Here is a 113,403-nt window from a genome sequence, read left to right as displayed (position 1 = left end):
TCGTCTTTTCGGCAGGTCTTGGCCTCGTTGCAACGAATTGCGTCAATGCCTTCTCCTATGGCTATGACAGGCTGCGCTTTATCAAGCCCGTCTTCATAGGCGACACGATCTACACGATCCGGACCAACATGGAGAAGAAGCCCCGCACTGCGGATCTCGGCCTGATCAGGGCCAGCTACGAGATTTTCAAGGGAGAGGGCGAGCTGGTCCTCTACTGCGAGCACCTTCAAACCGTCCGCTACAAAAACCCCGGCGCCATTGCCGCCACGGAAAAGTAAGCCTTTATGCCGATGTCCGATATCCCTGCCTTCACGACGACAGCCGAAACGAACGAGGCGGAACTTCCCTTGAGCGGTCTTCTGGTCGTGGATATGAGCCAGTTCCTGTCCGGCCCGTATTGCTCGCTTCGCCTGATGGATTTGGGCGCGCGCGTCATCAAGATCGAGCGTCCCGATGGCGGCGATCTGTCGCGACGGCTCTACCTGAGCGATACCGAGATCGGTGGCGACTCCACGATTTTCCACGCGATCAACCGCGCTAAGGAAAGCCTTGCGATCGACCTGAAGAATGCGAGCGATTTGGCAGCCCTTCGCAAGCTGCTGGAAAGCGCCGACGTCGTCATCCAGAATTTCCGCCCTGGCGTCATCGAGCGGCTGGGGCTCGACTACACCGCCGTGAAGGCGATCAATCCGCGCATCGTCTTCTGTTCGATCAGCGGTTACGGCAATGAGGGGCCGTGGGTGGCAAGGCCGGGGCAGGATCTTCTCGCGCAATCGCGCTCCGGTGTCATGTGGCTGAACGGCGATGAGGGACAGGGCCCTGTGCCCTTCGGGCTTGCCATCGGCGATATGCTGGCCGGTGCGGCTGCGGCGCAGGGCATTCTTGCGGCGCTTGTGCGCCGTGGCGTCACGGGCAAAGGCAGCCATGTGGAGACCAGCCTTCTCGAAGCTCTGGTCGATCTGCAATTCGAGGTTCTGACCACACACCTGAACGACGGCCGTCGCCTGCCGAAGCGCTCGGATTTCCGCAGCGCCCACGCTTACCTTTCGGCCCCCTACGGCGTCTACCCCGCAGCGGACGGCTATCTCGCCATCGCTATGACGCCGATCCCCAAACTGGCGGACCTTCTGGAGATGGACGAGCTTGCCATGTTCCGGGATGACCCGTCGACCTGGTTTACAGCGCGCGACGCCATCAAGGCGCTGATCGCCAAACGCATCTCGCAGAAGACCATCGATGAATGGCTGGCGATCCTGGAGCCGGCGGATATCTGGTGCGCAAAGGTGATGGACTGGAAGGAGCTGATGGAAAGCGACGGCTTTCAGCATCTCGATATGCTCCAGACGGTTTCGCGCGACGATGGCGTCTCGATCCACACGACGCGGTCCCCTTTGCGGATCGACGGCGTTCGTCCGACCTTCGATCGGGCCGCACCACGCATCGGCGAGCAAAGCGCGGCGATCCGAGAGGAGTTCGGCCTGTGACAACCGCACGGATCACCCTCAAGGGCATGACCTGGAACCACCCGCGCGGCTACGATCCGATGGTTGCCTGCTCGCGTCTGTGGGAAGAGCAAACCGGTATCTCGATCACCTGGGACAAGCGATCCCTGCAGGATTTCGAGACCTATCCGGTCGAGGATCTCGCTCGCGCCTACGACCTCATCGTCATCGACCATCCGCATGTCGGGCAGATCACACGGGAGAATTGCCTCGCGCCGCTCGATGTGGCGGAGAAAGCGGCCGAGGCCGAGGCTCTTCGCGCCGGAAGCGTCGGTGCATCGTTTCCGAGCTACCACTGGCAGGGCCGGCAATGGGGCCTGCCTATCGATGCGGCAACGCAGGTGCAGGCCTTCAGGCCCGATCTCCTCTCGGCAGCGCCTGCAACATGGGACGAAGCGCTGGACCTCGCGCGCGACGGCCGCGTGTTGTTGCCGCTTCGTCCGCCGCACAGCCTCATGAGCTTCTATACGCTGGCCGCCAATCTCGGCACGCCATGCTCTGTCGAGGGGGACCGGCTGATCGCGCCCGAGGCTGGAGAAGCGGCCTTCGAGGCGTTGCGGGAGATGGCCGCTCTCGTGCCCGCGACCTGTTTCGAGATGGACCCGATTGCTGTTCTCGAGACGATGGCGGACGGCGGTTCCGCGTTTTCCTGTGCGCCGCTGATCTACGGCTATGTCAGCTACGCCGTTGTTGGATTTCGGAAGAGGCGCATCCACTTCTGCGACATACCCTCAGCGGGCAAAAGCGGACCGGCAGGGTCAGCGCTGGGCGGCACAGGTATCGCGGTTTCCGCCTTTTCGGCGTCGCCCCGGGAGGCGATCGACTTTGCTTACTGGATCGCCAGCGGCGATGTGCAAAAAGGTCTCTATGCCGCGTCCGGCGGGCAGCCGGGACATGCTGCGGCCTGGGAGGACGAAACGGTGAACGCTGCGACGGCCCGTTTCTATCGGGCCACGCGGGCGACACTGGAAGCGGCCTGGGTTCGCCCGCGCCACGATGGCTACATGCCGTTTCAACAGTCAGCGTCCGACCGGGTCAATCGCGGTCTTCTGGAGAAACACGCGGCGGTCGAGGTCGTCGCCGACCTCAACCGCCTGTTTCGTGAGAGTTTCAAGACGATCTAGCTTTCCGGCGGAGGAGCCGGGCATTCGGGAGGAGAAACATATGAAATTGAGGATCAACGGCCTTTTGGCCGCTACGGCGTTCGTGTTGTCCATGCCGGCCGCGCAGGCGCAGGATGCCGTGGCAAATGTCGTCGCCGGTCTGCCGGAGCCCCTGAAGGCGCAGTATGAGGGTGCGCCGCAAGCCATCGCGCCATCGGCCTGGGACGGCTTCACGGCACCTGCAAAGCCATGGAAATGGTGCCATTCGGAGTCCTATCAGGGTAACCCGTGGCGAGTGACGGTGACAAAGGAATTGCAGCGTCTGGTCGAAGGGCTGATCGCGAGCGGGACCGTGGCCAGCTTCGAAGTGTCCGACAGCAACAACGACGTCAGCCAGCAGATCAACCAGATCCGCGCTTTCGTCGACAAGGGCTGCTCGATCATCACGTCCATTCCCGGCTCCGCAACGGCGCTGGACGATGCGATCGACGCCGCTGCCAAGGCCGGTATCCCCTTCGTCACGGCCGCAGGCTCCGTCACCAGCCCGAACGCCATCAATGTCGATTCCAATTATGCGCGCTGGGGCTACGACATGATGAGCGCCGTCGGTAAGGCGCTGCCGGATGGCGGCAGCGTTCTCCTCGTAGAGGGCATCGCTGGCCACCCGATCGTGGTTCAGGAGCGGCAGGGCGGCGACAAGGCGCTCGCCGAAAACGCCAAGCTCAAGGTCGCACGCAGCGTCAATGGCAACTGGACCGCAAACGTCACGAAGACGGTGGTCTTCCAGGCGATTGCCACCAATCCGGCGCCCATCGATGCCGTGTGGACCACGGGCAGCGAAAGCCGTGTCGTAGCAGAAGCTTTCGCAGAAGCAGGCCGCCCGGCGCCGCTGATCACGGGCTCGCTCACCGGCGATGCGCTCGGCTACTGGAAAGCCAATCCCGACAAGTACCGCTTCGAGGGGCATGCGCTCCTGCCGCACTGGACGGCTCAGACGCTTTTCCGTGTCGGCGCCCGCATGCTGGATGGACAGAAGCCGAAGCTGAACACGCTGATGATCCCGATTCCGGCCATCCACAATGCGGACCTGCCGAACTGGTACAAGGACTGCATGATGCCGGACTCGGTATCCGTGTTTCCCGTGCCGCCGGAAGACCCGATGCCGGAGCCGCTGCTCGACGCTTACTTCAACGGGGCCAAGCCCACGCCGGGCTGGGACTACGCATCCACCCCGGATGCGTGCGCGAAGTAGGGCTAACCTCAGGGACAGGCGGGCGCGGTCCAAAAAACGACCCGCCGCCACAGACGGACTGCGTGATGCTTGAAATCGACACCCTCTCGAAACGCTATGGCGAAACGGTGGCCCTTGCCGGCGCCTCCATCGCGTTCCGGGCCGGAACCATCCACACGATCCTCGGCGAAAACGGCTCGGGCAAAAGCACGCTTGTGAAGCTGCTCTCGGGCATCGTCCAGCCGGATGGCGGCACGATGCTGCTGGATGGCAAACCGTTTTCGGGCAGGAGGCCCGCCGATTTCCAGGCAGCGGGCTTTGCGACCGTCTTCCAGGAGGTGCTGATCGCACCCGACAGGAGCGTCGAAGACAACATCCTTCTCGGGCTCGACGGTCTTGTTCACCGGACGATCCCGCGCGCGCGCCGGCGGCAGACCGCAGCCGATGCGCTTGCCCGCTTTGCCGTTACGCCTGTTCCGCTCGATATCGAGACCGGCGCCCTGCCGCTGGCCGCACAGCAGCTGATCGTGCTTGCGCGCGCCGTCGTCCGCCGTCCGCGCATTCTCATCCTCGATGAGGTGACGGCCGCGCTCGATTATGCCGACCGGGAGTCCGTCTTCTCGCTCATGCGCCAACTGGCGGCGGAGGGCTCCCTGCTTCTCTTCATCACGCACAGGATGGATGAGGTGATGAGCCTTTCCGACAGGATCTCCATCCTGCGCAGCGGCAAGGTCGTGACGACCGAGGAGCGAGGGCTCTCGACGCCTGCCGAGCTTCTGAAAGCCATGGCACCTCAAACGGCCGCGGAGTTGCTGCATGTCTGATACGGCAAGCCTTCATGCCCGAGACCTCGTCATCCGGCGCGGCGCGTCACCGATCACTGAAAAGATCCGCTCCGGTGAGATCGTCGGTCTTGCCGGCCTCGATGGGCATGGGCAGGAGCGTTTTCTCGAAACGCTGGCCGGCCTGCAGAAGCCGATTGCCGGCAGCGTTTCTCTGGAGCGCTGCGGTAGCGAGAGGCGGATCACGGATTTTCGAAAGGCCGTTGCCGCACGTATCGCGTACCTCCCGCGCGACCGGCGGGCGACCGGTATTTTCCCCACCCAGTCGGTTCTCGACAATTTCGCGATTTCCACCGTCTCCGAGGATGCCCGCTTCGGCTTCATCAGAGCCGGTCACCGGGCGCGGCGCTATGAGGTTTATCGCGATCGCTTATCTATCGCCGCGCCGCGGCCGGATGCGCCGATTACCACGCTTTCCGGCGGCAACCAGCAGAAGGTGCTGCTGGCGCGTGCTCTGGCGCTGCAGCCCGACGTGTTGCTGCTGAATGATCCCACCCGTGGCGTCGATGTTGCCACCCGTCATGTGCTCTACGACGTCTTTCGCGGTCTCGCAGCGGACGGCATGGCGCTGGCCGTTCTCTCCAGCGAGATCGAGGAAATTCTGCTCTTGTGCCACCGCGTTCTCGTTTTCCGCGACCATGACATCGTCGCAAACCTCAAAGGGTCCGCGATGACAACGGACGCCGTCATTGCCGCCATGTTTGGACGTGCCGCATGACGAAGACGCCTCTGCACATATTGCAACGGCTATGGCGGGATACGGGCTTTGCGCTCGTGCTCCTCGTCATCTTGCTCGTCGTCAATCTCATTCTCAATCCGACGCGTTTTCAGCCGTCGGCCTGGGGCTCGCTCATCGGGCTCGCTGCACCCCTCATCGGAGCGGCGGTCGCCTCTGCTCCTGTCATCCTCGGCGGCCGTGGCGGCATCGACATCTCGGTCGGCCCGCTGATGGGCTTCGTCAACGCCATCGTCATCCAGCTTCTGTTCCTGAAAGCAGGCATCTCCTCACCCTTCGTCATCATTCCCGCTGCCCTTTTGATCGGCGCTGCCATCGGCGCCATAAACGGTGCCTTGACGACGTTGGTACGCATCCAGCCGATCGTCGCGACGCTCGGAACCTATCTCGTGCTGACCGGTGTCACCCTGACGATCCTGCCTGCGCCGATCGGTCCGGCGCCGGCCTGGCTGAAGGCTCTGGCCGGCCCTTGGTCGGCGCTGCCGCTGATCGCGCTCTTTGCTGCATGGTGGACGATCAGGCGACTTCCCTATTACGACCAGCTGATGGCGATCGGAAGCGACGACCGTGCCGCGTATACCGCCGGCGTCAATGTCACCCGCGTCCGGTTCATCGCTTATGTCATCACGGGCGTCTTTGCCGCCATTGCCGGCCTCATGCTGACGGCGCTGATCGGCTCGGCCGATCCGAATATCGGACAGGCCTACACGTTGATCTCGATTGCAGCCGTCGCCCTCGGCGGCGTCAGCCTTGCCGGCGGACGAGGCGGGCTTGTCGGCGCCTCCATCGGCGCGATCGATATCTTTCTGCTGCAAAGCGTGCTCACTGCCTTCAACGTTTCCACATACGTTCTACAAATCGCCTATGGCGCCATCCTCGTCGTCGCCGTCATCCTGACGGCCGTGCAGGAGCGGGCGGCCCGTGGCCGGGAGGTCTGACATGGCTATCGTCGAGACGCGTACCGGCGAAAGACCGGGCACCGGCTTCGCCCTGCGCATCCGCTCAAGCCTTGCCGGCACGAACGGCCGCATCCTCATGGCCTTCCTCATTGCGGGCGTGCTGCACCTTGTCGGTACACTTGTCATTCCGGGCTATTCCTCGCCGTTCGCCATCCGCGCACTTCTTGTTATCGCTGCGCTCCTCGCCGTCGCCTCCATCGGGCAGACGCTGGTGGTCATCCTCGGCGGGATCGATCTGTCGATCCCCTTCATCATCGGCTTTGCCAATGTGGTCGCGGCGCAGCTCTATGGCGACAAATGGAATTTCGCCCTTGTCTGCCTGTTCGTCATCGTGGTCGCGATGCTCATCGGCGCGCTGAACGGCTACATCTCGCGTCGGCTCGATATCCATCCGCTGATCGTCACTCTGGGCATCGGCATGATCATGCAGGGTTCCGTTCTGCTGTGGACAGCGGGGTTCCCATCCGGGTCCGCGCCGCCTTACGTCTCGGCCTTCGTCTCCATCGGCGGGTCGGCGGGGCCGTTGCCGTTCCCCTGGGTGGTGCCGGCGCTCGTGGTCCTTGCAGCGCTCATCGTCGTCGTCCTCGCGCGCACGCCCTATGGTCGGCGGCTCTATGCGCTCGGGAGCAATCCCGGTGCGGCCTCTCTCGCGCTGATCGACCCCGTGCGCATGTGGATGCTGACCTTCTCGCTCAGCGCCATGTTTGCCGCCGTCACAGGTATTCTTCTTCTCGGCTTCACCGGCTCGGCCTATGGCGACGTCGGCCAGCCCTATCTGTTCCAGACGATCGCTGCGGTCGTGGTGGGTGGCGCGGCGCTTGTCGGCGGGCGGGGCAGCTATCTCGGCACGATCGCCGGCGTGCTGGTCCTCACCGAGATCAACACGCTGCTGATCGGCCTGGGTTTCCAGCCGGCCGCCGTTCAGGCGTCGCTGGGGGCCGTCATCATCCTGCTCGTCTCCATCTACGGCCGGGAGAAACATGTCAGCATGACGATCTGAAACGGGGTTTCACACCCCGATGGGCAGGTCGAGGCTCCAGAGCGTGAGCGCATTGCCGGCGAGCAGCGCATGACGCTCCGTATCGCTGCTGGTTGCGAGCAGCGCCTGCGTTGCGGCCACCCAGGTCGAGAGACTGCCGGCGAGCGTGCAGACGGGCCAGTCGCTGCCCCACACAACGCGGTCCCATCCAAACTGCAGGATGGCGGTTTCCGCATAGGGCCGGATCGTGTCCACGGTCCAGCTATCCGGCTCGGTATAAGCGATCAGACCTGAGATCTTGCAGACCACGTTCGGGCGGCGCGCCACATCCTTCAGCTCGTCCCGCCAGAGCGAGATGTCGCCCGAGCGGATATCGGGCACGCCGCAATGATCGAGGATGAAGGTCACATCCGGTGCGAGGTCGGCAAGTGCCGCCGCGTGGCCCAGCTGGCGCGGTAGAACGCAAAGGTCGAACGTGAGGCCGGTGCCACCCAGACGTCTGATGTTCTCGCGAAACGTGGCGCTTTCCGAGAGCGCGTCCGGCATGACGTGGAGCACACGGCGAAAGCCTTTGACCAGCGGGTTCTCGCGCTGACGCTCCAGGAGGGCGGCAAAGCTCTCCTCTTCCGGCCGGCAGGCGGAGATGGCGCCGACGATGAGGCTTTCCGGCTTTGCCGCGAGTTGCCCGACATGCAGGGTTTCCGCCTCGATCTCATCGGGCGCGACATCCACCTCCATGTGCAGACTGGCCGCAATGCCGCAGCGCAATGCCTCCTGACGATAGGTCTCGTACAGGTAGTCCCGGTCGAGTGCCGGAACGGAGGAAAGCCAGGGATAGGTGAGGGCCGTCTTGTCGATCAGGTGAAGATGGGTGTCGATGATCATGTTTGCTCCTCCCGCGTCATGCGCCTGAAAGGACACTCTCACAGGGGAGCAGAGGTTTCAAATAAGAATGCACCGGTTTGCGTGCTTCGGGGGAACTCACAACTCCGCCGGGTTGTCGTGTTGCACATCCGAGCCGGCGAGAAGCGAAAGCTGCTCGGCGGTCTTCTGCAGCAGCGAGATCGTCGTGGAGATATCGGGCGCCGACGGCGCGTTGACGAGGCTGATATAGGGCACGGTGAGGGCCGCAATGCCGCGACGGTCCGGCCCGAGGATGGGGGCGGAAAGGTTGAACACGCCAGCCGTCTGCGCGCTCGCCATCATCTCGTAGCCGCGCGCGCGGATCTCATCCAGGCGCGCGAAGAACTCCGGTGTGAGCTCGATATCCTTCCGGCTCTTCACATGCTCCGAGATCATCATCTCCCGCTCCTCCGGTGGGCGAAAGGCGAGCAGAACATGGCCGGAGCCCGTATCGAACAGGCTGATATGCGACCCCACGCGGATGGAAATACCCCAGTAGTCGGGGGCTTCCTGCTGCGCGATGACGACGGCGGAGCCGCGATCGAACACGGCAAGCTGATTGGCTTGTCGTGTTCGCTGCGCAAGATCGCGCATCAGCGGCGTGGCATAGGCTGCCAGCCGGCGCGTCGGGGCATGCAGCTGCGCAAGGCCAAAGAGCTTGAGCGTCAGGGAATAACGATCGCCATCGATTCGGGTGATGTAGCCGCGCCGCACGAGGCGGTCGAGCATCCGGTAGAACTCGTTCGGGCTACGATTGAGCTTCTTGGATATCTCAGCTTGCGTCAGTCCGCCATCCACACCGGCGAGCAGCTCCAGAATATCGAGCCCCTTGTCCAGCGCCGGTGCGCGGTAGCGATCGTCTTCTCCGTCCGACATTCAGCGTCCTCTGTGAATACGCATTTCCATATACGAAGAACCATTGCTGGACAAAGCAAAGTTGTCGCTTGACGACGTTCGCAAATGTTGTTTGTATATGAATGAAATTCTCGCAGATGAGAGTCTGTGCTCCTGAGGAGGGGTGCATGCGGAGGAGGGGAACCTGATGAACAAGCTGCTGAGTGGCGCCGCGTCCGGCGTCGTGGCATTGGTTCTGGTGCATGGCGTAGCCGGCGCGGCCGAACTGATGGGCAAATTCGACGGCGTCGTTATCGACGCCAAGCTGATCGGAGGCCAGCAATACGAGCCGCTCTATGCGCGGATTGCGGAATGGGAGAAGGCGACGGGCGCCAAGGTCAACGTGCTCTCGAAGAAGAACCATTTCGAACTCGACAAGGAGATCAAGTCGGACATCGCCTCCGGCTCTATTTCCTGGTGCGTCGGCTCCAATCATTCCTCCTTCGCCCCGCAATATCCCGATCTCTATGTCGACCTGAACACGCTGGTTCCGAACGAGATCGTCGGCGAATATGTCGACACCGTCATCAAGGCGTCCACCATCGACGGCAAGCTGGTCATGCTGCCGCGCGCGCAGTTCGATGTTTCCGCCCTGTACTATCAGAAGAGCCTCTACACGGATGACGCCAAGAAGGCGGCATTCAAGGAGAAATACGGCTACGACCTTGGGCCGCCGGATACCTGGAAACAGGTCTCGGACCAGGCGCAGTTTTTCGCCGCCCCACCGAACTTCTACGGCACGCAGTTCGCCGGCAAGGAAGAGGCGATCAACGGCCGCTTCTACGAGATGCTGATCGCCGAGGGTGGCGCCTATCTGGATGAAGACGGCAGGCCCGCCTTCAATTCGGAGGCAGGCGTCCGTGCGCTCGACTGGTTCGTCAATCTCTACAAGTCGAAAGCCGTTCCCGCCGGCACGACCAATTATCTTTGGGACGAGCTTGGTGCCGGCTTTGCTTCGGGCACTGTCGCGCTCAACCTCGACTGGCCAGGATGGGCGACATATTTCAACGACCCGAAGTCTTCCAAGGTTGCCGGCAATGTCGGTGTCACCGTGGCGCCGGCCGGTTCGACCGGCAAGCGTACGGGGTGGTCCGGCCACCACGGCTTCTCCATCACGGACGCCTGCGCCAACAAGGAGGCTGCTGCGTCGCTCGTCTGGTTTCTGACCAACGAGGACTCGCAGAAGCTGGAGGCCGCGAACGGCACGCTCCCGACCCGCACGGCCGTGTGGGAATGGGATATCCAGCAGGCTGCCTCGGATCCCTACAAGAAGGAAGTGCTGAGCACCTTCCAGGAAACGGCGAAAGGCGCCTTTGCCGTGCCGCAGACACCGGAGTGGATCGAGATCTCGAATACGGTTTATCCGGAGCTTCAGGCCGCCATCCTCGGCGACAAGACGTCGAAGGAAGCCCTGGACGCGGCCGCTGAAAAAGCGACCACCATCCTGAAAGACGCTGGCGCGCTCTGACGCCATCCCCGCTTTCGCCCGCAGTATAACGGGCGGGCGAAAGCGCGTCGGCTCCAGGCGTGCCCCCATACCGTCTCGGGGCGGGTCTCCGTTCTCGATCGGCCACGCGCTTTGTCGTTGGCCATCAGGTGGCAAGCATGTTTCGAAAAGTATCAACACCGGTTCTTCTTCTGCTGCCGGCGCTCGTCGTGCTGGCGGCCGTCGTGCTGCTGCCGCTGCTTCTGTCGCTCTATTCGAGCTTTACACCCTTTCGCCTGACGCGACCGGCCTCGCTCTGGGTCTGGGCCGGCTTTCGCAACTACGAGCGTATCCTGAGCGACTGGGTCTTCTGGTCGGCGTTCCTGCGCACGATCGTCCTGCTCACCATCGCGCTCAATCTTGAAATGCTGCTCGGCCTCGGCCTCGCGCTGCTCGTCAACAAGGCGACGCGGGGCAAGCGGGCGCTGCGCACGATCATGATGTTTCCGATGATGTTCTCACCGGTTCTGGTCGGCTTCCAGTTCAAGTTCATGTTCAACGACAATGTCGGCCTCGTAAACAACGCTCTGCAGTCTCTCGGCCTGACGGATCAGGCGATCCCATGGCTGATCGACGGCAATCTCGCGCTGTTCGCCATCGTCGTCGCCGAGGTCTGGTCCTCCACCTCCGTCTTCGCGATTCTTATTCTGGCAGGGCTTCTCGCGATGCCGCAGGAGCCCGTGGAAGCGGCAAAGGTCGATGGCTGCACGGCTTGGCAGACCTTTCGTTATGTCACGCTGCCCTTCATCATGCCGTTCGCCTACATCGCCATGACCATTCGCTCGCTCGATATCGCCCGTGCGTACGACATCGTGAAGATCATGACCGATGGCGGGCCGGCGCGACGCACGGAGCTGATCTGGACGCTGGTCGGCCGCACCGCCTATTCCGATGCGCAGATGGGCCTCGCCAACGCCATGGCTTACGTCTCGATCCTGCTGTCGATCCTGTTCACCGTCTATTTCTTCCGGAAGCTTGCTGCCGCCCGGACCCAGATCGGAGCGGAGTGGTAAGATGGACCGCAACTCGAAACAGCGCCTGAAGCGCCGCGTTCTCCATGTCGCCTATCTGATCGGGCTTTTCCTCGCGATGCTCGTGATCTGCCTGCCGGGCCTCTGGATCGTGCTCAGCTCGCTGCGCCCGACGGTCGAGATCATGGCGAAGCCGCCGGTCTGGATACCGCAGGAAATCACGCTCGATGCCTATCGCGCCATGTTCGGCGGCGTCGGGCAGGGCGGCATTCCCATCTGGGAATATTTCCGCAACTCGTTGATCGTGTCGATGACGTCAACCGTCATCGCGCTCGCCATCGGCATGTCCGGCGGCTACGCGTTTGCGCGGTTTCGGTTTCGCGGCAAGTCCGGTGCGTTTCTTGGCCTGATGCTGACGCGCTCGGTGCCCGGCATCGCCCTGTCGTTGCCGCTCTTCATCGTCTATTCCCGTCTCGGTATCATCGATACGCATTTCGGGCTCATCCTCACTTATGTCGCGCTGAACGTACCCTTCACGATCTGGCTGATCGACGGGTTCTTCCGGCAGGTGCCGCGCGATCTCGCCGAAGCTGCACAGATCGACGGCTGCACCCGATGGCAGGCGTTCTGGCAGGTCGAGTTTCCGCTTGCCGGCCCCGGCATCGCATCTGCCGGTATCTTCTCCTTCCTCACTTGCTGGAACGAGTACGCGCTGGCCTCCCAGCTGACGCGCTCGGTCAACTCCAAGACGCTTCCCGTGGGATTGCTCGATTACACCTCCGAATTCACCATCGACTGGCGCGGCATGTGCGCGCTGGCGGTGATCATGATCCTCCCGGCGCTGGCTCTGACCTTCGCTATTCAAAAGCACCTCGTGTCAGGTTTGACATTCGGCGCTGTCAAAGGCTGATCTCATGGCTCAGGTCTCTCTCAAGAAGCTGGTCAAATCCTACGGTGCGCTACAGGTCGTGCATGGCATCGATCTCGACGTCGCGGATGGCGAGTTCGTCGCTCTGGTCGGCCCCTCCGGCTGCGGCAAATCGACAACGCTGCGCATGATTGCGGGGCTCGAAAGCGTGTCGGGCGGCGCCATCGAGATCGGCGGCACCGTCGTCAACGACCTTCCGCCGCGCGACCGCAACATCTCCATGGTGTTCCAGTCCTATGCGCTCTACCCGCACATGACGGTGCGGGAGAATATGGGTTTTTCGCTCAAGATCGCCAAGCAGCCGCAAAGCGAGATCGACAGGCAGGTCAACGAGGCGGCCGCGATCCTGGGACTTGAGACGCTGATGGAACGGCGGCCGGCGCAGCTTTCCGGCGGCCAGCGCCAGCGCGTGGCCATGGGCCGGGCCATCGTTCGTCATCCAGAAGTCTTTCTGTTCGACGAACCTCTTTCCAACCTCGACGCCAAGCTGCGCACGCAGATGCGCACCGAGATCAAGAAACTGCACGCCAAGGTGCAATCGACCGTCATCTATGTGACGCACGACCAGGTGGAGGCGATGACGCTCGCTGACCGGATCGTCATCATGCGCGATGGCTATATCGAACAGGTGGGAACGCCGGACGAGGTGTTCCGGCGGCCGGTAAGCCGCTTCGTCGCCGGCTTCATCGGTTCGCCGCCGATGAATATGGAGGAAGCGCGGGTGTCGTCCGGCCAGCTCGTCTTTGCCAACGGCGACAGCCTTCCGCTTCCGTCCCAGTTTACCGGCAGGGTGAAGGAGGGTGAAAAGGTCATTTTCGGCCTGCGTCCCGACGATATCTTCCCGAGCGGTCATGGCCTCAGTTCCGGGAGCGACGGCGCCGTGCACGAGATAACGCTTCCGGTCTCGATCACCGAACCTCTCGGAAATGAAACGCTCGTCTTCGTAGAATTCGCAGGGCGCGAATGGGTGTCGCGGATGCTCAATCCAAGGGCACTCAAGTCCGGCGAGCGCATCGCCATGAGCTTCGATTTTTCGCAGGCGCACCTGTTTTCGGCTGAGACCGGGCGCAGCCTCGCCGCAATTGGGGAGGTCTGACGTGGCCCGGATTGAACGCATCGAACTGCGCATGGTCGACCTGAAGCCGAAGGTGAAGCGGACGGATGCGATCCAAAGCTTCGTCAGCCAGGAAACGCCCATCCTCACCATCACCGATAGCGATGGCGCAACGGGCACCGGCTATTCCTACACGATTGGCACTGGCGGCTCGTCCGTCATGCGGCTGCTTGCGGACCATCTCGCCCCCGTTCTCCTGGGGGAGGATGCGGACCGGATCGAGGCGATCTGGCACAAGCTCGAGTTCCACACCCACGCAACCACCATCGGCGCCATCAGCGCACTGGCACTGGCGGCAGTCGATACGGCGCTCTGGGATTTGCGCGCGCGCAAGCAGAACCTGCCCCTGTGGAAACTTGCCGGAGGCGCGCGCGAAAGCTGCCCACTCTACACCACCGAGGGCGGCTGGCTGCATATCGAAGCCGGTGCTCTGGTGGAGGATGCTCTGCAAGCCAAGGAGAATGGCTTTGCCGGATCGAAGGTGAAGATCGGCAAGCCGCATGGTTCGGAAGATTTCGCCCGACTTTCGGCCATGCGCAAGGCGCTGGGCAACAGCTTCGAGATCATGACGGACTGCAATCAGGGTTTTTCGGTGGACGAGGCCATTCGGCGGGCCGAGCGGCTGAAGGAGCTCGATCTCGCCTGGATCGAGGAGCCGCTGCCGGCCGACGATCTCGACGGACATATCCGCCTGACGCGCTCGACGGCCACGCCGATCGCGGTCGGCGAATCCATCTACTCCATCCGTCACTTCCGCGAATACATGCAGAAGGGCGCCTGCTCCATTGTGCAGGTCGATGTTGCCCGTATCGGCGGCATCACGCCGTGGCTGAAGGTGGCGCATGCCGCCGAAGCATTCGACATTCCCGTCTGCCCGCACTTTCTGATGGAGCTGCATGTCAGCCTCGTCTGCGCCGTACCGAACGGGCGCTATGTCGAGTACATCCCGCAGCTCGATGACCTCACGACCAAGGGGATGGAGATCCGGGATGGCCGAGCCGTCGCCCCCAGCGACTCAGGGCTGGGCATCGCCTGGGACTGGGATGCTGTGAAGGCCCAGAGCGTTTCCGAGTTCACCCGCGACATCACGGCGCGATAGGAGAGTGCGATGCAACGGATGGGAATGGTCATCGGTCTGCAGCCGGACAAGGTCGCCGAATACAAGGCGTTGCATGCGGCGGTATGGCCGGAGATTCTGTCGCTGATCTCGGCCTGCAACGTGACCCAATACTCGATCTTCCTGAAGGAGCCGGAAAACCTGCTGTTCGGCACATGGACCTATGTCGGCGACGACTTTGCGGCGGATATGGCGAAGATGGCCGCCGACCCGCGCAATGCGGAATGGTGGGCCGTGTGCATGCCCTGCCAGCAGCCGTTGGAAACGCGGAAAGAGGGCGAGTGGTGGGCGATGATGGAAGAGGTCTTCCATCATGACTGACGTTCAGGATAGCAAAGCGAGTTTCGACCCCGCGAGCTTGCAGCAGTGGTGGCCGAAGCCGAGCCGCCCGCGCCCGATCGTCATCTTCGGCGCCGGCAGCATCGTCAGCGATGCGCATTTTCCGGCTTACCGGAAGGCCGGCTTCCCTGTGGCCGGTCTTTACGATCCGGACCATGAAAAGGCGCGTGCGACGGCCGCACGTTGGGGCGTCGAAGCCTATGCTTCCGTTGAGGAAGCCGCTGCTATCGAAGGCGCGATCTTCGATCTTGCCACGCCTCCGGCAGCCCATGCGCGTATTCTCGCAGCCCTTCCGGAAGGCTCTTACGCTCTCGTCCAGAAGCCGATGGGCGCGGATCTCGATGCAGCGACGGAGATTCTCGACCTCTGCCGAAAGCGCAGGCTCCATGCAGCCGTGAATTTCCAGCTTCGTTTCGCACCGATGATGCTGGCGCTGCGCGATGCCATCCAGCGTGGATTGCTGGGCAATATCGTCGATTTCGACGCTCACCTCGCGCTCGCCACGCCATGGGGGCTATGGCCCTTCCTCAAAGGGCTGCCGCGCATCGAGATCGCCATGCACTCGATTCACTATCTCGACCTCGTGCGCAGCCTGCTGGGTGACCCGAAAGGTGTCCATGCGAAAACCCTCGGGTACCCACATCACGATGTTGCGCAGACCCGCACGAGCGCCATCCTCGACTATGGTGATAGCGTGCGCTGTGCCTTGTCGATCAATCACGACCATGATTACGGGCGGAAGTTCCAGGCCTGCGCGTTCCGCATCTGCGGCACGAAGGGGGCGGCTACCGTGAAGCTCGGGGTCAATCTCGACTATCCCACGGGCGAGCCGGACGAACTCTGGATCTACCCCGCCGACGGAGACGCGTGGATCGAGGTCCCGCTCGAAGGCACGTGGTTCCCGGACGCCTTCATCGGGCGCATGGCGAACCTCCAGCGTTTTGCGAGCGGCGAGGACGAGACGCTCGTCGGTGACGTGGAAGACGCGTGGCGGACCATGGCGCTGGTCGAAGCCGCCTATCAATCCAGTGCGCAGCCTGCGACGCCTTTGCGAGCACTGCCGGAGACATGAGATGATCGAGCAAACGCACTATTTCGAAGATTACGACCTCGGTTCCCAGCGGATGACGACGGGGCGAACCATGACGGAGACGGATTTCGTCGTCCATGCCGGCCACACCGGCGACTTCTTTCCGCATCACATGGACAGCGAATTTGCAAAGACGCTGCCGGGCGGGCAACGGATCGCGCATGGCACCATGATCTTCTCGATCGGCATCGGAATGACGGCGTCGCTTATCAACCCGGTCGCGTTTTCCTACGGTTACGATAGGTTGAGATTCGTGCGTCCGGTTCATATTGGCGATACGATCAGGACGCGGGTGACGATCTCCGCCAAGGAGGATGACCCGAAGCGCGCGGACAGGGGACGGGTGATCGAGCGGTGCGAGGTGCTGAACCAGCGCGACGAGGTGGTGCTGGCCGCAGATCACATCCTGCTCGTCGAACGAAAACAGAAGTGAGGATCAAGCCATGACGACGACAATGACGGGCAAGACGGTGCTGATCACCGCCGCGGCCCAGGGGATCGGGCGCGCAACCGCGCTGGCCTTCGCAAAGGCGGGTGCGACGGTGCACGCGACCGACATCAACCTCGATATACTCTCGGAGATCGCCGGCGAGCCCGGCATTCTGACGCACAAGCTCGATGTCCTCGATGAGGCCGCCGTGAAGGCCCTTGTCGAGGAGGTCGGCGAGGTGGATGTGCTTTTCAACTGCGCAGGCGTCGTCCATTCCGGCTCGATCCTCGATATGCCGGACAAGGATCTTGAATTTGCCTTCGATCTCAACGTCAAGGCAATGATACGCACCATCCGCGCCGTGCTGCCCGGCATGATCGAGCGCAAGGATGGCGCGATCGTCAACATGGCCTCCGTCGCCTCCAGCATCAAGGGTGTGCCGAACCGCTTCGCCTACGGCACGACCAAAGCCGCTGTGATCGGTCTGACCAAGGCGGTCGCCGCCGATTATGTCGCCTCCGGCATTCGCTGCAACGCGATTTGCCCGGGCACGGTCGAGAGCCCCTCGCTCGAAGGACGCATGCGGGCGCAGGGCGACTACGAGACGGCGCGTGCCGCCTTCATCGCCCGTCAGCCGATGGGCCGACTGGGGACGGCAGAAGAAATTGCTGATCTCGCCGTCTATCTTGCAGGCGCGACCTACACCACAGGCCAAGCCTACTGCATCGACGGCGGCTGGTCGATCTGACCGGCCGCTCGCTTGTTCACTGAAACCGCAAGGATACTGCTATGAAATTCGTTCGTTACGGTGCGCAGGGCGCCGAGAAGCCCGGTCTGGTCGATTCGACCGGCGCCATCCGCGACCTCTCCGGTCACATGTCCGATCTCTCGGGTACGTCCATTGATCCCGAGGCCTTGGCCAAGCTTGGCGCGGTCGATCCTGCAACGCTGCCGCTGGTGTCTGCCGACGAGCGCCTGGGGCCCTGCGTTGCCGGCACCGGCAAGTTCATCTGCATCGGCCTCAACTATTCAGACCATGCCGCTGAAACGGGCGCTACCGTGCCGCCGGAGCCGATCATCTTCATGAAGGCGACATCGGCCATATCTGGACCGAACGACGACCTTCTCATCCCGCGCGGCTCCGAGAAGACGGACTGGGAAGTCGAACTCGGCATCGTCATCGGCCGCAAGGCAAAGTATGTCAGCGAGGCCGAAGCGCTCGACTATGTCGCGGGCTATTGCACGATCCACGACGTCAGCGAGCGCGCCTTCCAGACGGAGCGCTCCGGCCAGTGGACCAAGGGCAAGTCCTGCGACACGTTCGGGCCGACCGGTCCATGGCTGGTGACGAAGGACGAGGTTCCAGATCCGCAGAACCTGCGCCTCTGGCTGAAGGTCAATGGCGAGACGATGCAGGACGGCACCACCAAGACCATGGTCTACGGCGCGGCCTATCTGGTTTCCTACCTCTCGCAGTTCATGTCGCTCCAGCCGGGTGACATCATCTCCACGGGCACGCCTCCGGGTGTCGGCATGGGCATGAAGCCGCCGCGCTATCTGAAGCCGGGTGACGTGATCGAGCTGGGGATCGATGGTCTCGGTTCGCAGCGCCAGACCGCCCGCGCCGACGCCTGATCCCTGATCCCACCTCTCCGGAGCCCCCATGACCCGCATCACAGACCTGCGCGTGTTCGATCTGCGCTTTCCCACGTCCCAAAGCCTCGATGGCTCGGATGCCATGAATCCCGATCCGGATTACTCGGCAGCCTATGTCATTCTCGACACGGATACGCCCGGTCTTTCGGGTCATGGCCTGACCTTCACCATCGGTCGCGGCAACGACATCTGCTGCATGGCCATCAAGGCGATGCGGCATCTCGTGGTCGGGACCGAGCTTTCGACGGTGCTCGAAAATCCCGGCCGCTACTGGCGACACCTGACGAGCGACAGCCAGTTGCGCTGGATCGGACCCGAAAAAGGCGCGATGCATCTGGCGACCGGCGCTGTCGTCAATGCGGTGTGGGACCTTCTCGCCAAGCAGGCGGGCAAGCCCGTCTGGCAGATGGTGAGCGAGATGTCGCCGGAGCAGATCGCCGACATCGTCGATTATCGCTACCTGACGGACGTTCTGACCCGTGACGAGGCAATCGACATCCTGAAGCGCGCCGAGCCCGGCAAGGCCGAGCGAATGGCCGTGCTGCGGGCAGAGGGCTACACCTGCTACACCACGTCGGCCGGTTGGCTCGGCTACGACGATGACAAGCTGCGCCGGCTCTGCCAGGAGGCGATCGATGAGGGTTTCAACCACGTCAAGATGAAGGTCGGGCGCGATCTCGAAGACGACATCCGTCGGCTGACGATCGCCCGCGAGGTCATCGGTCCCGACCGTTATCTGATGATCGATGCCAATCAGGTCTGGGAAGTCGGAGAAGCGATCGACTGGGTGAAGCAGTTGGCTTTCTGCAAGCCCTTCTTCATCGAGGAGCCGACGAGCCCCGACGATGTTGCGGGCCATCGCAAGATCCGGCAGGCGATCTCGCCGGTCAAGGTCGCGACCGGCGAGATGTGCCAGAACCGCATCATGTTCAAGCAGTTCATCGCCGAAGGCGCGATCGATATCGTGCAGATCGACAGCTGCCGCATGGGTGGCTTGAACGAGGTTCTCGCCGTGCTTCTTGTCGCTGCGAAATACCAGCTGCCCGTCTGGCCGCATGCCGGCGGCGTCGGACTTTGCGAATATGTCCAGCACCTCTCGATGATCGACTATATCGCCGTGTCCGGGACGAAGACGGATCGCGTCATCGAGTATGTCGATCATCTGCACGAGCACTTTCTCGAGCCCTGCATCATCGAAAATGCCGCATATATGCCGCCGACCCTTCCGGGGTTCTCTATCGAGATGAAGGCGCAGTCGATCGCGGACTACACGTTCAAGGGCTGAACAGGCCTCATCGATCGACAGGACGAACAAAGCCGGGCTGTTCGCAGCCCGGCTTTTCTGCGCCTGAGGAGAAAGCCACAACTTACGTCTTGACCCTCGATGACTATTCTTTCATAACGTATCTATTCGTATATGAATGATGCCAGGGGAGGAGCCCGGGCAATGGAGGGTCTCATGAAGAGCGTACTCGTAGCGTCCGCACTGGCGGCGCTGTGCTTTTGTGGTCTTGCGCAGGCGCAGGACTACAGCCTGCGGTTCTCGACATCGCAGGTCAATCCGAACGAACCGATCGTCAAGGCAATGAAGCTATATGCCGAGCGCGTCGGTGAGCGCTCGGGCGGCCGCATCGCCATCACCGTCATGACGGGCGATCAGCTCGGAGCTCAGAAGAAGGTCAACGAGATGGTCATGAGCGGCGCAAGCCTGCTCAGCGCCACCGATTACGGCCAGCTTGGCCAGTTCGAGCCGGATCTGTCGATCCTCGCCGGCCCCTATGTCTACCCGAGCATTGAAGCGAGCGACAAGCTGTTTGCCTCCGACGTCTTCAAGGAACTCTCGATAAAGCTCGAGGCGAAGGGCCTGAAGATCATTATGCCGAATGGTCTGTTCGGATACCGGCACATCATCGCCAACAAGGCGGTCCGCACGCCTGCCGATCTCGCTGGTGTTACCGTGCGCGTCCCCTCTTCGCCGATCATGATGGCGACGTTCGCAACCTATGGCGCCCGCCCGACGGAGCTTCCATGGGGCGACGTCTACAATGCGTTGCAGACCGGCGTCGTCGATGCCGCGGAAGGGCCGTTCGGGTCGATTGCCGGCTCGAAGCTGAACGAGACGCGCAAGGTCATCTCCAAGACCGGCCATCAGGTCATGTTCACGGCCTGGGTCGCCTCTGCAAGCTTCTACAACAGCCTTCCGGAAGATCTGCAGAAGGTGCTGACCGATGAAGGTCAGAAGATCGCCGCCGACCTGACGAAGATGACGATCGAGACCGATGACGGCTATGCCAAGCAGCTTGCCGACAGCGGCGTCGAAATCGTCTCGGACGTTGATGTTCCCGCTTTCGTCGAGGCTTCGAAATCCGCCTATGGCAAGGTTCCGAACCTGACGCCGGGCATGTTCGAGCGCATTCAGGCCGTCATGCAATAAAGGTCGGGGCCCGGCCGCAAATGGCCGGGCTTGTCCTTGCCGGGAGCATTCATGGACATTCCAGCACAAACCTCGACCGAGCCGCCGCTCTGGAGCTTTCGACGTCTCGATGAGGCGGTGGGCGTCCTTGCCTTGCTGGTCATCGTCGTTTCCATTCTTTGGGGCATCGTCAGCCGCTATATATTTCCGCAGCCGGCAGCCTGGACGTACGAGCTGGCGATCCTCGCTTTCTCCTATCTCGTTTTCTTCGGGGCTGTTGCCGGTGTACGGCTCGGCACCCACGCTGCCATCGATGTGCTGGTTGGCGCCCTGCCGCAGCGTTGGCAGGACGGTGTGCGCTGGTTCAACTACCTGCTTCTGACCGCCTTCTTCGTTCTGATGACGGGTCTCTTCCTGTGGCAGGCCTGGACGTCGCGCAATGTGCACACCATCGCGCTCGACCTGTCGCGCAGCATCGCCTATGCGCCCTTGGCCATCGCTTCGGCCGGTATGCTCGTGCAGCACCTCATCGTCGAGCGCCCCTGGCGCCCGCGCACGCATCGCATCGTGGATTCGATCATATGACATTCTTTCACCTGGCCGGCCCATCCCTCGTCGTCGTCCTTCTGTTCCTTCTGTCGACGCCGATCACCTGGGCGCTGGCAATCGGTGCGCTCGCTTTCTTCTTCCTCAACATGGACATGATCCCTCTGTCCAATTTCGCGCAGGAGATGGCGGAGGGTAGCCAGTCCGTTTCCCTGCTGGCGCTGCCGCTCTTCGTGCTCGCGGGCTGCATCATGAATGCGTCCGGCATTACGCGACGTCTCTTGACGCTTGCCGATGTGCTGGTCGGGCACATGACGGGCGCTCTGGCGCAAATGTGCACGGTGCTCGCCACGCTGCTTGGCGGCCTTACGGCATCCGCCAATGCGGATGCGGCGATGCTGGCAAAGACCCTGGGCATCCAGATGGCCGAGCGCGGCTATAGCAGGGCGTTCGCTGCTGTCATCACCTCGTCCGCCGCGATCATCACGAGCCTCATTCCGCCATCGATCGGCCTCATCGTCTACGGCTTTCTCGCGGAAACGTCGATTGGCCGCCTTTTTGCGGCGGGTGTCGTACCCGGTCTGGTGCTGGCGCTCGGGCTGATGGTCACCACCTATTTTATCGCCCGCAAGCGAGGCTATCGCTCGCTGCGCGATAAGCGCGCCACCGGCGTCGAAATGCGCACCGCACTCATCGACGGTCTCTGGGCGCTATCCATTCCGGTCGTCATCTTTGCCGGCACACGCTACGGCCTGTTCACGACGACAGAGGCCGGCGCCGTGGTCGTCATCTACGTCCTCTTCGTCGCTATCTTCGGCTACCGGGAATTTACCGTGCGTGAGATCCCCGAGGTATTGGCGGAGGCCGTGCGGGACTCCGCCGTCGTCATGGTCATGATCTGCGCGGCTGCCGCCTTCGGTTTCTACCTTGCCTGGGAGCAGGTGCCGCAGGCGATGTCGGGCTGGCTTGGCGGTGCGACGAGCAACCCGCTCGTCATGCTGTTGCTCATCAACGTCATGTTGCTGGTCATCGGAACGGCAATCGAGGGCTCGGCGGCGCTTATCATTCTGACGCCGATGCTGATCCCGATCATCGATGGCGTTCACATCGACCGCGTCCATTTCGGCATCGTCTTCATCACCAATCTCACCATCGCCGGTATCACTCCGCCGGTCGGCGGGCTGATGTATATCTCGTCCATGGTGATGAAAGTGCCGATGATGGCCTATGCGCGAGAAGTCTTGCCATATCTTGCGATGATGATGGTGTTGCTCGGCGTTCTCAGCGTCTTCCCGCAACTCTCGCTGTGGCTACCGAACCTGATCTACGGAACAGCCGCCGTACAATAGTCGGCCCGTCACAGCAGCCAGTCGAGCGAGGTCGTGAGACGGGCTGTGGCATCCTGTTCGAACCAGGCGCCGTGCGCGAAGACGACGCGCTCGGGCGCAAGCGCAACAAGGCGGCGTGCCGCATTGCGCGGTGCTTCGCCCTTCTGCTTGATGACCCCGCGAAGATAGACGGGTGCGCGACCCTCAGGGGCCGTGACACCCGCAATGCGGCCGAGGATGCGGCCGGGCAGGGAGAGCTTGGACGGTTCCATATTCTGCACGAGGTCGGTCAGGATCAGCGTACCGCTCGGCCGATGAAAGAAGCAGACCTCGCAGAAACCGCCACCGCCATCCACGAAGATCTGCTCGATCTCATCCGCCCATGGCGTTTTCGCGTCCCGATCAAGTTCATGGTCAAGTCGTACAGACGACCGCTTGACCTGCGTGCGATCCTTCAATCCGGGTGCTGCCCAGGTCGCCGCATCGGGAACTCGGCCCTGCCACTCTTCCAGAAATGTCCAGTGCGCGCTGTTCGGCGCGACGAAGTGGCTGATGCGGCCCAGCGCGTCCATTTGCCGGTGCAGCATGGCAAAGAACTGCGTCGGGGAGTGAACCCAGAGCGAACCGTCCGCCAGCCGTACGATCGTCATCCGAACGGGGAGCGGGATGATCCCCATCGCCATCAGCGGACCGCTATCGACAATCCAGACGTTCTCGGCGATCTGCTTCGGCCGGTCGAGCGGCGGATAGGTGTTCTGCTTGGGTGGCATGGCGCGTCCTTTCTTTGCGCCACAACCGCCCCGGAGCCGGCGGGTTCCCTCGAACATGCCGCAGCGCTCACGAAAGCTGCAGCGTCTCCATCAGAGGGTGTCGTCAGGCGACGATGCGCAGCCGCGCCTTGTGATAGGTAAAGGCGGAAAGGAGCTGCCGGAGGGCCGTCGTCTGCGTCGCCAGTTCCACGCTCGCGGCTGTGCTCTCCTCCGCCATGGCCGCGTTCTGTTGCGTCGCCTGGTCCATGGCGTTGACGGCAATGTTGATCTCGCGCAGGCCGACGGCCTGTTCGCGTCCCGCCTGCACGATCGCGGCGATGTTGACGTCGATCTGCGTGACCTTGCTCACGATTTCCTCGAGCGCGCGCCCGGTTTCTCCGACAAGATCCACGCCGTTGCGAACGATCCCGTTCGACGCGGCAATCAGCGCGTTGATCTCCTTGGCGGCCTGTGCCGAACGCTGCGCCAGCTCGCGGACCTCTTGCGCGACCACCGCAAAGCCGCGACCCGCCTCTCCGGCACGCGCGGCTTCGATGCCGGCATTGAGGGCAAGCAAGTTCGTCTGGAACGCGATTTCGTCGATAACGCCGATGATATTGGTGATCGATTGAGACGATGCTGCGATCTCGGCCATCGCCGAGACGGCCCGCTCAACGAGGGCACCGGACCGCTCGGCGCCGCTGCGGGTCTGGTTTACAAGGCTGCCGGCCTCCTGCGCGCGGGCACTGGTGTCGTTGACAGTGGTGGTGATCTCCTCCAGCGCGGCTGCGGTCTCCTCCAGACTTGCCGCATTCTGCTCCGTGCGGCGCGACAGGCTGCCGGCGTTCTGGCTGATCTCGCGGGAGCCGTCGGCGATGGCCGCCACGCTGATATCGATGTTCTCCATCGTGTTGCGCAACTGCGCGAGCGTTGTATTGAAGTGATGTCGCAGCTCTTCCATCGAAGGCACGAAAGCGCGGTCCAGGGTCGAGGTGAGATCGCCATTCGACAGCGCCTTCATCGCCGCCCCGATCTCGCCGATGGCGCTCATGCGCTCGGTCACATCGGTTGCGAACTTCACCACCTTGCACACCTTGCCGCTGGAATCGAGGATCGGGTTGTAGGCGGCCTGGATCCAGACCTCTTTTCCCCCTTTGCCGACACGGACGAATTCGTTGGCAATAAACGTGCCGCCGGCGAGCTGCGCCCAGAAGGTCTTGTATTCAGGTGTTGCAGCATAGTCGGTGCGGCAGAACATGCTGTGATGCCGCCCGACGATTTCGCCCAGCGCATATCCCAGCGTCTTGCAGAAATTATCGTTCGCCGTGATGATCTCACCGGTCGGGTAGAATTCAATAACCGCTTGCGAGCGGGAAATAGCCTCCAGCTTTCCCGCGTCCTCGATCGCCTTCTCCTTCGCAGCCGTGATGTCGGCTGCAAACTTGACAACCTTGTAAGGCTTGCCGCTTTTCATCACAGGATTATAGGTCGCCTGGATCCAGATCGCTCGACCGCCCTTCCCAATGCGTCTATAGGCGCCGGCATCGAACGTGCCGCTCGCAAGACGTTTCCAGAATGCGGCATAGTCCGCAGACCGGACCGTTTCCGGATCGCAGAAAAGACTGTGATGTTTTCCGACGATCTCCTCGATCGTGTAGCCGAGCGCCCGGCAGAAGTTCTCGTTCGCCCGAAGGATGTTCCCCTCAAGGTCGAACTCTATGATGGCCTGCGATTTTGAAAGCGCATCCGAAATGTCGGATCCCCAGCCTGCGCCTTTTTTCAATCCAAACATGTGTCCCGCTCTTTTCTCGGCTTCGTTTTCTTCAGCTCGGCGCGTTGCTCCCGCCCGCCGATGATTGGTTCCGGCCCCGCTCCCGGTTTGCCGAACAGGTAGCCCTGGGCATGCGCGCAACCTTCGTCGACGATCATGCTGTACTGCGCTTGGGTCTCGATGCCTTCCGCCGTGACGGGGAGATCGAGGCTGCGGCCGAGGCTGACGACGGCGCGCACGATAGCGCGTGCATTGGCGTCGTGATCCATGTCGGCGATGAAGCTGCGGTCGATTTTCAGCCCGTCGAAAGGGAAGGACTGGAGATTGCTCAGGGAGGAGTAGCCCGTGCCGAAGTCGTCCATGACGACCTTGACGCCGAGCGCCTTGATCTGCCGCAGGATATCGAGCGTTGCGACTCGATCCTTCAGCAGCGCCGTCTCGGTGATTTCGAGTTCCAGCCGTGCCGGCGCCAGACCTGTCGCGTCGAGGACGCCGGCGATGGAGCCGGCAAGGTTTGGAAGCCGGAACTGGACGGCGGACATGTTGACCGCGACTTTCAGCGCCGGGTCCCAGCCGGCAGCCTGTCGGCATGCCTCGCGCAGGACCCATTCGCCGATCGACAGGATAATGCCGCTTTCCTCTGCGATGGGAATGAAAACGTCCGGCGACACATTGCCCCGCGCCGGGTGGGACCAGCGCAACAGCGCCTCATAAGCAAGAATGGCGGCTTCATCGACCGACTGAATCGGCTGGAAAAGCAGGCGCAACTCGTTGCGGGAAATCGCTTGGCGCAGATCGCTTTCAAGCTGGCGCCGATCACGCCGCTCCTGGTCCATGGCGAGGTCGTAGAAGGCGTGCATGCCGCGCCCGCTCGCTTTCGCCCTGTAAAGCGCCACGTCGGCAGCCTGCGTCAGTGCATCGGCATCGGCACCGTCCTTCGGAAAAACGGCGATGCCGATGCTGACGCCGACGGCGGTCGGGTCGAGAGAGATGTTCATGCGTTCGCGGAAGGTGGTGCGGATACGTGCGGCAAGCGCGCCCGCACCTTCCGTATCGACACCCTCCGCCGTCAGAATGACGAATTCGTCACCGCCGATGCGCGCGACCGTGTCGCCGCCGCGGCAGCTGGCACGCAGGATTGCGGCAACGTCGCGCAGCACGCGATCGCCCTCGGCGTGGCCGAAAAGATCGTTCACCGCCTTGAACCGATCGAGATCGAGCGCAAGCAGCGCAAAGGGCTTTCCGGTTGCCGCACCGCACTCCAGCTGCGTTTGAAGGCTCTCCTGAAAAATCGAGCGGTTCATCAGGCCTGTCAGCATGTCGTGACGCGCAAGGTATTCCACCTTCTTTTGCACGGCACGCCTCTCGGTCAGGTCGCGCACTGCGATCACCTCCGAAGGGCGGCCACCATATTCGATGGTGTGCACGGCGACCTCGAAGATGCGGGTACTGTCGCCTGTGCGCGGCGAGGCTTCGACGGCTGATCGGCGTGGCAAGTCGATAGGTTGATCGTCGATCGCCGAGAGGAACTGATCCGCCCGACAGCCGACGAGATCGCCGTCCGCGCGATCGAGCATTGTGGAGAATTTTGTATTGACCTCGAGGATGACACCGTCGCGCACGACGGCAAGGCCATCGAGTGTGGAGTTGGCAAAGCCTTTGAGATCGACGAGATGCCGATCGATGATGACGCCGATGGCAGAGGAGACGAGAATGAGCAGCGTGACACCGGTGATCGCGCTCGTCAGCCAGACATTATCCGCCATGTCGATGACGACGGCCGGCAGCGTCGGGTCGGGCGTGATGATCGTGGCCGACATGGTGACGAAGTGGAGCGTACAGATGCCGAGGACGGCGCAGATCGCAGACGCAATGATCCTGATGTGGCCGCTCAACCGGGAAAAGAGGACGAGCGACAGAGCAAACAGCGCAAATGCGGCAACGGTCGCAACGACAATCGGGCCCCAGGCAAAGTTCAGATGCGCCTCCGCCCGAAGCCCTGCCATGCCGACGAAATGCATGGCGGCGACCGTGATGGTCATGAGCCCCGCGGATGAGGCCATGGAGCCGGCGCCGATGAAGCCATGGCGGATGGCGAGCCAGAAGCCGATAACGGCTATGGCGGCGGAGAGTGTCGTAAATATCAGATCGAATCGCAGCGCGACCGTCCCCTCATACGCCAGCATGGCCACGAAATGCGTGGCCCAGACGCTGAGGCCCGCCGAAAAGGCAGCAACGAGACGCCAGTTTCGGCGCCGACTTGCGGTGCTCTCCTCCGCGCGCAGGACGAGGTGATAGAAAGCCAGCATGCCAAGAAGCGCGATCAAGCCTGATATGACCGTGATCGACAGGTCGTGCCGGTCCGTGACGCATTCGAGGACGGTGAACATCTACATCGCTTTCCTTGGTCCACATCTCAACATCGTCGTCTTTGCTCGGCCTATTGAACGAGCACGGGATTTGCGCAATCGACCTGGGTGACGCGGACATCCGCTTCCCCGATGCGGACGCCGGCAACGGCCAGAATTCGCTCGAGAAGTGCGTCAATACTGGGTGTGACGGCGCCCAGCGTTTTCGCCAGCGCAGCCTGCACCACCTTGTCCGTCATGAGAGAGAGAAGTGGCAGCCGGATTTCCGCTTCGAGATCGGCTAGAAGTGATTGGGTCAAGGACGTAAGAAGGCCGCTCGATGAGACGTTCTTTGTTGAACCGACTGCGATATCCCCTGGCGTAAACGTCAGCTTCTTGACCTGTGCACTACCGACATTGACGGAAGCCAGACCCTCGACCGTGAGAAGACCTGAATCGACCAGCTTTGCCTTGGTCACCCTGGGCGACGATCCGAAATTCTTGAGTGCTGCTGCATCGACCTGGCCGATCGAAACCTCGGCCACGCCGGGAACGGTGTCGATCACGACGGTCGCATTGTTCGGCTTGCCACCATGACACTGGATGCTGGCGAGCTTCGCTTCGGCATGCGCCACTTCGATATAGAGCGGCAGACTGATCCTGATTCCGAGGAGGTCCGCCAGACCGTCGATCTTGATGGCCATGGCGACGCGAACCTGAGCGGTGCGAACGGCGAGCCCCGGTTCGCCAACGCGATGAAGCGGCGTGCCAATGGCCGGCTCGCCGACTGCAAGCGCGAGCTCGACCGAGCCGAGGCCGGGAAGATCAAGCTTGGTATCGACCTTCACCAGCTCGGCACCGTTGGCGAGAGCCGCGCTCGACTGCAGGAGATCGAGCACGCCGACCTTGATGCCGAGCCCCGTGGGCGCATCGACGCGCGGATGTCCCTTGTTGCCGAGATCGACGAGACGGGCGAGCGAGAAACGCTTCCCGTTTGCCGGCAGCGATTGCCGAATCTTCGACACGAGCGTGGCCGTGCTGGACGTCAGTCCGCCATGACGCAGGATCGCTGTCATGAGTTGCGGCACGGTGATTTCCGTCGCGAGAATCTCGTCATAGGTAACGGTCGTCAGGTTAAGATCGGCCGCAAGACCACGCGTCAATTGAAAAAGGTCGATATCCGTCGTCGCCAATGCACGGTAGTCCACGGCTTTCAATTCGAGCGTGGTGCCGAGCATCTTCCCGAGAATGGCGTTTAGAAGTCCGCCTTCAAGGCTTGCAAGGCGCGATCCGATAGAGAAGGCAGCGGTTTTGGTCATGGCCGCCGTGCCGACAGCCGACATGACCGGCGCCGTCGTGAACATCGAGGCGAAGAACAGGGTTCCCGGTTGCTCGACGGTGACGCGCACCGCATCGTTTGGTGCCGCACCCGGTTGAAACCGCTGATCGACGCCGAGAGCAGCGTTGGCGACATAGCGACCCTTTTCGAGGGCTACACGACCGGTGGTGCCTGTTATGGCAACGTCAGGAATGACCGCGCCACTCGCCGCCTTCCATCCTTCCGGAGTTTTCAGGACGAGATTCAGACCGTTGTTCTCGATATGCGACAGAGCCGCTGCTTCTGCGTGAGCCATATCGGACGCCACCGCGATCGCAGTGAGATCTGCTGCCACCTGCATCTGCCGTCTCTCCAGCGTCAGGTGGCCATAATCGACGCCGATGGCGACCACGCCGATGCAGGCGGGAAGGACGAGCGCCGTCATGACGGCGACGTTACCATCGATCCTGGATCTGAAAGTCTGCGCTTTTTGGTTGATGCGGGTAAACATCACGCGCCGCCGATCCGGATCGTCGCGGAGCGTGCGATGATGGTATCCGGCAAGGCGAAGGTCATGAGGTTCCAGATGGGAAGGTCGCTCGCGTCATAGGTGAGCTTTACGGTGAACTGATTCGGGCGAACTTTGTCGTCTTCAACCAGGACGTTCAGCTTCTTCTGGTTGATGAGTGCAAACTCGCCTGGCTTCATCGAGCCAATGTAAGCAGATGCCAAGGCATTCCGTTCGCTTGCCGAGAGGCCTGCAATCGCGGCGCGGGCCGTATCCGCAGCGATCTGCTGGACGGAGTGCGTGGCCCCGAGATAGAGGCCCCATGCAACCATCGTGAACATAACGCCCAGAAACAACGGCGCAATGAAGGCGAATTCGATCGCAGCGACGCCAGAAGCACGACGCGTCAAACGTGACATGATCGACATCACGGGACCTCTTATTTTACTGTTAAACCAAGCCCCCTTGGTTCTCCGTAAGGTTGCACTTAAAAACCTAACGAGACGTTAATTTACGCTCCCTACATCTTTGTCCATTTCGTACACTTCTATCTGGGGTATTTATCTTTCAGCCGCACCGCGGCACGTTCCTTCGCGACGTTTTTGCCCTTCCTATAGACTAGGGGCATTTGCGCGTTGTCTTCAGTCGGTGTCGCTAATGCGCGTGTGATTGCAACGTAGTAGTGGGTTGTAGAGCATCTTGGCATCAGAGGTGCAGCTTTAGCGCGTATGCATATTCAGTGCCTTGGCCCATTAGGCATGCAAGCGGCGGGGATGGGCAAAGTGCCAGCGCGACCGCGATCCGTGACACTCCTCTCAAGCGAAGATACCACTTCCTGATCGAGCGGCGTGCCTTCAGGGCATATCTCTCCCAAGCCACTGCGCCACCTCGGCGATCATCTGCAAAGGCTTTCATCTGATGCGTAAATGTTATTGTATGATGATTGGAAATCTGATGTACTTAGCCTCGTTGAATTTATGAGGTTCGGGCGATGGTCCGCAGGGTGGGGAGGCGTAAATGAGAAGACCGCGCGACCGCATCGCCCTGCTGACCACAGCGACTGGCAGCGACGTTTCGGTCAAGCGTCCGCGTGTCCAGAAAAACGTGACGCGCTCGCTCGCTTCCGATATCTGCGCCGACCTTTTTCCGCCGAACGGCATGCTTCCGACCGAGAACGAACTCTGCATCCGCTACAGCGTCAGCCGGACCGTCATTCGGGAATCGCTGAAGATCCTGGAGTCCAAGGGCATGGTGCAAGGGCGCTCGCGGATCGGAACCCAGATCTGCCCGCGTGAGGCGTGGAACCTGCTCGACCGGCAGGTTCTGGAATGGATCGGCCCGCGCATCTTTGATCTGGATCTCCTCCAGTCCATCCTCGAAGCGCGCCGCGCCATCGAGCCCTTTGCTGCGGAACTGGCGGCCGAGCGGGCGACCGTGCAGGATATCGCGGAAATCGAGAGCGCCTGGCAGCGCATGCAGGAGGCCGAAGGCGATGTGGAAGCCTTCACGGCGGCTGACGTGGCCTTTCACACCAACCTCATGAGGGCGAGCCACAATCAGGTCTTCATGCAGCTGTCGAGCATCATTCAGGCAGCACTCGAATTCGCCCTTCATGCTTCCAACGAGGCTGTCGATGCCCGGGGCGAAGCCGTTGATATCCACCGCGCGCTGATCGAGGCCCTGAGAGTGCGGAACAAGGCTGCCGCGCGGGACTGTTCGACGCGCATGCTCGACCTTGCGGCCCGCGATCTGGCAACAGCGCTGCGAAAGCATCCGCGGACGCCGTCGTCCTGACCATCTCCTTCTCACCCAACCACCCGTCACTTATGAGACAGAGCCTATGAAAATTACGAAGCTGACCACCTACATCGTGCCTCCGCGCTGGATGTTCCTGAAGATCGAGACCGACGAGGGCATCACCGGCTGGGGTGAACCCGTGGTCGAGGGCCGTGCACTGACCGTTCAGGCCGCCGTTCACGAACTCGAGGATTACCTGATCGGCAAAGACCCGTTCCTGATCGAGGACCACTGGAACGTCATGTATCGCGGCGGCTTCTACCGCGGCGGCGCGATCCACATGAGCGCCATCGCCGGCATCGATCAGGCGCTTTGGGACATCAAGGGCAAGGCGCTCGGCCAACCGATCCACTCGCTGCTCGGCGGGCAGGTTCGCGACAAGATCAAGGTCTATTCCTGGATCGGCGGCGACCGCCCGAGCGACGTCGCCAACAATGCACGCGAGGTCGTTGCCCGCGGCTTCAAGGCCATCAAGCTGAACGGCTGCGAAGAAATGCAGATCGTCGATAGCTGGGACAAGGTCGAGCGCGCCGTCGAGACGATCGCCATCATCCGCGAGGCGATCGGCCCGCATGTCGGCATCGGCGTCGATTTCCACGGCCGCGTGCACCGGCCGATGGCGAAGGTCCTGGCCAAGGAGTTGCAGCCCTACAACCTGATGTTCATCGAGGAACCTGTTCTCTCGGAGAATCGTGAGGCGCTGAAGGAGATTGCCAACCATTGCTCGACGCCGATCGCGCTCGGTGAACGGCTTTACTCGCGCTGGGACTTCAAGCAGGTCCTCTCCGACGGCTATGTCGATATCCTTCAGCCGGACCTTTCGCATGCCGGCGGTATTACCGAATGCCGCAAGATCGCGGCAATGGCCGAAGCCTACGATGTGGCGCTGGCCCCGCATTGCCCGCTCGGCCCCATTGCGCTCGCTGCCTGCCTGCAGGTCGACGCCGTCAGCTACAATGCCTTCATTCAGGAGCAGAGCCTCGGCATCCACTACAACAAGGGCAACGATATTCTCGACTACATCTCCAACAAGGAGGTCTTCCACTACGAGGATGGCTTCGTTTCCATCCCGCAGGGCCCGGGCCTCGGCATCGAGGTCGATGAGGAATATGTGATTGCCCGCGCCGCCGAAGGCCATCGCTGGCGCAACCCGCTGTGGCGCCATTCCGACGGCAGCGTTGCCGAGTGGTAGTCGACTGATTTGCGGAGGCGCTGAGACGGAGAAGATGGTCTCCCGACGGCGCCTCCTCTTCGGCCCATGGCGGAATATCCGTTTCCGGACCGTCAAACCTCGTGATATGCGCGGTCGAAGTAGAAGAGCGCCTGCCCATCCGCGCGGGTAGCTGTAGAAACCACGCGGCAGAAAAGCACATCATGCGTGCCTTGCGAGACCGTGTTTTCGATCACGCAATCAAACGAGACCAGCGCGTCGTCCAGCGCGGGAGCCCCTGTCGTCAGAACCGACCAGTTGGCGGTGGCGAACCGCTCGGCTGCCGGTGTCTTTCCGCCGAAAAGTTGTGATAGGGCCTGGTGACCGGCGTTCAGCGTGTTGACGCAGAGCACCTTGTTGGTCGTTACGGCACCGTAGACCGAGGCTGACCGGTTGAGGCAGACGAGCAGCGTCGGCGGATCGTCGGTCACGCTGCAAACGGCGGTCGCGGCAAAACCGGTGCGCCCGCCCGGTCCATCGGTCGTGATGATGTTGACGGCGGCCCCGAGCTTCGCCATCGCACCGCGGAAGAGTGTGCGCCGGGTGTCATTGTCCGCGATATCAGTGAAATCCGTGCGGCTGGAAACGGCGATGCTCATGGTGCGCTGGCTTTCGTGTCGTCCGGACGTTCAAGAAACTCAAGAAGTCGCTGATTGAACGGGTCGGGATCGACCACGTTGACCGCGTGACCGCCATGATCGACAAGGTCCAGCACGGCATTTGGAAGCCCCTCGACCAGCCGGTTCGAGCGTGTCCAGGGGACTAGAAGGTCGTCCTTCGTCGCCATCACCAGCGTTTCGTGGGTGATGTCCGCAAGTCTGTCGTCGATATCGAAGGCACGAAGGGCCGCGATGCGGCGCAGAATATTCGTCCTGCCCTGAAAATGCGCTATGCCATGTGCCTCGTCCGCTGCCATGCGTTCCGGCCTCTCAGCCATCCACACAGCGGGATAGAGGAACAGCGGTTGCGCCTTGATGAAGGCGGGAATGCCGGACTTTTCGAGAAGCTCGATGCGGATGTCGAAGCAGCGACCGGAATGCGGATCAGCCTTGCTCCACGCATTGATCAGGACGAGCCGATCGATGCGGCTCGGCTGACGAAGCGCGATATCGAGCCCGATCAAGCCACCGAGGGCGTGACCGACGAAATCGACCTTGTCGATACCGAGCGCGTCCAGAATCTTCAGCACGTCATCCGCCATCGCGCCGATGCCGCCGGCCTCCGGCACATCGCCGCCTGTGCGGCCCGTGCCCCGGTGATCGTAGGTCACGACGCGGACGTGAGGGGCGAGTGCCGGTATCTGATCCGCCCAGTAGGCGCCCGACCCGCCAAGCCCCGAAGATAGCAGCACGGTACGGGCGTCCGCATCCGTGCGGCCGTGAAGTTCGAAATGCATGGAACCGCCCCTTTTCATGCCGGGCCCGATGGCGAAGTGGTTCGGCCTGCCTCAGCCGATATGGGCGATGGTCGCGATTTCGATCAAAGCGTCCGGCTTCACCAGACCGCACTGGATGCAGAACCGGGCCGGCTTGTCGCCGGGGAAATACTCGGCATAGACGGCATTGACGGCCTGATAGTTCGCCCAGTCGGTAATAAAGATGTGGTTCATCGTCACGTCATCCATCGTGCCGCCGGCTGTCTCGATCACCGACTTGATGGTTTCGAGCACATGCCGGGTCTGCGCGCCGGCGTCGCCGACGTGAACCACATCGTTGTTCTTGTCGAAGGGCAATGTGCCGGAGACATAGACAACGCCATCGGCAAGCGTGCCGGGAGAAAACGGGGCGATCGGCTTGTGTGTGCCTTCAGGGACGATGATGGATTTCGGCATGGTGTCTCCTTGGTCGAGCGGAATGGTTGCGCGTGAAAGGTTCAGGCCTGATCGGGTGCGACTTGCGAAATCGCGCCGCAGAAATCGTTGACGGTGGAAACCCAGCCGAAGAATTTCTCGACGTTGTAAACCGTCGCCTGCTGTATGAACTCCGGTCCGAGATGATGCGTCGCATCTTCCAGCATGACGCCAAAATATTCGAGGTGGAAAGCGTCACGGAGCGAGCTTTCCACGCAGACATTGGTGGCTATACCAACGAAGACCAGATTGCGGATGCCGCGGGCCCGCAACACGCTGTCCATGTTGGTATTGAAAAAACCGCTATAGCGCGTTTTCGGCACGAGGATATCGCCTGGCTGCGGCTGCAATTCATCCACGATGGCGTAATCCCAGGTGCCCTTGGCGAGAAGCTGGCCTTGCAGTTCCGGTTTTGCACGCATGGTCTTCAGTGCGTTGGACTTGTGCCAGTTCGGCGAACCCGGGCCGCCGGCCTCGACATAGTCCTTGTCCCAGCCGTTCTGGAAGTAGACGACGAGCACACCGGCCGCACGGGCAGCGTCCAGCGTCTTCTTGATGTTGGCGATGGTGCCTTTGGCTCCGGCGATGTCGAAGCCCGCGAGATCGACATAGCCACCCTCTGTGGAATAGGCATTCTGCATGTCGACGACGACAACGGCCGTTTCGTTCGGCTTGAGGCTGATCGGCTCCGGGCGTGCCGGAACGGTTACGCTTTGCACGTGGCGGCGGGGCAGCTGGTAACCGGCGGTGGTCAGGGTTTCGCTCATTGTGCAGCCTCCATGGTCATCGTCTTGACATGCTGGCGGCAGGCCATCAACGGCTGAATACGCGTCCCGAAATCCTCGACGCCCTTCAGGAAGTCATCGAAGGTGAGCAAGACCCCGCCGGTTCCGGGAACGGTGGGCACTTCGTCCAGCAGTCGAGCGACCGTTTCATAAGAGCCGACCAGCGTTCCCATGTTGATGTTCACGGCGGAAACCGGATCGGCCATCTGGCGGACATTGGTATCCGTGCCGGAGCGCGTGTCAGCTGCGCCCTGAATGCCGAGCCATTGGATCGCTTCCTGGTCCGCACCCGCCTTATAATGCTCCCACTTGGCGCGGGCGGCTTCGTCTGTTTCGTCCGCGATGATCATGAAGAGAACGAAGGACGAGACGTCCCGGCCTGTCTTCTCCGTTGCCGCGATCAGGCGTTCGGCGGCCGGCGCGAAAGCTTTCGGTGTGTTGACGCCGACGCCGAAGCAGAAATTATAGTCGGCATACTCTGCCGAGAAATCCATACCGGCGGTGGAGGAGCCGGCGCAGATGATCTTCATGTCGGCCTGCGGGCGAGGGGAGAGGCGGCAGTCGTCCATCTGGAAGAATTCGCCCTTGAGGTCGCTGCTTCCCGTTTCCCAAAGGTCGCGCAGCACGGTCGCATATTCCGCGAGATATTCGTAACGCTTGGAGAAGTATTCGTCGCCTGGCCACAGGCCCATCTGGGAGTATTCCGGACGCTGCCAGCCGGTGACGAGGTTGAGACCGAAGCGGCCGTTGGAAATGCTGTCGATGGTCGAAGCCATGCGTGCCACGATGGCAGGCGGCATGACGAGGCTGGCGGCCGTGGCGAACAGCTTGATGCGGGTGGTGACGGCTGCAAGGCCTGCCATCAGCGTGAAGGATTCCAGATTGTGATCCCAGAATTCCGTTTTGCCACCGAAGCCGCGGAGCTTGATCATGGAGAGCACGAAATCGAGGCCGTACTTTTCGGCCTTCAGGGTGATCTCCTTGTTCAGCTCGAAGGTCGGCTTGTACTGCGGAGCGTTTTCCGACAACAGCCAGCCATTATTGCCGATCGGGATGAAAATGCCTATTTCCACGGTGCGATCCCCTCGTTTTTGTCCGCTTGAACCCGGTCTCTCGGGTCCTTGTTGACAGCAAGCTGCACCGAAAAAAACCAATCTACCAGCAATAAATTTATCAAAAGGTCAAAAATTTATCGTCCGATAAAAATATGCCGAACATCTCGGCTGCCTGCTGAAACTTTCATCCGGTCACGCATATTTCGTGAGCAGTTCTCATCGGTGGCGGGAGGACGAAGGCGCTTGTTCACGGCGCGACTCAAGAACTGCGCGGGCAGTTACCCAACCTATTGCCGTTGCCGATCAAGACGAAGGAGAAGAAAGGTGGCCGGGAGGCTGTCAGGCTGCGCAGGGCCGCTCAGGCGAGGCGGTATCGACATGTTGTTGCCAGTGTCCGTGACAAATGGCAGGTGCGCGTGCGGCAACCTGTTATTGCTGCCCGATATCTGGTTGCCAGAAAGTTTGACAGCTCGGTATGCAAACATCCGTGCCGCTGTGCAGGAGCAGCGGGCACGGGGGGAGCCGTTCAGCTCTTCTTGCTTGAGGTTGCGGCCTTGACCTGCGAACCCAGTGTCGGCGCAGGAGCCGCGGCGGCCTTGTCCTTCTTGGGTTTGCGGGTTTCCTTGTTGCCGCGAACTTGACCTTTGGCCATGATGTCCTCCGAAAGTGTTTGCGGGGTCGGCTGGTCTACCAGACGAAACCCATGAGCGAGCAGTATGTGATGACGATCAACGACAGAACGGGCGTTGCCTTCACAAGGAAGAGAGCCGTCTGGGAAGCGACAGTTGGAACGAATGCGGTTGAAGTGGAAGACATGATGTCCTCCTTTGCTTGGGGCCAGGGTTTCATAACCCCGAGCGGCAGCGCCCGCATCATGTGCTGCCGAAGCCCTCATCTTGCGCCCATATCGCAGACTTGGCAATGGGTTGCGCATGCGCTGCGACCTGTCAAATCGCCTTTCGCGACGCGTTTCAGCGGCGGCCTGAAGCGCGTCGCGGTCTTTCAGGTTTTCGCTGCCGTAAACGGCGGCAAGACCTGCCTAGTATTTCTTCTTCCGAAAGATCTTGTTGCCTTTCGGACCGCTCGCAACCGGCGTTTTTTCCCGGTTTTCGGCCAGTAGCCCGCGCCAGCGCTCCAGGCGCGCGGCGTCCAGCGTGCCGCTTGCGATAGCTGCCTGAACGGCGCATCCCGGTTCGTGCTGGTGGGTGCAGTCTCGAAAGCGGCAAAGCGGTGCGAGTTCGGTGATTTCGGCAAACAGGGTGTCGATGCCGTCGGTGACGTCGCTCACATAGAGCGTCCGAATGCCCGGCGTGTCGATCACCCAGCCACCGCCAGCGATGGGGTGCAGCGAACGCGCGGTCGTCGTATGCCGACCTTTAGCATCGTGCTGGCGGATTTCTCCGGTCTTTTGCTGCGCTTCCGCGGTCGATCCCGCAAGCGTGTTGACCAGCGTCGATTTGCCGACGCCTGACGAGCCCACAAGGGCAACCGTTTCGCCGGGGCCGCACCAGGGAGCAAGTTTCAAATAAGCGTCGGGCGAGCGGGCGTTGAGAACCACGACCGGCAGATCCCTCTGGAGCGCGCGCGCTTGGGCTTCATAGGTCGCGGCATCCTCGACAGTATCGGCCTTGGTCAACACGATGACCGGCCGGCTTCCCGACTGGTTCGCCATGATGAGGTAGCGCTCGAGCCGCGCCGGATTGAAGTCGGCGTTGCAGGATGTGACGATGAACAGCGTATCGACATTGGCGGCTGCGAGTTGCTGCCCGTGACTGCCCTCTGTTCGCCGCTGGAGAACCGTCTTGCGGTCCAGCCGACGCACGAAGTCACCGTTCACACGCGATGCCAGCACCCAGTCGCCGACCGCAAAATCGGCGGTGTTCGTATTTGGCGGCAGAACGACATCGGCGGCGCCGTTCACATCGATCACGTCGACGCGCGAGCGATGGACGGAGGAGACGCGCAGAATATGCAGATCGCTTTCATCAGGCGCGAGTTGTTCGGCGAACGTGTCCGACCAACCAAGTCGCTTGAGGCGATCGGTTTCGCTGGAGGCCGTCACAGCCGCGTCCATGGATGCGTGAGCGATATCATATCCGGGCCTTCGGTGCTGGTTGCATATTTCGATATTGGACAAGGCGCAAATATGCGCCGCGTCCACTACCTATATGAACGAAGGTCGCTCGCCGGCAAGGCCGGAACGCGCCGCCAGCAACAATCACGCCAAACGGCCGCGAATGATCTCGAACGCGCAGAACCTTGCAGGCATGCGCTCACCGACGACGCCAAAGGACGCCGGTGCTCACGCAGTTTCGGGTTATCGCGGACTATCGATTATTTATTCTGGAGCAGCCAGATCTTGCCGGCCATGGTGATTTCATGCGGCGTTTCCAGCGGCGCGCTGTCAGCCTCGATCGCACGCAGCAGGCCCATGCCACGGAGTTCGTCGAGCGTCGTCGTCGTTACGAACTTTATCTTCTGCGGGCGTTCCTTGAAGCGGTCTGTCTTCGCATAGGTGATGGTGGCGTTTTCGTGCGTCCACTTCTTGGTCTCCTGCGGGAAGAGATTGCCGTCCTTGGCAAGCTTCAATCCGCGGATCTGCGTCGGCGTGAGTGTTAGAGCGGTCATTTCGGGTCCTTCAAGTGGGATATGCGCCCTCCCACATTCACATGGGCCACGATCTCTCGATCTCACGGGCACGGCAGGTGCAAGCGGTCACCCGCCAAAGAGAATGTACGTCATGCGTGTCTCGCGAAGCGCCCTTCGATCTCGCGTTATGGCGCCGATCGTCAGGGCATCGGCGGTCGAAGGCCTGCCGGATCTTCGGTCGGGCGCTGAAAGCTCCGACAACCGTGATCGATCAAGGGAGGGTGGCGCGTCGGCACGGCTTTTTCGGCACGGCGTAGGAAATTGGCAAATTCGGGATGGCGGCGCAACGCACCGCCATCGTCCGATTGCCAGGGCATCAACCCTGGCGGGCTTTACGTGCCGCATAACGGCGGTCGCGTTCGGCTTTGCGTGCTGCCTCGTCGGCCACAACGCGGGCAACGCGGTCGTTGACTTCTGCCTGGCGAGCTTCAGCTTCGGCGCGCTCGTTAGCCTCTGCAGCCGCAGCCGCTTCTGCGGCCTCAGCCATCAGGCGTTCATTCTCGGCCTTCTTCAGGGCTTCGCGCTCTGCGCGGCGCTCTTCACGAGCCTTTGCAGTCGCTTCGCGGGCCGCAAGCTGGGCCTGCATTTCAGGATCTGTCGGCTTGGGGGCTGCAGCAAACTTCGCGAGGAGCTGCTTCTTGGCTTCGATTGCCGTCTTGCGGCGTTCGTTGAAGCCATTGTCGTTCGGGTGTCTCAACGTGTCTTCCTTGTTCTACTTTCTCGATGGCAGCGAAGCTACCGCGTCTTTCTGCACTGACTGGATCTGCGACAGCCCACCAGTTGCGGGTCTGCGACCTTGCAAAGCCCGATGAGGGACCTGCCGTCGCATCATGCCTCAAATACGCGTCGGGCGAAAGAACATGCGCCGCTGGCAAAACCCGCCAACGCTGCCGATCGTGATTGTCAGCCGACGCAAAAAGGCCAGGCATCCGCCTGACCTTTCACCATCTAATGCTTCCCGAGCCGGTACATCCGCGGTCAAGGGGAGCGAAAGACTTAAGCCGCCTGGAGCGAACCAGCGGACATCTTGCCCGACTTGCGGTCCTTCTCAAGCTCGAAGCCGAGCTTCTGGCCTTCGACGATTTCGCGCATGCCAGCGCGTTCGACGGCCGAAATGTGAACGAAAACGTCAGCCGAGCCATCGTCAGGCTGAATGAAGCCGAAGCCCTTGGTGGCATTGAACCATTTTACGGTGCCTGTGGTCATGATAAACCCTTTCAGTGCAATATTCGTTGCCCATCATACGACGCATGACGGGATTTTTGTCGACTTTTGAGAGGGGATTTTATCACGTGGCGCGAGGCGCAGCAAAAAAAACGATCGGCAAACAAAGTATCGATGAGCATGTTTTATGGCAGGAGAGGCCGTTTGTCAAACGCTTCTGATCGGCTAGCTGCCACAACATGCCGGATAATCGGCAGTGGAGCGCTGAAATACTGCAGTAAACCTCCGCGATGTCAGCGTTGACGCCGTGCAAAGAGCGATCTGTGTGCGTTTTAGGCATTCAGATGATCTTGTCATGAAAATCGCTTGTGGACGCATGGAAAGCCGTGCGGATTCCGTCACGTCCGATCGAAATTGCTGATAGAGTCAGGTTTTCCATTCGACATGAGGATACGATCGATGGCGATCACCCCCCGCCGGCCCATGAGTGCCAAGGATGCAGCGGAAGCGCTGTTCAAACCCGTCAAGAAGCCGATTGCGCCGGCTGTGGAGCGCCAGGCTGTTCCGAAGACCCGCGAGATGGTCACCTTGAAGATCGACAGCGATGTCCTTGCGCATTTCCAGTCCGCTGGCCCCGGCTGGCAGGAGCGGATGAACGCGACACTGCGCGCCGCGATGAACGACAAGGGGTAGGATGCAGCCCTTGTGACGGGCTTCTGTGGTTGCGGGACCCAATGCAGGGGAGCGGGAGGAGAAGCCGTTCACTGCGCGCTCGCACTAGAACTGCACGGCAGGACATGAGAGGGGAGGAGAAGGCAGATGAAGAGCGGCGTATCCATTCTCGGTATTTTCGTAGCCGACACGGCCTATCTCGCCGCGCGGATGCCGATGGTCGGCGAGACGATCCGTGGCAGCGGGTTTGCGGTCGGGCCGGGCGGTAAGGGTTCGAACCAGGCGGTTGCGGCAGCACGTGCCGGTGCTGCGGTCTCCTTCATATCGAAAATCGGTCGCGACACATTCGGCGAACTCGCGCAGAAAACTTATGCAGATGCTGGCGTCACGCCGGTTCTGACCGTGATGGATACGGAGCCGACGGGAGCGGCCTTCATCTACGTCAACGAGATCAACGGCGATAACGCCATCATCGTCTATCCCGGCGCGGCCGGTACGATCGGTGTCGAGGATGTAGAGGCTGCCCGGGCGACCATCGAACGGTCTGCGATCTTCGTCACTCAGTTGGAACAGCCGGTGGCCGCCGCGCAGCACGCGCTCGATATCGCCCGGAGTGCTGGCGTCGTCACGGTTTTCAATCCTGCGCCCGCCGAAAGATTTCCCGACGAGCTCTATGCTTTGACCGACTACATCATACCCAACGAAACCGAGGCGTCGGCGCTTGTCGGTTTTGGTATCGAGACGATCGACGATGCGAGGCGCGCGGGGGATGCGCTCCTGAAGCGTGGCGCCGGGGCGGCCGTCATCACGCTCGGCGGTCGTGGCGTCCTTTTTCATTCACCGCATCAATCCGTGCACCTCCCGGTCTTCAGCGTCGGACAGGTGGTCGACACGACCGGGGCGGGGGATGCTTTCGTCGGCGGGTTTTCGGCAGCACTTTCGGCAGGTCGCAGCCCGTTGGAGGCCGTACGATTCGGCTGTGCTACGGCGGGCATTTCCGTTACGCGGCGCGGAACGGCGCCGGCCATGCCGTCGCGTGAGGAGATCGAGGCGGTTCTCGCCACAACGAAATGAGGCGGATTGTGCTGCTTTCGTTTTCTGCCTAGATTGAAGAAAACGAAAGGGAGGTCGTCGTGTTACTATCATCGCGTCAGAGCGAGATTATATCGATCGCGCGCGAGCAGGGCCGTGTTCTGGTCGAGGATCTCGCACTTCGGTTCTCCGTCTCGCCCCAGACGATCCGCAAGGACCTGAACGACCTTTGCGACACGCGCGCACTGACCCGCATTCACGGCGGGGCCGTCTTTCCGCGTGGCAACGAGAACGTGGAGTATGAAGAGCGCCGCTCCATGGCGGCGCTGGAGAAGCAGGCGATCGGGCGCGCCGCCGCTGCTCTCATTCCGGACAACGCATCTCTCTTCATCAATATCGGCACCACCACGGAGACAGTGGGCGACGCGCTTGTTGACCACAAATCGCTGATGGTGATTACCAACAATATCAATGTTGCCAACCGTTTGCGGGTTTATCCCCAGATCGAGGTGGTCATTGCCGGCGGTGTCGTGCGTGGATCGGATGGCGGCATTGTGGGTGAAGCGGCTGTCGATTTCATCCGTCAGTTCAAAGTCGATTTCGCCATCATCGGCGTCTCCGCCATCGATGAGGACGGCGCCTTGCTCGACTATGATTTTCGCGAGGTCAAGGTCGCTCAGGCGATTATAGCCAATGCGCGCCACGTCATCCTCGTCTCCGATTCATCCAAGTTCGATCGCACGGCTCCGGTTCGTATCGGACATATCTCCCAGGTCGATTCGTTCATCACCGATCGCTGCCCATCCGAGAGCATCCGAGCGCTTTGCCGGGAGCACAATGTCGAGCTGATGGAAACCGCCTGATGCCCTTCGCTAGGCAGGCATCTCTTCACGCATACTTTCATTTGACATTCGTTTACATTTCGCTTTAGATATCTCTGTTTCGCAGATGCGCATTTATGCTGCATGGCGAAAGAGGTGGGGAACATGGCAGCGCAGAAATCTTTTGACATCTTCGTCATAGGCGGCGGGATCAACGGCTGCGGCATCGCGCGCGATGCTATCGGTCGTGGATACTCGGTCGGCCTTGCGGAGATGAACGATTTCGCCTCGGGCACATCGTCAGGCGCCACCAAGCTCATCCATGGCGGTCTGCGGTATCTCGAGCATTATGAATTTCGGCTGGTCCGGGAATCGCTCATGGAGCGCGAAGTGCTCTGGGCCATGGCGCCGCACATCATCTGGCCGATGCGCTTCGTTCTGCCCTTTCACAAAGGCGGCATACGTCCCGCCTGGCTCATCCGTCTCGGTCTGTTCCTGTATGATCATATCGGTGGTCGCAAGCTTCTCCCGGCGACGAAGACGCTGGACATGCGGCGCGACCCTGCCGGCAAGCCGTTGAAGCCGCTCTTTACCAAGGCCTTCGAATATTCGGACGGCTGGGTCGACGATGCGCGGCTCGTGGTGCTGAATGCCCGTGATGCTGCCAATCGTGGCGCGGAAATTCTGTCACGGAGCCGTGTGATTTCCGCCCGGCGTGAGGGCAAGCTGTGGACGATCGACATTCAGGAAGGCAAGGGCGGCCCGGTGAAGCGCGTGACGGCACGGATGCTGGTCAACGCGGCAGGTCCTTGGGTCGATCGCGTGCTCTCGAATGCCGTCGGCAAGAATCAGGTCCACAATGTCCGCCTCGTGCAGGGCAGCCACATCGTCATTCGCCAGAAATTCAACGACCCCAGGGCCTACTTCTTCCAGAACCCCGATGGACGCATCATTTTCGCCATTCCCTATGAGCGGGATTTCACGCTGATCGGGACGACGGATCAGGATTTTACGGGCGATCCCAAGGATATCCGCATCACGGATGCCGAGACCGATTATCTCTGCAAGGCGGCCAGCGAATATTTCGCCGAACCCGTGCGCCGCGAGGATATCGTCTGGAGCTATTCGGGCGTCCGGCCGCTGTTTGATGATGGTGCATCGAAGGCGCAGGAAGCAACCCGCGACTATGTCCTGAAAGTCGAGGCGGATGATGGCGCGGCGCCACTGCTGAATGTTTTCGGTGGCAAGCTCACCACCTATCGCCGTCTTGCGGAACACGCTCTGGAAAAGATTGGCGAGGCAATCGGTAACAAGGGAGCGCCCTGGACGTCCAAGAGCACGCTTCCGGGCGGCGACTTCGCGCCAACAGGCTATGAGGCCGAGGTTGCCGCCTTGAAAAAGCGGTGCGGCTTTCTCAGCGATCGCCATGCACGGCGGCTGGTGCGGCTTTATGGAACGCTTGCCGGAAAGATCGTCGGCGATGCGCAGGCGATCGAGGCTCTCGGACGGCACTATGGAGCGGATCTCTACGAAGCCGAGGTGCGCTATCTGATCGAGGAGGAGTGGGCGCGCACGGCGGAGGACATCCTCTGGCGCCGCACGAAGCTCGGTCTGAATCTTTCGGGAGCCGAGGCGAGCGCGCTCGCGGATGACATGCAGGATTTGATGGCGCGCTGCGTCGCCTGAGGCTGCTCCACGGAGAGAGCGCCACGGGCTGGGAGGAAAGACATGCTGGAACTGATCGATATCGCCAAGGTCGTCGGAGCGGATACGCATATCCACCCGACGAACCTTACTCTGCAGCGCGGCTCGCTGAATGTGCTGCTCGGACCGACCTTGTCTGGCAAGACCTCGCTGATGCGTCTGATGGCAGGTCTCGACAAGCCGACATCGGGCACGATCCGCTTCGACGGCAAGGATGTGACCGGCGTGCGCGTGCAGGATCGCTCGGTTGCGATGGTCTACCAGCAGTTCATCAACTATCCCGCCATGACCGTCTATGAGAACATCGCCTCACCAATGCGGATTGCCGGCAAGGACGCTGCGACCATCGACCGGGAGGTGAGGCAGGCAGCCGATCTGATGAAGCTGACGCCCTATCTCGCCCGCACGCCGCTCAACCTCTCGGGTGGTCAACAGCAGCGCACGGCGCTGGCGCGCGCGATCGTCAAGAATGCAAGCCTCGTCCTGCTGGACGAGCCGCTCGCCAACCTCGATTACAAGCTGCGCGAGGAACTGCGCGAAGAGCTGCCGAAAATCTTCGCAGCCTCCGGCGCCATCTTCGTCTATGCCACGACCGAGCCCGGTGAAGCCTTGCTGCTCGGGGGACATACCGCCACGATGCATCATGGCAGTATCAGCCAGTTCGGCCCGACGATCGACGTCTATCGACGTCCTGCGGATATCGTTACGGCGAAGACGTTCGCCGACCCGCCGCTCAACACGCTGGTCGTGGTCAAGTCCGGCGGTAGCTTCCTGCAAGACGGCGCACCGCTTCTGCCCGTTCCGGCGCATCTCGCCGATATCGCCGATGGACCGTGCACGATCGCGTTTCATCCCTATCATCTCTCGCTCGACGGACCTGCGGATGGGGCGGCTCTGCTTCCGGCACGGATCATCATTAGCGAAATCGCCGGTTCGGAGAGCTTCGTGCATGTGGAGAGCGCGGGTGCTCGGTGGATCATGCTGGAGCCGGGTATCCGCAATATCGAGCCCGACACGGCCGTGAACCTCATCCTCGACACACGCCATCTCATGGCCTTTTCCACCGACGGACGCGCCATTGCCGGCCGTCTCGACAGAGCGGCGTGAGGAGACAGACATGGCCCGCATCAGCCTCGACCATATCCGCCACGCCTACGGCCCGAACCCGAAATCGCCGGCCGACTATTCGCTGAAGGAAGTTCATCACGACTGGGACGATGGTGGCGCCTACGCGCTTCTCGGCCCCTCCGGCTGCGGCAAGACCACGTTGCTGAACATCATATCGGGCCTCGTTTCGCCATCGGAAGGCCGGATCCTGTTCGACGGGCGCGACGTGACCAATCTACCGACGCAGGACCGCAACATCGCGCAGGTGTTCCAGTTCCCCGTGATCTACGACACCATGACCGTCTATGACAATCTGGCCTTCCCGTTGCGGAATCGCCGCATTCCGGAGCCTGAGGTCGATCGTCGGGTCAAGGAAATCCTCGAGATGATCGACCTGTCCTCCTGGGCGAAGAAGACAGCGCGCGGTCTCACGGCCGACCAGAAGCAGAAGATCTCGCTCGGCCGCGGTCTGGTGCGCAACGATGTCAGCGCGATCCTGTTCGACGAGCCGCTGACCGTTATCGACCCGCATATGAAGTGGGTGCTGCGCTCACAGTTGAAGCGGCTGCACAAACAGTTCGGCTTCACAATGGTTTACGTCACGCACGACCAGACGGAGGCGCTGACCTTCGCCGACAAGGTGGTGGTGATGTATGACGGCGAGATCGTGCAGATCGGTACTCCGGCGGAGTTGTTCGAACGGCCTCGTCACACCTTCGTCGGATATTTCATCGGCTCACCGGGCATGAACGTCATCCCGGCCCGCATCGACGGAACGACGGCCGATCTCGGCGGCGGAACCGTTTCGCTCGGCTTCAGGCCCGAGATCGCCAGTGGCGCCAAAGTTGAACTTGGCATCCGCCCTGAATTCGTGCGGCTCGGCCGTGAGGGAATGCCGGTGACGATCTCCAAAGTCGAGGATATCGGCCGTCACAAGATCGTGCGAGCGCTGTTTGCCGACCGGCCCATGGCTATTGTCGTCGGTGAGAACAGCGAGATCCCGTCTGAGCCGCGCGTCACTTTCGATCCCGCGGCGGTCAATATCTATGCAGACAGCTGGCGGGTCTCCGATCCATCGCACGTCAACGGGAGGGCTTGAGCCATGGAGAAGACCTGGAACAACAAGGCCTGGTTCATGGTGCTGCCGGTGCTCGTGCTGGTCGCCTTCTCCGCTGTCATCCCGCTGATGACGGTCGTCAACTACTCGGTTCAGGACACCTTCGGTAACAATGAATTCTTCTGGGCAGGCACCGACTGGTTCATTCAGGTGCTGCATTCGTCACGCTTCTGGGACGCGCTGCAGCGTAACCTGCTCTTCTCGGTGATCATTCTCTCGATCGAGATCCCGCTCGGCATCCTGATCGCGCTGAATATGCCGAAGAAGGGTTTTGGCGTTCCGGTCTGCCTCATCCTGATGTCGCTGCCGTTACTTATTCCATGGAATGTCGTCGGCACGATCTGGCAGGTCTTTGGCCGCGTGGATATCGGTCTACTGGGATACACGCTCGCCGCCCTCGGCATTCCCTACAACTACGTCAACAACGTCTTCGACGCCTGGGTCACGCTGATCGTCATGGATGTATGGCACTGGACGAGCCTCGTCGTGCTGCTCTGCTACGCCGGTCTGGTTTCCATTCCCGATGCCTATTATCAGGCTGCGAAAATCGACGGCGCGTCGCGCTGGTCCGTGTTCCGCTACATTCAGTTGCCCAAAATGAAGCGCGTGCTGCTCATCGCCTTCCTGCTGCGCTTCATGGACAGCTTCATGATCTATACCGAGCCCTTCGTCATCACCGGCGGCGGACCCGGCAACTCCACGACCTTCCTGTCAATCGACCTCGTGAAAACCGCCATCGGGCAGTTCGACCTTGGCCCGGCCGCCGCCCTCTCGCTCATCTACTTCCTCATCATCCTGCTGCTCTCGTGGATCTTCTATACCGTGATGACCACGAGCGACGCGCAGAACTGATCCGGGGAGGGAGGAGAAACCATGACCACCGCAATGTCCAATCCCGCCGTCAACGCGCCGACATCGACGACGGCAAGCCGCGTCGCGGCGCCGTCGACCGGCATCCGCCTGTCCTGGCTGGTGCCGACGCTCTACATCGTTTTCCTGCTCCTGCCGATCTACTGGCTCGTCAATATGAGCTTCAAGACGAACATGGAGATCACCAGCACCTTCTCGCTTTATCCGCATGAACCGACGCTGCGGAACTATGCGGTGATCTTCACCGACCCGTCCTGGTACAAGGGATACATCAACTCGATCATCTATGTCGTGATGAACACGGTGATCTCGGTGCTGGCGGCGCTCCCCGCAGCCTATGCCTTCTCCCGCTACCGTTTCCTCGGCGACAAGCACCTGTTCTTCTGGCTGCTGACCAACCGGATGGCGCCACCAGCCGTCTTTGCGCTACCGTTCTTCCAGCTCTACTCGGCTTTCGGCCTCATCGATACGCATATCGCCGTGGCGCTCGCCCACTGCCTGTTCAACGTACCGCTCGCCGTCTGGATCCTCGAAGGCTTCATGTCGGGCGTGCCGAAGGAAATCGACGAGACCGCCTATATCGACGGCTATTCCTTCCCGCGCTTCTTCGTGAAGATCTATATCCCGTTGATCGCATCGGGCATCGGCGTCGCGGCCTTCTTCTGCTTCATGTTCTCCTGGGTCGAACTCCTGATCGCCCGGACGCTGACGACGACGGATGCAAAGCCGATCGCCGCCATCATGACGCGCACCGTTTCGGCATCGGGCATGGACTGGGGCGTGCTGGCCGCGGCCGGCGTTCTCACCATCATTCCCGGCGCCATCGTCATCTATTTTGTTCGCAACTACATTGCCAAGGGCTTTGCCCTTGGCCGCGTTTAAGGAGATCGATATGAACTTCTCCTGGATGGCGTGGACGCTGCCAACCGTTCTTTTCTTCGTGACGATCCTTGTGCTGCTTGTCGGCATGGGGATCTGGGAGTTCCTTTCGCCCGGCGGCAATCCGCGTGTCGGAATCCTGCGCTTCGAGACGACACGAGGGGACCGCCTCTTCGTGTCGCTGCTTGGCAGCGCATTCATTCACCTTGCATGGCTGGGACTTGTCGGTCCCAACGTGTGGTGGGCTCTTGCCCTGTCCGTTGTCTACGCCGTCGGCGTTTTCAAGCTGGTCTGAGGCATCTGAACGACACGGGTTTTGCCAGGGGAGGGTCCATGGCATCCGTAACAGCAATCGCAGAACCTTAAGAGGAGGACTACTCATGCGACGGCACCTTCTAACGACGACGGCAGCCATGCTGCTGGCCCTGACCGGCTCCGCCTATGCGGGCATGGAAGAGGCAAAGACATTCCTTGATGCCGAGATCGGCGATCTCTCGACGCTCTCGCGTGCCGATCAGGAAAAGGAAATGCAGTGGTACATCGATGCGGCGAAGCCCTTCGCCGGCATGGAGATCAAGGTGGTCTCCGAGACGCTGACCACGCATGAATACGAGTCCAAGGTTCTGGCCAAGGCTTTCACCGATATCACCGGTATCAAGGTCACGCACGACCTCATCGGCGAAGGCGACGTGGTCGAGAAACTGCAGACTCAGATGCAGTCCGGCGAGAACATCTACGACGCCTATGTCAACGACAGCGACCTTATCGGCACCCACTGGCGCTACCAGCAGGTGCGCAACCTGACCGACTGGATGGCCGGCGAAGGCAAGGACGTGACGTCCCCGACGCTCGACATCAAGGACTTCATCGGCACGTCGTTCACCACAGCGCCGGACAAGAAGCTCTATCAGCTGCCGACCCAGCAGTTCGCCAACCTTTACTGGTTCCGATACGACTGGTTCAACGACGAGAAGAACAAGGCGGACTTCAAGGCGAAGTACGGCTACGATCTCGGCGTTCCGGTCAACTGGTCTGCCTATGAGGATATCGCCGAATTCTTCACCGGCCGCGAGATCGACGGCAAGAAAGTCTATGGTCACATGGACTACGGCAAGAAGGACCCGTCGCTCGGCTGGCGCTTCACCGATGCCTGGCTTTCGATGGCCGGCAATGGCGACAAGGGCCTGCCGAACGGTCTGCCCGTCGATGAATGGGGTATCAAGGTCAACGAGAAGTCCCAGCCGGTCGGCTCCTGCGTTGCCCGCGGTGGTGACACCAACGGCCCTGCTGCCGTCTACTCGATCGTCAAATACCTCGACTGGTTGAAGGCGTACGCTCCGCCGGAAGCACAGGGCATGACCTTCGGCGAAGCCGGCCCGGTTCCGGCACAGGGCAACGTCGCACAGCAGATCTTCTGGTACACGGCCTTCACCGCCGATGCCGTCAAGAAGGGCCTGCCGGTCGTGAACGAGGACGGTACGCCGAAGTGGCGCATGGCCCCGTCGCCGCATGGCGTCTACTGGAAGGACGGCATGAAGCTCGGTTACCAGGACGTTGGCGCCTGGACGCTGATGAAGTCCACGCCGGAAAAGAACGCGAAGGCTGCGTGGCTCTACGCACAGTTTGTGACGTCGAAGACCGTGGATGTGAAGAAGAGCCATGTCGGCCTGACCCTCATCCGCGAATCGACCATCCAGGACAAGAGTTTCACGAAGCGTGCGCCTGAACTTGGCGGTCTCGTCGAGTTCTACCGCTCGCCGGCTCGTGTCCAGTGGTCGCCGACCGGCACCAACGTTCCGGATTATCCGAAGCTGGCACAGCTCTGGTGGCAGGCCGTCGGCGATGCCGCAGCCGGCAACAAGACGCCGCAGGAAGCGATGGACTCGCTCTGCGCCGAACAGGAAAAGGTTCTCCAGCGCCTTCAGCGCGCCGGCGTCCAGGGTGATATCGGGCCTGTCCTCGCGGAAGAGCACGACATCGAATACTGGAACAAGGATGCGGTCGGAAAAGGCAACATCGCGCCGCAGCTGAAGATCGAGAACGAGAAAGAGAAGCCGGTTACGGTCAACTACGACGAGCTCGTCAAGAGCTGGCAGAAGTAGGACTGACGGTTTAGACAGCGGCCGGGGCGCGCAACCGTGCCCCGGCCTCTTTTTGACCCTGATGCCCCGGACGGGACATTGCGGGCATGGTGGGCGGACTGACGAGCCAGCGCGCGCAGACTGGCGCCGGATCGGTCGATGGGGAGACGAGGACGAATGAGCGGCTACATTCTGGCAATCGATCAGGGAACGACATCCACACGATCGATGATCTTCGACGCGAAAATGGCCATTGCCGGCGTGTCTGGCCAGGAATTCCAGCAGTTCTTTCCCGATTCCGGCTGGGTCGAGCACGATGCCGACGAGATCTGGGAGAGTGTGCTCTCGACCTGCCGCAAAGCGATCGAGGCGGCAGGTATCACGGCCGCCGATATCGCGGCCATTGGAATCACCAACCAGCGCGAGACGATCGTTGTCTGGGACCGGGAGACCGGCGAGCCCGTTCACCGCGCCATCGTATGGCAAGATCGGCGTACGGCGCGCTTCTGCGACGAGTTGAAAGCCCGCGGGCTCGAGCCGCTCTTCACCGAGAAGACCGGTCTTCTGATCGATCCGTATTTCTCCGGCACCAAGCTCGCCTGGCTGCTCGATACGGTCGATGGCCTGCGTGCGCGGGCCGAGAAGGGCGAGGTCTGCTTCGGAACCATCGACAGCTGGCTCATCTACAAGCTGACTGGCGGTCGGGTGCATGTGACCGACGCCACCAACGCCTCCCGCACGCTGCTCTATGATATCACCGAGAACCGCTTCGACGACGAGCTTCTCGATATCCTGTCCGTTCCTCGCGCCATGCTGCCAGAGGTCAAGGATTGCGCGGCCGATTTCGGCGTGACCGATGCAGCCATCTTCGGCGCGGAAATCCCCATTCTCGGCGTGGCCGGCGACCAGCAGGCCGCCGTCATCGGCAATGCCTGCTTCGAGCCCGGCATGCTGAAATCGACCTATGGAACAGGTTGCTTTGCGCTTCTTAACACGGGCGAGGATCGCGTCGTTTCCTCCAACCGTCTTTTGACGACAATCGCCTACCGTCTCGATGGCAAGACGACCTATGCCCTGGAAGGCTCGATCTTCATCGCCGGCGCCGCGGTGCAGTGGTTGCGCGACGAGATGGGCTTCATTTCCAAGTCGTCCGAAGCAGAGGAACTGGCAAAGACGGCGGATCCGAACCAGCACGTCTATCTCGTGCCGGCTTTCACGGGCCTTGGTGCGCCTCATTGGGACCCCGACGCACGCGGCGCCGTGTTCGGCCTGACGCGGGCCACCGGCCCCGCCGAATTCGCACGCGCAGCGCTGGAGAGCGTAGCCTACCAGACCCTCGACCTTCTGGACGCAATGAAGAAGGACTGGGGTGACAAGCGCGAGCGGACGGTCTTGCGTGTCGATGGCGGCATGGTCGCTTCCGACTGGACGATGCAGCGCCTCTCCGACATCCTCGCAGCACCTGTCGATCGTCCGGTGCTGCTGGAAACAACGGTTCTTGGTGCGGCATGGCTCGCCGGTTCGCGCGCCGGTCTCTGGCCGGATCAGGCCGGATTTGCCGAAGCCTGGCAATGTGACCGCCGGTTCGAGCCGGTAGATGGCGATGGTGCGCGCCAGACCGGCATCGATGGTTGGAAAGATTGCGTTGCCCGCTGCCTGACGAAACGGCCTGCTGCGTGAGGTGCGTTTTCCCTGTCAGCTGACAGGGTCGAACGCTCTTACTTGATCAGACGTCCTCATCGCCAAACGAGGCATGAAGTAGACGGACCGGATAGCCATGGTGCCATCCGGTCCGTCAGCGCGGCGACGAATGTCGTCTCGACCCAGGGAGGGAGGTCGCGCGCCATCTTTGTTTCATCAGGCGGCGCGAACCTTCTTTTCGATGCGGGCCCATTGCGGAATCCACTCGTTGTGCGCGATCAGCAGATCGTCCACGAGCGACCAGATCTGGTCGAGGTCGAGCTCGGCTGCGGTATGCGGGTCCATCATGGCAGCGTGGTAGAGATGTTCGCGGTTCTCGGTCATCAAAGCTTGAACCGTGAGTTCCTGAACGTTGATATTCGTGCGCATGAGGGCGGTCAGCTGCGGTGGCAGTGCACCGACGAAGGTGGGCTGGATACCGTTTTCATCGACAAGGCACGGCACTTCGGCCGCGCAATTGTCCGGCAGCGAGGTGATGCAGCCATTGTTGCGCTGGTTGCCGTAGATGACCGAAGGCTCGCCCGTCCAGACCGAGTTCACGATCGAGGAGGCATACTCCTTCGATTTCTTTACCTCGATCTTGTCGGCGGACATATAGGCTGCTGCCTGCCCCTTCCAGCGTTCGATCTGCTCGACGCAGCGCTTCGGGTATTCATCCAGCGGAATACCGAACTTTTCGATGAGGTCTTCGCGGCCTTCCTTGATGAAGTAGGGCGTATATTCCGCGAAATGCTCCGAGCTTTCGGTTACGAAGTAGCCGAGCCGCGTCAGCATTTCATAGCGCACCTTGTTCGGGCAGCGCGGGTTCCAGGTCGGCTTCGGCGCGCGGCCCTCGCGGTAGCCGCGCAGTAGATCAGGATAGAGATCCTTGTACGACCCGTCCGGCTGACGGTGCTCGAACTTGAGATAGAAGGCCATATGGTTGATGCCGGCCGACGTGTAGCGGATCTCCTCGTAGGGGATATCGAGATCCTCGGCGAGCTCCATTGCGGTGCCCTGCACGGAGTGGCAGAGGCCAACCTGCTTGATCTTGGGGTACTTCTCCGCAATCGCCCAAGTGTTGATGGCCATAGGGTTCACATATTGCAGCAGGATCGCCTCCGGGCACACCTGCATCATGTCCTCGCAGATCGACCAGAGATGCGGCACGGTGCGTAAACCCCGCATGATGCCACCGACGCCGAGCGTGTCCGCAATCGTCTGGCGCAGGCCATACTTTTTCGGCACCTCGAAGTCGGTGACCGTGCAGGGCTCGAAACCGCCGATCTGGAAGGCGACAACGACGAAGTTGGCGCCATCGAGCGCTCGCTTCTGGCTGGAATGCATCTCGATGGTCGCTTTGGCGCCGAGGGACGAGATCAGCTTGCGAACGATGACTTCGCTTTCCTGAAGACGTTCCGCATTGATATCCATCAGCGCGATCCTGGCACCCGAAAGCGCCGGGCGCTGAAGGATGTCGCCGATGATGTTCTTCATGAACGTCGTCGATCCCGCTCCGATGAAGGTGATCTTGGGTTGTCTGGTCATGGGGGCCTCTTTCTGCTCAGGCTGCAACGTTGAAGGCGGCTCGGACAAGCCGCTCGGTGTATTCGGTCTTGGGATTGGACAGGACGTCTGCGACGGGGCCTTCCTCGACGATCTTTCCCCGCTGCATCACCGCAACGCGGTGGCACAGGGCGCGCACCACCTTGAGGTCGTGGGAGATGAAGAGGTAGGAGAGCCCTCGCTCTTCCTGCAGTTTGCGCAGGAGATCGATGATCTGGGCCTGCACCGATAGATCGAGCGCCGAGGTCGGCTCATCGAGCAGGATGAATTCCGGCTCCAGCGCGATGGCACGGGCGATCGCGATGCGCTGCCTCTGGCCACCGGAGAACTCGTGCGGGAATCGGCCGAGGATATTACCGGGCATGCCCGCGCTTGCCAAAGCGTCGTAAATCCGCCCCAGCCGCGCGTCGCGCGTCGCGCCTAGCTTGTTGACGATCAGTCCTTCCTCGATGATCTGTCCGACCGACATGCGCGGGTTGAGCGACGAGAAAGGATCTTGGAAGACGATCTGCATACGGGCGCGCAAAGGCCGCATCTCGGTTCGGCCATAGGCCTCTATCGCCTCGCCGTCGAATGTGATCTCGCCGCTTTCAGGGTTCAGCAGCCGGATGAGCGCCTGCCCGAACGTCGTTTTGCCGGAGCCGCTTTCGCCGACGATACCGAGTGTCTCGCCACGCTTCAGCGTGAGGCTGAGATCGTTGACGGCAAGAAGCTCGCTGAAGACGGGCTTGAAGAAGCCACCGGATTTCAGCGTAAAAGCCACGCGGACATTGCGACCTTCAAGGATCACCGGAGCCGTATCCGCGATCGGCCTCACCGTGCCGCGTGGCTCCGATGCCAGCAGCTTCGCCGTGTAGGGATGGCGCGGGTTGGCGAACAACGCTTCGGTGGTGTTGTGCTCGCGGACTTCGCCTGCGCTCATGACATAGACATAATCCGAAAACTGCCGCACGACGGTCAGGTCATGGGTGATCAGGATCACCGCCATGTTCATCTCCCGCTGCAACGAGCGGATGAGGTTGAGGATCTGCGCCTGCACCGTCACGTCGAGCGCTGTCGTCGGCTCGTCGGCGATCAGCACGTCGGGCTTGTTGGAGAGCGCCATGGCGATCATGACGCGCTGGCGCTGCCCACCGGACAGCTGGTGCGGATACTGGTTGAGCCGCGCTTCCGGCTCAGGGATCTGGACGTGGCGAAGGAGGTCGAGCGCTTCGGCCATGGCCGCCTTCCGGCTCATGCGGCGGTGAACGAGGATGGCCTCGGCGATCTGCGCGCCGATCGTGTAGACCGGGTTGAGCGAACTCATCGGCTCCTGGAAGATCATCGAGATCCGGTCACCCCGCAGCTTTCGCCGACGGTTCTCGGAGAATGTGAGCACGTCCTCGCCCTTATAGGCAATGGTGGAGCGGGGGCTCGTTACGGCTCGCTTTGAGAGCAGCCCCATGACGGTGCGTGCCGTCACCGACTTGCCGGAACCGCTCTCCCCGACGATGGCGATGGTCTCGCCGCGGTAGAGCTGGAAGGAGACATCCTTCACGGCGCTGACCATGCCGTGCTCCACCTTGAAATCGACGGCGACGTTTCGGGCGTCGATGATCGGGACGTCCGTGTGCTGTGCGAGATCGCAGCGCTCCTCGGGGGCGGTGACGGCGTTATCCGGCATCATCATGGTCTCGCTCCTCTCAATAGGGGTCGATGGCATCGCGAAGCCCGTCGCCAAGCGCGTTGAATGCAAAGACGGTGATCAGCACGACGCCGACGGGCGACAGGATCCAGGGATAGGATCCGATAACGGAATAGGTCGAGGTGTCCTGAAGCATCAGCCCCCAGGAGATGAGCGGTGGCTTGACCGCGAACCCGAGGAATCCAAGGAAGGACTCCAGGAGCACCACGCTGGGGATTGCCAGCGTCACCGCGACGATGACGTGGCTCATGACGTTCGGGAAGATGTGCTGGAGGATGATGCGCCGGTCGCTCGCGCCGACGGCGATGGCGGCTCGGACATAATCGATGCGGGCGAGCGCCAGCGTTTTGCCGCGGACCTCTCGCGACATCTGCGCCCAGCCAAGCGCGGACATGACGCCGACGACGAAGATGAGGAAGACATGCGTGGGGGCGGTGACCGGTATCAGCGAGGTCAGCGCGAGGTAGAGCGGCAGTTGCGGAAAGGCGAGAACGAGTTCCACGAAACGCTGCATCCAGGCATCGAAACGTCCGCCGAAATAACCGGAGACCATGCCGACCGTGGTGCCGACGACGGTGACGATGAACACCACCGTCAGGGCAATCGAGAGCGAGATGCGCGAGCCGTAGAGCATGCGGGAGAGAATGTCTCGCCCGAACTTGTCGGTTCCGAGGAAGTGAATAGGCGAGCCGTCCTGCGTGCCAATCAGGTGACGATCGAGCGGAATGACGCCGAGCAGCCGGTAGGGCGCGCCCTTGACGAAGAGCCCGATGATCTGCGGATTGTCGTAATCGGGGCCGATGATCGGTTGGAAGGTGACGGGATCGAGCTCGTCCGTTTCCCGTACCGGGTAAACGCGCGGGGGAAAAACGAAGTTGCCGTCCTTATCCGTGAAGCTCGGCAGTTGCGGCGGAGAGAAGCCGACATTCGTCGCCTTGGGATCGACCGGCGAGAGGAAATCAGCAAAGACGGCCGAGAAGAGCAGCAGGCCGACGAGGAAAAGCCCGAGCATGCCTGTCCAGGATTTCTTCAGCCGCCGCCAGACGAGCGACATATAGCTCTCGTTGCGATGGCGCTCCGTGGCTTGAGTATCAGCATGGTGCTGTTCCGCATCCGACGTCGCCATCGGCAGGGTAACTTGGGTCTCGAAGCTCATGCCGTTGCCCCTCCCATCTGGCGCACGCGGGGATCGAGGGCTGCGAGCATGAGGTCGGCGATGATATTGCCGACGATCAGCGTGGCGGACAGCACGAGCATGAAGGTGGCGGTGACATAGACATCGCCGACGGCCATGGAGCCGACGATGGCAGGACCGACGGTTGGCAGGGCGAAGATGATCGCCGTCTCGATTTCCCCGGTCAGCATGTAGGGAAGGACGACGCCCTGGTACATGACGAGTGGATGCAGCGCATTGGGCACTGCATGGCGCATGATGACTTTGCGCTCCGACAAGCCTTTGGCGCGGGCGGTCTCGACATATTGCGCGTTCAGCGTATCGAGCAGATTGCCGCGCATGACGCGCATATTGTAGGCGAGGCCTCCGAAGGTTGCGATGGCGATGACGGGCCAGACATGCTTGAGCAGGTCGACGAACTTGTCCCAGGACCAGGGCGCTCCGCCGTAGCGGGCCGACTGGAATGAGCCGATGTCGCTGACATTGAAGTGGAAGACCATGATGTAGACGATGATCAGCGCCATCAGGAAGCGCGGCACCGTCATGCCGAGGAAAGAGACGCCGGAAAGCAGCGTATCCACCCAGGTATACTGTCGCGTGGCCGCGAGGATGCCGAACGTAATCCCGATGACGGAGGCGAGGATGTGGCAAACGAGCGCCAGCGCAAGCGTGCGCGGCAGGCGCTCTCCGACCACCTCCGAAACGGGCTTGTTGTAGAACAGGCTGTGGCCGAAATCGCCGCGGGTGACGATGCCCGTGACCCAGTTGACGTATTGAAGCGGCAGCGGTTTATCGAGGCCGTTCGCAATCTTATAGGCTTGCGCCTGCGCGTCTGCTTCCTCGAAGGAGGCGCCGCCCTGATTGATGGCTTGCGAGCGGATATAGTCGCTATAGTCGCCGGGAGGCGCCTGGATGATGGTGAAGGTGACGACGCTCAGGACAAAGAGCACCGGCAGCGCGGAAGCGATCCGCACAAGCAAAAACCTGAGCATGCCGTATCCTTTGGAGAACCGGCCGCCGGACGCGACGCTGCCATGCGCCCGGGCGGTCATTTTTATCTGCCGCCGGAACGTCCGGCTGTGGTGATATCGAAGGGCTGGCCCGCTTTCCCAGCCATGCCGCGATCAGTTGATCGGACCGGGCTCTCCAGGCTTGCCGGGAAGCTGCTGCTTGAACAGCTCATAATCGCCTTGCTTGTCGGCGCTGACGAAGACGCGTTCGCGCAGGATCGTATCCTCCGCCCAGTTGAACATGTAGATCGGGGCGCCCGGTGGAATGTTGGAGAAGCGTTTGTTGATGATGAGCGCGCCCGGATACTCCGTCAGGCCCACCGTATCGATATTCCCGCTCGCGATCTGCTGGTATTTCTTCATCAAATCCTGCCGCTCGCTATTGTCGTTCGAGCCGATGAAGCTGTTGACCGTCGCCACCATCTCCTTTTCGAACGGCATCAGGTCCATCGTGCCGTCAGGCCCGGCGCGGTGGTGCCAGCTGGTGCGGGGGCCTGTGGGCGCAAGCTGCGGCGTGTTCTGCACGACGGAGGAGATCTCCGAGCCGTTTCGCAGCAGCATCCAGTCGAACCGCCCGGCATCGCGGGCCGCGTCGCGCTTCACACCGTCGAGAGAGTTCAATGTGACCTTGATGCCAAGCTGCTCCATCTGCCCGATCACGCCTTCGGCAAGGTTACGGTCCGTGCCGTAGTCGGAGGTCGATAGAAGCACGATCTGTACATCCTCGCCGCCCGCCGTTCCCGCGGGGAAGTTGACGAAGCCGTTGCCATCCGTGTCCTTCAGGCCGATCTTCTCCAGAAGAGCCTTGGCTCCCTCCCGGTCGAAGTGATAATAGACGGTCGATTGCCGATCATAGAAGCTTGTGCCCGAGGAGATGCCCCCGGGGTATATCGAGGTAAACGGGCCCTTCACGAGGCTGTCACCGATCTTCTTGCGATCGACAGCCATGGTGATCGCCTTACGGAACTCGAGATTACGGTTCAGCTCCCGCACGGCCGTGGCCCGCTCATCCGGGTCGCCCCAGCCATTGGCCGAAAAGTTCATATGCAGATTATAGCCGATGAGGCGCGCACCGAAAGCAAGACGGGCAGGGGCCGTTTCCTGCGCCGCGCGCTTCAGGCTCTCGACAAAATTTTCCGGCTGTTCGAGGTTGGAGAAGTCGCCGGAGCCCGCAATCGCCTGCACGTCGCGGTCGGCCCACGTCGATAACTTGTAGTGGAGTTCGTTGATGTAAGGCAGCTGATGCCCGGCTTCATCGACTTTCCAGTAATAGGGATTGCGGCGCAGCACGATCATGTCGTCCGGCCGGTAGGAAACGGGAACCCATGCACCCATGACCGGGATGTTCATGTACTGGGCGGGAAAGCCGTTCTTGTACTGGTCGTAGGTGAAGTCCTTGTTGTACTTCGGATGTTTGGTCTTGAGGATATGCGCCGGACCGGGGCAGAACGTGCCATAGGCCATGGCGAAGAGGTGTTGGCGCGGGAATGCCTCCTTGAAGGTCCATTCGACCGTGTAGGCGTCGATCGCCTTCAATGTCGTACCCTCGCCGAAGGTCTCGGGCGAAGCTCCGTTTAGCGGCGTCACATTGGGATCGATCACATTGTCGTTCCAGTAGAACATGACATCGTCGGAGGTAAACTCGACGCCATCGGACCATTTGGCGCCTTCGACCAGATGCATGGTCAGCTTGTGGCCATCCGGCGACCACTCCCAGCTGCGCGCGAGGTTCGGCAGAGGCTCCACATCGGTCGCTTCGACCTGGAAAAGCGGAGCGGTCCGCGTCAGGCACTCCGACATGGCAATGTCGATGCCGCCCCAGCCCTGCGTCTGCCCGGCCGAATAGTTCCAGCCTTCCGGCCGGCCGCCGATGACGTGGCGCAGCGTATCTCCATAGACGCCCATGCCATCCGGCATGTTGCCCGTTTTGTAGACCAGTGGCTCCTTCGGCAAGCGCTGTTCCACCGGTGGCAGCTTGCCGGTCGCCACGAATTTTTCCGTCACCCAGTCCGGCTCGCTGTATTTCGGCAGCGCCTTGAAGGTGAGGATCGAGTCGCGCGGGACATAGGTGATCTTTCCCTGACCGGGAAAAGGCGGCGCTTCGGGCGTTACGGTCGGCTCGGATGCGGATGCGGTCATTGCGAAGGCGGATACGCCGAGCATCAACGCGGCAACGGCCCTCAGATGGCGGTTCGGTGTCATAGGTCTGTCTCTCCCTCACTTTTGCCGGTCGGCTTCTCCGGATACGGCACTCCTCCGTCAAAGACCGGTCCGCCTCTCCTCCAGAAGCGGGCCGTCTCATGGTTCAAGCCGCTCTCAGCTCGCAGCCCGTAGTTCTGCTTTCTCGGCCCTCAACTCCTCGATGGAGCGTACTTCGCGGCGGGCCACGCCCTTCCAGTCGCGGGTCTTCACCGTGGCATGCTTCAGGCGCTCGCGGGCTGCCGAAACGGCATGGGCATATTGCGGCAGCCATTCGGCCTGGGCGACGACCATCTCGTCTACCATCTGCCAGACCTCGTCCGGCGTGCAGATCGCGCCGACCAGCGGGTCGTGCAATACGGCGAGCTTCAGGAGATCGATGTCGCCGGAGATCGCGGCATGGACGGACATGCGCTGAACATTGATGGAAGCGATGCAGGTCGCTGCGCAGGCTTCGGGCAGGGTGATGCCGGCGACCATGTTGATGCCGAAGCGATCGACGAAGCCGGGCGATTCGATGATGGCGTCGGCCGGAAGGTTTGTGATGACGCCATTGTTCTTCACATTGAAGTGGCCGCGATAGACTCTTCCGGTTTCCAGGGCTTCGAGAATATGGCTTGCATGTTCGTTGGACCGCTTTGCCGGGTCGAGCGGCTTGCCGGCGCTTTCCAGGAACTGCGGAAACTCGGTTTCGAACCAATTGCGCGTTTCAGTGGAATAGCGAAGATAGCCACCGGTCTCCCCATGGATCCAGTCCGACATATCGATCCAGCGGGTGATTTCCTCCGGCCGCTTGCGATACCAGGGCAGGTACTCCGAAAGGTGGCCATTGCTCTCGGTGGAGTAGACGCCGAAGCGCTTGAGGACATCAATGCGCAGTTTTTCCTGCTGCGAGAACACCGGATGCGCCTCGAAGGCAGCAATCAGTTCGTCTTTGCCGATCTTGCGGCCTCTGAGACGGACATCCGTAAACCAGGTCTGGTGGTTGATGCCTGAGCAGATGAAGTCGAGTTCGCCGTCTTTTGCACCGAGGATCTCGGCGATCTGCTCGCCGCCATGCTGGACGCCGTGGCAAAGGCCGATCGTATCGACCTTGCCATACTCGATCGCCGCCCAGGTGTTCATGGCCATGGGGTTGGCATAGTTCAGAAACTTCGCGCCGGGTTCGGCCAGCTCGCGGATGTCCTTGCAGAAATCGAGGATGACAGGAATGTTGCGCTGTCCATAGAGGATGCCGCCTGCGCAGATGGTATCGCCGACGCACTGATCGACGCCGTACTTCAGGGGAATACGGATATCGTCTGCGTAAGCGCCGAGCCCTCCGACGCGAACGCAGCTGATGACATAGCGTGCGCCTTCGATGGCTTTTCGGCGATCCGTCGTCGCCGTCACCTTTGTGGGAAGCCGGTTGGCTTCCACGATGCGGTCGAGGATCGTCTTGATCATCGTGAGGTTCTGCTCGCTGAGATCCGTCAGCGCGACCTCCACCTCGGCAAATTCCGGTACGGACAGAATGTCCGTGAAAAGCTTCTTGGTGAAGCCCACGCTGCCTGCGCCGATGATGGCGATCTTGAAACTGCTCATGGCGGTGAATGTCCTCCGAATGGCTCTTGTCGTTCAGCCGGGTAAAATCGCGCGGTGCAAGCGATGCGTGAGGCCATTGCGGCTCCGCATTCGCTCGGCATCCAGTGCTCTGTACTTCTCCAGCTATTGCTCCCTTGGACGGCATTATGCGTATAATGCCGAGGTGTGGTAGAGAGGGATTGTGCTTTCATGGGTAATTCTATGCTGCGGCGGCTGATGGAAAACGGCCCCTGCATGAAGACCGTCTCTCTACCGCGTGGGCGTCATCGGTTGCACACAATGCCGACAAGCACAGGCTATGAGATCCGTGAAAAACCCAACTATGACTGGGATGGACGCAAGCGGGGGCAGACGCCGTTCACGGTTCTGCAACATACGATCTCCGGGGCCGGCAATCTGCGCTACGAGGGGCGTGCCTATCGCGTGCTGCCGGGGGAAACTCTGCTGGTCACGGTGCCGGACAATCACCGCTACTGGCTGGAGCCCGGCGGCCGGTGGGAGTTCTTCTGGATCTCCATGAATGGCGAGGAAGCCATGCGGCTGCACCGGGCCATCCTCTCCGCCAATGGACCGATCCTCTCCCTCCAGCCTGAAACGATCGAGCATCTGGCCGATTGCAGCTACCGGCTGATCCATGGGGATGTAGAGATGCCGGGCCGGGCCTCGGCGATTGCCTATGAAGCGGCGATGGCGCTCTACGACGATGTGTTCGGAGCGCATCCTGTGTTCGGACAGGAATATCGGACCATGCAGCATGTCCTGACCCATATCGCCGACAATCTGGAGAAGCCGCTGCGGGTCGAGGACCTCGCCCGCGTATCGGGCCTCAGTCGCGCGCATTTCTCCCGCGTCTTCAGCGCCACGGAGGGTATGCCGCCGGCCGAATTCGTCCTGCGCAAGCGACTGCAACGCGCTGCAAAGCTGCTGACGCAAGCTGCCAACCTCTCGGTGAAAGAGATCTCGCTGATGTCAGGCTTCGAGGAGCCGAATTATTTCGCGAAGGTTTTCCGCCGGCATTTCGGTGCGAGCCCGACGGAGTTTCGAACAACAGGAATGTATGCGAGTGTCGGCGAGCCCCGCCGGCTGTCCGAGAAGAGCGGCTGAACGTCCACGAGGAGAGAACATAGAATCCTTGCAAATCTCTTACGTATGGAGAGCCGAGGCATGTGAGGACTGCATACGTCACCTGAGGCTTTCGCGCTGGTGGGTGTTGCAGTGCACGCGTATAAAGATCCCAACAAAGCGGAAGAGACGAAACAAGGGTTTCGCCAGCGCTGGAGACCTTGGAAAGGGGATCATCATGAACGTAGCACGCTCTTTCAATAACTGGCGCAAGTATCGTCAGACGGTGACCGAACTCGGCCGCATGTCCACACGCGAACTCAACGACCTCGGCATCTCCCGTTCCGAGATCACCAGCGTCGCACGCGCTGCCATCCGCTAAGGTTGGCATCAGGCTTTCCGCGTAAGCGGAATGGCACTGAGACATCAAAGACGAACGGCTTCACGCCCGCCATTGCTGCGGGCGTTTTGCGTTCCGAGCGTCTTCAGGAGGCCGCCAGGAATGCTCCTCACACATTATGCGGCGCGATCTGCGCTACGATGAGGTTCGACAGCGCATCGACAAGAGCCGCATCCGCGCCACGTCTCTGCACGAGCACGAACTCCACATCCGCAAGCGGCGGCAAACGATCTGCGGTAACCTCGCGAAGGCCACTGGGCGCCATGCTCCGTGGCTGGACCAGAAACCCCATACCGGCGCGTGCCGCTGCGGTGAGCCCGCTCAGGCTGCCGCAGGTGCACACGATCCGCCATGGCATGTGTGCCGCGTCAAGCGCCTCCTGCGCGATTCGGCGCGTGATGGACGGTGGTGGAAACGTGATGAGGGGGACGGCGTTTCGACGCGACAACAGGAGATCGGGATCCTGCGCAAGCCAGACGAGCGGTTCCCGATAAAGCAGCCGCCCGTGTCTTTCCCCGATGTGCCGCTTGGCCAGCACCAGATCGAGATCTCCCGCATCCTGCATCTGGTTGAGAACGGCGCTGAGGGCGACGGTCATTTCGAGATCCACCAGTGGGTAGAGCCGGATGAAGTTTGCAAGGATCGCGGTCAGGCGGCTGGCCACCACGTCCTCCGACACGCCGAGCCTCAGCCGCCCGCGCAACCGGTTCTCGCCAAAAAGTGCTGCGACTTTACCATTGAGGTCGAGCATGCCGCGCGCGTGACCGAGGAGCGCTTCTCCCTCTGCCGTAAGGCGCACCTGATGCGTATCGCGAAAGACGAGCTGCCGGCCGAGCGACCTCTCCAGACGCTGTATGTGTTGCGTGACTGTGGACTGACCGATGCCAAGACGAGCAGCCGTCTCCGTGAAGCTGCCGGTTTGCTGGAGCATGACGAAACTTGCGAGATGGTTGAGGTTGAGCACGGTTATCACGTTTCGCAATGGCTGTTAGTGTTTGCATCTTAAAGCATGATAAGCGATGACGTCGCTGAAATTCAATGCAAAGCTTGTCCCAAAGACGAGCAAACGGATCGTCCCCATGCGCCGCTACCTGCCCGATACCTTCACCGTTCTCCTCGTCTGCACCGTCATTCTCGCGTCGCTGCTGCCGATCCATGGTGAGTATGCCGAGGTGTTCGACATCGCGACAGATATTGCGATCGGGCTCCTGTTCTTTCTCCATGGTGCGCGTCTTTCGCGTGATACCGTGGTAGCCGGTGCGCTGCATTGGCGGCTGCACCTGACAATTCTGCTGACGACGTTTTGTATCTTCCCGCTTCTGGGCCTTGCAATCGGCCTCATTCCGACATCGTTGCTCGCGGCGCCGCTCTATACAGGCATCCTCTTTCTCTGCGTCTTGCCCTCAACGGTTCAATCATCGATCGCCTTCACATCGATGGCAGGCGGCAACGTGCCAGCAGCCATCGTTGCTGCGTCCGGATCGAACATCTTCGGCATGTTCCTGACGCCGCTGTTGACCGGCCTCGTCATGTCCACGACGGGCGGCGGCGGGTTCTCCTGGGATGCGTTGCAGAGCATTCTTCTGCAACTCATGCTGCCCTTCGTCATCGGGCAGATCCTGCAGCCCTGGATCGGAAACTGGATCCGCTCGCGCAAGAAACTCCTGATGCCGGTCGATCGTGGATCCATCTTGATGGTTGTCTACCTTGCCTTCTCCGAAGCCGTGATGGAGGGGCTGTGGCACACCTTCTCGCTCAGTGATATCGCCGCCGTCATCGTGGTCGATATGGTGCTTCTGGCAACCGTCATCTGCATCACCATGTTCGGCAGCCGCCTTCTGGGCTTCTCCAAGGAAGACGAAATCACCATCACTTTCTGCGGGTCGAAAAAATCGCTCGCCAGCGGTGTCCCCATGGCCAATGCCATCTTCGGCAACGCCTCGTCTTCCGTGGGTGCCATCGTGTTGCCGCTGATGCTGTTCCATCAGATCCAGCTCATGGCGTGCGCCGTTATCGCGCAGAAATACGCCAGCCGGCTGAAGAAGACGGTCGAGGAAAAGCCGCTCGCTGCCTGAGGCGGCCGCGAAAGGGTGTCTTCATCGCTGGTGGGGCTCGGGTTCGAGCCTGCACTGTCGAATGCGTCCTTCTCCATAAACCTTCGCTTAAAATTCGCACACTATGTTGCCCCCATTCGTTGTTACGTACAGCTTGAGGCATCTTGTGAAACACATTCCGATCATTGGAAAATTTCTGAGCTTGATGGGCGTTTTCGCGCTCTTCTCCTTGGGGGTCGCTTTCTACTCCGGCGATCGGATCATGAAAACGAATGACGCCTATACTGCGCTGCTGACCGAGCAATCAAAAGCGGCGACGGAGCTGGCTCTTGCCAACCAGGCCTTTCAGACCGCTCGGGCTGCAGCGGGTAGCATGATGCTCGTCCCCAGCCAGGCGGCGAAGGCAAGTGCTTCGGCAGAGCTTGAGGCCGCCAAGACGCAATTCGCTGCCGAGATGGATGCCGCACATGCTGCAGCGCCTGAGAACGCCCGTATCTACGAGCTGAAGTCCAGAGGGCTTACGATCCTTAACGAAGCCTGCGGCAACGCCTTCACGCGGGGCAACGCAGCTCGCAGCGCGCCGGATCGTCTGAGTGCGCAGGGCGCATTCCTCCGCGAGTGCGAGATGCAGTTCGCTCCCATGAGCCAGGCCATGGCGCAGGAAACCAGCGAGCTTCTCGCCATCGCCAATAGGGAGAGCGACGTACTGACGGCTTCATCGATCCACACCTACTGGGTAACGATTGCTTTGGTTGTCGCGGGGACGCTGACCGTCATACTCGGCGCGTTCTTCGCCATCCGCGCATGGCTTGTCCGGCCGATCGATGCGCTGGGTGACGTTATGCAGCGGCTTGCCACCGGCGACCTCGACGCCGACGTGATCGGTACCGATCGCCGGGACGAGGTCGGCGGCATGGCCCGTGCCGTCGAAGTTTTCAAGGAAAACGGTCTGAAAGCGCGTGCGCTGGAAGCGGACGCCGTCGAGCAGCGATCGCTGAGCGAAGGCGAGCGCCGCCGCCAGATCGAGCTAGATCAACAGCGTGCCGAAGCCATGGCGCAGGCGACGAGCGGCCTTGCCAAGGGGTTGACGCATCTGGCTTCCGGCGACCTGAGCTTCCAGCTGGACGAGCGCTTTGCCGATGACTTCGAAAGCCTGCGCACCGACTTCAACCGGGCTGTCGAGCAGTTGCGCGATACGCTGGGTGCCGTTGCCGACGCCACAGGCTCCATCGATAGCGGTTCGCGTGAGATCAGCCAGAGCGCCGACGACCTTTCGCGCCGGACCGAACAGCAGGCCGCGTCGCTTGAGGAAACAGCTGCAGCCCTCGATCAGATCACGGCCAATGTTTCCAATGCCTCCAAGCGCGCCGAAGAGGCGCGCACCCTTGCCGTGCAGGCCAATGACAGCGCCCGCCAGTCCGGCGTCGTCGTGACCAGCGCGGTCGATGCGATGAGCAAGATCGAGCAATCCTCCAATCAGATATCCTCCATCATCGGCGTCATCGACGAGATCGCCTTCCAGACGAACCTGCTGGCGTTGAATGCCGGCGTGGAAGCTGCTCGCGCCGGTGAAGCCGGCAAGGGCTTCGCCGTCGTGGCGCAGGAAGTGCGCGAACTTGCACAGCGCTCCGCCAAAGCTGCCAAGGAAATCAAGGATCTGATCCGCAACTCCTCAGGCGAGGTGCAAAGCGGTGTCCAGCTCGTCAGCCAGACCGGTGAAGCGCTGAAGACGATCGAAAATTATATCGTCACGATCAACCAGCACATGGATGCCATTGCGACCTCGTCACGCGAACAATCGGTCGGTCTTGCCGAAGTGAATACGGCCGTCAACCAGATGGATCAGGTGACGCAGCAAAATGCGGCGATGGTAGAAGAAGCCAATGCGGCTGGCGCCACACTGGCCACGGAAGCCGCGCGTCTGAAGGATCTGGTCGCTCGCTTCCAGTTCGGCAGCGCATCCGCAGGAAGCTACGCTCCTGCCTACGTGTCGTCAGCGCCGTCGCAACCGGTGCCTCGCGTCAAGACACCAAGCCGTCCTGCGCTTGCCTCAGTCACGCGCGCCGTTCCCGTTGCGTCTCCCGCACGGAAAATGGCGAATACGCTTGCGCGCGCTTTCTCCGGTGGATCCGCCAGTGCCACGCCGGCCGCGGCACAGGACAATTGGGAAGAGTTCTGAGCCGTAGCTCAATCTCGAAGCTTGAAACGGCCCTCGGCAAAAAACCGGGGGCCGCTTTTTATGAGGATGCTTCCGCCGGCTTCATGGCGAGAACAAGTGTCGGCCAGAATTCCGAGATGGTGGGATGAATCGGTACGGCCCACCTCAAGTCGTCGTAACGGCCGCCGACATTCATCATGTCGAGAACGCCATGAATGGCCTCGTCACCGCCCGTGCCGAGAATGGCGGCGCCGAGTATTTCGCGGGTGTCCGCATCCGCAATGATCTTCATCAGGCCCTGCGTCTCTCCCTTCTCCACGGCTCGTCCAACGCGTGTCATTGGCAGACGACCGACAAGAATACGTCTGCCGGAGGCGAGAGCCTCTCGTTCGTTCATTCCGACGCGACCGAGAGGCGGGTCAGTGTAGAGCGCATAGGCGGGCAGGCGGTCGGACACTCTGCGCATTTCGCCATCCAGCAGGTTCGCCGCAACGATTTCGAAATCATTGTAGGCCGTGTGGGTGAAAGCGCCGCGGCCATTGCAGTCGCCCATGGCCCAGATGCCGGGCGCGGTGGTGGCGAGTGCGTCATCGACAACGATGTAGCCGCGCTCATCCTTCGCGACGCCCGCAAGGTCGAGCCCGAGATCGCCGGTATTCGGCGTGCGGCCCGTGGCGAGCAGGATGTCGGAACCACGAATATCAGGCTCACCTTCCGCGCAACTCACACCGACAATGACATCATCACCATCGCGCGAAAAGCGGATGCACTCCGCCGCTGTTCGAACCACGATGCCTTCGCCCTCCAGCACGGTCCGGATCGCGTCGGAAATTTCAGCATCTTCCCGTGCGACAAGTCGAGGGCTCTTCTCGACGACGGTGACCTCTGCTCCGAAACGGCGATACATCTGCGCGAATTCCAGCCCGATATAGCTGCCCCCGACGACGACGAGGTGTTTCGGCACGTGCTCGAACATGACGATATCGCTATTTGTCATATAGGGAACGTCATGGATGCCGGGGAAATCCGGTATGGCGGCGCGGCCACCGACATTGATGAAGATCTGCGGGGCGGACAGGCGCTCGTCGCCGACGCGCACCGTGTTGCGATTCTCGAACCGAGCGTGACCGCGGATCAAAGTGCAGTTCTCCAATCCCTCGAGCCACCGCTCGTTGCTGTGGCGGCTGTCGAGCGTGATGTTGTGTGAGCGGCGGAAGACGGATGGCATATCGATCGTCACGCCGCCGCCGATGACAACGCCGAAGTCGGCAGCCCGTCGGGCGATATGTGCTGCGTGGGCGCTGGCGACGAGTGCCTTTGTCGGCTTGCAGCCGGTATTCACGCAGGTTCCCCCGACATGCTTCCGCTCGATGATGGCGACGGTGCGACCCGCGGCGGACAAGCGAGCGGCAAGCGACGGGCCGGCCTGGCCCGCGCCGATGATGATGGCGTCGAACGTCCTCATGCGGGGATCGGCATGGAGGCTGAGACGGGCAGGGCAGTCATGACGAGAAACGCCCCGATGATGGCGATGGCGTCCTCGACGAAGGCCGCCGGCGGATCGCGTCCGAAGCTTGCCGCGAGACGAGCGCGGAAAGCTGCGCCGCCAAGCGTGCCCGCGACCGCGCCTAAGAGGCCGGCGACAAGGCAGATCAGCCAGCCGCCGGAGGGCGTTCCGATAGCAGCACCGCAGAAGGCTCCAACGATGATGCGGGTGGCGAATTGCACCGGCACCTTGCGGCTCGGCGTCGCCGGCAACTGGTCGGTGACGTATTCGCCGAGCGCGAGGAGCGTGAGGATCCCCGCCGCCCAGATCGAGCCCATGAACGATGCCCAGGAGCCGGAGAGATCGATCCAGCCGAGTGTAGCTGCCCAGGCGATGGCGGCTGGTGCGGTCATGGCGCGCAGCCCGGCGATAACGCCGATCAGGAATGCGAGAAGCAAGAGCATGAAACCTCCAGGGCCGGACCGGCGGCCTCAATGCAATCACAGACTGACATTGTTCACAAGAGCGCCGCATCTTCGGGCAATTTTCTGCGTCGGCGGCGTCCCTCGTTTTCTGCATAGCTGCACTGCAACATTGCCTCTCGTGGATGCAGCCATGGTGAAGTACATATCATTCCAACGAAGCGATGCACCTCCTCCCGCGTCCCTTCGTGTTTCGAACGCTCCCCTCCTCCTCCCAGGATCGTTCGAAGGAATGGCGACATCCTCCTCCCAGTCGCCGTTCGGTTCTTATCGGAAAGCCTGCCGCACCTCCTCCCGCGGCAGGCTTTTTCGTTTTGAGCCAGTCGGTTGCTGCCGTAGCCAGATGCTGGGAAGCACTACAAACCGAAATCGAGTTGAGGCTCGTCACCCGAATCTGAGCTTGCCCCTGCGCTCGTGAGGGACGAGAGCGTGACGCCGAGAAGGCGCACGGGCCGACGAAAGGGATGGACCGTCGCCAGTAACTGATCGGCGACAGCGAGGATATCTTCGATACGGCCGAAATTTGAAGGAAGCGTTCTCGCACGCGTCGCCTGCGTGAAATCGGCATACTTGATCTTCACCGTTACTGTTTTGCCGGAGATGTCGTGCGCCTCGCAGTAGCGCCAGACCTTCTCTGCCAGAGGACGCAGTTCGCCTTCCGCTCGAGTGAGATCGGAAATATCCTCGCTGAAGGTATCCTCCGCGCCAACGGATTTTCGAATGCGGTCCGGCCGTACGCGCCGTTCGTCGATACCCCGCGCAATGCCATGGAAATACGCGCCCGATTTGCCGAAATGCTGCTGGAGATAGGCAAGCGGCTTCATTTTGAGGTCGAGGCCCGTCTCGATGCCGTGCTTCTTCATCCGTTCGGCAGTGGCAGGGCCGACACCGTGAAACTTCTTTACCGGCAAGGCTTCAACGAAGGCGGGGCCGTTCTTCGGCGTGATGACGAACTGCCCGTTGGGTTTGCGCTGATCGGACGCCATCTTGGCGAGGAACTTGTTGTAGCTGATGCCGGCCGAGGCCGTGAGACCTGTCGCCGCAAAGATCCGGGCGCGGATTTCGGCGGCGATTTCGGTTGCGATCTCCATGCCCTTGAGGTTTTCCGTCACGTCGAGATAGGCCTCGTCCAGCGACAGAGGTTCGATCAGAGGTGTGTAATCCGCAAAGATCTCCCGGATCTGCTGCGACACCGAGCGGTAAACCTCGAAGCGAGGCTTGACGAAAATGAGGTCGGGGCATTTGCGTTTGGCTGTGACCGACGCCATGGCCGAATGCACGCCGAAAACCCTTGCCTCGTAGCTGGCCGCCGCTACCACGCCCCGTGCGGCCGATCCGCCAACGGCGACCGGCTTGCCACGAAGCTCCGGATTGTCCCGCTGTTCGACCGAGGCATAGAATGCATCCATATCGACATGGATAATCTTGCGGACGGGGACATCATATGGCTCCGTGTTTTCCGCAGGTATCGTTTCGGGAGCGGGTGAGGCCAGCGCTTCTGCGAGATCCGCCGCCTCGCGAGCCGCGGCTTCGTCAGGCGGTATCGACGTACCCGACTGCACGGACTAGCTCCACATGCCGCGCATGCGGGCGGCCACATCGATGCGGATTTCCCGCGCGCTGCGTTCCGACGCCGAGGCAGATACGAGCGGCCAGGTTGCGCTCTCGAAGAACTGCAGCAGCGTTGCGGGAATGAAGCGGGTGCGCGCGGCGTAGACATGCCGATCGCCTTGCGGGTTCTGTCCGTGGGTAAAGAAGCGCTGTGGCGTGATCAGCGACAAGCTGTCTTTCGCTCGCGTCATGCCAACATAGAGCAGACGTCGCTCTTCCTCGATTTCCTGTGTCGTCCCGGTTCCCAGATCGGACGGGATGCAGCCATCGACGACATTGAGCATGAAGACCGACCGCCACTCCTGCCCTTTTGCGGAGTGGATGGTTGAAAGGATAAGATAATCCTCGTCCAGGAGAGGCACGCCGGCCTGATCGCTCGTAGCGTCCGGTGGATCGAGTGTCAGTTCGGTGAGGAAGCGTTCTCGCGAGGCATAGCCGGTGGCGATCTGCTCCAGTTGAACGAGGTCGGCTTTGCGTGTTTCAGCATCCTCGTGGATGCGATCGAGATGCGGCTCGTACCACATGCGCGCAAGCCCGATCTCCGCCGGCCAACCTGGGCCGGATTTGCGTAAGCTTTCCAGCAAGGTGACGAAGTGGCTCCAGTCGTCCCCGGCACGGGGCGGGGCAGGGATCTCGCCGAGGGCTGCAAGAGGCTCTGGATCGGCGGCGATCGCGTCAAGGATTTTGCCCGCCGTCTGCGGCCCGACGCCCGGCAGCATTTGCAGCAGCCGGAAGCCTGCTACCCGGTCACGCGGGTTCTGCGCGAACCGGAGTACGGCCAGCATGTCCTTCACATGCGCACTGTCGAGAAATTTCAGCCCTCCGAACTTCACGAAGGGAATATTCCGTCGCGTCAACTCGACTTCCAGCGGGCCGCTGTGGTTGGATGAGCGAAAAAGCACGGCCTGCTGCTTTAGCGTCACGCCGGTCTCGCGGTTTGCCAGAACCTGCTCGACGATGAAGGCGGCCTGATCCGCCTCATCCTTCACCGTCACAAGCTTCGGCCGCTCGGCCGACTGACGCTCCGTCCAGAGGTTTTTGGTGAACCGCTCCCGCGCAAGATCGATGACACCATTGGCCGCGGCGAGAATGGTCTGGGTCGAGCGGTAGTTGCGGTCAAGCGTGATCACGTCCGCTGCCGGGCTGAAGGAGCCGGGGAAATCGAGGATGTTGCGAACGGTCGCTGCACGGAAGGCGTAGATCGACTGAGCGTCGTCGCCAACCACCGTCAGACCGCGGCCGCCGGGCTTCAGCGCCATCAGCACCGAGGCCTGGAGCCGGTTCGTGTCCTGATACTCGTCCACCATGACGTGATCGAAGCGGTCCCCGATATCCTGCGCAAGACCGGGGTCGGACACCATCTGCGCCCAATAGAGCAGGAGATCATCGTAATCGAGCACGTTCTGGACCTGCTTGGCGGCGACATAGGCTGCGAAAAGGCTTTTCAGCTGTGCCTCCCACCCGGCAACCCATGGGAAATGCAGGCGCAAAACCTCGGATAGCGGCGTTTGCGCGTTCACCACCCGGGAATAGATGGACAGACAGGTGCCTTTGGTCGGGAACCGGCTTTCCATTTTGGAGAAGCCGAGTTCGTGACGCACGAGGTTCATGAGGTCGGCGCTGTCTTCCCGATCGTGGATCGTGAAGTCGATATCGAGGCCGATTTGCTCGGCGTAAATACGCAGAAGCCGCGCGCCGATGCCGTGAAACGTGCCGGACCAGGCAAGCGCATCGGTGAGAACGCCGGCATTCGCGCCGAGCACCTTTCTGCAGATCCGCTCGACCCGCCGTGCCATCTCCGACGCCGCCCGCCGGGAAAAGGTCAGAAGAAGGATACGCCGGGGATCGGCACCGTGAACGATGAGGTGGGCAACGCGGTGCGCGAGCGTATTGGTCTTGCCCGATCCCGCTCCGGCGATGATCAGCAACGGACCTGCGACCGTGTCGGTGGATGTGCTTCCGGAAACGATGCCATGCTCGACGGCCTGGCGCTGCCGCTCGTTCAACGTGTCCAGATAGGCTACCGCCGCCATGCCGTCTTCCCCGTTATGCCCGCATGCTCCGGAGCCACACACAGAATCGCCGCGCCGGCAGCTTTGGAACAAATAACGAACATATCAGTCGGTGAAAAGCTTGAACAGAGCTGTTGCGCTCCCGCGAGCCATGTACGTGGAGATCGCGACCTTCTCAGCATGGGCTGGTCGGAACGTTTCCGCAGCGTTACATCGTTAAAGGCCTCACGGCGTTATCCTAAACGTGAGCTTTGAGGAATCGCGGCGGGGAGCTGCGACGAAGATGTAATGGGAGGTTTTCTTGCTGAAGAATATTCATCCGGCGCTAAGCGCCGACGTGCTTCACGCGCTCCGCTCCATGGGCCATGGCGATACGCTCGTTATCTCGGACACGAACTTTCCGACTGATAGCGTTGGGCGACAGACGGTCATCGGGCGACCGCTGGCGATGGCCAATCTCAGCGCGCCGCAGGCTATCGCCGCGATCTTGTCGGTTCTGCCGCTGGACACGCCACTGCAGAACTCCGCTGGCCGCATGGAAGTGATGGGCGCACCGGACGAACAGCCGGATGTGCAGCGCGAAGTTCAGGCGGAGATCGACCGTGCGGAGGGCAAATCCTGCCCGATGTACGGAATCGAGCGATTCGCCTTCTACGATCTGGCGAAGAAAGCCTATTGCGTCATCTCGACAGGGGAAACCCGCTTTTACGGCTGCTTCCTGTTCACCAAAGGCGTGATCCCGCCGACGGGCGCCTAGAGCATTTCCAGCCGAAGCGGGATCGCTTCGGCGTCGGACAATGCGGAGAAAACAAGAGGATAGAGCGCGCGGATTCTACGCCGCGTGGTGGCTTTGATACGTGGCACTGACCTTACGAGCTGGATCGCATAAAGAGCCGCTGCTGCGGCTTGACAAAGTTTCTCCAACATCTTCAATTGGCAGGATGTCAGACCAATTCTTTGTTTGCGGAGCCATGTCATGAGTGCGCCGTCCCGCGCCCCAACACGCATAGAGCCGCTGCCGCCGATGAACCGGGCGCAGCAGGTGGAGACGGCGCTTGCGCAATATGTGGAGCATGCGGGCCTGAAGGCGGGCGACCGGTTGCCGGCAGAGCGCGAGTTGATGCTGGCGCTCAGCGTTGGCCGCTCGACCATTCGCGAGGCGATCGGCAAGTTTCAGGCGCTGGGCGTGGTCGAAAGCCGGAAGGGAAGCGGCAACTATCTGCTGAAGCCGATCTCAGCCGGTACGGTTCATATGCCGTTGTCGTTCGAGTCCGCCGGGCTTCGCGACGCGTTGCTGATGACGCTCGAAGTTCGTCGCGGTATCGAGGTGGAAGCCTCCATGGCCGCTGCGCGACGTCGGACAGATGCGGACTTGCAGATCATCGAGGCACGCCTCGACGAGATGGAGACGGTGCATCTTGCCGAGGGTACATCGGGCAAGGCCGATCTCGCTTTTCACCTCTCGATCTACGACGCCACCCACAACCCGCTTTTCCGGCAGTTGCTCGAACAGATGCGCGGAGGTTTCGAGCGGTTCTGGTCGAAACCGTTCGACCGCCCGGATTTCGCCTCGCGCTCCTTCCCCTTCCACCGGACGCTCTTCAATGCGATCGCCGCAGGCGACGCGGAGGCTGCGCGCAGGGAAACACTGAAGATCCTCGCCATCGTCGAGGAAGATATCAAGGACATGTCAAAATGACCCCAGGCCACGATCTCTTCGATCCTGCCTCGCTGATCGTCGCCCATGACGAAACACATGCCTTCGAGGCCGTCGTGCCGCCGATCGTCCAGACGTCGCTTTTTACGTTTTCGAGCTATGACGAGATGGTCGCGACCTATCGCGGTGAGCGTAGCCGGCCGGTTTACACCCGCGGCCTGAACCCGACCGTTCGCCTGTTCGAGGAAATGCTGGCAAAGCTCGAAGGTGCGGAAGATGCGCTCGGTTTTGCAAGCGGCATGGCTGCGATCTCCTCGACAATGTTATCTTTCGTCGAACCCGGCGACCGGATCGTTGCCGTCCGCCATCTCTATCCCGATGCGTTTCGTCTGTTCGGCACCTTCTTCAAGCGCATGAACATCTCTGTTACCTATGTCGACGGCCGCGATGAGGCTGCGGTCGAGGCCGCCATGCCGGGAGCCAAGCTCTTCTACATGGAAAGCCCGACGAGCTGGGTGATGGAAGCGCATGATGTCGGCGCGCTTGCCACCATCGCCCGCCGCCATGGCGCGATATCCGTTATCGACAATTCCTGGGCGAGCCCGATCTTCCAGCAGCCGCTTTCGCTCGGTTGCGATCTCGTGCTGCATTCCGCATCGAAGTATCTTGGCGGCCATAGCGATGTCGTCGCCGGTGTCGTGGCGGGCCCGAAAGCGCTGATCGACCGCATCCGCGGCGAGGCCTATCCCTATCTGGGCGGCAAGCTTTCTCCGTTCGACGCGTGGTTGATCGTGCGGGGGCTGCGCACCTTGCCCATCCGCATGAAGCAGCATCAGGCATCCGCGCTGGAGATCGCGACGCGTCTTCAGGCAATGGATGCCGTGGAGACCGTGTGCCATCCGGGACTGGCCAACCGTCTGCCGCCCGGGCTGAACGGCACATCCGGCCTCTTCTCCTTCATCTTCCGCGAGGGTGTCGATGTCAGGGCCTTTGCCGATCGGCTGCGGCTCTTCAAGCTCGGCGTTTCCTGGGGCGGGCACGAAAGCCTGATCGTCCCCGGCGAAGTCGTGCTGGAGCAGAAGGCACAACCGAATTCCGCACACACCTTCGGCATCAGTGCCCGTTCCGTCCGCCTGCATGTGGGGCTGGAGGGAACCGAAGCGCTGTGGGCCGATCTGGAGCCCGCCATCCATGCCGCGACATCGACCGCTGCGGCCTGAGACTGATATTCAATTAAAAAAAGGGAGAACAGCATGAAACGCCTGATCGCAGCCACACTCTTTACCGCCCTCATGGCCGGCACGGCTTTGGCCGATACAACCCTGAAGCTCGTCGAGGTCATCACCAGCCCCGAGCGCACGGAAACGCTGAAAAGCATCGTTTCCAAGTTCGAAAGCGCCAATCCGGGAACGAAGGTCGAGATCGTCTCGCTGCCCTGGAGCGATGCCTTCCAGAAGTTCGCGACCATGGTATCGGCCGGCGATGTGCCTGATGTCATCGAGATGCCGGACACATGGCTGTCGCTCTATGCGAATAACGGCATGCTGGAGAGCCTGGAGCCCTACTTGAAGGAGTGGGAATACACCAAGGACCTCAGCGCACGCACGCTGGAACTCGGCCGTGACGTCAAGGACACGGCCTATATGCTGCCCTACGGCTTTTATCTCCGGGCGATGTTCTACAACAAGAAGCTGCTTGAGCAGGCCGGCGTGACCGAGCCGCCGAAGACGCTGGAAGACTTCGCCGAGGCGTCCAAGAAGGTCTCGGCCATTCCCGGCAAGTACGGCTACTGCCTGCGCGGCGGCCCGGGCGGGTTGAACGGCTGGGTCATGTTCGGCGCCAGCATGGCTGGCTCCAACAGCTTCTTCAATGAAGACGGCACCTCGACCTTCGACAGCCCCGGCTGGGTCAAGGGCCTGACCTATGTGGTCGATCTCTACAAGAACGGATACGCCCCGAAGGACAGCGTTAACTGGGGCTTCAACGAGATCGTCGCCGGTTTCTATTCCGGCACCTGCGCCTTCCTTGATCAGGATCCCGACGCCCTGATCGCCATCGCGCAGCGCATGAAGGCCGAGGATTTCGGCGTCATGACCATGCCCAAGGGCCCGGATGGCAAGACCTTCCCGACCATCGGTTTTGCCGGCTGGTCGATGATGGCGTCCTCCGCCAACAAGGACCTCTCCTGGAAGCTCATCTCGACGCTCGAAGGGCCGGAAGGCAATATCGAGTGGAACAAGAAGACGGGCGCTCTGCCGGCTCTGACGACCGCTGAAAAAGATCCCTTCTACCAGAGCGAACAGTTCAAGGGCTGGTTTGCGGAGCTTGCCGACACGAACGCCGTGCCGACGACCATGCCGACCTATCTTGAGGAATTCGCCTTCTTCAAGGACTCGCTGGTCATCAAGACCTCGCAGGAAGCCCTGCTCGGCGATATCACGCCGGAAGAGCTTGCCAAGCAGTGGGCGGACTACATGACGAAGGCGCAGAAGAAGTTCCTCGCGTCGAAGTAACCTTCCGTCGAGAAGCCCGGCGCGCCCTCCGAGCGCGCGCCGGTTGCCGCCTTCACGACAGCACCGACCGACAGGTGACGAGACCATGACCTTTTCCATGACCGGCAGCCGGTCACGCCCGCGCAAGCCTTTCGCACGCCGGCTCGCCGATGCCGTCGAGCCATGGCTCTATACGGCACCTGTGCTCGTGCTCATCATCGCCGTCATGCTGGTCCCGCTCGTGCTCGGGCTTTCCTACGCCTTTCGCGATATCCAGCTCCTCAATCCCTTCTCCGGCGGCTTCGTCGGGCTCGATCATTTCCGCGAACTTTCGCAAGATACGGCATTCTATCGGGCGCTGCGCAACACGCTCTGGTGGACCGGCGCGTCCGTCTTCCTCCAGTTCTTCTTCGGCCTCATCCTGGCTCTGCTTCTTGACAAGCCGTTTGCAGGGCGCGGCCTTGCACAGGCGCTGGTCTTCCTGCCCTGGGCCGTTCCCACCTTCCTTGCCGGGCTCAACTGGGCATGGATGTTCAATCCCGTTATCGGCCCTTTGCCGCACTGGATGGTCTCCCTCGGTATCATGTCTGCGCCGAACAACATCCTTGCCGATCCGCAGCTTGCGATGTGGGGGCCGATTATCGCCAATGTCTGGTGGGGCATACCCTTCTTTGCGATCACGCTGCTTGCCGCTCTCCAAGCCATTCCGCGTGATCTCTACGAGGCCGCCGCCATAGACGGCGCCAATCCGTTGCAGCGCTTTACCTCGATCACCCTGCCGTTCCTCGCGCCGACCATCGCCATCACGGTCCTCCTGCGCACCGTCTGGATCGCGAATTTTGCCGACCTCATCATCGTCATGACCAATGGTGGCCCTGCTGACCGTACGCAGATCGTCGCCAGCTACATCTTCACGCAGGCCTTCAAGCGGCTCGATTTCGGCTACGCCTCTGCCATCGCTCTGGTCCTGCTCGTGTTGCTGCTCGCATACTCCATGGTGATCGTGGTCATCCGCCAGCGCCTGATCGAGAAGGATTGAGCATGGGCATCCTCCTCACCATCGCCCACCGCCTGGCCATTCTCGCTTACATCGTCTTTGCGCTGTTCCCGCTCTACTGGCTGCTCAAGGTGTCGGTCACGCCGAACGACCTGCTGTACAGCGAGGGCGTCCGCATGTGGCCGTCGCACGCGACCCTTGAGCATTATCGCTACGTCATCGAAAACAGCGCTTTTCCGATCTTTTTTCGAAACAGCCTCATCGTTGCAGGATCGACGGCCTTGGCGGTCACACTGATCTCGTCTCTTTCGGGTTATGCTCTCTCGCGCTTCGTCTTCCGGGGGAAATATGCGGTCGTGGCGTTGATGCTGATCACCCAGATGTTTCCGCTGGTGATGCTGGTCGCGCCGATCTTCAAGATGCTGTCGCCGCTCGGGCTGACGAACAGTCTCACCGGCCTCATCATCGTCTACACCGCCTTCAACGTGCCGTTCGCGACCTTTCTCATGCAATCCTTCTTCGATGGCATTCCGAGAGACCTGGAAGATGCCGCGATGATCGACGGGGCAAGCCGGTTCACGGCCTTCCGCCAGATCATCCTGCCGCTGACGCTGCCCGGCATCGCCGCCACGCTCGGCTTCGTCTTTACGGCCGCATGGAGCGAGCTGCTCTTCGCGCTCATGCTGATTTCCGGCAACGACAGCGCGACGTTCCCGGTCGGACTTCTCACCTTCGTCTCGAAATTCTCCGTTGATTTCGGGCAGATGATGGCGGCGGGCGTCATGGCGCTGGTGCCGGCCTGCCTCTTCTTCCTCCTGATCCAGCGGTATCTCGTGCAGGGCCTGACGGCCGGCGCGGTGAAAGGGTAACCCATGGCCTCCATCGAAATGCGCGATATCGTCAAGATCTATGGAGACCACCCGGTCCTCCACGGCGTCGATTTGTCGATCGAGGACGGTGAGTTCATCGTTCTCGTCGGCCCCTCCGGCTGCGGCAAATCCACACTGCTGCGGATGATCGCGGGACTGGAATCCATCTCGTCCGGAACGATGTCTATCGATGGCCGCGAAGTGAACGACCTCAAGCCGAGGGATCGCGACATCGCCATGGTGTTCCAATCCTACGCGCTTTATCCGCACATGACCGTTGCCGACAATATGAGCTATAGCCTGCGCCTGCGCCGTAGCCCCAAAGAGAAGATCGCCGCTGCCGTCGCTGCCGCATCCGCCAAGCTCGGCCTCGATCCCTTTCTTGCCCGTCGTCCGAAGGCGCTGTCCGGCGGCCAACGTCAACGCGTCGCCATGGGCCGCGCCATCGTGCGACAGCCAAAGGCCTTCCTTTTCGACGAACCGCTTTCCAATCTCGATGCGCGCCTGCGCGAACAGATGCGAGCCGAGATCAAGCGCATGCATGCCGAATTCGGTGCAACCTCCGTGTATGTCACGCACGACCAGATCGAGGCGATGACGCTCGCGTCGCGCATCGTTGCGATGAATGCCGGCGCGGTGCAGCAGATCGGAGCTCCCCTCGAGCTTTATGATCGGCCTGCCAATCTTTTCGTCGCCGGCTTCATCGGCTCGCCGGGCATGAACATGCTGGAAGGTACGATGGAACCTGAAAGCGGGACGAGCGCCGTCCGGCTGGTGAATGGCACGACCATTTCGCTGGGGCAGGCCGTGAACCTGCCCAAGGGAACATCCGTCACGCTCGGCATCCGTCCCGAGCACGTCGCCATCCGCCCTGCGGCCGATGGCGTTGCGGCGTCTGTCGAACTGATCGAGCCAACCGGCCTCGGCATCATCCTTCACCTCACCGTTCATGGGCTGCCGTTCAAAATTTTCAGCAGCGACCGGGCGCTTCTTGCGCCGGGCTCGGACCTCACGGTAGGCTTTCCGACGGAGCGACTGCATTTGTTCGGGCCGGATGGGCAGCGGATCGCGCTCGGCACGCTGGACGCCAGCGGTTCGACGTCCTGACGCCTTCCTCCCTCAGCGGTTCAGCTGGAAGGCTGCATGTTCTCGTCTTCGCCTTCGCCACTCGGAAACATACCTGTGCCCGGTGTCGCATCCGGATTGACGAGATCGGATTTCCCTTCGCTTCGCCGAGGTGCACCTTCCGACATGCGATCCGCGACGCCATCGGGCTCGGCGTGCCCTCCGCTTGGGGTTCGGCGCCCATGCGCCACGTCGTCTTCAGCCGACGCATCGGCATCTGCGGGATTTGCGTGCGCGACGGGTTTCGATGATGCCAGCGTGGCGGCACGGCCGTCCTGGTTTTTCGCATCTTCCAATGTGTCCGGCAGGGCGCCGCTGACGACGAGTTCCTCAAGCAGTTTCCTGGCTTGCGCGACAGCGGTTTGGCGGGTCGCTTCCTGTCCGGCAAGACGTACGGATACGACATTACCGGCATCATCGACAAACTCGACGGTCAAGCCGGCGTTATCGACCTCTGTGATCAACTGCGTTCCTACAATCATTCTTGCAAACTCCCGCGTTGTGCCATCTCCAACAGGCGAACGCGGCAATGGTTTCGGTCCCGTTGCGGACGCTTTTACGGATTGTCGCGGGTGATCGCTCTGCCAACGCGGAACTCCGCACGGCATTTCTGGTTGGAGTGCCGTGAAAAGGAGATCTCATGGATCAGAAAAGCGACCGCCGGCAGATGGCCATTTACCTCGTTGTCATTTTCGTGATCGCCTGCGTCATTGTCGGCGGTGGCGTCAGCTGGTGGAGCGCAAGCCGCGAACGGCCCACGACGGCAACGGAGACAACGCAGCCGGCAACGCCTTGATGGAGGACGAGGGAATGGACCAGCAGAAGCGGGCGCCGACGCCGTCACAAGTGCGCGGCGAGATTCAGGCGGGCAAAACAGGCGATATTCGCGAGGGCTTTGACCCGGCAGCCGCGCCGATGGAAACGGATGGCGAGGCGGCCGGCACGCCGATGACGCCGGAGAGCGCAGCGATCGCAATCGAGACGCAGCGCTCGCCTCGGCAAGAGGGACAGGAGAATTACGATACGGCCATGCGCAAGCCGGCATCGCTCGATACCAAGCCTCAGGGCGGTGTCCGCCCGTCCTTTACGCTCGGCCTGATTGCCGCCTGCGTGGTCATCGCCGCTTTGATCATCACACTCGTTGTGGTGACCGTTTAGCGACAATCTGTACACGGAGCTTATCTGGCCGCACAGGCGAGACCTTATTCTCTTTAGCGGACGCCCATCTCCGTCCGCGCGAAGAGGGGAAATGGCATCTGTACGGGGCCGCTTGAGGAAGTGGTGGTAACCTCAGCTTCGCTCGATGGCCTTCGCGGCCGCATCGAGCGCCACGGCGATCGCCTCGATGGTCTCGGCATCGACCGTCTCCTGTTTTAATCGGAGACGCAGGGCGAATTTTACATTCTCCATGGCCCGCAAGACGGGTGGCGGAATATGTCCGCGGGCGGAGGGGGAGAGCCGGGCAAGCAGAATATCGGCCATCTCACGGTTCTCTGCCAGGAATGTCTGTCCTTCCGACGTGATGCGATAAAGCTTCCTGCCTTTCTCTTCCGGCTCGATCACCGCGTAGCCCATGTCGTCGAGCCAAGCGAGGGTAGGGTAGGCGACGCCCGGGCTGGGGACGTAGCTGCCGCCCGACCTCTCCTCGACGGCTTTTATCAGCTCATAGCCATGGCTCGGACGGTCCGCGATCATGGCAAGGAGAAGCAGGCGAAATTCGCCATAGTCGAACAGGCGATGCCGCCCGCCGCGCCGCTCACCATCATGTCCACCATGTCGCGCGTGACGCTCGCCGTGATCTGCATGCTCTCCACGGCCCCCGTGGCCGTGTCGCTCGTGAGGTCCGTGCTTCCCCTCGTGGCGAGGCTCGGCAGGAGATGCAGGTAGGGATGAGGACGTCTGTTGATCATCTGTCATATCTTAGATATATCACGATATATCGGAATTTCAAATGAACGCCATGCTCTTGGTGCCTCTGAGATGTTCGAACTTCTTGCACCCATGTCTTCTGAAAGGACGCCGACCATGACCCGTCCAACGGTCACACTCAAAAAGCCGCCGCACATCGAGCGCGTACGACACGTTCTCACCCGTAGAACGCTGACTGTTTCAGCCATCGAATACGTAACGCCCGCGATGTTGCGGATCACGCTTGGTGGCGAAGACCTTGCCGGCTTCACGAGCCTTTCGCCCGATGATCATGTGAAAATACTGTTGCCGTCCGTCACAAACGAGGAGGAGCGTCGTGACTACACCCCGCGCCGTTACGATGTCCAAACCGGAAGCCTCGTGATCGACTTCGCTTTGCACGATGCAGGCCCAGCAACGCATTGGGCGGCAAATGCAAAGGTCGGCGATGAACTCCAGATCGGCGGGCCACGTGGCTCGGCTATCATATCTGCGGATGTGAAACGGTGGCTGCTGATCGGTGATGAGACGGCACTGCCGGCCATTGGCCGCCGGATCGAGGAGGCCGCTGCAGATGAGGTCATTACCAGTCTTGTGGCAATTACCGGCCCTCAAGAACGGCAAGTCTTTGAAACCAAGGCGACGCTGAACGCGCTGTGGACCTACCGCCCCTTGGCTGCTGGCAATGATGCAGCGGCACTTCTCGATCTCCTGAAGACCATTCAGATCGAGCCAAACACGTTCGTCTGGATCGCTGCGGAAGCCGCCGTCACGCGGGCCCTGCGCGCAGAGGTCGAACGGCGCGGCCTGCCTCAGGGCTGGTTGAAGGCAGCCGGTTACTGGGTCAAGGGCAAGGCGGATAGCCACGAGACATTCGCGTAGCCCTAACGAAAACAGGCCCGGCATATAAGCCGGACCTGTCTTGCATGGTCGATCAAACGTCACCTCAGACCCATTGGGTAAGGCGATCCATATCTGGCTTAAAATACGGCGAGGTACTTCAAGAGCGAGATGATGCCGATGATGATGACGATAATCTGAACAATCTGCTTCGCACGGCCGTCGATGGGCAGGCGCGCGACGAGATAGAGAACCAGAACGACGACGAGAAACGTGATCAAGATGCTGATCAGTGCAGAACTTCCCATAACCCCAACTCCTTACATTAAAGGCCTCCGGGAAATGCCTCCAGGACGCTTTACACTGACATATGGCGGTTCCTTGTGAAGTGAAGGGCGTATCCGACTGAAATCGATGGAAACTTGACGATCGGCGTCCTAGTCGCCGATGAGCCCGTCGAAGACCTCCATCATCGCCTCGGATATCGCGGTTCCCAAAGCTGCGGCAGTGGCTGCTAACGCGTCGTCGTCCATGTCACGCGCAGCAATCGCGAAAGCGGCCCCCTCGGTGGTGACGATCTCTTGGGCGCGCTGTATCGCCCAGAGCGCAAAATCGCTGCGGCTTCCGATTTCAGTGGTTTCCACGGGCTTGCTCCTGACGTTGATCTGTCATCGGGTTATAGTGATCTCAGCGAGTCTCGATAGACTCAAACGATGAGACGGGCATCTCACCGCTCTGGTGACGGCAATAGAGGCGGCCAATGGCAGTGCAGTTCGACATGTTTTCGCATGAGCCACGCGAGATATCCCGACCGCCGACACGACGCGCGCGACCGGCGGCCCTGCCGTCTGGACCCGCAGCGGAAGCGAACCTGGTCGAGCAGCTGACCGGCACGGGGCGGTACCGGATCCTGCGCAAGCTGGAGCCGCGCGACGTCATCACGTCCCTGCGGCCGGGCTTTCCCTTGCGCGGCGTCATACTCGATACGGAAACGACGGGTCTCGATCACCGGCGCAACGAGATCATCGAGATCGGCGCGATCGCCTTCACCTATAACGAGACCGGCGACATCGGGGACGTCACCGGCGTCTTCGGCGGTCTGCGTCAGCCTTCTGCGCCCATCCCCCCTGAAATCACCCGTCTGACAGGGATCACGGATGAGATGGTCGCGGGGCAGGAGATCGACGTGAGGGCTCTCGAAGCCATGATCGCACCCGCGGACCTCATCATTGCCCACAACGCAGCCTTTGATCGGCCGTTCTGCGAGACCTTTCACCCGGTCTTCGAACGCAAGGCATGGGCGTGCTCGAATGCGGAGATCGACTGGTCGGCACGTGGCTACGAGGGCACCAAGCTTGGTTATCTCATCGGTCAGGCCGGCTTCTTCCATGAAGGTCACCGCGCGGTGGACGATTGTTTCGCGCTTCTGGAAGTTCTGAACCGTGCGGTCGATGGCGCACCCACCGCGTTTGCCGAACTGCACGAAGCCAGCCAGAACAGCCGCGTCCGCATTTATGCCGAACACAGTCCGTTCGATATGAAAGACCACCTCAAGGCACGCGGCTATCGCTGGGCCGATGGTAGCGACGGACGGCCGAAATCCTGGTGGATCGAGATCGCCGAAGAGGCGGTAGACGAAGAACTACGGTTCCTGCGCAGCGAAATCTATCGCTATCCCGAGGCCGAGCCACCGATGCGCCGACTGACGGCCTTCGACCGCTTCCGTGCCTGATCCGTACCCCTTTTTCGAGTCCTGCTTCTATCGCATGGCTGCACTGCAAAGACAGCTCTGGGATATCCCGACAGGATCCGTATATTCCCAATCAACGAAGCGATGCACCTCCTCCCGCAAAGCTTCGTTCCTCAGACGCTCCTCTCCTCCTCCCAGGGACGTCTGTTCGAACATCGGCACTCCTCCTCCCAGCCAATGTTCGGTTTTTTCGGAAAGCCTGCCGCACCTCCTCCCGCGGCAGGCTTTTCCGTTTCTGGAGGTTAGCAGGGTGGATCTATGATCTGGTTCGGAGAACCTCTTGCTTCAAAAAGCACCTGGAGCTGGACGTCCACTTCGCTACAGAGCACATGACGCCAGAGTCACTTCCCGCCAGAGACGACCTTGCACCAGAGTGCCGCGCGCTCCGGAAACGAGCTTGCTTGTCTGTGATCGGGGCCTCTCCTTCCTTCCTACACAGCCAATACGACCTGTCCTCGCCGTCAAGCGGGCTACGCGGTCGAGACGAAAACGCCCCGCATCGGCGAGATGCAGGGCGTGAAGAGGTAGCTTGGAGGGTCGGTTGCTTACCGGAAGACAGCGGGCAGCCAGAGCGACAGTGCGGGGATGTAGGTGACAAACATCAAGACGGCGACGCTCGCGCCGAAGAACGGCCAGATCGTCTTCATCGCTTCCCGGATCGAAATTCCCCCCACGGCGCAGCCGACGAAGAGCACCGTTCCCACCGGTGGCGTGTTCAGCCCGATGCCGGCATTGAGGATCATAACCACCCCGAAATGCACGGGATCGACACCGAACGCCTTGACGACGGGCAGCAGAACCGGCGTCGCTATGATCACCAGAGGTGCCATATCCATGAAGGTACCGAGCAACAGCAGCAGGATGTTGATCACGAGCAGGACGATCAGCGGATTATCGGAGATGGCGCTGATTGCGCCGATCATCAGGGTCTGAACCTGCAGGAAGGCCATGAGCCATCCGAACGAGGCGGCGGTGCCGATGACGAGGAGCACCATGGACGTCGTCCGCGCGGCACCCAGAACAGCTTCGATGAAACCGGCCCAATCGAGTTCGCGGTAGACGAGCGTGGCGACGAGGAAGGCGTAGAGCACGGCGATGCAGGAGCTTTCCGTGGCCGTGAAGACACCGGAGCGCACGCCGCCGAAGATGATGCCGATCAGGAGAAGGCCGGGGAAGGACGCAAGCAGATAGTAGCCGAGCCGCGAGAAGCCGGGGAAAGGCTCCGCTGGATAGCCGCGGCGGCGTGCGACGATATAGGCCGTGATCATGAGGGCGCCGGCCAGCAGCATGCCGGGGATGATGCCGGCGGTGAAGAGGTCGGCAACGGAAACGTTGCCGCCGGCCGCAATCGAATAGAGGATCATGTTGTGCGATGGCGGAATCATCAGCGCGATGATGGCGGCGTTGACAGTAACGTTGACGGCATAGCCGCGATCGTAGCCGCGCGCGGCCATCTGAGGAATCATCAGCCCGCCGACGGCGGAGGCATCAGCGACCGCCGAGCCGGAGATGCCGCCGAAGAGGGTGGAGGCGACGATATTGACCTGCCCGAGGCCGCCCTTGAGGTGGCCGACGAGACCGGCCGCAAAGCGGATCAGCCGGGTGGCGATGCCGCCGCGCACCATCAGGTCGCCCGCGAAGATGAAGAACGGGATCGCCATCATCGCGAAGACGTTCATGCCGGAATTCATTTGCTGGAATACGACGATCGGCGGCAGGCCCATGTAGAGCACGGTGGCGACCGATGCGATGCCGAGGCAGAAGGCGATGGGCATGCCGATGAACATCAGCGTGACGAATGTCCCGAAGAGTACGGTATAGGCCATTACGCAACCTCCGTCAGCACGACAACGTCGGTGACTTCCTGACCGAGGGACACATCGACGAAGCGCTCCGCTGCAAACAGCGATATCAGCGCGCCGCCGACGATCATGGGAATGAAATCCACGCCGCCGGGCCAGCCCAGAACAGGAATGCGCGCGGTCCATGTGCCGGCTGCCAGGAGAATGGCATAATAGGTCATGGCAATGCCGAAGAGCGTGATGAGGCCGAGGCTGACCTGATCCATCAGTTTCTGAACGGCGGGCGGGACCATGTGGTGCACGAGATCAAGGCCCAGATGCACGCTCTCGCGCACGCCGACGGCGGCACCCAGCAAGATGAACCAGGACATGAGGTGCAGCGACAGTGGCTCCGACCAGCTCGGCGTGTCGTTCAGCACATAGCGCGCGAAAACCTGCCAGCCGATGATCAGCGTCATCGCGATGATCCCGAGGCCGGCGAGATAGATCGCCGTCCGATTGAGTAGGGCCAGAACGGGCCTTACTGACGACATGAAATGCCGCATTGCAGAAACCTCCCAAAGAGCCGGTGGAAAGCCCCGGCCGGCATGCGAAAACAGGCCCCGGTCAGGGGCCTGTCGAAAGCGGTTTTATTGAACGGCCTGGACGCGCTCGAGCAGGTCCTTCATGGCAGGCTCGGTAACGAAGCGGTCGTAGACGGGCTTCATCGCATCGGCGAACTGCTTCTTGTCGACCTTGATGATGTTGTTGCCGGCTGCGCGAACCTTCTCCTCGGAAGCCTTCTCACGCGCCAACCAGAGTTCCCGCATCTTGCCGACGGAGTCCTTGGCGGCCTGGCGCAGGAGCGTCTGGTCTTCAGGCGTCAGCTTGTCCCAGGAGATCTTTGAGATGACGAGGATCTCGGGGTTCAGGGAGTGTTCGGTCAGCGTGTAGTTCTTGGCAACTTCGTAGTGGCGAGCGGACTCGTAGGACGGCCAGTTGTTCTCGGCACCATCCACGACGCCGGTTTCGAGCGACGAGTAGACTTCGCCCATCGGCATAGGCGTCGGGTTGGCGCCGAAGGCCTGCATCATGGCAATCCAGAGGTCGGATTGCTGGACGCGGATCTTCATGCCCTTGAGGTCTTCCAATTTCTCGATTGGCTTCTTGGTGGTGTAGAAGGACCGGGCGCCGCTGTCATAGAAGGCGAGACCGACGAGGCCGTGCGGCTCGAAAGCCTTGAGCACTTCGTCGCCGATGGGGCCGTCTACCGTATGGTGCATATGCTCCGTCGAACGGAACAGGAAGGGCAGGCCGAGAACCGTCGTTTCCGGTACGAGATTGTTGAACGGCGCAGCATTGACGCGGTTCATGTCGATGACGCCGAAACGGGTCTGCTCGATCGTGTCTTTCTCGTTGCCGAGAACGGCGTTGTTGGACACCTCGATCTTGATACGGCCGTTCGACCGTTCAGAGACCAGCTGGCCCATATATTTGACCGCCTCGACGGTCGGATAGCCGTCGGGATGAATGTCCGCGGAACGCAGGGTGATTTCCTGCGCCTGTGCGGTCGATGCGGCGAGGGCTATGCCCAACGCCATGATCAGCTTGCCTGCAAAGTTCATGGTTTCCTCCACCTTTTCAAATCAAGTCCGGCTCTCCACTGCCGGACCGTGTCAAACTTTCTTCTCGACCGCCTGCCATGCGGGAAGGCCAAAAAGCTCTTCGGGATTATCGACCAGCGCCTGACGAATGGCCGCCTCATCGCCGATCCATCCCAGAACCGTGTTCGCCAATGCGATATCGTCGGGATAGGCATCCTGAGTCTTCGCCAGATTGTGCGGCCAGTTACTGCCCCAGACGATGCGCTCGGGCGCATGCGCCGCCAGAACCCGCGAGAAGGCTGCGACGTCCGCATAATCAGGACCGCCCGAGCGGGACGACTCGTACACACCGGCGAACTTGAACCAGCACCGGCCGCCATCCATCAGTCCACGGAGCGCCGTAATCTCGGGTCCATCGGCTGTGGCGCCCGCAAAGAACTTGCCGTGATGATCGAACACCCAGCGCGACTTCAGCGCCTTCAGCCGGTCGACATGGTCGAGGATGCGGTTGCCGTCGAACTGGACAGCCACCATCCAGCCGCGGCTTGCGGCTTTTGCATCGACGGCTTCAAGAGCATCGAGGCCAACGGCGCCGCCAGGAAGATCCATGATGCGGACGCCAACGACGCCAGCGGCAGAGAGGCGGTCTAGCTCGCCTTCGCTGGTATCGGTATCAATAACGGCGACGCCGCGGGCGACATCGCCCATCTCCGCAAGACAGGCGATAAGGTTGCCGTTGTCGCGCTGATGGGCGTTGCCCTGCGTGATGATGACGCGATCAATGCCGAGCCATGCCATGAAGGTGCGGTACTGCTCGGCATCCGGCAGACTGCCCGCAGGCAGATCCGGGCCACCCGGCTGTGCCGGATATCCCGGCAGATACATGTGCATCTGCGAATCGACGGCGCCTGCGGGGAAGGTGAACTTCGGTGCTGGTCCCGAAAGGGGTCTGACGAGCATTAGATGTCCTTTCCTGCGTCGGGCATGCGGTATTCGGCAAGGGCGTCGCGATCGATCTCGATGCCAAGACCCGGGCCGTTGGGAATTGCAACGACACCGCCGACGTGATCGATCGGCGTCTTGACCACGGCCTGCCGAAAGGGATTTTCCGTACGGTCGAATTCTAGGATCGGCTCCACCGGATTGACACGCACCGGGCTCGGCACCATGGCAGCCATGAACTGCAGAGCTGCAGCGATATGGACAGCCGTGCCCCAGACATGCGGCACGACGCGCACGCCATGAAGGGCTGCAAGATCGGCGATCCGCCGCGCTTCGGTAAAGCCGCCTGTTCCCGCGAGATCTGGCTGGAGAATATCGACGGCGCGGGTCTCGATGGGTTCCCGCATGCCCCAGCGGCTGTGCCACGTCTCTCCGCCCGCAACCGGAATCGGCTGGCGATCGCGCACCTCCCGATAGGCGGAAAGCTGCTCCGGCACCACGGGCTCCTCGAACCAGTCGATATCCAGTTCGGCCGCGGCATTGCCAAAACGGATCGCATCCAGCGAATCATAGCCGTGATTGGCATCGACCATGATGCGGAAATCCGGACCGACGGCATCGCGTACAGCGCGCACGATCGCAAGATCTTCCGAAACCCCGAAGCCGATCTTGATCTTGCTCGCGTGAAAGCCCTCGCGCTGATAGCGCGTGATGTCGGCGACGTTGTCATCCAGACGGTTGACGCCGTCGCGCTTGAAGCTGCCGGTCGCATAGGCCTTGACGCTTTCACGGAAGCGGCCTCCAAGCAGCGTCGATACGGGCACGCCAAAGTGCTTGCCCTTGATATCCCAGAGCGCGATATCGATACCGGAGAGCGCGGTGATGGCGAGGCCGCGCTGGCCTTGATCACGCAGCGCATTGTAGAGCACAGCCCAGATCTTCTCCGTCTCCAGCGGATCGGCGCCGATCAGCCACTGCGTATAAGCTTTGACCACAGCGGCATTCGGCCGGGCAGGGCCGAGGCACTCACCCCAGCCGACGAGGCCATTGTCGCAGACCACTTCGACAAGGATATGCGCCCGCCGATCGAACCGCATGGATGCGCTTTCGAACGGCGTCGGTAGCCGGTATTCCAGAAGATGCGTGTGGACGGCTGCGATTTTCACCTCAGCGCCTCCAGGGATCGATCAGTTTGTCGAGGATGCCTTCCTCCTCGGCGGTCAGGTCCGAAAGGGGCGGGCGAACGGCGCCGGCATCGAAGCCTTGCAAGCGGACGCCAGCCTTGACAGCGGAAACGGCATAGCCCTTGCGGCGGCTGCGGAGCGCCATGAAGGGATAGAAAAAGTCCTTCAGGATCGTCTCGCAACGCGCACGGTCGCCACCACGCAGGGCGTCGTAGAATTCGATAGCGAGTTTCGGCACGAAGTTGAAGACAGCGGATGAATAGGTTGTGAAACCGGCTGCCAGATAGGCTTCCGCAAACAATTCCGCTGTCGGCATGCCACCGAGATAGGTGAGGCGATCGCCCATCGTGGCAGAGATCTGACGGATGAGGCCGATATCGCCCGTGCCGTCCTTGAAGCCGATGAGGTTGGGGCAGGCGTCGCAGAGCCTCTGCAGCGTATCAACCTGAATAACAGAGTTGTCGCGATTGTAGACCATGACGCCGATGCCAACCGACTGACAGACGCGGCGGACGTGCTCGAAGATGCCATCCTGCGGCGCGTCGATCAGATAATGCGGAAGGAGCAGGATGCCGTCAGCACCTGCCTTCTCCGCGCTACAGGCAATCTCGATCGCGATTTCCGTACCGTATCCGCAGCCGGATACGATGGCGGTCTTGCCAGCCGCTTCCTTGGCGGCGCGGATAATGTCGGGAATTTCGCGTGGGGCAAGCGAGAAGAACTCGCCAGTGCCGCCGGCTGCAAACAGAACCGGAGCCGGAAAGCCGGCCAGCCACTCGACATGGCGGCGATAGCTTTCGGCCTGAAAAATACCGTTGCCATCGAAATGGGTCACGGGAAATGACAACAGGCCAGCGCCAAGCGCGACCTTTACGTCTTGCGGATTCATTAGGATGTCCTCTTTGCCTCCTCCGGCATCCCAAGACCTACAAGTTCATCAGACGGGTGTCAATGACCTGTCATACAGCTTTTCGATTCTCGCGCAGCAGAGAACGGTAACGCGTCTGGCTGCCACGAAGGTGGCGGCGCATCGCTTCGCGCGCACCGTCGTCGTCGCCGTTGGAGATGGCGAAGACGATCGCTCGATGTTCTTCGTCGATCAGCTTGAGATAAGCCGACTGGTCGGCCTCTTCGTCGCCGGTGCGCAAGGCCGCGCGCGGAATGACGTTCGCGCCGATCATCGACAGGAAATCCCGGAACCGCGGATTGTTCGTAGCCTCTGCGATGGCAAGGTGAAGCGCGAAGTCTGCCTCAGAACTCGATGTTCCCGCTTCGAGGCACGCACGCACGGCATAATGGCGCTCGAGAATCACTTCTTCCTGCAACGGAGAGCGTCGCAGGGCCGCGAGACCAGCTGATTCGACCTCGACGGCGGTCCTGAGTTCCAGAACCTCGATCATGGACGAGACGCGCGCAGGATCAATATTTTGCAACGAAAGAGCCGCCGGCACCATAGGCTGGGGCGGTTCCAGAACGAAGACGCCAGCGCCTTGCCGCGTATCCACCAGCCGGTCGGCACGCAGACTGGCGATCGCTTCGCGCACCACGGTGCGGCTGACGCCATGCGATTTTCCCAGCTGCGCTTCGCTTGGAAGCTTGGTGCCGGGCGGAAAACGACCGTCCACGATGGCCGTGCGAAGGCTCTCTCCAAGCCTTGCCGTCAAGGTGCCTCCCGTGGCGCGGACCTTGTTCATTCTTCGTCTCTCCGACTGATGTTCGATGCAGTATACGTGCATCCGCTGATACTGATATAGCCGATCTGTTGACGCGATTCCAGCAACCTGTATGATAAGTTGACAAACACAGGAGGAATTGCCGTTGAAACGACTGCTGGTAACCGGCGCTGCGGGCGGTTTGGGCCGCGCCATGCGCGAGCGACTGGGCAAGATGGCCGACATCGTCAGGCTTTCTGATATCGCGGATCTGGGCGACGCTGCGCCGAACGAAGAGCTGATGCCGTGCGACCTCGGCGATGCAGATGCGGTCATGGCACTCGTCGAAGGTTGTGATGGGATTTTGCATCTTGGCGGCGTTTCGGTCGAGGACACGTTTGCCAAGATCCTCAACGCCAATATTGCCGGTCTGTACAATCTCTACGAGGCGGCGCAGGCACACGGTCAGCCCCGTATTCTCTTCGCAAGCTCCAATCACACGATCGGCTTCTACCGGCAGGACGAGCACATCGACACGACGTCGCCGATGCGTCCCGACGGTCTCTATGGCGTCTCGAAATGCTTCGGCGAGGCCCTGGCGCGGATGTACTACGAGAAGTTCGGGCAGGAGACGGCGCTGGTCCGCATCGGCAGCTGCTTCGAAAAGCCGCGGAACCACCGCATGCTCTCGACGTGGATGTCGTTCGATGATTTCGAAGCGCTGATAGGGCGGGTTTTTCATGCACCCTTGCTCGGCTGCCCGATCATCTGGGGTGTTTCGAACAATGACTGCTCGTGGTGGGACAATAGCGCAGCCGCCTATCTCGGATGGCGCCCCAAGGACAATGCCGAGACGTTCCGATCAGAACTGGACGCCGCCATTTCCATGCCGGCGAAAGACGATCCCGCATCGCTTTACCAAGGTGGACCTTTCGTGGCAGAGCCGATCCACAGGGACCGATAAGCCAACTGCAAGCAGGGGAGGGGAGGCATATGCATATGGATTTGGCGGAGATTCTGGCTGAGGCTATTCGAAGCGGCGGAACGATCGAGGTAGACGCCGGTGCGGAACCGTCCTTGATGGATGCCTCTGCGATCCAGCATACGATCCTGGACAGGCTGGGCATCGATCCCAAGGGGTGGAAGCTCTCCCTGCGAGAGGACGGCGTGCTCCGTGCGCCGCTGTTGTCCGTTACGGACGCGGCAAGCTTTCCGTATCAGGCCGGGCTGAAACTCGAAGTGGAGATCGCGCTCGTTCTCGGACGCGATCTTCCGGTTCGCGCCGAGCCCTATGGCCGTCAGGAAATCCGCAATGCTATTGCCGCGACCCGTCTCGGCGTCGAGCTTGTTCGCAGTCGCTACAAGAACGGGCCGCAGGGGCGGGCAAGCCTGCTGGTTGCAGACCTCATGAGCAACGCGGGCTATCGCCTTGGGCCGGAACTCGAAGCGGACGTTCTCGATGAAGGCCGGGTAGCGGACAACCTCCGCGTTTCCATAGGCGATCAATCCATCTTTGATGCCCCGAGCGCACATCCGGATGGTGACCCCCTAGCGGCGCTTGTCGCCTATGCCAATGAGGCCGATCGGCCCGCCGGAGCGCTGTTGCAGGGCGCTGTCATCACGACAGGCTCCCTTTGCGGAGGCCTTGCGGTCGCATCGGCGACGACCGTCTCCATCTCGTTGGGGCCGAAGACGTGGAAGATGGAGATCGTTCAGTCGACTTTCTGAAGTTGGTGAATTCTTCGTCAGCACGTCTTTTCGAGAATTGTCTTTTCCCATAGCATTCGATATTTCTCCTTTAACTAGGAGTTGTTGAATATGGTCGATTTTTTCGTTCAGATGAAGCGATTCAGCTTTTTGCTGGGTTTCTGCGTTCTGCTAGGCATTGGGCAGGCTGCTGCAGCTGTTTGCCAGCGCGCGGACGTCGTTGTTTATGGTGGCACGCCGGGGGGCATCACAGCCGCTATCCAGGCCGCACGGCTGAAGAAATCCGTTATCCTGCTGGAGCCGACGGCTCATATCGGCGGTATGATGTCGAACGGCCTAACCAAGACCGACGCATCGCCAAGAAAAAACGTCTATGGTGGGATAACCGCCGAATTTCTTGCGAAGGCAAAGGCCCATTACGGCACGTCGGATCCCATTCGCATTTATTTCGAGTCGAAATGGGCGGAATCGACGTTTAACGCCATGTTGGCCACGGCAAAGGTCAAGGTGGAGTTCCAGCAGCGCTTGCTGAAGACCACCAAAGTCAACAAGGTCATCACCGAGATTGCGATGGTCTCCGGCAAGACCTACTGCGGAGCCGTGTTCATCGACGCTAGTTACGAAGGCGACCTGATGTTCAAGGCTTTCGTCAGCACGATTGCTGGACGGGAAAGTCGCGCCAAATACGGAGAAACGGCTGCTGGCGTACAGAAGCTTGCCAGGCCTTATGTCAGCCACAAGTCCATCCTTGTCGATCCGTATGTCATTCCCGGAGATCGGAATAGCGGTCTGCTGCCCGGCGTGATTTCTGTCGGGCAAAAGCCTTTGGGATCAGCCGACAGGAGTATGATGGCGTTCAACTACCGGCTTTGCGTAACGGATGACCCGAATAATCGCATTCCTTTCTCGAAACCTGAAAATTACGATCCGTTGAGATACGAGACGACGGCCCGCTTCCTTGCCGCTCATAAACCTGCTGGTATCGCCATCGATCAGGCATATTTTCTGGGCTACGGCAAAACGGTCCGCGGAAAACAGGATGTCAACTCGACACCCTTCTTCTCTACAAATGTCTGGCATATCGGGTACGACTACACGATCGGTAACGAAGCCAAGCGCGATCAGATCCGCAAACTGGTACGCGATCACATCAAGGGCCTACTTTGGTTTGGCCAGACAGATCCACGCGTTCCTCAATATGTTAGAGACTATACGTCCAAGTTTGGTTATTGCGCTGACGAATTTGTTGATAACGGCGGCTTCCCCCGTCAGATGTATGTCCGCCAAGCACGGCGTCTTGTGGGTCAATTTGTGTTGACGCAGAAGAATCTGATGCAGAAAACGACGTTTTCCGACACGATTGGCCTGGGATTTTATCCCATGGATGAGCACGGCATGATTCGGACCGTTATTGGCGGTTTTATTGCCGATGAGTCACGAGACGGCATCGGCGTAGGCCCCTACCAGATCCCGTATCGGGCCATGCTGCCGAAGGCGGCGCAGGTGACCAATCTCATCGTTCCCGTTGCCATCTCGTCAAGTCATGCAGCCTTCACGTCCGTTCGAGTCGAGCCGACATTCATGGTGCTTGGGCAGGCGGCAGGAGCTGCTGCTGCGCTGGCACCAGCCGGCAACGTGAATAAGGTCAATGTCAACGATCTCCGCAAGAAACTGTCAGCTGCCGGGCAGATTCTGAAATACTGATCCCGTTGCGTGGAAGCCGGCTCCCTTCGCGGAGCCGGTTTGTCATCGGGTAACATCAGCCGTAGCACACGCCCCTTATGTGCTCTATCAGGCACAAGCTCGTTCATTTAACGCCATTTTCATCGTTCGACGCTGTAATGAACATGTTTCCTTCAGAACATGCTTGAAATACCGGCGTTCGGTCGTATCTGTGAGCCGAACGTCGCAGCCGCTGGATTGTCCCTCTGGCGCGGGTCCGGGAAGATCGCCCGCATCAAGGTCGACAAGGTCAGGATGAACGCCGAAGAACTCGCCACCCAGCGCATCGCCGCGATCCGTCGCAGTGGACTTCTCGACAAGGCCGGAAACGAACAGTTCGGGCATCTGACCGAGCATGTCCGCGCGGCGCTCGATGTCCCCGTAGCCATCATCTCCATCGTCGATGAGCATCGTCAGGTCTTCGCCGGTCACTGCGGCCTTCCCGAGCCATGGGCCGCGCGCGGCGAAACGCCGATCACGCACTCGTTCTGCCAGCACGTCGTGGCCACGAGTGCCGTGCTGACGATCGAGGACGCGCGCCTGAACGAGATCGTTCGCGACAACATGGCGATCGACGATCTTGGCGTCGTTGCCTATCTCGGTGTTCCCATATGCCTGCCGGACGGGCATTTGATCGGCGCGCTCGCGGCCATCGACACGAAGCCCCGCGTCTGGGTTGAGCGCGACCGGCTGACGCTGGAGACGCTGGCGAAGGTCGTGGAGAAGCAGATCGAGGTCGGCGTATCCGAACTCATGTATCGCTCGCTTTTCCACGACATGCAGGAAGGCTACTATGTCGCGAGCGCGGTGCGCGACGCTGCGGGCGATATCACCGACATCCGCTTTGAAGACATCAATCCCGCGTTCGAGCGCTTGACCGGCATGGCGCCGACGACCGTTCTCGGTGCAACCCTGTCTCAGGTTGCCCCCGGTGTTCTCGAGGACATGATGCCCGCTTACCGCTCCGTCTTCGAAGTCGGCGAGCCGCTTGTGCATGTGAATCAGGCAACGGAAATCGGTGGCAAATGGTTCGAGAACCGCATTCGGCGGATAGGCGCGGATCGCATCGCGTCCGTCTTCTCCGACGTGACGGCCCGAAAGCTGGCGGAAGAACGCCTGCAGAAGAGTGAGGCGCACTGGCGCGGCCTGTTCGAACAGCTTGAGGAGGGCTTCATTCTCGGCGAGCTCATCCGTGACGAGGTCGGTCACGTGGTTGACTGGCGCTACATCGAGGTTAACAGAGCCTGGGGTGAGTTGGTTGGCATTCCCCCATCCTCGGCTGTCGGCAGAACCGTTCGCGAGGTCTTCTCGGGCGCCGAAGACGAATGGATCGCAGCATTTGCGGGCGTTGTAAGTTCCGGCGAACCCCTTGTTTTCGTGCGGGAGGTCGGCACGACAGGTCGCTGGTACGAAGGCCATGCCCAGCCGCTCGACCCAGAGCGCTTCGTCGTTCTCTTCGTGGAGGTTACGGCGCGACTGAAGCTGGAAGCCGAGCTTCGCGACCAGCAGCAGCAACTCTCGACCATCATCGATACCATGCCTGTCGGCGTGCTTCTCGCGGAAGCGCCGACAGGTCGGATCATTCTCCAGAATGAGCGATCGCAACAGTTGTTGGGTCATGACGCGACGGCCGCGCAGTCGGTGGACGAGTATGACATGTTCGTCGCGACACATCACGACGGCTCACCGTTCGATCCGCAACAATATCCCCTCGCGCGTATCATGGCCCGCGAATGCGACCGTGCGAAAGTGGAGGTGCTCTATCACCGCCCGGATGGCAGCAAGACGTGGATCTCGATTGTGGGCGAGGCGATCAAGGACCTCTCCGGAGAGCTTTCGGGTGCGGTCGTTGCCGTAACCGACATTTCAGATCGAAAGATGGTCGAGGCTGAAAAAGAGCTGATCAACAGGGAAATGGCGCATAGGCTGAAGAACATGCTGGCCATGGTCCAAGCCATCGCCACGCAGACGCTCCGCCCGGTGACCGAGCAGGCGCATGTGCGCACCTTCGAGAAGCGGCTCCACGCCCTCAGTCGCGCGCATGATGTGCTCCTGCATGACAATCACGATTCCGCACCGATCCAGGCGATCATGGCAACGACGCTGGAGAGTGTGGCCCCTGCGGACAGGGTCGATCTCCGCGGGCCCCGCACGATTGTGGGGCCGAAGGGCGCGCTGTCGCTCGCGTTGTTGCTTCACGAACTCGGCACCAATGCAGTGAAGTACGGCGCCTTGTCGAACGAGCATGGGCGTGTCTCCATCGACTGGTTTATCGACGGGAAGGGCTCGGAGCGTGCGTTGCACATGACGTGGCAGGAGACAGACGGACCGCTCGTGACGCCACCCGAGCGCAAGGGTTTCGGTACGAAACTTCTTCGCATGGGGCTGGCTGGTTCCGGTGGCGTCGAAGTCGATTATGCACCGACAGGCCTTGTTGTGAAGATGAACGCTCTCCTGTCGCAGCTTCAGCAGACCGAATGAAGAGAGTAGGCCGGTAGACAGCGTATCGCTGTTCCGATGCCCGTACCAATCTGTGGCTTGCCTGGGCACGTGTGGGCTATCTCGGCTCCAGCGAATTTACCGTCATGACCACTGATGGCATAATAACTGTTCGCCCGCTTAACGGTCGATCTGCGCCCGCGCCGACCAGATGTCCCGTACAGACGGCGAGGCAACGAAGCTTGAGGGCTGGGTCGATGCCGGGGGCGGGTCTGCGATGCCCTCGCCCAGGTAATTCAGGGCGGAGAGGAAACCGCTGCGCGAGAAGGGCTTGGCGATGACGCCATGAGCGCCGGAAAAATCCTCGGGTATCTTCTTCGGGTTCGCGGTGACAAAAACAATGACTGCCGAGGGCCAACGGTCCTGGATCAGCTTGGATACATCGAGGCCGTTCGTGCCACGAGCAAGCTGCATATCGACCAGTGCGAGGTCCGGCGCCAGTTCCGTCTCCATTGCTTCGACGTCGTAGAGGGACGCGGCCTCGCCAACCACATTGTGCCCGGCTTCTTCAACCATCATCTCAACATCCATGGCCAGCAAAGGCTCGTCCTCAACGATGAGAACCTGCAGGGCTTTGAAGACCGCGGGAGGGGGGGTCATGATGTGTGCTCCATTTCCGGTATGTGCAAGGTGACGCGAGTGCCCGTTGGCAGGCGGTCCCACGCAACCGTCGTGCCGCTCTGCGGCGACAGGCGTTTGATCAGGGCGTGACCAAGCCCGTTCGTCGCGGGGTCCATAATCAACCCGACCCCGTCATCTTCGATCGATAGCTTCGCTTCGTCGCCATCCCGTGTTGCCGTGATTGAAATCGATCCCGCACGGTTCTCTCGCAAACCGTGCTTGATGGCGTTGGTCAGAACCTCGTTCAGGATCAGCCCGAGAGCCGATGCATGTTCGGACCGAACCTCGATCGGCTCGATATCGCATTTCAGACGAATGTTGCTGCGCCCACTGGCGCCGATGACGTCCGAGGCGAGATTGGCGGCAAAGGCCGCGACATCGAAGCGCGTTACGTCATCCGCCTGATAGAGCCGGCGGTGAACCGTGGCAAGCGCGTCGATACGCTCCATCATCGTTTCAAGTTTCACCCTTATATCCGCATCATCTATCGAACGGACCTGCAACCGCAGGAGGGCGCCGATCATGGTCAGGTTGTTCTTTACCCGGTGGTCAACCTCATGAAGCAGCAGGGTCTTGGCTTCCAGAGCCTTTTCCAGATCCGCCGTTCGGCGCTTGACCTCGCTATCGACGGCGGCTTTCTGCGCCGAGATTGTCTCCTGCGCCATAACGCGATCCGTGACATCGAGTTGCGACGCGAAGAAGAATTGGACATCCCCGCTTGCGCCGCGCACCGGGCTCAGGAAAAGTGCGTTCCAGAATGTGGAGCCATCCTTGCGGTAGTTGAGCAGGTCGACGTGAATGCTCTCTTCCGCCTCGATGGCCGCGCGGATTTTAGAAACACTTGCCTTATCGGTTTCGTCGCCTTGAAGGAACCGGCAGTTGCGGCCGACAATTTCCTCGCGATCATAGCCGGTGAGGTTCTGGAAGGCTTCGTTGCAGAACACGATCGGATTATCTGGCTGCGAAGGGTCCGTGATGACCATCGCCATGCGCGTCGCCCGAACGGCGGCAGCAAAGGGGTCACCGCGGCCATGCTCGTAATCGAGGATTTCCGTCAGATGCCAATCATCTTTCTGGCTCATGCATACTCCAGGCGCCGAAAAGAAGGCAGTTACAGCGGCAGATGACAATGCAAGATCAGACCATTTGTTCCGGCAACATGAGATTCTTCGAAAGTGCAAACAAACCTTTCCGACGACGAAACGTGCTACGGAGCCGGTACAGGATGGGATGTCGCGGATCTGGAAATATAACCTCTCTGTCGCTTCTGCCGAGCAACCTGCAGGAATAGGGTCACAGCCGCTGCCTCGTCTTCGAACAGATGGATTTTCTCGCGACCCGTTGTCCCGATACGTCCCCAACGGCGGATGAGGGATGCCTTGCCGAACAAGGAGGGTTCGATAGACAGGGCATAGAACCGGGCCATATTCTCTGCTGGTCGGGTACGTTCGATATAGAGGTAATAGGGTTGATGTTTCATGGGGCGAGAATCGCCCGTTGCGATGAAAGCGTCCAACCAAACTTATGAATCGATGCGGGATGTCCGATTCACGCAGGTGATGGGTTCGTGATCCTTCAGGCGGGCGGCATCGTCATTCGCAGTTCTATCGACCGCAACAAATTGGAGCGTGCCGTCTTCAGGTGCTGTCGGCAGGCCTGATCGATAGCCTTCAGGTCCCGGCCCAGCAGAGCTTCTATGTAAGTGATGTGCTCTGTAAGCGCGGCGAAGGCTCGTTGCTTTTCGTCTTCCACGTCCCACCGGGCATTGTAATGGAAGAGCATCGAGATAATGTCGTAGAAATCCTTGATGAACCGGTTGTCCGTGGTTTCGTGAATGGTGCGGTGCAGGCGTTCGTCGAGATTGGGAAACAAACTATAGTCTTTGTCGATGCTTTTGAGCAGCGCCCTATGCTCCGCCTCGATCATCCGCATGTGGCGCCATGACCGGGAATCGTCTGGTAGAACGGCGAAGCTGCGCGCGGCGCGCAGTTCGAACATTTCGCGCACCTCGTAGATCTCGTTTGCGAAGGCTGGCGTAACACCCTTGAAGAGCCATGCGCTGTTCGGGCGCCGCTCGATGAGGCCGAAGTGCTGGAAATGCGGCAGGTGTTCGCGGATGATCGTCGTCGATGTGCCGAACTGTCGCGCGAGTTCAGCAGCCGTCAACAGATAGCCGGGGCCGATATTGCCATCCAGTATCCATTCCAGAAAACGACGCTCGACCGTAGCGCTGGTCGATTGGGTCTGGGTATCGGGAAAGGCATCTTCAGGCTGAGGATGACGCGACAGGCGCCGTATGGCTCCCTCGCGGCTGAGAATACCGACGGCCTCAAGGCCGGTCATGACGGTGCGGATCGTGGTGCGACTGACGGAAAGCTGCTGCGCAAGTTCGTTTTCGGAGGGTAGGCAGGCACCAAGCTGCAGACTCCCGCACATCGCGAGGCAACCGTTGTAACTCCGCTTGTAGACGGCATTTCCCTTCATCTTGCACGACTCCCAGCCTGTCTCGCCAGCGGTTTCAGTTTGTCTATTGCACGCGACGAACAAAACAAAGCATTGTGCGACACCCTGTTCTTTGCATATAAAAAGCATGGGCGTGTGAGGAGCATCAGAAGCATGATCGGATTGGAGAGCCGCAGGACTGAACACACTGCGATGCTTGCTGCCCGTGATGCGCTGCCAGTCGCGACCATGTGGGCGTTGTCGCTGTGAACACGCGCATCATTCAGTTCGGAACCAGCCGGTTTCTTCAGGCGCATGTCGCTCTCTTCGTTCACGAGGCACGCGAAGCCGGTCAGGCCATCGGCCCCATTACCATCGTGCAGGTCTCGGGTTCTGCCGAGCGCGCCCGCCGCGTTGGTGCCTTCGGCAATCCCCAAGGCTACCCCGTTGTGATCCGCGGCATCGAGGATGGGCGGAGGATCGAGCGGCAGATCGCTGTCACATCCGTCGATGGCGGCATCTCGGCGCAGGCCGACTGGGCGAAGCTGAAGGTCCTGTTTGCAAACGACGCGGCTTTCGTTGTCTCCAATACCGGCGATCGCGGCTATGACGTATCCGAGGCCGATCGCACTGAGGCGCTCTTCTCGGGATGCGTCCCCGTCTCGTTCGTGGGCAAGCTCACGGCTCTGCTGCTGCATCGCTGGCAAGCGCAAAACGGCTCGCTGACGGTGCTGCCTTGCGAACTCTTGAACCGCAATGGTGATAATCTGCAGCAAGCGGTTCTGTCGCTCGCTGCGGACGTCGGTGCAGACGAGGCATTTCTGCGCTACGTCGAAACAGAGGTTATCTTCGCCAACTCGCTCGTGGACCGCATCGTCTCCGAGCCGATCGAACCGGTCGGCGCGGTGGCCGAGCCTTACGCGCTCTGGGCAATCGAGGCGAAGCCGGGACTAAAGCTTCCGTTCGAGCATCCATGTGTTGTTCTGACAGACGATCTCGAGCCCTATGAGCGATTGAAGCTGCATATTCTCAATCTCGGTCACACGTTCCTTGCCGACCTCTGGATGCGCGAAGGTCGCGCCAAAGAGGAAACGGTGCGGCTTCTCTTAACGGACGCTGTGGTCCGCGAACGGCTGCTGACCATGTACCGCCAGGAGGTCGTACCGGGTTTTGTGGCACATGGCATGGGCGATGATGCTGAGGCCTATATCGATGTGACGATGGAACGGTTCGACAATCCTTTCCTCGATCATCGCGTCGCAGACATCGCCCAGAACCACGGCGTCAAGATGGAGCGGCGGATCCGGGCCTTCCTCGACTGGGTCGCCGAAACAGGCGTCGCACCGGCAGCTCCGATCCTGCGCGGCCTCATCGCGGGGCATGCGGCTGCGAACGATCTATAAAGGTGATGTTATGAGAGCGCTGATCTGCAACGAGCCCGGCCGTCTTTCGGTCATACACCGTCCCGTTCCCGTACCTGCACCGGGTGAGGTTCTTGTCCGCATCCGCCGCGTCGGTATTTGCGGCACGGACTATCATATCTTTCAGGGCAAGCACCCCTTCCTCGAATATCCCCGGGTCATGGGGCATGAACTGTCGGGCACGGTAGAGAGCGCCCCTGCGGGCAGTGCGCTCAAATCGGGTGAAGCCGTCTATATCGTGCCCTACCTCTCCTGCGGAACGTGCCATGCGTGCCGCAAGGGCGTTTCCAACGCCTGCCAGAGCATCGCCGTGCTCGGCGTGCATCGCGATGGCGGAATGGCGGAATATCTCTGCGTGCCGGAAAGCAATGTCGTCTCGGCCGGAGGCGCCTCTCTCGATGCCGCAGCGACCATCGAATTTCTTGCCATCGGCGCGCATGGTGTGAAGCGCGGCGGCGTTGCGGCGCAAGACCGCGTTCTCGTCGTTGGCTCCGGTCCCATCGGCATGTCGGCGATCATCTTCGCAAAGGTCCGAGGGGCGCATGTCACGGTCATGGATGTTCGAGAGGATCGTTTGGGGTTTACTCTCGAGCGGCTCGGCGCCGACGCGATGATCATGGCGGATGCGTCGGCGGAGGCCGAGGCTTCGCGGATGACCGGAGGAGACTTCTTCGACGTCGTTATCGATGCGACAGGGAATGCCTCGGCCATGCAGCGCGGCTTCGGTTTTCTCGCGCATGCCGGTCGCTATGTGCTGGTCAGCGTCGTGCGCACCGATATCACCTTCTCCGACCCTGAATTTCACAAGCGCGAGGCAACGCTGTTCGGCAGCCGCAATGCGCAAGCTGACGATTTTGCCGAGGTCGTGCGGCAGATGGCAGCCGGTCGCGTGCCCGTCGATGCCCTGATCACCCACCGCGGCGCGCTCGATGATGGTCCTCAACTCTTTCCGCAGTGGCTTCGCCCGGAAGCAGGCACCATCAAAGCGATTCTGGAGATTTGATCATGGCGACCCCGCGGATCCTTCGTCTCAACGACGCCGACAATGTTGTCATTGCCATCGACCGCGTTTCGAATGGCGACATTCTGCAAAACGACGTTACGGCACGCAGCGCGGTGGGCAAGGGGCACAAGATCGCGCTTGTGCCGATTGCAGAGGGGGAGCCGATCCGGAAATTCGGCCAGATCATCGGTTTTGCTTCGACCGACATCGCGCCGGGCGACTGGGTTCATGAGCATAATGTTGCCATCCACGACTTCTCCCGCGACTATGCCTTTGCCACCGATGTCCTTCCTGACAGCGGTCTTCTGGCGGGCGAAGTGCCGGAAACGTTTCAGGGGTTCAGACGTCCGGACGGGCGCGTCGGCACGCGCAATTACATCGGCATTCTGTCTTCGGTAAACTGTTCCGCCACCGTTGCCGGCTTCATTGCCGAGGCGGTGGAGCGGTCGGGCATTCTGAGAGACTATCCCGAGATCGACGGCGTCATCCCATTCACCCATGGCACCGGTTGCGGCATGGCATCGAAGGGCGAGGGATACGACATCCTTGCACGGACCCAGTGGGGCTATGCGACCCACCCCAATCTTGCCGCCGTCCTTCTCGTCGGCCTCGGCTGCGAGGTATTCCAGATCCCGCGCCTCAAACAGCAATACGGTATCGTCGAGGGCGATCATTTCCAGAGTCTGACGATCCAGGAAACAGGCGGGACACGTCGCTCGATAGAGGCTGGCGTCGAACGCATCCGAGATCTCCTGCCTATGGCCGCGAAGGCGCGGCGCGAAACGGTGGCCGCATCCGAACTTACGCTGGCGCTGCAATGCGGCGGCTCCGACGGTTACTCCGGATTGACGGCAAATCCGGCGCTCGGCGCGGCGGTGGATCAGTTGGTGCGGCAGGGGGGCACGGCCATTTTGTCGGAAACGCCGGAAATCTTCGGCGCGGAGCACCTGCTCACGCGGCGGGCTGAAAGCGAGGCGGTCGGGCAGAAGATCGTCGATCTCATCGACTGGTGGACCGACTATGCTGCGCGCGCCGGCGGTGAACTGAACAACAATCCCTCGCCCGGCAACAAGGCGGGCGGGCTAACCACCATTCTTGAGAAATCGCTCGGCGCAGTGGCCAAGGGCGGCACCTCGACCTTGCGCGGCGTCTACGGTTATGCCGAGCGCATTGACCGCAAGGGCTTCGTCTACATGGACACCCCCGGCTACGATCCTGTTGCCGCAACGGGGCAGGTGGCCGGCGGCGCCAATGTCATCGCTTTCACCACAGGTCGCGGCTCGGCTTACGGCTGCAAGCCGACGCCATCGATCAAGCTCGCAACAAACTCCGATCTCTTTCGCCGTATGGAAGAGGATATGGACATCAATTGTGGCGACGTGCTCGAAGGCGTGAGCATCGAGGAGAAGGGCCGGGAGATCTTTAAAACGGTCCTGCGCGTGGCTTCGGGCGAGCGCTCGAAATCCGAGGAGCTTGGCTATGGCGCGAACGAGTTCGTTCCATGGCAACTCGGAGCGACGATGTGATGCCCGACATTTGACCGCAAGCTGTTCATTGAGCGGGAAGGGGCGTTATTCCTCATCATTAATTCTGGAAGGTCTTATCTGGCCACACCCGCAGGCAACGCCGGTGGCCGCGCGTGGACGTGATGGTTGTCGTTGCGGATCTGCTCCGGAATGTCGGTCGCGTGCAGGATCATGTTCCGGCCCGATGCCTTTGCGAGATAAAGAGCCTTGTCGGCAGCGGCAAACAGCTGCGCGAACCCTTTGTGGTTGGAGAATTCGGCAACGCCTGCGGACACTGTGACGGCGGCCTGAACGCCACCGAGATTGATGGCGTTGCGGGAAATTCGTAGAACAGCTTCGCTGGCGAGCGCCAAGCGTTCTGCCGCCTCCATTCCCACGATAAGAACGGCAAACTCCTCGCCACCAATACGGGCGAGAACATGCGGTGGTTTGAAATTGTCATTGAGGACCGAGGCAACGGAGACGATAGCCCGGTCGCCTGCCTCATGTCCAAAGCTGTCGTTCAGGGCCTTGAAGCGATCGATGTCGAAGACGACAAGTGAAGCTTCGCCCCTATGTTCGGAATAGGCGGCGAGAAACGCACGGCGGTTGAGGAGACCCGATAACTGATCTGTGCGGCTCAACGCCTCGAAGCGGGCTCGGGAGATCGAGAGATCGTGGATAGCGAGCCCGATGATGTAGAGGACGGTGAAGATCAGTGGCGTGCCCAGCAGCGTCGTGATGAGCACGCCCATGGTCGCTGCCGGCAACAGCGGGTAGGGGAGCAGGCCGAATCCATCCAGCACCAGATGGCCGATAACGTTCAGAATATCGCCGACAAAGACGACGCCAAGAGCAGAGCGGAGAGCGACGGAGAAGACATCGCGGCGTGATGCGAATGCGTCCGTTGCGCAGAAAATGAGAATATGGCGTTTCGCCCAGGCGATCATGACGTAGGGTCTCCCTCATGTCGCATATTAGCGCACATGATCTAACAGATTGCGTACAGGTAATGCTCCTTTCTCGATGAACGAGCAGCGCCACCGCGCCGCTAACGGAAAGCGGCCGGCATGCTTTACGAAGCCTTACACGCCTCCTCCTGCAGCCACCGGACCGTTACCCTTGGTCGCTCTGCCCTCGCTCCGCCGTTCAGCGGCGAGATCCTGAAATAACCGCTTGACTGAGAGTGCGCTCGAACCCGTAGCCTCCGCGTCGTTGAAAGAGAAGATGCTTATGAAGATCGGCGAGCTTGCAAGACGATCCGGACTATCGGCGCATACGATTCGTTACTACGAGCGTATCGGTCTGTTGCCTTATGCCGATCGTGACGGGTCGAGCCAGCGCGATTACGACGCGACCATTCTCACATGGATTGCCTTCCTGCGCCGGCTGAAGGCGACGGGCATGCCGATCCGGGAGATGGTGTTATACGCCGAACTCCGCAATCGCGGCCCGGTCACGGAACCAGAGCGGCGTGCCCTTCTGGAGCAGCACCGGGATCGCGTCAGCGAACATATTGCCGATCTTCAGGCAAATCTCCTCGTCCTAGACGCCAAGATCTCCGGATATGCCGGGGCAGAAAAAGGGACAGGATACGATGACGCAGGAACACCAAACGAAGGGCGAAAGCCGGCTGGAAAGAGGGCGGCGGGCGCTCGCGGAGATTGATGGACAGGCGGGGGAAAACGTCGTTGCCGCGCTGGCGGATATTGCACCGGATTTCGCGACCTATCTCCTCGAGTTTCCGTTCGGTGACATCTACAGCAGGCCGGGCCTTGATCTGCGTGCCCGGGAGATCGCGACGATTGCCGCTTTGACAGCCATGGGCACAGCCGCGCCGCAGCTGAGAGTGCACATCGAAGCAGGCCTGAATGTCGGGCTTTCACGGGAGGAAGTCACGGAAATCATCATGCAGATGGCGGTTTATGCCGGGTTCCCTGCAGCGCTGAACGGGCTCTCCGCCGCCAGGGAGGTCTTCGGCAGATGTCATCCCGACGCTCGATCATGAAGGAACTGTGGGAAGATAACCCTTGCTCATTTTATAACCCCGCCAGCCGCTTGACACATTTTTAGGCCGCTCATAGAAATTGTACCAATCGGTAAAAATGGGGAACTGAAATGACGAAGCAATTCTTGATGTCGCGCCGTGCCGTTCTGGCATCGGGAATGGCCTTGGGCGCAAGCGCGTTTGCGCCCTCTCTTCGTGCGGCAACACCGGTGATGGTCGCCGGCATCCACGGGTCTCCGGTCGAGAATGCCTGGAACTCCGTGCTGCACAAGGCGCTGCAGGACGCGGCCAAGGAAGGTGTCATCGAATACGTCTTTTCAGAGGGCGTATCCGGTACGGACTATCCGCGCGCCATGCGCGAATATGCGGAGCAGGGCGCAAAGCTGATCATCGGCGAGACCTTTCCGGTCGAAAAGCAGGCGCGGGAGGTGGCGGCCGACTATCCCGACACCGCCTTCGTCATGGGCTCCAGCGGCAAGGAAGCTGGCGACAATTTTGGTGTCTTCGGCACCTGGAACTTCGATGGCGCCTACCTCGCAGGCATGCTCGCCGGCAAGATGACAAAGTCGAACGTCGTGGGATCCGTCGGCGCAATGCCGATTCCCGAGGTCAACATGCTGATCAACGCCTTCGCTGCCGGCGTGAAGGCCGTGAACCCCGATGCCAAGCACCTCGTCACCTTCATCGGCACGTTCTTCGATCCGCCGAAGGCGCGTGAGGCGGGCTTGGCGCAGATCGATGCCGGCGCGGATATCCTCTTCGGCGAGCGCATCGGCACGGCAGACGCTGCCAAGGAGCGTGGCATCAAGTCCGTGGGATCGCTGGTCGATTACACGCCGCGTTATCCCGACACGGTCTTTGCGAATGCGCTCTGGAATTTCAGGCCAATCCTCAACGCGGCCCTCGCCGATGTCGCAAGCGGCAAGCCGACCGGTCGCGACTACACTGCCTATGGGCTGATGAAGGAAGGCGGTAGCGATATCGTCTTCGTGAAGGGCGTTGCGCCCGCCGACGCCGAGGCCGCGATGGAAGCCAAGCGCGCCGAGATCAAGGCCGGCACGTTCGACGTTCCGAGGATCGCGGACGAGCCGAAGTAGAAGACGGGTGATCACGGATGCAACGGCGCTAGCGGAGGCTATTGCCAGCCGCCGCCTCACCAGCACGCAGGCGATGCAGGCGTCGATCACGGCTGCCGAGGCCTTCTCAAGCCTCGGTGCCATCACCTATCGCGATGAGGCGAGGGGGCTTGCGGCGGCAGCGGGGATAGATGCGCTCCCGATGGCGTCGCCAGCCCGCGCTGCCATGCCCTTTGCCGGCGTGCCGACGCTCGCCAAGGACCTCGGCGGGCCGTTTTCCGGTTTCCCCGTCGCGGCGGGATCCGCATTGCTCGACCGCATGCAGTCCGACAGCCCGGACTCCGATCTTGCCAAACGTTTCCGGGCGTCTGGGCTCTGCCTTTTCGGGCTGACCACCAGCCCCGAATTCGGGCTATCCCTCGCAAGCGAGCCGGCCATCGGCCCGATGTGTCGCAACCCGCTCGATCCCGGTCTCACGGCCGGCGGCTCCTCCGGCGGCGCTGCAGCCGCGGTGGCCGCCGGCATCGTCGCGATCGCTCATGCGACGGATGCGGGCGGCTCCATTCGCGTGCCTGCCGCCTGCTGCGGTCTCGTCGGCCTCAAGCCCGGCCGTGGCACGATGCCGGCCGGCCCGAGCTTCGGCAACCACCTCGGCGGCATCGCGTCGGAACTCGCCATCTGCCGCTCTGTGCGGGACACCGCCACGATTTTCTCCGCGATCAGCGGACATGCTCGCGGGCCGTTCCCACCCGTGAAGCAGGCACAACGCGCCGCCGCTACCCTTCGCATCGGCATTTTGACCGATACCGGCACGCGCTACCCGACAGACGCCGACAGGATGGCTGTCATCGAAACCGCTGGCATGGCCCTTGAGGCTGATGGACACCGGCTGGTATCTGTCCCCTTCACGGCGATCGATGAGGCCTGCACCGCAAGCCGTCGTGCCTTTTTCGATATCGTCTGTGCCAACCTGGCCGAAGCCATCACCGCATTCGGTCTGGACGCCTTGCGGACGGAACCCTTGACGCAGGCTGCTATTGCGCGAGGCCTGTCACTGCCGGCCATCGATCTCTGGAAAAGCCTCAACGGCATGCTCTTCGTCAGCCAGGATCTCTGGCGTCTCTTCGATGACGTCGATGTTTTGCTATGCCCCATGCTCTCCGGTCCCCCGGTCCCTATCGGCTCCTTTCCGAGCGATCACGGGGATCTCGATCTGCACTTCGGGCGCATGGCGGCTTTTGCGCCGCTGGCCTCGCTCGCCAATGCATCCGGTTGCCCCGCTATCACGCTTCCCTTCGGGCATGACGCCGATGGCCTGCCGCTGCCGGTTCAGATCATGGCGCCGATGGGCGGCGAAGCGCTGCTCCTGCAGGTAGCGCAGCGTCTGGAGCGGGAGCAGCGATACACGCATCCGTTTCCCATCGCAGGATTGCCATCATGACGGTGCCCGTTCTCGAGATCGTTGACGTCAGCAAGCGTTTCGGCATGAACCTTGCCAATGACAGCATATCGCTCTCTCTCGCGAAGGGTGAGATCGTCGCGCTCCTGGGGGAGAATGGTGCCGGCAAGACCACGCTGATGAGCATTCTCTTCGGCCATTACGTGCCCGACAGTGGCAAGGTTCTGGTCGAGGGAGCCGCACTGCCAACGGGCAAGCCGCGCGCCGCCATTCGCGCCGGCATCGGCATGGTGCACCAGCATTTCTCGCTCGCTCCCAACCTTACGGTTTTGGAGAACGTCACCACCGGGACGGAGAGCCTTTGGTCGCTACGCTCCCGGCGCACCGAAGCCCGCTCGAAACTCGTGGAGATTGCCCAACGCTTCGGTCTTACCGTCGATCCTGATGCCCGGCTCGGGGATCTCTCTGTGGGCGAGCAACAACGTGTGGAAATCCTCAAGGCGCTCTACAACGATGCCCGCATCCTGGTTCTGGACGAGCCTACGGCGGTGCTGACGCAGGCCGAAGCCGAAACACTTTTCACCACGCTGAAGATCATGGCGCGCCAGGGCCTGTCGCTCATCTTCATCTCCCACAAGCTCGATGAAGTGATGGCGACCGCCGACCGCATCGTCGTCCTGCGTGGCGGAAAGCATGTCGCAGACCGCAAGTGCTCCGAAACCAGCAAAGCGGAGCTTGCCGAACTGATGGTCGGACGGAGCGTGGCGCGGCCCGTGCGCGTGGCAGCGATACCGGGCGAAACGGTTTTGGAAGCTGCGGCCGTCACTGTGCGCCAACACGGCGTGGATACGCTGAAGGCGGTAGACTTCCGCCTGCGGGCCGGCGAAGTGCTCGGCATCGTCGGCGTGTCGGGAAACGGGCAGGGTGTGTTGGCCCAGCTTCTTTCCGGAACCGTCTCCCGCACCTCGGGCGACATCCTTCTGTTCGGCAAGCCCGTCGATGACCTCGCCGTAGCGGATGTCGTGGCCGCTGGCATCGGGCGCATTCCGGAAGACCGCAATAAGGAAGGTGTGATCGGAGAGATGGCGATCTGGGAGAACGCCATTCTCGAACGGCTTCCGGATTATGCGAAATACGGCCTCGTGGACCGCACGGGCGGCATGCAGTTCGCCAGAGAGATCATCGCGCAGTTCGACGTGCGCGGAGGAGGGCCCGCCACACGCACCCGGCTGCTCTCTGGCGGCAACATGCAGAAGCTGATCCTCGGCCGCAACCTCATCAACCGGCCGCGTATTCTGTTGGCTGCACAACCCGCGCGCGGTCTCGATGAAGGTGCCGTTGCGGCCGTTCACGAACGCATTCTCGAAGCGCGCAAGGCCGGCACCGCCGTGCTGTTGATCTCCGAGGATCTCGACGAGGTGATGGCGCTTGCCGACCGTATTCAGGCGATCGTCGGCGGGCGGCTTTCGCCGCCGATCCGCAACGAGGACGCCGACAGGCGAAGGCTCGGCCTGATGATGGCGGGCGAGTGGCACAATCAGCATGCAGAGGTCAGTCATGCGATTTGAACGGCGCGAACATCGGCCTCTCGCTCTGGTCATCGCGACGCCGATCCTTGCAATCGTGGCGGCTCTGGCCATTGCCGGCGTGCTCATCGCCCTTGCCGGCGCTCCCGTCCTCGAGGCCTATTGGCGCATCCTGAAAGGCGCTTTCGGCTCCCGGCTCTCGGCAACGGAAACCCTGACACGTGCGACCCCACTGATGCTGACGGGACTTGCTGCAGCGGTCGCTTTTCGCGCGCGCCTATGGAATATTGGCGCCGAGGGCCAGCTCTATCTCGGCGCCATCACCGTGGCCGCCGCGAGCTCGCATCTCCTCGGCGGTTTTCCACCCATCATCCAGATACCCGCACTGCTGGTGCTCGGGGCGCTCGCGGGAATGGTCCTTCTCCTGATACCCCTCTGGCTGCGCCTGCGTTTTTCGGTCGATGAGGTGGTGACCACGCTTCTCCTCAATTTCGTCGCCGTCCTCTTCGTTTCCATGCTGATCGACACGGTGCTGAAAGACCCGGCGGCCTTTGGCTGGCCTCAGTCCCAGTCGGTCGCGGATGGCGCGATGCTGCCGAAGCTGCTCTCTCGGTCGCGCCTCCATCTCGGCCTCGCCATCGCGCTGGTCCTCGCCTTTTTCCTGCATTTCGTGCAGTCGCGCACGGTCTTCGGCCTCCAGTCGCGCGCGGCCGGCCTCAATCCGCAGGCGGCTGTCTTCGCCGGCATGCCGCTTGGCCGCACGCTCGTTGCCGTCGCCTGTATATCGGGCGGCCTTGCCGGACTTGCCGGCGCGGTGGAGGTCATGGGCGTCAAGGGCTATGTGACGACCGACCTTTCACCTGGCTACGGCTATTCCGGCATTGTCGTCGCCATGCTTGCCAACCTGCATCCGCTCGGCGTGGTGCTCGCAGCCCTTTTTACGGCAACCATGTTCGTCGGTGCGGACGGCATGAGCCGCAGCATGGGCATTCCGAGTTACATCGCGGATCTCACTGTGTCGCTGTCGCTGCTCACGATGCTGGTCGCTTTGTTCTTCACCCAGTACAGGATACGCCGATGACAGCCGTGTTCGACATCCTCGCATCTGCCGGGCTGTGGGCCGCAGTGCTGCGCATTGCCACGCCGCTGATCCTCGGCACGCTCGGGGCGCTCCTTTGCGAGAGGGCAGGCGTTCTCAATCTCGGCATCGAGGGCATCATGACCTTCGGCGCGATGATCGGCTGGCTTTCGGTCTACAACGGCGCTGACCTGTGGACCGGCCTGCTGATCGCCGCTATTGCCGGTGCGGTCTTCGGGGCTCTGCATGCGCTTCTCACCGTCACGCTCGGCCTCTCGCAGCATGTGTCCGGCCTCGGCGTCACGCTCTTTGCGTCCAGTCTCAGCTACTTCCTGTTCCGGCTGCTTGTGCCCGTCGCAGGCACGCCGCCGACCATCGAGCCGTTCCAGCCAATTGCAATCCCGGGATTGAGCGATCTGCCCTTCATCGGTCCAGCACTGTTCGTGCAGACGCCTCCAACCTATCTCGCCATCCTCATTGCCATCGTCATGGCATATACGCTGTTTCGCACGCCGCTGGGTCTTGCCATCCGAATGACCGGCGAAAATCCGCATGCAGCGGAAGCACAGGGCATCAACCCCATGGCAATCCGCTACGGCGCCGTCATGGCCGGGAGTGCCCTGATGGGCATGGCCGGCGCCTTCCTGACGCTTTCCGCCTTCAACAGTTTCTTCCCGACCATGGTGCAGGGGCGCGGCTGGATCTGCATCGCGCTCGTCGTCTTCTCATCATGGCGCCCGGGCCGCGCTCTGCTCGGGGCGCTCCTGTTCGCTTTCTTCGACAGCTTCCAGCTTCGCCTGCAGACGGCTCTCGGCGGTGCGGTCCCGTACCAGCTCTTCCTGATGATCCCCTATATTCTCTCCATCGCAGCCCTCGCCATCATGGCCCGCCGCGCCCGGGTGCCACAAGCACTGATGCAGCCATATCGGCGCGGCGAACGGTGAAGGATGCTGCGAACCGCGACCGGATCTGCAACCGTCCGGGTGTTGCAAGGAGTGCCGTTTCGGCACTGCAGCTGAGTGAGTGAAGCTGTTGCCCATGAAGAGCCGTTTCCCGACCTCGCCGATATCAAATCTCTTGAAGAAGCACTTCATCGCCCAGAGGTGAGGCGTTCGAGAGATGCTCTGGAGGGCTTGCTCGCAGATAACTTTGTCGAGTTCGGAGCTTCGGGGATAGTTTATGATCGCGCTACGATCATCGATCTTCTGCTTCAGGAGGATGGCGGTGGTGAAGGTGAGCTCAGGGCGTCCAACTACGCTTTGGCTGCCATTTCTGATGATGCGGTGCTGTTGACCTACGAAAGTGAGCGCACGCAGAAGGACGGGGTAAGGCGAAGCGTATTGCGAAGCTCCATCTGGAAGCGTGCCGGTGATAGGTGGCAGATGCTGTTTCACCAAGGTACGATCAAACGAGGCTTTAACGCATGACTCATCTTGTCGTGATGAACGGGCCTGCAGGCGTAGGGAAAACCACGCTTTGCAAACATCTAGCATGTCTTGTCCCCGGAACAGTCTGTATTTCCGGCGACGCGTTGCGCTCCTTCAGCCCGGCTGATGCGAAAGACTGGCTGGGGACGAGATCGACCTATCGCGCCAGTGCCGCCTTGGTGTCCAGTTATCTGGAAATGGGTGCGAGGCGCGTTCTTCTCGACTACATCTTCGAGACGCGCGAAGCGTTTGACTGGTTTTGCGGGCATCTGTCGATATCCATACCTATTCAGCTTTTCACCATATGGGCACCTTTGGATACAGTGGTGATCCGTGAGGCAAGCCGCCTTGGAAGAGAACGGCTCGCTGACCGAGTGTTGCAAACTTATCAGGCGATGCAACGCGATCTCCCTTCCCTGGGCGAAGTTGTTCATAACATTGATGCCGCCGACGTGGTCGCGTCCAGAGTTGATGCCTTGGTCCGTAAGTCCGCTGGGTTGCTGAACCCACGTTGACGACGTCCCTTGAGATCGATCGGCTCGGGTCGGAACCACGGTCGTAGAACAGTCCACCGTCGCGGTTTCCCAAATATCTGTTCCATAATGTTGATTATGCGACTGCGGTGTGTAGCGGCTATTTAGTAATGCGACAGTCGGGCCAGTTAGAGATGCGACAGCCTCGCCTCTTGATGCACTGGTCAAAGCCAACGTCGGGAGCAAGGATGACGACTTCGAGCTTGGTCGAGACCATGAGCGGTTGGAGTCGTCATGTCCTGTTTGATCACCATGTCGCAGAAAGAATTGCATCGCCTCGAAGTCATTCAGAAGATCCGTGACGACCGCCTGAGCGTCGTCCAGGCTGCCGAGCAGCTTGATCTCAGTCGAAGTCAGGTCCATCGGCTTTTGCAGGCCTATGACCTTTATGGTGCAGCTGGTCTTGTTTCAAAGAAGCGA

The 113,403-nt window shown here is 61.1% G+C and carries 113 protein-coding genes (1 of these 113 only partly in view); 67 read left to right on the top strand and 46 right to left on the bottom strand.

Translation table 11 applies throughout. The features are described 5' to 3' along the window. From BSG19_RS13770 to BSG19_RS13735, 8 genes are all read left to right on the top strand, one after another. A protein-coding gene (locus BSG19_RS13770) for a MaoC family dehydratase (protein ID WP_092988608.1) crosses the window boundary here: on the top strand, positions 1-278 show its 3' portion. Its footprint begins 271 nt before the window's first position; the window shows 278 of its 549 coding nt (coding positions 272-549); the start codon falls outside the window, past its left edge; it ends in the stop codon at positions 276-278. Between the two features lie 12 nt (positions 279-290). Then, on the top strand, positions 291-1,484 hold the full coding sequence (locus BSG19_RS13765) for a CaiB/BaiF CoA transferase family protein (RefSeq protein ID WP_092989063.1): 1,194 nt from the start codon (positions 291-293) through the stop codon (positions 1,482-1,484). A 26-nt stretch (positions 1,485-1,510) separates the two neighbouring features. Further along, positions 1,511-2,626 (top strand): extracellular solute-binding protein, encoded by a 1,116-nt coding sequence (locus tag BSG19_RS13760; RefSeq protein ID WP_092989062.1) that lies wholly within the window; start codon positions 1,511-1,513, stop codon positions 2,624-2,626. Between the two features lie 40 nt (positions 2,627-2,666). Then, positions 2,667-3,857, top strand: a complete 1,191-nt coding sequence (locus tag BSG19_RS13755; RefSeq protein ID WP_092988607.1) for a substrate-binding domain-containing protein — start codon at positions 2,667-2,669, stop codon at positions 3,855-3,857. Positions 3,858-3,922: 65 nt separating this feature from the next. After that, on the top strand, positions 3,923-4,660 hold the full coding sequence (locus BSG19_RS13750) for an ATP-binding cassette domain-containing protein (RefSeq protein WP_092988606.1): 738 nt from the start codon (positions 3,923-3,925) through the stop codon (positions 4,658-4,660). Continuing rightward, positions 4,653-5,396, top strand: coding sequence for an ATP-binding cassette domain-containing protein (locus BSG19_RS13745; protein WP_092988605.1), 744 nt, complete (start codon positions 4,653-4,655; stop codon positions 5,394-5,396). The genes BSG19_RS13750 and BSG19_RS13745 overlap by 8 nt, the downstream gene beginning before the upstream one ends. Next, the gene (locus tag BSG19_RS13740) at positions 5,393-6,352 is read left to right on the top strand and encodes an ABC transporter permease (protein ID WP_092988604.1); all 960 of its coding nucleotides are present in this window, start codon (positions 5,393-5,395) and stop codon (positions 6,350-6,352) included. Before BSG19_RS13745 ends, BSG19_RS13740 begins: the two co-directional genes overlap by 4 nt. Position 6,353: 1 nt before the next feature. Beyond that, positions 6,354-7,373, top strand: coding sequence for an ABC transporter permease (locus BSG19_RS13735; protein ID WP_170865973.1), 1,020 nt, complete (start codon positions 6,354-6,356; stop codon positions 7,371-7,373). A 9-nt stretch (positions 7,374-7,382) separates the two neighbouring features. Here BSG19_RS13735 and BSG19_RS13730 read toward each other — a convergent pair whose 3' ends face one another. After that, the gene (locus BSG19_RS13730) at positions 7,383-8,237 is read right to left on the bottom strand and encodes an amidohydrolase family protein (protein WP_092988603.1); all 855 of its coding nucleotides are present in this window, start codon (positions 8,235-8,237) and stop codon (positions 7,383-7,385) included. A gap of 96 nt (positions 8,238-8,333) precedes the next feature. After that, on the bottom strand, positions 8,334-9,131 hold the full coding sequence (locus BSG19_RS13725) for an IclR family transcriptional regulator (protein ID WP_092988602.1): 798 nt from the start codon (positions 9,129-9,131) through the stop codon (positions 8,334-8,336). 247 nt (positions 9,132-9,378) lie between these two features. On the opposite strand from BSG19_RS13725, the gene BSG19_RS13720 reads away from it, so the two are divergent. The 14 genes from BSG19_RS13720 (at position 9,379) to BSG19_RS13655 (ending at position 22,588) form a co-directional block, all read left to right on the top strand. Continuing rightward, positions 9,379-10,617 carry an ABC transporter substrate-binding protein gene (locus BSG19_RS13720; RefSeq protein WP_244529278.1) on the top strand — a complete coding sequence of 413 codons (1,239 nt, stop codon included), beginning with the start codon at positions 9,379-9,381 and terminating at the stop codon, positions 10,615-10,617. Between the two features lie 137 nt (positions 10,618-10,754). Then, on the top strand, positions 10,755-11,648 hold the full coding sequence (locus BSG19_RS13715) for a carbohydrate ABC transporter permease (RefSeq protein WP_092988600.1): 894 nt from the start codon (positions 10,755-10,757) through the stop codon (positions 11,646-11,648). 1 nt (position 11,649) lies between these two features. Continuing rightward, complete coding sequence (locus BSG19_RS13710; RefSeq protein ID WP_092988599.1) at positions 11,650-12,516, top strand: carbohydrate ABC transporter permease; 867 nt, start codon at positions 11,650-11,652, stop codon at positions 12,514-12,516. Between the two features lie 4 nt (positions 12,517-12,520). Next, complete coding sequence (gene ugpC / locus BSG19_RS13705; protein WP_092988598.1) at positions 12,521-13,630, top strand: ABC transporter ATP-binding protein; 1,110 nt, start codon at positions 12,521-12,523, stop codon at positions 13,628-13,630. 1 nt (position 13,631) lies between these two features. After that, complete coding sequence (locus BSG19_RS13700; protein ID WP_092988597.1) at positions 13,632-14,747, top strand: mandelate racemase/muconate lactonizing enzyme family protein; 1,116 nt, start codon at positions 13,632-13,634, stop codon at positions 14,745-14,747. 9 nt (positions 14,748-14,756) lie between these two features. Beyond that, a complete protein-coding gene (locus BSG19_RS13695; protein ID WP_092988596.1) occupies positions 14,757-15,086 on the top strand; it encodes an L-rhamnose mutarotase in 330 nt (109 codons plus the stop codon). Further along, entirely contained in the window at positions 15,079-16,176 is a 1,098-nt protein-coding gene (locus BSG19_RS13690; RefSeq protein WP_092988595.1) for a Gfo/Idh/MocA family protein, read from the top strand. Before BSG19_RS13695 ends, BSG19_RS13690 begins: the two co-directional genes overlap by 8 nt. A gap of 1 nt (position 16,177) precedes the next feature. After that, on the top strand, positions 16,178-16,627 hold the full coding sequence (locus BSG19_RS13685; protein WP_092988594.1) for a MaoC/PaaZ C-terminal domain-containing protein: 450 nt from the start codon (positions 16,178-16,180) through the stop codon (positions 16,625-16,627). Between the two features lie 10 nt (positions 16,628-16,637). Then, entirely contained in the window at positions 16,638-17,372 is a 735-nt protein-coding gene (locus BSG19_RS13680) for an SDR family oxidoreductase (RefSeq protein ID WP_092988593.1), read from the top strand. 41 nt (positions 17,373-17,413) lie between these two features. Continuing rightward, a complete protein-coding gene (locus tag BSG19_RS13675) occupies positions 17,414-18,259 on the top strand; it encodes a fumarylacetoacetate hydrolase family protein (RefSeq protein ID WP_092988592.1) in 846 nt (281 codons plus the stop codon). 28 nt (positions 18,260-18,287) lie between these two features. After that, on the top strand, positions 18,288-19,565 hold the full coding sequence (locus BSG19_RS13670; RefSeq protein WP_092988591.1) for an L-fuconate dehydratase: 1,278 nt from the start codon (positions 18,288-18,290) through the stop codon (positions 19,563-19,565). Positions 19,566-19,739: 174 nt separating this feature from the next. Beyond that, positions 19,740-20,714, top strand: coding sequence for a C4-dicarboxylate TRAP transporter substrate-binding protein (locus tag BSG19_RS13665; RefSeq protein ID WP_092989060.1), 975 nt, complete (start codon positions 19,740-19,742; stop codon positions 20,712-20,714). Between the two features lie 51 nt (positions 20,715-20,765). Then, positions 20,766-21,278, top strand: coding sequence for a TRAP transporter small permease (locus BSG19_RS13660; protein ID WP_092988590.1), 513 nt, complete (start codon positions 20,766-20,768; stop codon positions 21,276-21,278). Beyond that, complete coding sequence (locus BSG19_RS13655) at positions 21,275-22,588, top strand: TRAP transporter large permease (RefSeq protein ID WP_092988589.1); 1,314 nt, start codon at positions 21,275-21,277, stop codon at positions 22,586-22,588. Before BSG19_RS13660 ends, BSG19_RS13655 begins: the two co-directional genes overlap by 4 nt. An 8-nt stretch (positions 22,589-22,596) precedes the next feature. On the opposite strand, the gene BSG19_RS13650 is transcribed toward BSG19_RS13655, so the two are convergent. From BSG19_RS13650 to BSG19_RS13630, 5 genes are all read right to left on the bottom strand, one after another. Beyond that, positions 22,597-23,337 (bottom strand): DUF4336 domain-containing protein, encoded by a 741-nt coding sequence (locus BSG19_RS13650; protein WP_092988588.1) that lies wholly within the window; start codon positions 23,335-23,337, stop codon positions 22,597-22,599. Between the two features lie 103 nt (positions 23,338-23,440). Beyond that, positions 23,441-25,108: a methyl-accepting chemotaxis protein gene (locus BSG19_RS13645; protein WP_092988587.1), complete on the bottom strand. Its 1,668-nt coding sequence runs from the start codon at positions 25,106-25,108 to the stop codon at positions 23,441-23,443. Further along, positions 25,096-27,477, bottom strand: a complete 2,382-nt coding sequence (locus BSG19_RS13640; protein ID WP_092988586.1) for a bifunctional diguanylate cyclase/phosphodiesterase — start codon at positions 27,475-27,477, stop codon at positions 25,096-25,098. Before BSG19_RS13640 ends, BSG19_RS13645 begins: the two co-directional genes overlap by 13 nt. Positions 27,478-27,527: 50 nt before the next feature. Continuing rightward, the gene (locus tag BSG19_RS13635; protein ID WP_092988585.1) at positions 27,528-29,264 is read right to left on the bottom strand and encodes a pilus assembly protein TadG-related protein; all 1,737 of its coding nucleotides are present in this window, start codon (positions 29,262-29,264) and stop codon (positions 27,528-27,530) included. Next, on the bottom strand, positions 29,264-29,689 hold the full coding sequence (locus BSG19_RS13630) for a TadE family protein (protein ID WP_092988584.1): 426 nt from the start codon (positions 29,687-29,689) through the stop codon (positions 29,264-29,266). The genes BSG19_RS13635 and BSG19_RS13630 overlap by 1 nt, the downstream gene beginning before the upstream one ends. 589 nt (positions 29,690-30,278) lie before the next feature. Between BSG19_RS13630 and BSG19_RS13625 the strand changes: the two genes are divergently transcribed. Both BSG19_RS13625 and dgoD read left to right on the top strand, forming a co-directional pair. Beyond that, positions 30,279-31,055: a FadR/GntR family transcriptional regulator gene (locus BSG19_RS13625; protein WP_092988583.1), complete on the top strand. Its 777-nt coding sequence runs from the start codon at positions 30,279-30,281 to the stop codon at positions 31,053-31,055. A gap of 46 nt (positions 31,056-31,101) precedes the next feature. Then, positions 31,102-32,250, top strand: a complete 1,149-nt coding sequence (gene dgoD, locus BSG19_RS13620) for a galactonate dehydratase (RefSeq protein WP_092988582.1) — start codon at positions 31,102-31,104, stop codon at positions 32,248-32,250. Positions 32,251-32,342: 92 nt separating this feature from the next. Here dgoD and BSG19_RS13615 read toward each other — a convergent pair whose 3' ends face one another. From BSG19_RS13615 to BSG19_RS13570, 11 genes are all read right to left on the bottom strand, one after another. Further along, entirely contained in the window at positions 32,343-32,786 is a 444-nt protein-coding gene (locus BSG19_RS13615) for a flavin reductase (RefSeq protein ID WP_244529277.1), read from the bottom strand. Positions 32,787-32,863: 77 nt separating this feature from the next. After that, entirely contained in the window at positions 32,864-33,664 is an 801-nt protein-coding gene (gene rutD / locus BSG19_RS13610; protein WP_092988580.1) for a pyrimidine utilization protein D, read from the bottom strand. Positions 33,665-33,715: 51 nt separating this feature from the next. Then, entirely contained in the window at positions 33,716-34,099 is a 384-nt protein-coding gene (gene rutC / locus BSG19_RS13605) for a pyrimidine utilization protein C (protein WP_062478621.1), read from the bottom strand. A gap of 41 nt (positions 34,100-34,140) precedes the next feature. Beyond that, positions 34,141-34,884: a pyrimidine utilization protein B gene (gene rutB, locus BSG19_RS13600; protein ID WP_092988579.1), complete on the bottom strand. Its 744-nt coding sequence runs from the start codon at positions 34,882-34,884 to the stop codon at positions 34,141-34,143. After that, complete coding sequence (gene rutA, locus BSG19_RS13595) at positions 34,881-35,975, bottom strand: pyrimidine utilization protein A (protein ID WP_092988578.1); 1,095 nt, start codon at positions 35,973-35,975, stop codon at positions 34,881-34,883. Before rutA ends, rutB begins: the two co-directional genes overlap by 4 nt. 508 nt (positions 35,976-36,483) lie before the next feature. Beyond that, positions 36,484-36,609 (bottom strand): hypothetical protein, encoded by a 126-nt coding sequence (locus tag BSG19_RS26510; protein WP_280142409.1) that lies wholly within the window; start codon positions 36,607-36,609, stop codon positions 36,484-36,486. 35 nt (positions 36,610-36,644) lie between these two features. Then, positions 36,645-36,773 (bottom strand): hypothetical protein, encoded by a 129-nt coding sequence (locus BSG19_RS26505; RefSeq protein WP_280142408.1) that lies wholly within the window; start codon positions 36,771-36,773, stop codon positions 36,645-36,647. A gap of 223 nt (positions 36,774-36,996) precedes the next feature. Further along, on the bottom strand, positions 36,997-38,031 hold the full coding sequence (gene rsgA, locus BSG19_RS13585) for a ribosome small subunit-dependent GTPase A (protein ID WP_092988576.1): 1,035 nt from the start codon (positions 38,029-38,031) through the stop codon (positions 36,997-36,999). A gap of 260 nt (positions 38,032-38,291) precedes the next feature. Then, entirely contained in the window at positions 38,292-38,585 is a 294-nt protein-coding gene (locus tag BSG19_RS13580) for a hypothetical protein (RefSeq protein WP_092988575.1), read from the bottom strand. Positions 38,586-38,922: 337 nt separating this feature from the next. Then, positions 38,923-39,303 carry a DUF6481 family protein gene (locus tag BSG19_RS13575; protein WP_092988574.1) on the bottom strand — a complete coding sequence of 127 codons (381 nt, stop codon included), beginning with the start codon at positions 39,301-39,303 and terminating at the stop codon, positions 38,923-38,925. A 299-nt stretch (positions 39,304-39,602) separates the two neighbouring features. Continuing rightward, the gene (locus BSG19_RS13570) at positions 39,603-39,812 is read right to left on the bottom strand and encodes a cold-shock protein (protein ID WP_062478651.1); all 210 of its coding nucleotides are present in this window, start codon (positions 39,810-39,812) and stop codon (positions 39,603-39,605) included. Between the two features lie 417 nt (positions 39,813-40,229). On the opposite strand from BSG19_RS13570, the gene BSG19_RS13565 reads away from it, so the two are divergent. The 11 genes from BSG19_RS13565 to glpK all read left to right on the top strand — a co-directional run bounded on the left by BSG19_RS13565 (position 40,230) and on the right by glpK (position 51,733). Then, positions 40,230-40,463 carry a BrnA antitoxin family protein gene (locus BSG19_RS13565; RefSeq protein ID WP_092988573.1) on the top strand — a complete coding sequence of 78 codons (234 nt, stop codon included), beginning with the start codon at positions 40,230-40,232 and terminating at the stop codon, positions 40,461-40,463. Positions 40,464-40,589: 126 nt separating this feature from the next. Further along, positions 40,590-41,516, top strand: a complete 927-nt coding sequence (gene rbsK, locus BSG19_RS13560; protein ID WP_092988572.1) for a ribokinase — start codon at positions 40,590-40,592, stop codon at positions 41,514-41,516. A 59-nt stretch (positions 41,517-41,575) separates the two neighbouring features. Then, the gene (locus BSG19_RS13555; RefSeq protein ID WP_092988571.1) at positions 41,576-42,337 is read left to right on the top strand and encodes a DeoR/GlpR family DNA-binding transcription regulator; all 762 of its coding nucleotides are present in this window, start codon (positions 41,576-41,578) and stop codon (positions 42,335-42,337) included. Between the two features lie 123 nt (positions 42,338-42,460). Next, on the top strand, positions 42,461-43,981 hold the full coding sequence (locus BSG19_RS13550; protein ID WP_092988570.1) for a glycerol-3-phosphate dehydrogenase: 1,521 nt from the start codon (positions 42,461-42,463) through the stop codon (positions 43,979-43,981). A gap of 42 nt (positions 43,982-44,023) precedes the next feature. Next, a complete protein-coding gene (locus BSG19_RS13545; RefSeq protein WP_092988569.1) occupies positions 44,024-45,106 on the top strand; it encodes an ABC transporter ATP-binding protein in 1,083 nt (360 codons plus the stop codon). 10 nt (positions 45,107-45,116) lie between these two features. Beyond that, positions 45,117-46,205, top strand: a complete 1,089-nt coding sequence (locus BSG19_RS13540; protein ID WP_092988568.1) for an ABC transporter ATP-binding protein — start codon at positions 45,117-45,119, stop codon at positions 46,203-46,205. Between the two features lie 3 nt (positions 46,206-46,208). Beyond that, complete coding sequence (locus tag BSG19_RS13535; protein WP_062596988.1) at positions 46,209-47,075, top strand: carbohydrate ABC transporter permease; 867 nt, start codon at positions 46,209-46,211, stop codon at positions 47,073-47,075. A gap of 21 nt (positions 47,076-47,096) precedes the next feature. Continuing rightward, on the top strand, positions 47,097-47,975 hold the full coding sequence (locus BSG19_RS13530; protein ID WP_244529249.1) for a carbohydrate ABC transporter permease: 879 nt from the start codon (positions 47,097-47,099) through the stop codon (positions 47,973-47,975). 10 nt (positions 47,976-47,985) lie between these two features. Then, a complete protein-coding gene (locus BSG19_RS13525) occupies positions 47,986-48,267 on the top strand; it encodes a DUF2160 domain-containing protein (protein WP_092988567.1) in 282 nt (93 codons plus the stop codon). Positions 48,268-48,352: 85 nt separating this feature from the next. Continuing rightward, the gene (locus BSG19_RS13520; protein WP_092988566.1) at positions 48,353-50,074 is read left to right on the top strand and encodes an ABC transporter substrate-binding protein; all 1,722 of its coding nucleotides are present in this window, start codon (positions 48,353-48,355) and stop codon (positions 50,072-50,074) included. Positions 50,075-50,230: 156 nt separating this feature from the next. Beyond that, complete coding sequence (glpK, locus tag BSG19_RS13515) at positions 50,231-51,733, top strand: glycerol kinase GlpK (protein WP_092988565.1); 1,503 nt, start codon at positions 50,231-50,233, stop codon at positions 51,731-51,733. 177 nt (positions 51,734-51,910) lie between these two features. On the opposite strand, the gene BSG19_RS13510 is transcribed toward glpK, so the two are convergent. The 6 genes from BSG19_RS13510 to BSG19_RS13485 form a co-directional block, all read right to left on the bottom strand. Beyond that, a complete protein-coding gene (locus BSG19_RS13510) occupies positions 51,911-53,281 on the bottom strand; it encodes an alpha-glucosidase/alpha-galactosidase (protein WP_092988564.1) in 1,371 nt (456 codons plus the stop codon). 16 nt (positions 53,282-53,297) lie between these two features. Continuing rightward, the gene (locus tag BSG19_RS13505; protein ID WP_092988563.1) at positions 53,298-54,968 is read right to left on the bottom strand and encodes an ABC transporter ATP-binding protein; all 1,671 of its coding nucleotides are present in this window, start codon (positions 54,966-54,968) and stop codon (positions 53,298-53,300) included. Between the two features lie 13 nt (positions 54,969-54,981). Next, a complete protein-coding gene (locus BSG19_RS13500) occupies positions 54,982-56,109 on the bottom strand; it encodes an ABC transporter permease (RefSeq protein ID WP_244529276.1) in 1,128 nt (375 codons plus the stop codon). A gap of 26 nt (positions 56,110-56,135) precedes the next feature. Continuing rightward, complete coding sequence (locus tag BSG19_RS13495; RefSeq protein WP_092989058.1) at positions 56,136-57,149, bottom strand: ABC transporter permease; 1,014 nt, start codon at positions 57,147-57,149, stop codon at positions 56,136-56,138. 132 nt (positions 57,150-57,281) lie between these two features. Continuing rightward, positions 57,282-59,369 carry an ABC transporter substrate-binding protein gene (locus BSG19_RS13490; RefSeq protein ID WP_092988561.1) on the bottom strand — a complete coding sequence of 696 codons (2,088 nt, stop codon included), beginning with the start codon at positions 59,367-59,369 and terminating at the stop codon, positions 57,282-57,284. A 114-nt stretch (positions 59,370-59,483) separates the two neighbouring features. Beyond that, positions 59,484-60,950: an alpha-glucosidase/alpha-galactosidase gene (locus BSG19_RS13485; RefSeq protein ID WP_092988560.1), complete on the bottom strand. Its 1,467-nt coding sequence runs from the start codon at positions 60,948-60,950 to the stop codon at positions 59,484-59,486. A gap of 189 nt (positions 60,951-61,139) precedes the next feature. On the opposite strand from BSG19_RS13485, the gene BSG19_RS13480 reads away from it, so the two are divergent. Further along, positions 61,140-62,054: an AraC family transcriptional regulator gene (locus BSG19_RS13480; RefSeq protein WP_092988559.1), complete on the top strand. Its 915-nt coding sequence runs from the start codon at positions 61,140-61,142 to the stop codon at positions 62,052-62,054. 196 nt (positions 62,055-62,250) lie between these two features. Continuing rightward, positions 62,251-62,394 carry a DUF1127 domain-containing protein gene (locus BSG19_RS13475; RefSeq protein ID WP_082475727.1) on the top strand — a complete coding sequence of 48 codons (144 nt, stop codon included), beginning with the start codon at positions 62,251-62,253 and terminating at the stop codon, positions 62,392-62,394. 127 nt (positions 62,395-62,521) lie between these two features. Here BSG19_RS13475 and BSG19_RS13470 read toward each other — a convergent pair whose 3' ends face one another. Next, positions 62,522-63,376 (bottom strand): LysR substrate-binding domain-containing protein, encoded by an 855-nt coding sequence (locus BSG19_RS13470; RefSeq protein WP_092988558.1) that lies wholly within the window; start codon positions 63,374-63,376, stop codon positions 62,522-62,524. Positions 63,377-63,491: 115 nt separating this feature from the next. On the opposite strand from BSG19_RS13470, the gene BSG19_RS13465 reads away from it, so the two are divergent. Continuing rightward, positions 63,492-64,487, top strand: coding sequence for a bile acid:sodium symporter family protein (locus BSG19_RS13465; RefSeq protein ID WP_092989057.1), 996 nt, complete (start codon positions 63,492-63,494; stop codon positions 64,485-64,487). Positions 64,488-64,728: 241 nt separating this feature from the next. Continuing rightward, entirely contained in the window at positions 64,729-66,645 is a 1,917-nt protein-coding gene (locus BSG19_RS13460) for a methyl-accepting chemotaxis protein (protein WP_244529248.1), read from the top strand. Positions 66,646-66,703: 58 nt separating this feature from the next. Here the strand turns inward: BSG19_RS13460 and BSG19_RS13455 are convergent, their stop codons facing one another. From BSG19_RS13455 to BSG19_RS13440, 4 genes are all read right to left on the bottom strand, one after another. Further along, positions 66,704-68,089 (bottom strand): FAD-containing oxidoreductase, encoded by a 1,386-nt coding sequence (locus tag BSG19_RS13455; protein WP_092988556.1) that lies wholly within the window; start codon positions 68,087-68,089, stop codon positions 66,704-66,706. Continuing rightward, a complete protein-coding gene (locus BSG19_RS13450) occupies positions 68,086-68,574 on the bottom strand; it encodes a DUF4126 family protein (protein ID WP_092988555.1) in 489 nt (162 codons plus the stop codon). The genes BSG19_RS13455 and BSG19_RS13450 overlap by 4 nt, the downstream gene beginning before the upstream one ends. A 374-nt stretch (positions 68,575-68,948) precedes the next feature. Further along, positions 68,949-70,001, bottom strand: coding sequence for a DNA polymerase IV (dinB, locus tag BSG19_RS13445; RefSeq protein WP_092989056.1), 1,053 nt, complete (start codon positions 69,999-70,001; stop codon positions 68,949-68,951). Between the two features lie 156 nt (positions 70,002-70,157). Continuing rightward, entirely contained in the window at positions 70,158-72,236 is a 2,079-nt protein-coding gene (locus tag BSG19_RS13440; protein ID WP_092988554.1) for an ATP-dependent helicase, read from the bottom strand. Between the two features lie 280 nt (positions 72,237-72,516). Here BSG19_RS13440 and BSG19_RS13435 point away from each other — a divergent pair, with 280 nt between their 5' ends. From BSG19_RS13435 to ugpC (BSG19_RS13400), 7 genes are all read left to right on the top strand, one after another. Further along, a complete protein-coding gene (locus BSG19_RS13435) occupies positions 72,517-72,972 on the top strand; it encodes an RbsD/FucU family protein (RefSeq protein WP_092988553.1) in 456 nt (151 codons plus the stop codon). Positions 72,973-73,191: 219 nt separating this feature from the next. Further along, positions 73,192-73,914 carry a FadR/GntR family transcriptional regulator gene (locus BSG19_RS13425; RefSeq protein WP_092988551.1) on the top strand — a complete coding sequence of 241 codons (723 nt, stop codon included), beginning with the start codon at positions 73,192-73,194 and terminating at the stop codon, positions 73,912-73,914. Continuing rightward, entirely contained in the window at positions 73,911-75,092 is a 1,182-nt protein-coding gene (locus BSG19_RS13420; RefSeq protein WP_092988550.1) for a PLP-dependent transferase, read from the top strand. The genes BSG19_RS13425 and BSG19_RS13420 overlap by 4 nt, the downstream gene beginning before the upstream one ends. Positions 75,093-75,125: 33 nt before the next feature. Next, positions 75,126-76,385: an ABC transporter substrate-binding protein gene (locus BSG19_RS13415; RefSeq protein ID WP_092988549.1), complete on the top strand. Its 1,260-nt coding sequence runs from the start codon at positions 75,126-75,128 to the stop codon at positions 76,383-76,385. Between the two features lie 85 nt (positions 76,386-76,470). Beyond that, on the top strand, positions 76,471-77,403 hold the full coding sequence (locus BSG19_RS13410; RefSeq protein WP_092988548.1) for a carbohydrate ABC transporter permease: 933 nt from the start codon (positions 76,471-76,473) through the stop codon (positions 77,401-77,403). Continuing rightward, entirely contained in the window at positions 77,400-78,230 is an 831-nt protein-coding gene (locus BSG19_RS13405) for a carbohydrate ABC transporter permease (protein WP_170865970.1), read from the top strand. Before BSG19_RS13410 ends, BSG19_RS13405 begins: the two co-directional genes overlap by 4 nt. Positions 78,231-78,233: 3 nt before the next feature. Further along, positions 78,234-79,337 carry an ABC transporter ATP-binding protein gene (gene ugpC / locus BSG19_RS13400; RefSeq protein WP_092988546.1) on the top strand — a complete coding sequence of 368 codons (1,104 nt, stop codon included), beginning with the start codon at positions 78,234-78,236 and terminating at the stop codon, positions 79,335-79,337. 20 nt (positions 79,338-79,357) lie between these two features. Here the strand turns inward: ugpC (BSG19_RS13400) and BSG19_RS13395 are convergent, their stop codons facing one another. Next, on the bottom strand, positions 79,358-79,837 hold the full coding sequence (locus BSG19_RS13395) for a hypothetical protein (RefSeq protein WP_092988545.1): 480 nt from the start codon (positions 79,835-79,837) through the stop codon (positions 79,358-79,360). Positions 79,838-79,995: 158 nt separating this feature from the next. Here BSG19_RS13395 and BSG19_RS26090 point away from each other — a divergent pair, with 158 nt between their 5' ends. Both BSG19_RS26090 and BSG19_RS13390 read left to right on the top strand, forming a co-directional pair. After that, positions 79,996-80,151: a hypothetical protein gene (locus BSG19_RS26090; RefSeq protein WP_170865969.1), complete on the top strand. Its 156-nt coding sequence runs from the start codon at positions 79,996-79,998 to the stop codon at positions 80,149-80,151. A 14-nt stretch (positions 80,152-80,165) separates the two neighbouring features. Beyond that, positions 80,166-80,513: a hypothetical protein gene (locus tag BSG19_RS13390; protein WP_092989055.1), complete on the top strand. Its 348-nt coding sequence runs from the start codon at positions 80,166-80,168 to the stop codon at positions 80,511-80,513. A gap of 132 nt (positions 80,514-80,645) precedes the next feature. Here BSG19_RS13390 and BSG19_RS26360 read toward each other — a convergent pair whose 3' ends face one another. Together BSG19_RS26360 and BSG19_RS26355 are read right to left on the bottom strand one after the other, a co-directional pair. Continuing rightward, entirely contained in the window at positions 80,646-81,050 is a 405-nt protein-coding gene (locus tag BSG19_RS26360; protein ID WP_244529247.1) for a PadR family transcriptional regulator, read from the bottom strand. Continuing rightward, the gene (locus BSG19_RS26355; RefSeq protein WP_244529246.1) at positions 81,047-81,265 is read right to left on the bottom strand and encodes a hypothetical protein; all 219 of its coding nucleotides are present in this window, start codon (positions 81,263-81,265) and stop codon (positions 81,047-81,049) included. The genes BSG19_RS26360 and BSG19_RS26355 overlap by 4 nt, the downstream gene beginning before the upstream one ends. 115 nt (positions 81,266-81,380) lie before the next feature. On the opposite strand from BSG19_RS26355, the gene BSG19_RS13380 reads away from it, so the two are divergent. Next, positions 81,381-82,145 (top strand): siderophore-interacting protein, encoded by a 765-nt coding sequence (locus tag BSG19_RS13380; RefSeq protein ID WP_244529275.1) that lies wholly within the window; start codon positions 81,381-81,383, stop codon positions 82,143-82,145. Between the two features lie 98 nt (positions 82,146-82,243). Here the strand turns inward: BSG19_RS13380 and BSG19_RS13375 are convergent, their stop codons facing one another. Further along, on the bottom strand, positions 82,244-82,411 hold the full coding sequence (locus BSG19_RS13375; protein WP_092936807.1) for a Thivi_2564 family membrane protein: 168 nt from the start codon (positions 82,409-82,411) through the stop codon (positions 82,244-82,246). A 129-nt stretch (positions 82,412-82,540) separates the two neighbouring features. Then, the gene (locus BSG19_RS13370; protein ID WP_092988543.1) at positions 82,541-82,747 is read right to left on the bottom strand and encodes a hypothetical protein; all 207 of its coding nucleotides are present in this window, start codon (positions 82,745-82,747) and stop codon (positions 82,541-82,543) included. A 116-nt stretch (positions 82,748-82,863) separates the two neighbouring features. Here BSG19_RS13370 and BSG19_RS13365 point away from each other — a divergent pair, with 116 nt between their 5' ends. Continuing rightward, complete coding sequence (locus tag BSG19_RS13365) at positions 82,864-83,835, top strand: 3'-5' exonuclease (protein ID WP_092988542.1); 972 nt, start codon at positions 82,864-82,866, stop codon at positions 83,833-83,835. 563 nt (positions 83,836-84,398) lie between these two features. On the opposite strand, the gene BSG19_RS13360 is transcribed toward BSG19_RS13365, so the two are convergent. From BSG19_RS13360 to BSG19_RS13330, 7 genes are all read right to left on the bottom strand, one after another. After that, complete coding sequence (locus tag BSG19_RS13360; RefSeq protein ID WP_092988541.1) at positions 84,399-85,679, bottom strand: TRAP transporter large permease; 1,281 nt, start codon at positions 85,677-85,679, stop codon at positions 84,399-84,401. Continuing rightward, the gene (locus tag BSG19_RS13355; RefSeq protein ID WP_092988540.1) at positions 85,679-86,200 is read right to left on the bottom strand and encodes a TRAP transporter small permease; all 522 of its coding nucleotides are present in this window, start codon (positions 86,198-86,200) and stop codon (positions 85,679-85,681) included. The genes BSG19_RS13360 and BSG19_RS13355 overlap by 1 nt, the downstream gene beginning before the upstream one ends. A gap of 84 nt (positions 86,201-86,284) precedes the next feature. Continuing rightward, entirely contained in the window at positions 86,285-87,259 is a 975-nt protein-coding gene (locus BSG19_RS13350; protein ID WP_092988539.1) for a TRAP transporter substrate-binding protein, read from the bottom strand. Between the two features lie 51 nt (positions 87,260-87,310). Then, complete coding sequence (locus BSG19_RS13345; protein ID WP_092988538.1) at positions 87,311-88,198, bottom strand: amidohydrolase family protein; 888 nt, start codon at positions 88,196-88,198, stop codon at positions 87,311-87,313. Continuing rightward, on the bottom strand, positions 88,198-89,346 hold the full coding sequence (locus BSG19_RS13340) for a mandelate racemase/muconate lactonizing enzyme family protein (RefSeq protein ID WP_092988537.1): 1,149 nt from the start codon (positions 89,344-89,346) through the stop codon (positions 88,198-88,200). Before BSG19_RS13340 ends, BSG19_RS13345 begins: the two co-directional genes overlap by 1 nt. Position 89,347: 1 nt before the next feature. Beyond that, the gene (kdgD, locus tag BSG19_RS13335) at positions 89,348-90,253 is read right to left on the bottom strand and encodes a 5-dehydro-4-deoxyglucarate dehydratase (protein ID WP_092988536.1); all 906 of its coding nucleotides are present in this window, start codon (positions 90,251-90,253) and stop codon (positions 89,348-89,350) included. A 70-nt stretch (positions 90,254-90,323) separates the two neighbouring features. Continuing rightward, the gene (locus BSG19_RS13330) at positions 90,324-91,058 is read right to left on the bottom strand and encodes a FadR/GntR family transcriptional regulator (protein ID WP_092988535.1); all 735 of its coding nucleotides are present in this window, start codon (positions 91,056-91,058) and stop codon (positions 90,324-90,326) included. 124 nt (positions 91,059-91,182) lie between these two features. Between BSG19_RS13330 and BSG19_RS13325 the strand changes: the two genes are divergently transcribed. The 4 genes from BSG19_RS13325 to BSG19_RS13310 all read left to right on the top strand — a co-directional run bounded on the left by BSG19_RS13325 (position 91,183) and on the right by BSG19_RS13310 (position 96,926). After that, on the top strand, positions 91,183-91,980 hold the full coding sequence (locus BSG19_RS13325; RefSeq protein WP_092988534.1) for an NAD-dependent epimerase/dehydratase family protein: 798 nt from the start codon (positions 91,183-91,185) through the stop codon (positions 91,978-91,980). A 29-nt stretch (positions 91,981-92,009) separates the two neighbouring features. Further along, positions 92,010-92,744, top strand: a complete 735-nt coding sequence (locus BSG19_RS13320; RefSeq protein WP_092988533.1) for a hypothetical protein — start codon at positions 92,010-92,012, stop codon at positions 92,742-92,744. A 90-nt stretch (positions 92,745-92,834) separates the two neighbouring features. Beyond that, a complete protein-coding gene (locus BSG19_RS13315) occupies positions 92,835-94,427 on the top strand; it encodes an FAD-dependent oxidoreductase (protein WP_092988532.1) in 1,593 nt (530 codons plus the stop codon). Positions 94,428-94,643: 216 nt separating this feature from the next. Further along, positions 94,644-96,926 carry a PAS domain S-box protein gene (locus tag BSG19_RS13310; RefSeq protein ID WP_170865968.1) on the top strand — a complete coding sequence of 761 codons (2,283 nt, stop codon included), beginning with the start codon at positions 94,644-94,646 and terminating at the stop codon, positions 96,924-96,926. 138 nt (positions 96,927-97,064) lie between these two features. On the opposite strand, the gene BSG19_RS13305 is transcribed toward BSG19_RS13310, so the two are convergent. From BSG19_RS13305 to BSG19_RS13290, 4 genes are all read right to left on the bottom strand, one after another. Continuing rightward, on the bottom strand, positions 97,065-97,544 hold the full coding sequence (locus tag BSG19_RS13305) for a response regulator (RefSeq protein WP_092988530.1): 480 nt from the start codon (positions 97,542-97,544) through the stop codon (positions 97,065-97,067). Continuing rightward, positions 97,541-98,647: a PAS domain-containing protein gene (locus tag BSG19_RS13300; RefSeq protein WP_092988529.1), complete on the bottom strand. Its 1,107-nt coding sequence runs from the start codon at positions 98,645-98,647 to the stop codon at positions 97,541-97,543. The genes BSG19_RS13305 and BSG19_RS13300 overlap by 4 nt, the downstream gene beginning before the upstream one ends. 125 nt (positions 98,648-98,772) lie before the next feature. Next, on the bottom strand, positions 98,773-99,045 hold the full coding sequence (locus tag BSG19_RS13295) for a WGR domain-containing protein (protein WP_092989053.1): 273 nt from the start codon (positions 99,043-99,045) through the stop codon (positions 98,773-98,775). Between the two features lie 95 nt (positions 99,046-99,140). Then, a complete protein-coding gene (locus BSG19_RS13290; RefSeq protein ID WP_244529245.1) occupies positions 99,141-100,214 on the bottom strand; it encodes a GntR family transcriptional regulator in 1,074 nt (357 codons plus the stop codon). 59 nt (positions 100,215-100,273) lie between these two features. Between BSG19_RS13290 and BSG19_RS13285 the strand changes: the two genes are divergently transcribed. Genes BSG19_RS13285 through BSG19_RS13275 form a run of 3 tightly spaced genes read left to right on the top strand, consistent with a single transcriptional unit; the run spans position 100,274 to position 103,957 of the window. Beyond that, positions 100,274-101,410 carry a mannitol dehydrogenase family protein gene (locus BSG19_RS13285; RefSeq protein ID WP_092989052.1) on the top strand — a complete coding sequence of 379 codons (1,137 nt, stop codon included), beginning with the start codon at positions 100,274-100,276 and terminating at the stop codon, positions 101,408-101,410. Between the two features lie 10 nt (positions 101,411-101,420). Continuing rightward, positions 101,421-102,431 carry a zinc-binding alcohol dehydrogenase family protein gene (locus BSG19_RS13280; protein ID WP_092988527.1) on the top strand — a complete coding sequence of 337 codons (1,011 nt, stop codon included), beginning with the start codon at positions 101,421-101,423 and terminating at the stop codon, positions 102,429-102,431. A gap of 2 nt (positions 102,432-102,433) precedes the next feature. Continuing rightward, entirely contained in the window at positions 102,434-103,957 is a 1,524-nt protein-coding gene (locus BSG19_RS13275; RefSeq protein ID WP_092988526.1) for a UxaA family hydrolase, read from the top strand. Between the two features lie 74 nt (positions 103,958-104,031). On the opposite strand, the gene BSG19_RS13270 is transcribed toward BSG19_RS13275, so the two are convergent. Next, positions 104,032-104,886 (bottom strand): GGDEF domain-containing protein, encoded by an 855-nt coding sequence (locus tag BSG19_RS13270; protein WP_092988525.1) that lies wholly within the window; start codon positions 104,884-104,886, stop codon positions 104,032-104,034. A gap of 283 nt (positions 104,887-105,169) precedes the next feature. Here BSG19_RS13270 and BSG19_RS13265 point away from each other — a divergent pair, with 283 nt between their 5' ends. The 10 genes from BSG19_RS13265 to BSG19_RS13220 form a co-directional block, all read left to right on the top strand. After that, positions 105,170-105,604: a MerR family transcriptional regulator gene (locus BSG19_RS13265; protein WP_092989051.1), complete on the top strand. Its 435-nt coding sequence runs from the start codon at positions 105,170-105,172 to the stop codon at positions 105,602-105,604. Next, positions 105,534-105,944, top strand: coding sequence for a carboxymuconolactone decarboxylase family protein (locus BSG19_RS13260; RefSeq protein ID WP_092988524.1), 411 nt, complete (start codon positions 105,534-105,536; stop codon positions 105,942-105,944). The genes BSG19_RS13265 and BSG19_RS13260 overlap by 71 nt, the downstream gene beginning before the upstream one ends. A gap of 110 nt (positions 105,945-106,054) precedes the next feature. Continuing rightward, positions 106,055-107,041 (top strand): BMP family protein, encoded by a 987-nt coding sequence (locus tag BSG19_RS13255; protein WP_092988523.1) that lies wholly within the window; start codon positions 106,055-106,057, stop codon positions 107,039-107,041. A 7-nt stretch (positions 107,042-107,048) separates the two neighbouring features. Then, positions 107,049-108,461: an amidase gene (locus BSG19_RS13250; protein WP_092988522.1), complete on the top strand. Its 1,413-nt coding sequence runs from the start codon at positions 107,049-107,051 to the stop codon at positions 108,459-108,461. Further along, complete coding sequence (locus BSG19_RS13245) at positions 108,458-109,987, top strand: ABC transporter ATP-binding protein (protein WP_092988521.1); 1,530 nt, start codon at positions 108,458-108,460, stop codon at positions 109,985-109,987. The genes BSG19_RS13250 and BSG19_RS13245 overlap by 4 nt, the downstream gene beginning before the upstream one ends. Further along, on the top strand, positions 109,977-111,026 hold the full coding sequence (locus BSG19_RS13240; RefSeq protein ID WP_092988520.1) for an ABC transporter permease: 1,050 nt from the start codon (positions 109,977-109,979) through the stop codon (positions 111,024-111,026). The genes BSG19_RS13245 and BSG19_RS13240 overlap by 11 nt, the downstream gene beginning before the upstream one ends. After that, entirely contained in the window at positions 111,023-111,967 is a 945-nt protein-coding gene (locus BSG19_RS13235; protein WP_092988519.1) for an ABC transporter permease, read from the top strand. The genes BSG19_RS13240 and BSG19_RS13235 overlap by 4 nt, the downstream gene beginning before the upstream one ends. A gap of 75 nt (positions 111,968-112,042) precedes the next feature. Beyond that, entirely contained in the window at positions 112,043-112,450 is a 408-nt protein-coding gene (locus BSG19_RS13230) for a nuclear transport factor 2 family protein (RefSeq protein WP_092988518.1), read from the top strand. Further along, entirely contained in the window at positions 112,447-112,965 is a 519-nt protein-coding gene (locus tag BSG19_RS13225) for a P-loop nucleotide/nucleoside kinase family protein (protein WP_092988517.1), read from the top strand. The genes BSG19_RS13230 and BSG19_RS13225 overlap by 4 nt, the downstream gene beginning before the upstream one ends. Before the next feature lie 252 nt (positions 112,966-113,217). Next, positions 113,218-113,403 (top strand): helix-turn-helix domain-containing protein (locus BSG19_RS13220; protein ID WP_139274771.1); only part of this gene is annotated, 186 nt, incomplete at its 3' end.

It is taken from the genome of Rhizobium sp. NFR03 (assembly GCF_900111275.1).
Classification (GTDB): domain Bacteria; phylum Pseudomonadota; class Alphaproteobacteria; order Rhizobiales; family Rhizobiaceae; genus Ferranicluibacter.
The sequence above is the reverse complement of the archived record's forward strand: the minus strand, read 5'-3'. Positions and strand labels throughout refer to the sequence as shown.

What these genes read in the sequence shown, in the direction of transcription:
- BSG19_RS13360 (WP_092988541.1), bottom strand. Translation starts at nt 85,679, where the DNA reads ATGGCCTATACCGTACTCTTCGGGACATTCGTCACGCTGATGTTCATC.
- BSG19_RS13615 (WP_244529277.1), bottom strand. Translation starts at nt 32,786, where the DNA reads ATGGCGAAGCTCGGGGCCGCCGTCAACATCATCACGACCGATGGACCG.
- ugpC (WP_092988598.1), top strand. Translation starts at nt 12,521, where the DNA reads ATGGCTCAGGTCTCTCTCAAGAAGCTGGTCAAATCCTACGGTGCGCTA.
- BSG19_RS13225 (WP_092988517.1), top strand. Translation starts at nt 112,447, where the DNA reads ATGACTCATCTTGTCGTGATGAACGGGCCTGCAGGCGTAGGGAAAACC.
- BSG19_RS13270 (WP_092988525.1), bottom strand. Translation starts at nt 104,886, where the DNA reads ATGATCGCCTGGGCGAAACGCCATATTCTCATTTTCTGCGCAACGGAC.
- BSG19_RS13570 (WP_062478651.1), bottom strand. Translation starts at nt 39,812, where the DNA reads ATGACCACAGGCACCGTAAAATGGTTCAATGCCACCAAGGGCTTCGGC.
- BSG19_RS13305 (WP_092988530.1), bottom strand. Translation starts at nt 97,544, where the DNA reads ATGACCCCCCCTCCCGCGGTCTTCAAAGCCCTGCAGGTTCTCATCGTT.
- BSG19_RS13690 (WP_092988595.1), top strand. Translation starts at nt 15,079, where the DNA reads ATGACTGACGTTCAGGATAGCAAAGCGAGTTTCGACCCCGCGAGCTTG.
- BSG19_RS13725 (WP_092988602.1), bottom strand. Translation starts at nt 9,131, where the DNA reads ATGTCGGACGGAGAAGACGATCGCTACCGCGCACCGGCGCTGGACAAG.
- BSG19_RS13410 (WP_092988548.1), top strand. Translation starts at nt 76,471, where the DNA reads ATGACCTTTTCCATGACCGGCAGCCGGTCACGCCCGCGCAAGCCTTTC.
- BSG19_RS13265 (WP_092989051.1), top strand. Translation starts at nt 105,170, where the DNA reads ATGAAGATCGGCGAGCTTGCAAGACGATCCGGACTATCGGCGCATACG.
- BSG19_RS13320 (WP_092988533.1), top strand. Translation starts at nt 92,010, where the DNA reads ATGCATATGGATTTGGCGGAGATTCTGGCTGAGGCTATTCGAAGCGGC.
- BSG19_RS13485 (WP_092988560.1), bottom strand. Translation starts at nt 60,950, where the DNA reads ATGAGCAGTTTCAAGATCGCCATCATCGGCGCAGGCAGCGTGGGCTTC.
- BSG19_RS13300 (WP_092988529.1), bottom strand. Translation starts at nt 98,647, where the DNA reads ATGAGCCAGAAAGATGATTGGCATCTGACGGAAATCCTCGATTACGAG.
- BSG19_RS13505 (WP_092988563.1), bottom strand. Translation starts at nt 54,968, where the DNA reads ATGATGATGCCGGATAACGCCGTCACCGCCCCCGAGGAGCGCTGCGAT.
- BSG19_RS13625 (WP_092988583.1), top strand. Translation starts at nt 30,279, where the DNA reads ATGAGAAGACCGCGCGACCGCATCGCCCTGCTGACCACAGCGACTGGC.
- BSG19_RS13695 (WP_092988596.1), top strand. Translation starts at nt 14,757, where the DNA reads ATGCAACGGATGGGAATGGTCATCGGTCTGCAGCCGGACAAGGTCGCC.
- BSG19_RS13280 (WP_092988527.1), top strand. Translation starts at nt 101,421, where the DNA reads ATGAGAGCGCTGATCTGCAACGAGCCCGGCCGTCTTTCGGTCATACAC.
- BSG19_RS13500 (WP_244529276.1), bottom strand. Translation starts at nt 56,109, where the DNA reads ATGGCGACGTCGGATGCGGAACAGCACCATGCTGATACTCAAGCCACG.
- BSG19_RS13510 (WP_092988564.1), bottom strand. Translation starts at nt 53,281, where the DNA reads ATGACCAGACAACCCAAGATCACCTTCATCGGAGCGGGATCGACGACG.
- BSG19_RS13550 (WP_092988570.1), top strand. Translation starts at nt 42,461, where the DNA reads ATGGCAGCGCAGAAATCTTTTGACATCTTCGTCATAGGCGGCGGGATC.
- BSG19_RS13235 (WP_092988519.1), top strand. Translation starts at nt 111,023, where the DNA reads ATGACAGCCGTGTTCGACATCCTCGCATCTGCCGGGCTGTGGGCCGCA.
- BSG19_RS13730 (WP_092988603.1), bottom strand. Translation starts at nt 8,237, where the DNA reads ATGATCATCGACACCCATCTTCACCTGATCGACAAGACGGCCCTCACC.
- BSG19_RS13415 (WP_092988549.1), top strand. Translation starts at nt 75,126, where the DNA reads ATGAAACGCCTGATCGCAGCCACACTCTTTACCGCCCTCATGGCCGGC.
- BSG19_RS13685 (WP_092988594.1), top strand. Translation starts at nt 16,178, where the DNA reads ATGATCGAGCAAACGCACTATTTCGAAGATTACGACCTCGGTTCCCAG.
- BSG19_RS13275 (WP_092988526.1), top strand. Translation starts at nt 102,434, where the DNA reads ATGGCGACCCCGCGGATCCTTCGTCTCAACGACGCCGACAATGTTGTC.
- BSG19_RS26505 (WP_280142408.1), bottom strand. Translation starts at nt 36,773, where the DNA reads ATGTCTTCCACTTCAACCGCATTCGTTCCAACTGTCGCTTCCCAGACG.
- BSG19_RS13260 (WP_092988524.1), top strand. Translation starts at nt 105,534, where the DNA reads ATGACGCAGGAACACCAAACGAAGGGCGAAAGCCGGCTGGAAAGAGGG.
- BSG19_RS13375 (WP_092936807.1), bottom strand. Translation starts at nt 82,411, where the DNA reads ATGGGAAGTTCTGCACTGATCAGCATCTTGATCACGTTTCTCGTCGTC.
- rutB (WP_092988579.1), bottom strand. Translation starts at nt 34,884, where the DNA reads ATGAGCGAAACCCTGACCACCGCCGGTTACCAGCTGCCCCGCCGCCAC.
- BSG19_RS13245 (WP_092988521.1), top strand. Translation starts at nt 108,458, where the DNA reads ATGACGGTGCCCGTTCTCGAGATCGTTGACGTCAGCAAGCGTTTCGGC.
- BSG19_RS13240 (WP_092988520.1), top strand. Translation starts at nt 109,977, where the DNA reads ATGCGATTTGAACGGCGCGAACATCGGCCTCTCGCTCTGGTCATCGCG.
- BSG19_RS13475 (WP_082475727.1), top strand. Translation starts at nt 62,251, where the DNA reads ATGAACGTAGCACGCTCTTTCAATAACTGGCGCAAGTATCGTCAGACG.
- BSG19_RS13365 (WP_092988542.1), top strand. Translation starts at nt 82,864, where the DNA reads ATGGCAGTGCAGTTCGACATGTTTTCGCATGAGCCACGCGAGATATCC.
- BSG19_RS13665 (WP_092989060.1), top strand. Translation starts at nt 19,740, where the DNA reads ATGAAGAGCGTACTCGTAGCGTCCGCACTGGCGGCGCTGTGCTTTTGT.
- BSG19_RS13395 (WP_092988545.1), bottom strand. Translation starts at nt 79,837, where the DNA reads ATGATTGTAGGAACGCAGTTGATCACAGAGGTCGATAACGCCGGCTTG.
- BSG19_RS13495 (WP_092989058.1), bottom strand. Translation starts at nt 57,149, where the DNA reads ATGCTCAGGTTTTTGCTTGTGCGGATCGCTTCCGCGCTGCCGGTGCTC.
- BSG19_RS13345 (WP_092988538.1), bottom strand. Translation starts at nt 88,198, where the DNA reads ATGCTCGTCAGACCCCTTTCGGGACCAGCACCGAAGTTCACCTTCCCC.
- BSG19_RS13255 (WP_092988523.1), top strand. Translation starts at nt 106,055, where the DNA reads ATGACGAAGCAATTCTTGATGTCGCGCCGTGCCGTTCTGGCATCGGGA.
- BSG19_RS13330 (WP_092988535.1), bottom strand. Translation starts at nt 91,058, where the DNA reads ATGAACAAGGTCCGCGCCACGGGAGGCACCTTGACGGCAAGGCTTGGA.
- BSG19_RS13460 (WP_244529248.1), top strand. Translation starts at nt 64,729, where the DNA reads ATGAAAACGAATGACGCCTATACTGCGCTGCTGACCGAGCAATCAAAA.
- BSG19_RS13380 (WP_244529275.1), top strand. Translation starts at nt 81,381, where the DNA reads ATGACCCGTCCAACGGTCACACTCAAAAAGCCGCCGCACATCGAGCGC.
- BSG19_RS13455 (WP_092988556.1), bottom strand. Translation starts at nt 68,089, where the DNA reads ATGAGGACGTTCGACGCCATCATCATCGGCGCGGGCCAGGCCGGCCCG.
- BSG19_RS13765 (WP_092989063.1), top strand. Translation starts at nt 291, where the DNA reads ATGTCCGATATCCCTGCCTTCACGACGACAGCCGAAACGAACGAGGCG.
- BSG19_RS13710 (WP_092988599.1), top strand. Translation starts at nt 11,650, where the DNA reads ATGGACCGCAACTCGAAACAGCGCCTGAAGCGCCGCGTTCTCCATGTC.
- BSG19_RS13350 (WP_092988539.1), bottom strand. Translation starts at nt 87,259, where the DNA reads ATGAACTTTGCAGGCAAGCTGATCATGGCGTTGGGCATAGCCCTCGCC.
- rutD (WP_092988580.1), bottom strand. Translation starts at nt 33,664, where the DNA reads ATGCATTTCGAACTTCACGGCCGCACGGATGCGGACGCCCGTACCGTG.
- BSG19_RS13315 (WP_092988532.1), top strand. Translation starts at nt 92,835, where the DNA reads ATGGTCGATTTTTTCGTTCAGATGAAGCGATTCAGCTTTTTGCTGGGT.
- BSG19_RS13755 (WP_092988607.1), top strand. Translation starts at nt 2,667, where the DNA reads ATGAAATTGAGGATCAACGGCCTTTTGGCCGCTACGGCGTTCGTGTTG.
- BSG19_RS13520 (WP_092988566.1), top strand. Translation starts at nt 48,353, where the DNA reads ATGCGACGGCACCTTCTAACGACGACGGCAGCCATGCTGCTGGCCCTG.
- BSG19_RS13545 (WP_092988569.1), top strand. Translation starts at nt 44,024, where the DNA reads ATGCTGGAACTGATCGATATCGCCAAGGTCGTCGGAGCGGATACGCAT.
- BSG19_RS13635 (WP_092988585.1), bottom strand. Translation starts at nt 29,264, where the DNA reads ATGTTTACCCGCATCAACCAAAAAGCGCAGACTTTCAGATCCAGGATC.
- BSG19_RS13490 (WP_092988561.1), bottom strand. Translation starts at nt 59,369, where the DNA reads ATGACACCGAACCGCCATCTGAGGGCCGTTGCCGCGTTGATGCTCGGC.
- BSG19_RS13750 (WP_092988606.1), top strand. Translation starts at nt 3,923, where the DNA reads ATGCTTGAAATCGACACCCTCTCGAAACGCTATGGCGAAACGGTGGCC.
- BSG19_RS13525 (WP_092988567.1), top strand. Translation starts at nt 47,986, where the DNA reads ATGAACTTCTCCTGGATGGCGTGGACGCTGCCAACCGTTCTTTTCTTC.
- BSG19_RS13440 (WP_092988554.1), bottom strand. Translation starts at nt 72,236, where the DNA reads ATGGCGGCGGTAGCCTATCTGGACACGTTGAACGAGCGGCAGCGCCAG.
- BSG19_RS13540 (WP_092988568.1), top strand. Translation starts at nt 45,117, where the DNA reads ATGGCCCGCATCAGCCTCGACCATATCCGCCACGCCTACGGCCCGAAC.
- BSG19_RS26090 (WP_170865969.1), top strand. Translation starts at nt 79,996, where the DNA reads ATGGATCAGAAAAGCGACCGCCGGCAGATGGCCATTTACCTCGTTGTC.
- BSG19_RS13655 (WP_092988589.1), top strand. Translation starts at nt 21,275, where the DNA reads ATGACATTCTTTCACCTGGCCGGCCCATCCCTCGTCGTCGTCCTTCTG.
- BSG19_RS13645 (WP_092988587.1), bottom strand. Translation starts at nt 25,108, where the DNA reads ATGTTTGGATTGAAAAAAGGCGCAGGCTGGGGATCCGACATTTCGGAT.
- BSG19_RS13535 (WP_062596988.1), top strand. Translation starts at nt 46,209, where the DNA reads ATGGAGAAGACCTGGAACAACAAGGCCTGGTTCATGGTGCTGCCGGTG.
- BSG19_RS26355 (WP_244529246.1), bottom strand. Translation starts at nt 81,265, where the DNA reads ATGATCAACAGACGTCCTCATCCCTACCTGCATCTCCTGCCGAGCCTC.
- BSG19_RS13565 (WP_092988573.1), top strand. Translation starts at nt 40,230, where the DNA reads ATGGCGATCACCCCCCGCCGGCCCATGAGTGCCAAGGATGCAGCGGAA.
- BSG19_RS13745 (WP_092988605.1), top strand. Translation starts at nt 4,653, where the DNA reads ATGTCTGATACGGCAAGCCTTCATGCCCGAGACCTCGTCATCCGGCGC.
- BSG19_RS13670 (WP_092988591.1), top strand. Translation starts at nt 18,288, where the DNA reads ATGACCCGCATCACAGACCTGCGCGTGTTCGATCTGCGCTTTCCCACG.
- dgoD (WP_092988582.1), top strand. Translation starts at nt 31,102, where the DNA reads ATGAAAATTACGAAGCTGACCACCTACATCGTGCCTCCGCGCTGGATG.
- BSG19_RS13295 (WP_092989053.1), bottom strand. Translation starts at nt 99,045, where the DNA reads ATGAAACATCAACCCTATTACCTCTATATCGAACGTACCCGACCAGCA.
- BSG19_RS13720 (WP_244529278.1), top strand. Translation starts at nt 9,379, where the DNA reads ATGGGCAAATTCGACGGCGTCGTTATCGACGCCAAGCTGATCGGAGGC.
- BSG19_RS13675 (WP_092988592.1), top strand. Translation starts at nt 17,414, where the DNA reads ATGAAATTCGTTCGTTACGGTGCGCAGGGCGCCGAGAAGCCCGGTCTG.
- BSG19_RS13735 (WP_170865973.1), top strand. Translation starts at nt 6,354, where the DNA reads ATGGCTATCGTCGAGACGCGTACCGGCGAAAGACCGGGCACCGGCTTC.
- BSG19_RS13480 (WP_092988559.1), top strand. Translation starts at nt 61,140, where the DNA reads ATGGGTAATTCTATGCTGCGGCGGCTGATGGAAAACGGCCCCTGCATG.
- BSG19_RS13650 (WP_092988588.1), bottom strand. Translation starts at nt 23,337, where the DNA reads ATGCCACCCAAGCAGAACACCTATCCGCCGCTCGACCGGCCGAAGCAG.
- dinB (WP_092989056.1), bottom strand. Translation starts at nt 70,001, where the DNA reads ATGGATGCATTCTATGCCTCGGTCGAACAGCGGGACAATCCGGAGCTT.
- rbsK (WP_092988572.1), top strand. Translation starts at nt 40,590, where the DNA reads ATGAAGAGCGGCGTATCCATTCTCGGTATTTTCGTAGCCGACACGGCC.
- BSG19_RS13420 (WP_092988550.1), top strand. Translation starts at nt 73,911, where the DNA reads ATGACCCCAGGCCACGATCTCTTCGATCCTGCCTCGCTGATCGTCGCC.
- BSG19_RS13680 (WP_092988593.1), top strand. Translation starts at nt 16,638, where the DNA reads ATGACGACGACAATGACGGGCAAGACGGTGCTGATCACCGCCGCGGCC.
- BSG19_RS13450 (WP_092988555.1), bottom strand. Translation starts at nt 68,574, where the DNA reads ATGCTCTTGCTTCTCGCATTCCTGATCGGCGTTATCGCCGGGCTGCGC.
- BSG19_RS13760 (WP_092989062.1), top strand. Translation starts at nt 1,511, where the DNA reads ATGACCTGGAACCACCCGCGCGGCTACGATCCGATGGTTGCCTGCTCG.
- BSG19_RS26360 (WP_244529247.1), bottom strand. Translation starts at nt 81,050, where the DNA reads ATGATCGCGGACCGTCCGAGCCATGGCTATGAGCTGATAAAAGCCGTC.
- BSG19_RS13530 (WP_244529249.1), top strand. Translation starts at nt 47,097, where the DNA reads ATGACCACCGCAATGTCCAATCCCGCCGTCAACGCGCCGACATCGACG.
- rutC (WP_062478621.1), bottom strand. Translation starts at nt 34,099, where the DNA reads ATGCCGAAATCCATCATCGTCCCTGAAGGCACACACAAGCCGATCGCC.
- BSG19_RS13660 (WP_092988590.1), top strand. Translation starts at nt 20,766, where the DNA reads ATGGACATTCCAGCACAAACCTCGACCGAGCCGCCGCTCTGGAGCTTT.
- glpK (WP_092988565.1), top strand. Translation starts at nt 50,231, where the DNA reads ATGAGCGGCTACATTCTGGCAATCGATCAGGGAACGACATCCACACGA.
- BSG19_RS13740 (WP_092988604.1), top strand. Translation starts at nt 5,393, where the DNA reads ATGACGAAGACGCCTCTGCACATATTGCAACGGCTATGGCGGGATACG.
- rsgA (WP_092988576.1), bottom strand. Translation starts at nt 38,031, where the DNA reads ATGGACGCGGCTGTGACGGCCTCCAGCGAAACCGATCGCCTCAAGCGA.
- BSG19_RS13425 (WP_092988551.1), top strand. Translation starts at nt 73,192, where the DNA reads ATGAGTGCGCCGTCCCGCGCCCCAACACGCATAGAGCCGCTGCCGCCG.
- BSG19_RS13465 (WP_092989057.1), top strand. Translation starts at nt 63,492, where the DNA reads ATGCGCCGCTACCTGCCCGATACCTTCACCGTTCTCCTCGTCTGCACC.
- BSG19_RS13355 (WP_092988540.1), bottom strand. Translation starts at nt 86,200, where the DNA reads ATGCGGCATTTCATGTCGTCAGTAAGGCCCGTTCTGGCCCTACTCAAT.
- ugpC (WP_092988546.1), top strand. Translation starts at nt 78,234, where the DNA reads ATGGCCTCCATCGAAATGCGCGATATCGTCAAGATCTATGGAGACCAC.
- kdgD (WP_092988536.1), bottom strand. Translation starts at nt 90,253, where the DNA reads ATGAATCCGCAAGACGTAAAGGTCGCGCTTGGCGCTGGCCTGTTGTCA.
- BSG19_RS13580 (WP_092988575.1), bottom strand. Translation starts at nt 38,585, where the DNA reads ATGACCGCTCTAACACTCACGCCGACGCAGATCCGCGGATTGAAGCTT.
- BSG19_RS13630 (WP_092988584.1), bottom strand. Translation starts at nt 29,689, where the DNA reads ATGTCGATCATGTCACGTTTGACGCGTCGTGCTTCTGGCGTCGCTGCG.
- BSG19_RS13390 (WP_092989055.1), top strand. Translation starts at nt 80,166, where the DNA reads ATGGACCAGCAGAAGCGGGCGCCGACGCCGTCACAAGTGCGCGGCGAG.
- BSG19_RS26510 (WP_280142409.1), bottom strand. Translation starts at nt 36,609, where the DNA reads ATGGCCAAAGGTCAAGTTCGCGGCAACAAGGAAACCCGCAAACCCAAG.
- BSG19_RS13640 (WP_092988586.1), bottom strand. Translation starts at nt 27,477, where the DNA reads ATGTTCACCGTCCTCGAATGCGTCACGGACCGGCACGACCTGTCGATC.
- BSG19_RS13715 (WP_092988600.1), top strand. Translation starts at nt 10,755, where the DNA reads ATGTTTCGAAAAGTATCAACACCGGTTCTTCTTCTGCTGCCGGCGCTC.